Source organism: Nocardioides sp. BP30, assembly GCF_029873215.1.
In the GTDB taxonomy this organism is placed as follows: Bacteria; Actinomycetota; Actinomycetes; order Propionibacteriales; family Nocardioidaceae; genus Nocardioides.
The window spans coordinates 3,633,059-3,748,401 of the sequence record NZ_CP123620.1 but is presented as its reverse complement, the minus strand read 5'-3'; the positions used below and the strand labels follow the sequence as shown (position 1 = coordinate 3,748,401).

91 protein-coding genes and 1 riboswitch (2 of these 92 running past the window's edge) are annotated in these 115,343 nt (G+C 71.1%); of the genes, 55 read left to right on the top strand and 36 right to left on the bottom strand.

Features of this window, described 5'->3' with window-relative positions; all coding sequences use genetic code 11:
- The 3 genes from P5P86_RS17620 to P5P86_RS17610 all read right to left on the bottom strand — a co-directional run.
- Positions 1-1,252, bottom strand: the 5' portion of a protein-coding gene (locus tag P5P86_RS17620) for an SDR family NAD(P)-dependent oxidoreductase (protein ID WP_280608752.1). It extends 215 nt beyond the left edge of the window; 1,252 of the gene's 1,467 nt are visible here — the first part of the coding sequence; it begins with the start codon at positions 1,250-1,252; its stop codon lies off the left edge, out of view.
- Positions 1,253-1,539: 287 nt separating this feature from the next.
- Complete coding sequence (locus tag P5P86_RS17615; RefSeq protein ID WP_280608751.1) at positions 1,540-1,683, bottom strand: GPGG-motif small membrane protein; 144 nt, start codon at positions 1,681-1,683, stop codon at positions 1,540-1,542.
- Positions 1,684-1,734: 51 nt separating this feature from the next.
- Entirely contained in the window at positions 1,735-2,211 is a 477-nt protein-coding gene (locus P5P86_RS17610; protein ID WP_280608750.1) for a DUF5709 domain-containing protein, read from the bottom strand.
- Between the two features lie 168 nt (positions 2,212-2,379).
- On the opposite strand from P5P86_RS17610, the gene P5P86_RS17605 reads away from it, so the two are divergent.
- Positions 2,380-3,984 carry a sulfatase family protein gene (locus tag P5P86_RS17605; protein ID WP_280608749.1) on the top strand — a complete coding sequence of 535 codons (1,605 nt, stop codon included), beginning with the start codon at positions 2,380-2,382 and terminating at the stop codon, positions 3,982-3,984.
- 1 nt (position 3,985) lies between these two features.
- Here P5P86_RS17605 and P5P86_RS17600 read toward each other — a convergent pair whose 3' ends face one another.
- The 4 genes from P5P86_RS17600 to P5P86_RS17585 all read right to left on the bottom strand — a co-directional run bounded on the left by P5P86_RS17600 (position 3,986) and on the right by P5P86_RS17585 (position 12,928).
- Complete coding sequence (locus P5P86_RS17600) at positions 3,986-6,121, bottom strand: MMPL family transporter (RefSeq protein ID WP_280608748.1); 2,136 nt, start codon at positions 6,119-6,121, stop codon at positions 3,986-3,988.
- A 102-nt stretch (positions 6,122-6,223) separates the two neighbouring features.
- Entirely contained in the window at positions 6,224-8,758 is a 2,535-nt protein-coding gene (locus P5P86_RS17595) for a bifunctional FO biosynthesis protein CofGH (RefSeq protein ID WP_280608747.1), read from the bottom strand.
- Positions 8,759-8,928: 170 nt separating this feature from the next.
- Positions 8,929-10,530: an Ig-like domain repeat protein gene (locus P5P86_RS17590; RefSeq protein ID WP_280608746.1), complete on the bottom strand. Its 1,602-nt coding sequence runs from the start codon at positions 10,528-10,530 to the stop codon at positions 8,929-8,931.
- A 160-nt stretch (positions 10,531-10,690) separates the two neighbouring features.
- Positions 10,691-12,928 (bottom strand): Ig-like domain repeat protein, encoded by a 2,238-nt coding sequence (locus tag P5P86_RS17585; RefSeq protein ID WP_280608745.1) that lies wholly within the window; start codon positions 12,926-12,928, stop codon positions 10,691-10,693.
- 155 nt (positions 12,929-13,083) lie between these two features.
- Between P5P86_RS17585 and P5P86_RS17580 the strand changes: the two genes are divergently transcribed.
- Positions 13,084-14,037: a glycosyltransferase family protein gene (locus P5P86_RS17580; protein WP_280608744.1), complete on the top strand. Its 954-nt coding sequence runs from the start codon at positions 13,084-13,086 to the stop codon at positions 14,035-14,037.
- 12 nt (positions 14,038-14,049) lie between these two features.
- Here P5P86_RS17580 and P5P86_RS17575 read toward each other — a convergent pair whose 3' ends face one another.
- Both P5P86_RS17575 and P5P86_RS17570 read right to left on the bottom strand, forming a co-directional pair.
- Positions 14,050-15,087 (bottom strand): LLM class F420-dependent oxidoreductase, encoded by a 1,038-nt coding sequence (locus tag P5P86_RS17575; RefSeq protein WP_280608743.1) that lies wholly within the window; start codon positions 15,085-15,087, stop codon positions 14,050-14,052.
- A gap of 56 nt (positions 15,088-15,143) precedes the next feature.
- Positions 15,144-15,719, bottom strand: a complete 576-nt coding sequence (locus tag P5P86_RS17570) for a DUF6328 family protein (RefSeq protein ID WP_280608742.1) — start codon at positions 15,717-15,719, stop codon at positions 15,144-15,146.
- A 40-nt stretch (positions 15,720-15,759) separates the two neighbouring features.
- Between P5P86_RS17570 and P5P86_RS17565 the strand changes: the two genes are divergently transcribed.
- Positions 15,760-16,497: an acyltransferase gene (locus P5P86_RS17565; RefSeq protein WP_280608741.1), complete on the top strand. Its 738-nt coding sequence runs from the start codon at positions 15,760-15,762 to the stop codon at positions 16,495-16,497.
- Between the two features lie 73 nt (positions 16,498-16,570).
- A complete protein-coding gene (locus tag P5P86_RS17560) occupies positions 16,571-17,413 on the top strand; it encodes a glycerophosphodiester phosphodiesterase family protein (RefSeq protein WP_280608740.1) in 843 nt (280 codons plus the stop codon).
- Positions 17,414-17,490: 77 nt separating this feature from the next.
- Here P5P86_RS17560 and P5P86_RS17555 read toward each other — a convergent pair whose 3' ends face one another.
- Both P5P86_RS17555 and P5P86_RS17550 read right to left on the bottom strand, forming a co-directional pair.
- Positions 17,491-17,820, bottom strand: coding sequence for a hypothetical protein (locus P5P86_RS17555; RefSeq protein ID WP_280608739.1), 330 nt, complete (start codon positions 17,818-17,820; stop codon positions 17,491-17,493).
- Complete coding sequence (locus P5P86_RS17550) at positions 17,813-18,991, bottom strand: PspC domain-containing protein (RefSeq protein WP_280608738.1); 1,179 nt, start codon at positions 18,989-18,991, stop codon at positions 17,813-17,815. The genes P5P86_RS17555 and P5P86_RS17550 overlap by 8 nt, the downstream gene beginning before the upstream one ends.
- 133 nt (positions 18,992-19,124) lie before the next feature.
- Here P5P86_RS17550 and P5P86_RS17545 point away from each other — a divergent pair, with 133 nt between their 5' ends.
- Positions 19,125-20,390 carry an ATP-binding protein gene (locus P5P86_RS17545; protein ID WP_280608737.1) on the top strand — a complete coding sequence of 422 codons (1,266 nt, stop codon included), beginning with the start codon at positions 19,125-19,127 and terminating at the stop codon, positions 20,388-20,390.
- Complete coding sequence (locus P5P86_RS17540; protein ID WP_280608736.1) at positions 20,387-21,031, top strand: LuxR C-terminal-related transcriptional regulator; 645 nt, start codon at positions 20,387-20,389, stop codon at positions 21,029-21,031. Before P5P86_RS17545 ends, P5P86_RS17540 begins: the two co-directional genes overlap by 4 nt.
- Before the next feature lie 71 nt (positions 21,032-21,102).
- On the opposite strand, the gene P5P86_RS17535 is transcribed toward P5P86_RS17540, so the two are convergent.
- Positions 21,103-21,606, bottom strand: coding sequence for a MarR family winged helix-turn-helix transcriptional regulator (locus tag P5P86_RS17535; RefSeq protein WP_280608735.1), 504 nt, complete (start codon positions 21,604-21,606; stop codon positions 21,103-21,105).
- Positions 21,607-21,659: 53 nt separating this feature from the next.
- Between P5P86_RS17535 and P5P86_RS17530 the strand changes: the two genes are divergently transcribed.
- The gene (locus P5P86_RS17530) at positions 21,660-22,877 is read left to right on the top strand and encodes an MFS transporter (protein WP_280608734.1); all 1,218 of its coding nucleotides are present in this window, start codon (positions 21,660-21,662) and stop codon (positions 22,875-22,877) included.
- 40 nt (positions 22,878-22,917) lie between these two features.
- Positions 22,918-25,317, top strand: coding sequence for a DNA helicase PcrA (gene pcrA, locus P5P86_RS17525; protein ID WP_280608733.1), 2,400 nt, complete (start codon positions 22,918-22,920; stop codon positions 25,315-25,317).
- A gap of 86 nt (positions 25,318-25,403) precedes the next feature.
- On the opposite strand, the gene P5P86_RS17520 is transcribed toward pcrA, so the two are convergent.
- The 3 genes from P5P86_RS17520 to P5P86_RS17510 all read right to left on the bottom strand — a co-directional run bounded on the left by P5P86_RS17520 (position 25,404) and on the right by P5P86_RS17510 (position 29,709).
- On the bottom strand, positions 25,404-26,138 hold the full coding sequence (locus P5P86_RS17520) for a dolichyl-phosphate beta-glucosyltransferase (protein WP_280608732.1): 735 nt from the start codon (positions 26,136-26,138) through the stop codon (positions 25,404-25,406).
- A complete protein-coding gene (locus tag P5P86_RS17515) occupies positions 26,135-28,225 on the bottom strand; it encodes a glycosyltransferase family 39 protein (protein ID WP_280608731.1) in 2,091 nt (696 codons plus the stop codon). Before P5P86_RS17515 ends, P5P86_RS17520 begins: the two co-directional genes overlap by 4 nt.
- 167 nt (positions 28,226-28,392) lie before the next feature.
- Complete coding sequence (locus P5P86_RS17510) at positions 28,393-29,709, bottom strand: M23 family metallopeptidase (RefSeq protein WP_280608730.1); 1,317 nt, start codon at positions 29,707-29,709, stop codon at positions 28,393-28,395.
- A 260-nt stretch (positions 29,710-29,969) separates the two neighbouring features.
- Between P5P86_RS17510 and sucC the strand changes: the two genes are divergently transcribed.
- Entirely contained in the window at positions 29,970-31,151 is a 1,182-nt protein-coding gene (sucC, locus tag P5P86_RS17505; RefSeq protein ID WP_280608729.1) for an ADP-forming succinate--CoA ligase subunit beta, read from the top strand.
- Between the two features lie 17 nt (positions 31,152-31,168).
- Positions 31,169-32,065 carry a succinate--CoA ligase subunit alpha gene (gene sucD / locus P5P86_RS17500; protein ID WP_280608728.1) on the top strand — a complete coding sequence of 299 codons (897 nt, stop codon included), beginning with the start codon at positions 31,169-31,171 and terminating at the stop codon, positions 32,063-32,065.
- Positions 32,066-32,205: 140 nt separating this feature from the next.
- Here sucD and P5P86_RS17495 read toward each other — a convergent pair whose 3' ends face one another.
- On the bottom strand, positions 32,206-34,044 hold the full coding sequence (locus P5P86_RS17495; protein ID WP_280608727.1) for a SigE family RNA polymerase sigma factor: 1,839 nt from the start codon (positions 34,042-34,044) through the stop codon (positions 32,206-32,208).
- A gap of 117 nt (positions 34,045-34,161) precedes the next feature.
- On the opposite strand from P5P86_RS17495, the gene P5P86_RS17490 reads away from it, so the two are divergent.
- The 6 genes from P5P86_RS17490 (at position 34,162) to P5P86_RS17465 (ending at position 39,803) form a co-directional block, all read left to right on the top strand.
- A complete protein-coding gene (locus P5P86_RS17490; protein ID WP_280608726.1) occupies positions 34,162-35,469 on the top strand; it encodes a cell division protein PerM in 1,308 nt (435 codons plus the stop codon).
- A 21-nt stretch (positions 35,470-35,490) separates the two neighbouring features.
- Complete coding sequence (gene purN / locus P5P86_RS17485; protein ID WP_280608725.1) at positions 35,491-36,099, top strand: phosphoribosylglycinamide formyltransferase; 609 nt, start codon at positions 35,491-35,493, stop codon at positions 36,097-36,099.
- Positions 36,100-36,111: 12 nt separating this feature from the next.
- Positions 36,112-36,189, top strand: a riboswitch (ZMP/ZTP riboswitch).
- A gap of 24 nt (positions 36,190-36,213) precedes the next feature.
- Positions 36,214-37,812, top strand: a complete 1,599-nt coding sequence (gene purH / locus P5P86_RS17480) for a bifunctional phosphoribosylaminoimidazolecarboxamide formyltransferase/IMP cyclohydrolase (protein WP_280608724.1) — start codon at positions 36,214-36,216, stop codon at positions 37,810-37,812.
- A gap of 13 nt (positions 37,813-37,825) precedes the next feature.
- Positions 37,826-38,677 carry a bifunctional methylenetetrahydrofolate dehydrogenase/methenyltetrahydrofolate cyclohydrolase gene (locus P5P86_RS17475; protein WP_280608723.1) on the top strand — a complete coding sequence of 284 codons (852 nt, stop codon included), beginning with the start codon at positions 37,826-37,828 and terminating at the stop codon, positions 38,675-38,677.
- A 10-nt stretch (positions 38,678-38,687) separates the two neighbouring features.
- Positions 38,688-39,113, top strand: a complete 426-nt coding sequence (locus P5P86_RS17470; protein WP_280608722.1) for a DUF3017 domain-containing protein — start codon at positions 38,688-38,690, stop codon at positions 39,111-39,113.
- A gap of 3 nt (positions 39,114-39,116) precedes the next feature.
- Entirely contained in the window at positions 39,117-39,803 is a 687-nt protein-coding gene (locus P5P86_RS17465; RefSeq protein WP_280608721.1) for a hypothetical protein, read from the top strand.
- Between the two features lie 73 nt (positions 39,804-39,876).
- Here P5P86_RS17465 and P5P86_RS17460 read toward each other — a convergent pair whose 3' ends face one another.
- Positions 39,877-41,043, bottom strand: a complete 1,167-nt coding sequence (locus P5P86_RS17460; RefSeq protein ID WP_280608720.1) for an MIP/aquaporin family protein — start codon at positions 41,041-41,043, stop codon at positions 39,877-39,879.
- Positions 41,044-41,216: 173 nt separating this feature from the next.
- Between P5P86_RS17460 and P5P86_RS17455 the strand changes: the two genes are divergently transcribed.
- Positions 41,217-43,418 carry an NADP-dependent isocitrate dehydrogenase gene (locus P5P86_RS17455; protein ID WP_280608719.1) on the top strand — a complete coding sequence of 734 codons (2,202 nt, stop codon included), beginning with the start codon at positions 41,217-41,219 and terminating at the stop codon, positions 43,416-43,418.
- Positions 43,419-43,484: 66 nt separating this feature from the next.
- Here the strand turns inward: P5P86_RS17455 and P5P86_RS17450 are convergent, their stop codons facing one another.
- Positions 43,485-44,108, bottom strand: a complete 624-nt coding sequence (locus P5P86_RS17450; RefSeq protein ID WP_280608718.1) for a TetR/AcrR family transcriptional regulator — start codon at positions 44,106-44,108, stop codon at positions 43,485-43,487.
- A 118-nt stretch (positions 44,109-44,226) separates the two neighbouring features.
- Between P5P86_RS17450 and P5P86_RS17445 the strand changes: the two genes are divergently transcribed.
- From P5P86_RS17445 to P5P86_RS17405, 9 genes are all read left to right on the top strand, one after another.
- Positions 44,227-45,606, top strand: a complete 1,380-nt coding sequence (locus P5P86_RS17445) for a cytochrome P450 (RefSeq protein WP_280608717.1) — start codon at positions 44,227-44,229, stop codon at positions 45,604-45,606.
- A 9-nt stretch (positions 45,607-45,615) separates the two neighbouring features.
- Positions 45,616-47,202: a succinic semialdehyde dehydrogenase gene (locus P5P86_RS17440; protein ID WP_280608716.1), complete on the top strand. Its 1,587-nt coding sequence runs from the start codon at positions 45,616-45,618 to the stop codon at positions 47,200-47,202.
- Positions 47,203-47,237: 35 nt separating this feature from the next.
- Positions 47,238-48,764 carry a class I adenylate-forming enzyme family protein gene (locus tag P5P86_RS17435; protein ID WP_280608715.1) on the top strand — a complete coding sequence of 509 codons (1,527 nt, stop codon included), beginning with the start codon at positions 47,238-47,240 and terminating at the stop codon, positions 48,762-48,764.
- Positions 48,765-48,888: 124 nt separating this feature from the next.
- Positions 48,889-52,446, top strand: a complete 3,558-nt coding sequence (locus P5P86_RS17430; RefSeq protein ID WP_280608714.1) for an ATP-binding cassette domain-containing protein — start codon at positions 48,889-48,891, stop codon at positions 52,444-52,446.
- A 142-nt stretch (positions 52,447-52,588) separates the two neighbouring features.
- Positions 52,589-53,809 carry an MFS transporter gene (locus P5P86_RS17425; RefSeq protein WP_280608713.1) on the top strand — a complete coding sequence of 407 codons (1,221 nt, stop codon included), beginning with the start codon at positions 52,589-52,591 and terminating at the stop codon, positions 53,807-53,809.
- A 44-nt stretch (positions 53,810-53,853) separates the two neighbouring features.
- Complete coding sequence (gene trpS, locus P5P86_RS17420) at positions 53,854-54,882, top strand: tryptophan--tRNA ligase (protein WP_280608712.1); 1,029 nt, start codon at positions 53,854-53,856, stop codon at positions 54,880-54,882.
- A 9-nt stretch (positions 54,883-54,891) separates the two neighbouring features.
- Positions 54,892-55,416 carry a 2'-5' RNA ligase family protein gene (locus P5P86_RS17415; RefSeq protein ID WP_280608711.1) on the top strand — a complete coding sequence of 175 codons (525 nt, stop codon included), beginning with the start codon at positions 54,892-54,894 and terminating at the stop codon, positions 55,414-55,416.
- Positions 55,416-56,450: a YihY/virulence factor BrkB family protein gene (locus P5P86_RS17410; RefSeq protein ID WP_280608710.1), complete on the top strand. Its 1,035-nt coding sequence runs from the start codon at positions 55,416-55,418 to the stop codon at positions 56,448-56,450. Before P5P86_RS17415 ends, P5P86_RS17410 begins: the two co-directional genes overlap by 1 nt.
- Positions 56,447-56,668: an SCO4848 family membrane protein gene (locus P5P86_RS17405; protein WP_280608709.1), complete on the top strand. Its 222-nt coding sequence runs from the start codon at positions 56,447-56,449 to the stop codon at positions 56,666-56,668. Before P5P86_RS17410 ends, P5P86_RS17405 begins: the two co-directional genes overlap by 4 nt.
- A 344-nt stretch (positions 56,669-57,012) precedes the next feature.
- Here P5P86_RS17405 and P5P86_RS17400 read toward each other — a convergent pair whose 3' ends face one another.
- From P5P86_RS17400 to P5P86_RS17390, 3 genes are read right to left on the bottom strand one after another with little or no spacing between them, the layout of a single operon-like run.
- A complete protein-coding gene (locus tag P5P86_RS17400) occupies positions 57,013-57,756 on the bottom strand; it encodes a succinate dehydrogenase/fumarate reductase iron-sulfur subunit (protein ID WP_280608708.1) in 744 nt (247 codons plus the stop codon).
- Positions 57,753-59,816: a fumarate reductase/succinate dehydrogenase flavoprotein subunit gene (locus tag P5P86_RS17395; RefSeq protein WP_280608707.1), complete on the bottom strand. Its 2,064-nt coding sequence runs from the start codon at positions 59,814-59,816 to the stop codon at positions 57,753-57,755. Before P5P86_RS17395 ends, P5P86_RS17400 begins: the two co-directional genes overlap by 4 nt.
- 8 nt (positions 59,817-59,824) lie before the next feature.
- Positions 59,825-60,532, bottom strand: coding sequence for a succinate dehydrogenase cytochrome b subunit (locus tag P5P86_RS17390; RefSeq protein WP_280608706.1), 708 nt, complete (start codon positions 60,530-60,532; stop codon positions 59,825-59,827).
- Positions 60,533-60,729: 197 nt separating this feature from the next.
- Here P5P86_RS17390 and P5P86_RS17385 point away from each other — a divergent pair, with 197 nt between their 5' ends.
- Complete coding sequence (locus tag P5P86_RS17385; protein WP_280608705.1) at positions 60,730-61,614, top strand: LysR family transcriptional regulator; 885 nt, start codon at positions 60,730-60,732, stop codon at positions 61,612-61,614.
- Between the two features lie 66 nt (positions 61,615-61,680).
- Here P5P86_RS17385 and P5P86_RS17380 read toward each other — a convergent pair whose 3' ends face one another.
- Both P5P86_RS17380 and P5P86_RS17375 read right to left on the bottom strand, forming a co-directional pair.
- Positions 61,681-62,721, bottom strand: coding sequence for a glycosyltransferase (locus P5P86_RS17380; RefSeq protein WP_280608704.1), 1,041 nt, complete (start codon positions 62,719-62,721; stop codon positions 61,681-61,683).
- A gap of 245 nt (positions 62,722-62,966) precedes the next feature.
- The gene (locus P5P86_RS17375; RefSeq protein ID WP_280608703.1) at positions 62,967-63,443 is read right to left on the bottom strand and encodes a hypothetical protein; all 477 of its coding nucleotides are present in this window, start codon (positions 63,441-63,443) and stop codon (positions 62,967-62,969) included.
- 86 nt (positions 63,444-63,529) lie between these two features.
- Here P5P86_RS17375 and P5P86_RS17370 point away from each other — a divergent pair, with 86 nt between their 5' ends.
- The 10 genes from P5P86_RS17370 (at position 63,530) to P5P86_RS17325 (ending at position 81,751) form a co-directional block, all read left to right on the top strand.
- Positions 63,530-65,287: a methylmalonyl-CoA mutase family protein gene (locus P5P86_RS17370; protein ID WP_280608702.1), complete on the top strand. Its 1,758-nt coding sequence runs from the start codon at positions 63,530-63,532 to the stop codon at positions 65,285-65,287.
- 29 nt (positions 65,288-65,316) lie between these two features.
- On the top strand, positions 65,317-67,443 hold the full coding sequence (scpA, locus tag P5P86_RS17365) for a methylmalonyl-CoA mutase (RefSeq protein WP_280611282.1): 2,127 nt from the start codon (positions 65,317-65,319) through the stop codon (positions 67,441-67,443).
- A 230-nt stretch (positions 67,444-67,673) separates the two neighbouring features.
- On the top strand, positions 67,674-73,502 hold the full coding sequence (locus tag P5P86_RS17360) for a glycoside hydrolase domain-containing protein (RefSeq protein ID WP_280608701.1): 5,829 nt from the start codon (positions 67,674-67,676) through the stop codon (positions 73,500-73,502).
- Between the two features lie 115 nt (positions 73,503-73,617).
- Entirely contained in the window at positions 73,618-74,667 is a 1,050-nt protein-coding gene (gene meaB, locus P5P86_RS17355; RefSeq protein ID WP_280608700.1) for a methylmalonyl Co-A mutase-associated GTPase MeaB, read from the top strand.
- A 109-nt stretch (positions 74,668-74,776) separates the two neighbouring features.
- Positions 74,777-75,886 (top strand): BMP family lipoprotein, encoded by a 1,110-nt coding sequence (locus P5P86_RS17350; protein ID WP_280608699.1) that lies wholly within the window; start codon positions 74,777-74,779, stop codon positions 75,884-75,886.
- A 98-nt stretch (positions 75,887-75,984) separates the two neighbouring features.
- Positions 75,985-77,529 carry an ABC transporter ATP-binding protein gene (locus P5P86_RS17345; RefSeq protein ID WP_280608698.1) on the top strand — a complete coding sequence of 515 codons (1,545 nt, stop codon included), beginning with the start codon at positions 75,985-75,987 and terminating at the stop codon, positions 77,527-77,529.
- Positions 77,526-78,767, top strand: a complete 1,242-nt coding sequence (locus P5P86_RS17340) for an ABC transporter permease (RefSeq protein ID WP_280608697.1) — start codon at positions 77,526-77,528, stop codon at positions 78,765-78,767. The genes P5P86_RS17345 and P5P86_RS17340 overlap by 4 nt, the downstream gene beginning before the upstream one ends.
- Positions 78,764-80,044 (top strand): ABC transporter permease, encoded by a 1,281-nt coding sequence (locus tag P5P86_RS17335; RefSeq protein ID WP_280608696.1) that lies wholly within the window; start codon positions 78,764-78,766, stop codon positions 80,042-80,044. Before P5P86_RS17340 ends, P5P86_RS17335 begins: the two co-directional genes overlap by 4 nt.
- Entirely contained in the window at positions 80,031-80,441 is a 411-nt protein-coding gene (locus P5P86_RS17330) for a cytidine deaminase (RefSeq protein WP_280608695.1), read from the top strand. The genes P5P86_RS17335 and P5P86_RS17330 overlap by 14 nt, the downstream gene beginning before the upstream one ends.
- Positions 80,438-81,751 carry a thymidine phosphorylase gene (locus P5P86_RS17325; RefSeq protein ID WP_280608694.1) on the top strand — a complete coding sequence of 438 codons (1,314 nt, stop codon included), beginning with the start codon at positions 80,438-80,440 and terminating at the stop codon, positions 81,749-81,751. Before P5P86_RS17330 ends, P5P86_RS17325 begins: the two co-directional genes overlap by 4 nt.
- A gap of 70 nt (positions 81,752-81,821) precedes the next feature.
- Here the strand turns inward: P5P86_RS17325 and P5P86_RS17320 are convergent, their stop codons facing one another.
- Entirely contained in the window at positions 81,822-82,277 is a 456-nt protein-coding gene (locus P5P86_RS17320; protein ID WP_280608693.1) for a MaoC family dehydratase, read from the bottom strand.
- 25 nt (positions 82,278-82,302) lie between these two features.
- Between P5P86_RS17320 and P5P86_RS17315 the strand changes: the two genes are divergently transcribed.
- The gene (locus P5P86_RS17315; RefSeq protein WP_280608692.1) at positions 82,303-83,382 is read left to right on the top strand and encodes an adenosine deaminase; all 1,080 of its coding nucleotides are present in this window, start codon (positions 82,303-82,305) and stop codon (positions 83,380-83,382) included.
- A gap of 60 nt (positions 83,383-83,442) precedes the next feature.
- Here P5P86_RS17315 and P5P86_RS17310 read toward each other — a convergent pair whose 3' ends face one another.
- Positions 83,443-84,519 carry a hypothetical protein gene (locus P5P86_RS17310; RefSeq protein WP_280608691.1) on the bottom strand — a complete coding sequence of 359 codons (1,077 nt, stop codon included), beginning with the start codon at positions 84,517-84,519 and terminating at the stop codon, positions 83,443-83,445.
- 94 nt (positions 84,520-84,613) lie between these two features.
- Positions 84,614-85,288 (bottom strand): deoxyribose-phosphate aldolase, encoded by a 675-nt coding sequence (gene deoC / locus P5P86_RS17305; protein ID WP_280608690.1) that lies wholly within the window; start codon positions 85,286-85,288, stop codon positions 84,614-84,616.
- Between the two features lie 25 nt (positions 85,289-85,313).
- Between deoC and P5P86_RS17300 the strand changes: the two genes are divergently transcribed.
- Both P5P86_RS17300 and P5P86_RS17295 read left to right on the top strand, forming a co-directional pair.
- A complete protein-coding gene (locus tag P5P86_RS17300; RefSeq protein WP_280608689.1) occupies positions 85,314-85,883 on the top strand; it encodes a hypothetical protein in 570 nt (189 codons plus the stop codon).
- 73 nt (positions 85,884-85,956) lie between these two features.
- On the top strand, positions 85,957-87,732 hold the full coding sequence (locus tag P5P86_RS17295) for a putative bifunctional diguanylate cyclase/phosphodiesterase (RefSeq protein ID WP_280608688.1): 1,776 nt from the start codon (positions 85,957-85,959) through the stop codon (positions 87,730-87,732).
- A gap of 50 nt (positions 87,733-87,782) precedes the next feature.
- Here P5P86_RS17295 and P5P86_RS17290 read toward each other — a convergent pair whose 3' ends face one another.
- A complete protein-coding gene (locus P5P86_RS17290) occupies positions 87,783-89,420 on the bottom strand; it encodes a phospho-sugar mutase (protein ID WP_280608687.1) in 1,638 nt (545 codons plus the stop codon).
- Positions 89,421-89,451: 31 nt separating this feature from the next.
- Here P5P86_RS17290 and P5P86_RS17285 point away from each other — a divergent pair, with 31 nt between their 5' ends.
- Positions 89,452-89,916: an SRPBCC family protein gene (locus tag P5P86_RS17285; RefSeq protein ID WP_280608686.1), complete on the top strand. Its 465-nt coding sequence runs from the start codon at positions 89,452-89,454 to the stop codon at positions 89,914-89,916.
- On the opposite strand, the gene P5P86_RS17280 is transcribed toward P5P86_RS17285, so the two are convergent.
- The gene (locus P5P86_RS17280; RefSeq protein WP_280608685.1) at positions 89,904-90,563 is read right to left on the bottom strand and encodes a biliverdin-producing heme oxygenase; all 660 of its coding nucleotides are present in this window, start codon (positions 90,561-90,563) and stop codon (positions 89,904-89,906) included. The genes P5P86_RS17285 and P5P86_RS17280 overlap by 13 nt on opposite strands.
- 149 nt (positions 90,564-90,712) lie before the next feature.
- On the opposite strand from P5P86_RS17280, the gene P5P86_RS17275 reads away from it, so the two are divergent.
- From P5P86_RS17275 to P5P86_RS17250, 6 genes are all read left to right on the top strand, one after another.
- On the top strand, positions 90,713-91,858 hold the full coding sequence (locus P5P86_RS17275) for a heme/hemin ABC transporter substrate-binding protein (RefSeq protein ID WP_280608684.1): 1,146 nt from the start codon (positions 90,713-90,715) through the stop codon (positions 91,856-91,858).
- On the top strand, positions 91,855-92,934 hold the full coding sequence (locus P5P86_RS17270; protein ID WP_280608683.1) for a FecCD family ABC transporter permease: 1,080 nt from the start codon (positions 91,855-91,857) through the stop codon (positions 92,932-92,934). Before P5P86_RS17275 ends, P5P86_RS17270 begins: the two co-directional genes overlap by 4 nt.
- A gap of 11 nt (positions 92,935-92,945) precedes the next feature.
- On the top strand, positions 92,946-93,773 hold the full coding sequence (locus P5P86_RS17265; RefSeq protein ID WP_280608682.1) for a heme ABC transporter ATP-binding protein: 828 nt from the start codon (positions 92,946-92,948) through the stop codon (positions 93,771-93,773).
- Positions 93,755-94,939 (top strand): hypothetical protein, encoded by a 1,185-nt coding sequence (locus P5P86_RS17260; RefSeq protein WP_280608681.1) that lies wholly within the window; start codon positions 93,755-93,757, stop codon positions 94,937-94,939. The genes P5P86_RS17265 and P5P86_RS17260 overlap by 19 nt, the downstream gene beginning before the upstream one ends.
- A gap of 235 nt (positions 94,940-95,174) precedes the next feature.
- On the top strand, positions 95,175-96,341 hold the full coding sequence (locus P5P86_RS17255) for a hypothetical protein (protein WP_280608680.1): 1,167 nt from the start codon (positions 95,175-95,177) through the stop codon (positions 96,339-96,341).
- 44 nt (positions 96,342-96,385) lie between these two features.
- Complete coding sequence (locus tag P5P86_RS17250) at positions 96,386-97,951, top strand: HtaA domain-containing protein (RefSeq protein ID WP_280608679.1); 1,566 nt, start codon at positions 96,386-96,388, stop codon at positions 97,949-97,951.
- Positions 97,952-98,007: 56 nt separating this feature from the next.
- Here the strand turns inward: P5P86_RS17250 and P5P86_RS17245 are convergent, their stop codons facing one another.
- Positions 98,008-98,577 (bottom strand): TetR/AcrR family transcriptional regulator, encoded by a 570-nt coding sequence (locus P5P86_RS17245; RefSeq protein WP_280608678.1) that lies wholly within the window; start codon positions 98,575-98,577, stop codon positions 98,008-98,010.
- 62 nt (positions 98,578-98,639) lie between these two features.
- Positions 98,640-99,440 carry a purine-nucleoside phosphorylase gene (locus P5P86_RS17240; RefSeq protein ID WP_280608677.1) on the bottom strand — a complete coding sequence of 267 codons (801 nt, stop codon included), beginning with the start codon at positions 99,438-99,440 and terminating at the stop codon, positions 98,640-98,642.
- 185 nt (positions 99,441-99,625) lie between these two features.
- Between P5P86_RS17240 and P5P86_RS17235 the strand changes: the two genes are divergently transcribed.
- A complete protein-coding gene (locus tag P5P86_RS17235) occupies positions 99,626-100,081 on the top strand; it encodes a hypothetical protein (protein WP_280608676.1) in 456 nt (151 codons plus the stop codon).
- Here the strand turns inward: P5P86_RS17235 and P5P86_RS17230 are convergent.
- Both P5P86_RS17230 and P5P86_RS17225 read right to left on the bottom strand, forming a co-directional pair.
- On the bottom strand, positions 100,074-101,084 hold the full coding sequence (locus P5P86_RS17230) for a glycosyl hydrolase family 18 protein (protein WP_280608675.1): 1,011 nt from the start codon (positions 101,082-101,084) through the stop codon (positions 100,074-100,076). The genes P5P86_RS17235 and P5P86_RS17230 overlap by 8 nt on opposite strands.
- 58 nt (positions 101,085-101,142) lie before the next feature.
- Positions 101,143-101,595, bottom strand: a complete 453-nt coding sequence (locus tag P5P86_RS17225; RefSeq protein WP_280608674.1) for a gamma-glutamylcyclotransferase — start codon at positions 101,593-101,595, stop codon at positions 101,143-101,145.
- 70 nt (positions 101,596-101,665) lie between these two features.
- On the opposite strand from P5P86_RS17225, the gene lpdA reads away from it, so the two are divergent.
- Entirely contained in the window at positions 101,666-103,066 is a 1,401-nt protein-coding gene (gene lpdA, locus P5P86_RS17220) for a dihydrolipoyl dehydrogenase (RefSeq protein WP_280608673.1), read from the top strand.
- 145 nt (positions 103,067-103,211) lie between these two features.
- Here lpdA and P5P86_RS17215 read toward each other — a convergent pair whose 3' ends face one another.
- The 3 genes from P5P86_RS17215 to P5P86_RS17205 all read right to left on the bottom strand — a co-directional run bounded on the left by P5P86_RS17215 (position 103,212) and on the right by P5P86_RS17205 (position 107,532).
- A complete protein-coding gene (locus P5P86_RS17215) occupies positions 103,212-104,633 on the bottom strand; it encodes a purine-cytosine permease family protein (RefSeq protein ID WP_280608672.1) in 1,422 nt (473 codons plus the stop codon).
- A gap of 107 nt (positions 104,634-104,740) precedes the next feature.
- A complete protein-coding gene (locus P5P86_RS17210; RefSeq protein WP_280608671.1) occupies positions 104,741-106,378 on the bottom strand; it encodes an amidohydrolase in 1,638 nt (545 codons plus the stop codon).
- Positions 106,375-107,532, bottom strand: a complete 1,158-nt coding sequence (locus P5P86_RS17205) for an FAD-dependent oxidoreductase (protein ID WP_280608670.1) — start codon at positions 107,530-107,532, stop codon at positions 106,375-106,377. The genes P5P86_RS17210 and P5P86_RS17205 overlap by 4 nt, the downstream gene beginning before the upstream one ends.
- Before the next feature lie 146 nt (positions 107,533-107,678).
- Between P5P86_RS17205 and P5P86_RS17200 the strand changes: the two genes are divergently transcribed.
- Positions 107,679-108,248: a helix-turn-helix domain-containing protein gene (locus tag P5P86_RS17200; protein WP_280608669.1), complete on the top strand. Its 570-nt coding sequence runs from the start codon at positions 107,679-107,681 to the stop codon at positions 108,246-108,248.
- Between the two features lie 103 nt (positions 108,249-108,351).
- On the opposite strand, the gene P5P86_RS17195 is transcribed toward P5P86_RS17200, so the two are convergent.
- Positions 108,352-109,596, bottom strand: coding sequence for an ammonium transporter (locus P5P86_RS17195; protein ID WP_280608668.1), 1,245 nt, complete (start codon positions 109,594-109,596; stop codon positions 108,352-108,354).
- Between the two features lie 238 nt (positions 109,597-109,834).
- On the opposite strand from P5P86_RS17195, the gene glnT reads away from it, so the two are divergent.
- The 5 genes in view from glnT to P5P86_RS17170 are tightly spaced (at most 44 nt apart) and all read left to right on the top strand, a layout consistent with a single transcriptional unit that may run on beyond the window.
- Positions 109,835-111,175 carry a type III glutamate--ammonia ligase gene (gene glnT / locus P5P86_RS17190; RefSeq protein ID WP_280608667.1) on the top strand — a complete coding sequence of 447 codons (1,341 nt, stop codon included), beginning with the start codon at positions 109,835-109,837 and terminating at the stop codon, positions 111,173-111,175.
- Positions 111,176-111,219: 44 nt separating this feature from the next.
- Positions 111,220-112,143, top strand: coding sequence for a class II glutamine amidotransferase domain-containing protein (locus P5P86_RS17185; RefSeq protein WP_280608666.1), 924 nt, complete (start codon positions 111,220-111,222; stop codon positions 112,141-112,143).
- Positions 112,140-112,814 (top strand): GltB/FmdC/FwdC-like GXGXG domain-containing protein, encoded by a 675-nt coding sequence (locus tag P5P86_RS17180; protein ID WP_280608665.1) that lies wholly within the window; start codon positions 112,140-112,142, stop codon positions 112,812-112,814. The genes P5P86_RS17185 and P5P86_RS17180 overlap by 4 nt, the downstream gene beginning before the upstream one ends.
- A 10-nt stretch (positions 112,815-112,824) precedes the next feature.
- Positions 112,825-114,201 (top strand): FMN-binding glutamate synthase family protein, encoded by a 1,377-nt coding sequence (locus P5P86_RS17175; protein WP_280608664.1) that lies wholly within the window; start codon positions 112,825-112,827, stop codon positions 114,199-114,201.
- Positions 114,201-115,343, top strand: the 5' portion of a protein-coding gene (locus P5P86_RS17170; protein ID WP_280608663.1) for an NAD(P)/FAD-dependent oxidoreductase. It continues 39 nt past the right edge of the window; the window shows 1,143 of its 1,182 coding nt (coding positions 1-1,143); its start codon is at positions 114,201-114,203; its stop codon lies beyond the right edge, outside the window. The genes P5P86_RS17175 and P5P86_RS17170 overlap by 1 nt, the downstream gene beginning before the upstream one ends.

Sequence of the window (115,343 nt, the reverse complement as noted above, 5' to 3'; positions counted from 1 at the left end):
CGAACAGCTCGGCAGCCGAGGTGCGGGTGAGCATGTTGAGCGCGGCCTTGGCCATGTTGGTGTGCGGGTGGCCGGCGCCCTTGTACCGGCGGCTGAACTGCCCCTCCATGGCGCTGACGTTGACGACATAGGCGCGTCGCGCTCCCGCGGCGACAGCGGCGCGCAGCGCCGGCCTCAGCCTGGCGACGAGCAGGAACGGCGCCACGGTGTTGCAGAACTGCACCTCGAGCAGCTCCAGCGGGTCGACCTGGTCGATGACCTGGGTCCAGGAGTTCACCGTCGCGACGTCGGGCAGCAGGCCGCCGGCGTCGACCGCCGTACCGTCCACGTGGGCGGCCAGGGACGCGTTCCCGGCGGCGAGGGCCAGCTCGGTGAGCGTCGCGGGGTCGTGGTGCGCGATCCGGCGTTCTGCCAGCGCGCCCGCCAACGCGGCCGGGTGGGCCTCGCTGATCCGGTCGAAGGTGAGCATCGCGACGTCGAGGTCGCCGGGCAGCTGAACGCTCTCGCCGGCGACGAGCGGCGCGTAGGCGCCGGGGGAGCGGCGTACGGTCTGGCAGGCATTGTTGATGAGGATGTCGAGCGGGCCGCCGGAGGCGACCTCCTCTGCCAGGGCGATCACCTGGGTCGGGTCGCGCAGGTCGATGCCCACCACCGTCAGCCGCTTCAGCCACTCGGCGCTGTCGGGCATCGCCGAGAATCGGCGTACGGCGTCCTTGGGGAACCGCGTGGTGATGGTCAGGTCGGCGCCGTCGCGCAGCAGCCGAAGGGCGATGTGCATCCCGATCTTGGCACGACCTCCGGTCAGGAGGGCGCGCCGGCCGGTGAGGTCAGTGCGCTGGCACCGCTTGAGGTGGCTCGTCGCGGCACAGTCGGGGCACAGCCAGTGGTAGAAGGCGTCGACGACGGTGTACGGCGTCTTGCAGATGTAGCAGCCACGCGCGGTGCGCAGCTCGCCGGCGATCGCCCCGGGCGCGCTGGAGACCAGCGGCAGACCGGCCGTCTCGTCGTCGATGCGCAGCGACGAGCCGGTGGCCGTCAGCTCGGTGACCGACCGGTCGTGGTCCTGGCGCTCCTGGCGGGACGCCGCGCGTCGGCTGCGGCGCAGCAGCTTCCACATGTAGCCGGTGGCGTGCTTGACCGTGCGCACGTCGGGGTGCTCGGGATCGAGTCGGTGCAGCTCCGCCAGCACCTTGAGCGTGGTCGCGAGCTCGTCGGGGTCGATCCGGTCGAGCGGGGCGTCGGTCGCGGGCACCGGTGGAGTCTAGACGCGGTGGGGCTCCACGCGTGACCTGCCGGCGTCTCGCTCGTAGAACCTGTGCGGGCCCGGCGACGGGCCGCGGGCGTGCCGGCCGCCGGCGGAGCATGTGGGGCTTCGTGTGCGGCCGGCACCGTCCGCGGGGAGGCCGGGGCCGGGCGAGTGCGGCGAGGCGTTCCTCGGCGATCGTGCGCGCGAGAAACGACAGGGCCGCGGCCGTCGACGCGCTCGTGGTGACGAGCGTGTCGCTGCCGCGGCCCTGTCGTGACGGGGCGCTCCCCGGCTTACGTGAAGATGCTGACCCCTCCAGGCCCGACCAGCAATCCGACGATGATCAGCACGATGCCCCACAGCAGCGCGCCTCGAAAGATGCTGACGATGCCGGACACGACGAGGATCACTGCCAGGATCCAGAGCAGAAAGGCCATCGCTTCCTCCCTCAGTAGGTGAGGTTCCGTGGTACCCCCGCGGGCATTTGTTCACTCATCCTCGACGTCATCCTCGTCGAGGTCGTCGTCCAGGTCCTCCTCGAGGACGACATGCACGGCCGCCTCCTCGGCGGAGGCGCCCGCGCCGTCGATGCCGGCATCCCAGCCGACGAGGTCCTTCTCGGTGTCCTCGCCGTAGCCCTGGTCGGGGTCCACGAGGCGGCCGGCGCGCCGGTCGCCCACCTCACGGTTCTCGTCGCCCTCGTCAAGATCGTCGTCGGTCTCGGCGTACGGGTCCGCCTCCGGCTCCTCCTGGCGGATGCGCTGGTCCAGGGACTCGCCCTGCGCCTCCTCCCAGGGCGTGTTGCCATAGCCCTCGGCGGCGCTCCACTTCTCCGGTGGGGAGTAGCCGGGGTCGAGCTCGTCGTCGGGCTCGCGACCCGGATCGGAGGCCTGATCCCCCTCGGCGCCGGGCTGGTCCTCGTCGTCGACGCTGTAGTCGCCGTAGGACTCGCGTTCCTCGGTCATGGGAAGTCGCTCCTCTCGTTGTGGAGGGGACAGGTGCCCCCAGCCCAGTGTGCCGACACGTCGGCGTCCGGTGAACGAACAACGAAACAAAAGTAAGTCACGTGAGTTAGTGTCCTCTTTCGCTCCGGTGACGCACCGGAGCGTCTCGTGATGACGAAGGGATGAGCCGTGACTCCTCGCACGACCCTGGCGGTGCTCGCGGTCGGCGCCCTGGCCGCGCTCAGCGGCATCGCGCACGTTCCCGGCGCTGCGTCCGCAGGGAGCACCACCGTGAGCCCGACCGGGAGCCAGGCCGGTGGCCTGGCCGGTGGGATCGGGCCGGTCACGCAGGCGTCCCACCCCTCCCTGCTGCCCCGCACGGCGACCCCCGTGCCGCCGCTGCGCGGTTTCCCCCGGCGTCCCAACATCTTGATGATCACCGCTGACGACCTCTCCGAGCTCGACCTGCCCTTCATGCCGCACGTCCGCCACCTCATGGCGCAGCAGGGCGTCACGCTGAGCGAGGCGGAGGCGCCGACGCCGATCTGCGTCCCCGCGCGAGCCTCGCTGCTCTCGGGGCAGTACGCGCACAACGACGGCGCCCGGACGATCTCGGGCCCGCACGGCGGCTACCACTCCTTCGACGAGCACGGCACCGTCGCCACCTCCTTGCGCGCGGCCGGCTACGACACGCTCTTCACCGGCAAGTTCCTCAACGGCTACGGAGAGCACGGCACCGCCCACCAGGTGCCGCCGGGCTGGAGTGACTGGCGGGCCACGATCGACCCCACGACGTACGGGTTCTTCAATCCGACGTTCGACCTCAACGGTCGGCTCGAGCACTCCCACGGCTACAGCACCACCGTGATCAGCCGACAGGCGAACGCCATGCTCCGCTCGCCCGCACGGGCGACCAGACCGTGGTTCGCCTGGGTCAACTACGTGGCCCCGCACTTCGGCGGTCCGATCGAGCCGGGCGATCCCCGCAGGATCTTCCGCGGTACGTCGGCGGCCATCCCGACGACCGTGCCGGCGCCACGCGACCGGGGTCGCTTCGCGGCGATGCCGCTGCCGCACCGTCCCGACCTGTTCGAGGCCAAGCGCTACCGCAGGCTGCTGCCGAAGAACTCGCCCGGCCGCAGGAAGGTGACGCCGAAGCTGAGGCGGGCGCTCCGGATGGCCTACGACCAGCGCCTCGAGGCGGTGCAGGGCGTCGACCGGGCCGTCGCCGCCCAGCTCCGGGTGCTGCGGCGCAGCGGGCAGCTCGACGACACCATGGTCATCTTCGCCTCCGACAACGGCTACGCCACCGGTGAGCACAACATCAACGGCAAGCTGTGGCACTACGACGAGATCGTCCGCATCCCGATGCTGATCCGCGGTCCGGGGGTGCCGCGCGACACCACCGTGGCGACGCCCGTCACGAACCCGGACGTCGCCGCCACGATCATCGCAGCGGCGGGTGCGCGACCGCAGCGGACGCTGGACGGGGTCGACATCCGGCCGTGGCTCAGCGCGCCGGCGCAGGAGCGGGTGGTGCCGATCGAGGGCTGGCCGGTGACGAACGGCGACCGCAGGCTCTACTCCGGCGTGCGCTTCGGCAGCTACACCTACGTGCGGCTGCGCCATGGGCGCGAGGAGCTCTACGACCGCTCGAGCGATCCCTACGAGCTGCGCAACCTGGCGAAGGTGCCAGCGGCGCGGCACGTCCTCGAGCAGCTGCGCGCCCTCGACGCGCGCTATCGCGACTGCCGGGGCGGCAGCTGCCCGACGGCGTTCTACCCCGCGACCTAGGTCAGGCGTCAGCCACCGACGTCGGCCGCGGCGCTGCCGGCTCAGCCGTCCGATCGAGCCGGCTCGGCCACCAGATCCTCGCGCCGAGGTCGAGGTTGAGAGCCGTGACGAGGACCGCTCGCACGATCATCGTGTCGAGGATGACCCCCAGCGCGATGGCGGTGCCGATCTCGGCGAGGAACACCAGCGGGATGGTCCCCAGGACGGCGAAGGTTGCGGCGAGCACCAACCCGGCCGAGGTGATGACGCCACCCGTCGACGCCAGCGCGATCAGCGACCCCTGCCGGGTGCCGACCCGCTGGGTCTCCTCGCGGACCCTGGTCATCAGGAAGATGTTGTAGTCGATCCCCAGGGCGACCAGGAAGACGAACACGAACAACGGGAATCCCGAGTCGGCCATGTCGAAGCCGTAGAGGTACTTGAAGATGAGGGCCGAGATCCCCAGCGCGGCCCCGAAGGAGAGGATCACCGTCGCGATGAGCAGCACGGGGGCGAACAGTGCCCGCAACAGCAACATCAGGATCAGCATGACCACGAGCAGCACCACCGGGATGATGAGCCGGTTGTCGCGGTGGGCGGCGTCGGCCGTGTCCAGGTAGATCGCCGCGGAGCCCCCCACCAGCGTGTCGGGGATGTCGCGCACCGCGTGGCGCACCGCCACCACCTGATCGGCGGCCGTCTGACTGGCCGGGTCCACTGTCTGCGTCACCGGCAGGTACTTCACCCCGCCGACGGCCGGCACCGTGTCGCTGACCGGACCGAGGCCGCGCACCGTCTCGATCGCCGCCACCACCGCACCGGCGTGTTCAGGCGTCGTGACCACCTGGATCGGGGTCGAGGTGTCCGCCAGGCCGTGGTCGACCAGCACCCGCTGACCCACCACCGAGTCGTAGGTCTTGGTGTACTGCTTGTCGGTCGGGATGTTGCCGGTCTTCAGGGTGAGCATCCCCAGGCACGCGATCAGCAGCACCGCCGACGTGGTCACCCACACGGTGCGGGGGCGGGGCGCGATCCGGTTGCCGACCTTGGCCCACAGCCCGCGCGTGGTCGGCTCGTCGGAGCCGTACGCCGGCCGGCGCGGCCAGAACACCCAGCGCCCGGTGATGACGAGCAGCGCCGGCAGCAGGGTGAGCATCACGAGCAGCGTGACCAACACGCCGATCGCCATGATCGGGCCGAGGCCGGCGGTGGAGTTGAGCTCGGCCAGCAGCAGGCACAGCATGCCGATCGCTACCGTCGAGGCGCTGGCGATGACCGCCGGCGACGCGCGGTGCAGGGCCACGGCCATCGCCTCGTGCCGGTCCTCGTGACGGCGCAGCTCCTCGCGGTAGCGCGCCACCAGGAGCAGGGCGTAGTCGGTGCCGGCACCGATGACCAGGACGCTCAGGATGGCCTGGCTCTGACCGTTGACGGTCAGATTGGCGTACTTCGCCAGGAAGTAGATGACCGCCTCGGCGGTGAAGAGGGCGAAGACCGAGGACAGGATCGGCAGGACCCACAGGATCGGGCTGCGGTAGGTGAAGAGCAGGATGACGATCACGACCCCGAGGGCGGCGTAGAGCAGCGTCCCGTCGATGCCGGCGAAGGCGTCGGCGGCATCGGCCGTCTGGCCGCCGGGGCCGGCGAGGTGGACGTCCACCCCCGAGATGTGCGTGATCGAGCGGAGGTCGTCGGCGATCGGCGGCATCTTGTTCCAGCCCTCGGAGCCGAGGTTGAAGGTGACCACCGAGGTCGCGACCGTCGCGTCCTTGGACACCAGGCCGAGCCTCTGACCGCTCGCCGCATCCTTCGGGTAGGTGACGGTCGGGGCGCCGTCGGACGGCGTGACGACGCCGTCGAGATCGGCGATCTGTGGCGCCTGTCCGGCGATCGCCGCGAAGTCGGCGGCGGTCAGCCCGCCCGCGCGGTGGTAGACCACGATGGTGGGGATGTTGTCGGGGTCGGAGAACGGCTGCAGCTTGTCGAGGGCCTTGGTCGACTCGGCGCTGGAGGGCAGCCAGGACGACGCCTCGTTGTTCTGGACGTCGCCCAGCTTCTGCGCGAAGGTGCTCGCGGCGGCGATGACGATCAGCCATGCCACCAGGACCACCCACTTGGTCACCCGCCCGGTCAGGGCGCCAGCGATCTGACGGTGCATAGGACCAGTGCACCGCATTTTGCCCGCCCGCGGCACCGGGGTTTCCCCCGATCTGGTCACGAGCGGACCGGGGACGAGGCCCCGACGCGAGCAGGGGTGGGCTCAGACCTCGCCGTACAGCGTGGTGCGCTCGGCGACGGGGCGACCGATGCCCTCGGCGATCTCGGTGATCTCGGCGACGGTCTTGGCCGAGCCGTGCTCCGAGCCCGCCATCCGCGAGATGGTCTCCTCCATCAGGGTGCCACCGAGATCGTTGGCGCCCGCCTCGAGCATCGCCTGGGTGCCTTCGACGCCGAGCTTGACCCAGCTGGTCTGGATGTTGTGGATCCGGCCGTGGAGCATGATCCGCGCCATCGCGTGCACGGCGAGATTGTCGCGGCGGGTGGGGCCGGGGCGGGCGGCGCCTGCCAGGTAGATCGGCGCCGAGGTGTGCACGAACGGCAGCGGCACGAACTCGGTGAAGCCGCCGTACCCGCCCTCGAGCGCCCGGTCCTGGATCCGCTTGAGGACGTTGAGGTGCCCGACCCAGTGCCGCGGGTTGTCCACGTGGCCGTACATCATCGTGCTGGTCGTCGGGATGCCGACCCGGTGGGCGGTGGAGATGATCTCGATCCAGCTCTTCGCCGGCAGCTTGCCCTTGGTGAGCACCCAGCGGACCTCGTCGTCGAGGATCTCCGCGGCGGTGCCCGGGACCGAGCCGAGCCCGGACTCGCGGGCCTTGATCAGGAAGTCCTCGATCGAGAGGCCGGTGCGGGCGGTGCCGTTGACGATCTCCATGGGGGAGAAGGCGTGGACGTGCATGGCGGGCACCCGCTGCTTGACCGCCGCGACGAGGTCGAAGTAGGCCGTCGCGGGGAGCTGCGGGTCGATGCCGCCCTGCATGCAGACCTCGGTGGCGCCGAGCTCCCACGCCTCGGCCGCACGGTCGGCGACATCGTCGTAGGACAGCGAGTAGGCGTCGGCGTCGGTGCGGCGCTGGGCGAAGGCACAGAAGCGGCAGCCGACGTAGCAGACGTTGGTGAAGTTGATGTTCCGGTTGACCACGTAGGTGATCCGGTCGCCGACCACCTCCTTGCGCAGGTCGTCGGCGAGCCGGGCGACCTGGCGCAACAGATCGCCTTCGGCGGTCATCAGGGTCAGGGCGTGCTCGTCGGACAGGTTCCCGGGGTCCTTCTCGGCCGCCGCCATCGCCTCGCGGCCCTCGGCATGCAACACCGCCGGGGCGCCGGTGGAGACGGCGGCCTCGCGGACAGCGTCCCAGTCGCCGTACACGTTCTCGAAGTCGCTGCGGCGGTCCTCGCTGCGCCCCTCGGTGTCCACCGCTGTGTGCAGGTCGGTGCGGCCGACGCTCTGAGCACCGCCGTCCGGCTCCTGCCAGGTGAGGCCGGCCTGCGGCCGGATCTCGGGTACGGCGAGCCCGTCGGGGCCGGCCAGCGCTGCGACATGGGCGCTGACGCGTGGGTCGAGCCAGGCGCCGCCCGTCGGGCCCAGCCCCGCCCGCACGTACTCGGGATGGACGGTCAGTCGCGGGCGCAGCTCGAAGCCGCACTCCGCGCTCATCCGGCGCAGCGCGTCCAGCGAGGGCCACGGTCGCTCGGGGTTCACATGGTCGGGGGTGAGCGGGGAGACGCCGCCCCAGTCGTCCACCCCGGCCTCGAGCAGCGCGCGGCACTCGGCCAGATCGACGAGGTTCGGCGGGGCCTGGACGCGAGCCTTGGGACCGAGCACGATCCGGGTCACAGCGATCGCTGCCCGGTACTCCTCCAGGGCCAGATCGTCGGTGTGCCGCATCGCGGTGTCGGGCTTGGCCCGGAAGTTCTGGACGATGACCTCCTGGAGGCCGCCGTACTCCTTGTGCACCCGGCGCAGCGCGAAGATCGTCTCGGCCCGCTCCGTGAGCGTCTCGCCGATGCCGACCAGGAGACCGGAGGTGAACGGGATGGAGAGCCGGCCCGCGTCCTCGAGCACCCGCAGCCGCACGTCGGGGTCCTTGTCAGGCGAGCCGAAGTGGGCCAGGCCCTTGGTCTCGAAGAGCCGTCGGCTGGTGGTCTCCAGCATCATCCCCATCGAGGGGGAGACGGGCTTGAGCCGGTTGAGCTCCTCCCACGACATCACCCCGGGGTTGAGGTGTGGGAGCAGCCCGGTCTCCTCGAGCACCCGGATCGCCATCGCACGCACGTAGGCGAGGGTGGAGTCGTAGCCGCGACTCTCCAACCACTCGCGGGCCTCGGGCCAGCGGTCCTCGGGCCGGTCGCCCAGCGTGAACAGCGCCTCGAGGCAGCCCAGCTGGGCGCCCTCGGCGGCGATCGCCAGGATCTCGTCAGGCGACAGGAAGGGCTCGCGTCCCTCGCGGGCCGCCTGGCCCGGCGTCTCCACGAACGTGCAGTAGTGGCACCGGTCACGGCACAGCCGGGTGATCGGGATGAACACCTTGGGGGAGTAGGTGACCGTTCCGGGCCGGCCCGCGGCGACCAGGCCCGCGTCGCGGACCTTCGCCGCTGCCGCGCAGAGTCGGTCGAGATCGGCACCGGTGGCGGCGAGCAGCGCCGCCGCTTCGGGTACGTCGAGGGCGGCACCGCGCTCGGCGCGCGCGAGCGCCCGGCGTACCTGCTGGGGAGTGGGGGCTGGCTGCGACATCACTGCCAGGCTAGCGACCACAGCGAACCTGCCGCCGCGCAGGCCGCTCCGCGAGCAGGCTGACCCGGAGAAGCACTGAGGGGTCCGGAGCCCCCACACGGCTCCGGACCCCTCAGGGTCCTTAGTAAACTCGCCCCCGGTGTCCGGTTGCGGCCACCGTCATCGATCGGTCACGAGACCTTCACGGTCGCGGACTTGGTGAACTTCAGCACCGTGGCGGACCCGGCGTACTTCGCCGTGATCGTGTGCTTGCCCTTCTTGAGCTTCTTCTTCAGCTTCACGACGAGCTTCCCGGCCTTGACCTTGCTGCTGCCGAGCAGCTTCTTGCCGTCGTAGACGCTCACCGTGCCGGGCACGGACGTGGCGCCGGTCAGCGTGATGGTCAGCTTCTTGGACTTCGAGGTCAGGGAGCCGACCTTGATCTTGCGCACCTTCGCCGGCTGGGCCGCGAGGGTGCCGCGCGCGACAGCGCTGGTGAGGAGACCGTTCGTGGCGGTGACCGAGATCGTGTAGGCGTCGCCTGCGACGAGCGACACGTCGTCGTACCCGAGCATCACGTCGGTGGGATCGGTCTCCCCGGTCGTGACCAGGTCCGGTACGGCGGGATGCGTGGTGTCGTGCAGCGTGACCGCGTAGGTGAGGAGGTCGTCGGTGTCGTGCGGCCACGCCGAGGAGCCGGTGGTCGACGGGGTGAAGGCCACGTCGGCGGTGGTGGCGTCGCGCTCAGCCGTGATCCGGGAGGGTGCGCCGGGTGTGGCGAGGCGGTCGATCACCGGGGCCGAGTCTTCCTGCGACGTCTCCACGGCGGTCAGGACGCCGCGGTCGAGCGTCAGGACGAGGGCGTCGGTGGGCGGCGTGTAGCTGGGTGCGGTGTCCTCCTCGTCGTCGTAGCTGCCGAGCGAGGCGACAGCGTAGGCGGTGATCGAGCCGTCGCCGGTCGCGTAGACGGTCCGGCCGTCGGCCGAGACGAGCAGGGAGTCGGCGCCGTCGATCGGCTGCGCGGCGCGGCGGGTGCCGCCCTTGACCGCGTAGAGGGTGGGGTCGTCGCCGGTGGTGGCGACGTAGCTCGTGCCGTCGGCCGCCACCGCCAGGGCGGTCGGGGGTGTGTCCACGTCGCCCGGTCCGAGCGCGACGGTCGTCGGCGTCGCCGCTGCGGCGTGCGAGCCGATCGACCAGAGCCGGGAGGTGCCGTCGGTCGAGGTGCCCGAGAACTCGAAGGTGCCACCGGTCGGGTCGAAGGCCGCCGAGCCGACGTTGGCCAGCGCCGTCACCGACGTGGTGGCGGTGGGGACGGTGGCGTCGCCGAGGCCGACGACCGGGTAGACAGCGGCCTCGACGGATCCGACCACGCCCAGCTCGGTGCCGTCCGCTGAGACGGCGAGGGCTACCGGCGCGGTGGCGTCGCTCGGCAGTGCCGTGGTGACGACCGTGCCATCGGCGCCGATCGTCCACAGCGTCGCGATGTCGTCGCCGTCCTCGTCGGGGAGCGTGCCGACGACGTACGCGGTGGTGCCCTGGACGGTGAGATCGGCCGGGCTCGCATCCTCGCCGAGGTCGACCAGGCTCGGGGTGCCCCCCGCGACCCGCACGAGATCCGGGTTGCCGTCGCCGTCCTCGCCGGCGACGAAGAGGGTGCCGCCGCTGGTCGCTGTCACCTTCAGTGGCGTGAAGCCGGCGGGCCACGTCGAGACGGCGTGGGCCGGAGCGATGGAGCAGGCGATGGTGGTGGCCGCGAGCGCGGCGCTGGCGAAGCCGGCCGACAGCTTCCTCATCCGGATCTTCCCTTCCTGGTGCCGGCTCACGCTGAGCCGCCTCAACCGACGAGATCGGCAGCACGCGGGTGTGGCTGAGGAGACGTCCGGGACAGCACGGTGCCGGCACCCTTGATCGGGTGCCGGCACCGTGACGGGACCGCGCGTCAGCGGGATGGGGTCACTTCACCTTGACGGTGACGCTCTTGGTGAACTTCGCGACGCTGCTCGAGCCGGCGTACTTCACGGTGACCTTGTGCTTGCCCTTGGCGAGCTTCTTCTTGAGCTTGACCACGACCTTGCCGTTCTTCACGGTGGCCGTGCCGATCAGCTTCTTGCCGTCGTAGACCTTGACCTTGCCCGGGACGGTGCTCACGCCACTCAGGGTGAGGGTCAGCTTCTTGGCGCCCGCCTTCACCTTCGTGGCCTTGATGCTGCCCACCGTGGCGCGCACGAGGGTCGTGGCCGAGGTGGCCGTGGCGGACTCGTGGCCGGGGAGGGAGGCGGTGACGATGACACCGACGTTGAGCCCGGCCAGGTCCTGGGTGGGCGTGAACGTCGCCTTGGTGGCGCCGTCGATCGCACCGCCGTACTGGCCGCCGTTGTAGATCCACTGGTAGCTCAGGGTCGCCGTCGCGGGCCAGGTGCCCGTCACGTGCGCGGTGAGGACGCTGCCGACGGTCCCGCTGCCCGAGACGCTCACGTGGCCCTGGCCGCTCAGCGCCGGCAGCTTGACGACCGCAGGAGTCACCGGGCCGTAGGTGTCGGACACGGCCTGGGTCGGGGCGAACCCGTCCGCGGTGCCGGTCACCTGGACGGCGAGCTCCTTGTCGAGGAGGCCCGCGCCGATCACCAAGGTGGCGTTGGTCTGGTCCTTGATCGCGGTGTACACGGTGTTGCCGTCGTTGTCGTCGGTCACCGTCTCCCACTGGTAGGACTTCGTCACCTTCGCGTCCCAGCCAGTGACCGAGGCGGTCAGCGTGCTGCCGACGGAGGTGTCACCGGCGACGGACACGGTGGCGTCGGGCAGGGAGGGCAGGGCAGCGACCGCGTCGCTGAGGTAGCCGCCGTTGAACGTGCGCACCGAAACGTCGTAGTGGTGGCCGACGACGATGCCGCTGCTGGAGTCGAGGAAGACACCGCCGGAGTTGCCCGACACGGTGACCGAGTCGTGCGGCGCCGCCTGGTCGGTGGCGGTGACGAGGTAGCTCAGACCGGTCGCGTCGGCCGGGTCGGTCCAGTTCACCAACAGGCCGGGGCTGTCCTGGTCCGCCTGGTTGTAGTCGGTCAGCGTGGCGTCGCTGATGGGCGCGGGAGTGCCCAGCGAGAAGAGCCGGGCCGGCTGCGGCGCGCCGCTCTCGGGGTCGTACGGCGCGTCGACGCCGTAGAGAGCGTCGTCACCGGACACCAGGGCGGCGACCGAGTACCCGGGGTACGCCGAGGGCGCGGGGTTCGTGTCGGAGTAGGAGGTGAGCTCGTCGAGGTCGACCCGGACGATGGAACCGCCGTCGCTGGCCCACACGGTGTCGCCGCTGGTCGACGCGGCGAGTGCGGTCGCTCCCACGGGGATCCGGCCGGTGACGGGTTCGCCGTCGGTGGCGTCGAACACCTGGATCGGGGTGCTCCCGTCCTCGCTCTGGTCGTCTCTCTCGGCGACGACGACCCGGGAGCCGGCCAGCGTCACCGCGTTCGGCGGTCCGGCAAGCTTGCGCACGCTCGCCGCACCGCCGTCGGCGGCCGTCCACAGCTGCGGCGTCCCGGCGTCGTCGCCGTCGGTCGCGTACTCGACGCCTGCGAAGAAGGCGGTGCCGGAGTCGGTCACCGCCACGCCGCTGGGCGTCAGGAAATCGCCCGGCTCGCCGAGGGGGACACTGGAGGCGACGGAGCTCGACGGCGCGAAGGTGTAGAGCTCCGCGCCGGTGCCTTGGTCGTCGATGACCGGGAGCGCTACATGCTCGCCGTTGCGGGAGATGGCGATCAGACCCGCTCCGTTCAGATCGGAGAGCGTCTCGAGCGCTTCGGTGTCGCCGACCTTCGCCGTCCACACGCCATCGCTGTAGCCGCTGGGACCGTTCTGAGCCGCCGAGATGACGATCTGGCCGGTCGGGCTGACCGCGGCGGAGTCGACGGCGGCGATCGTCGCGTCACCCACCGGGGTCAGCGTCAGCGTCTGGGTGGTCGTTGCACCGGTCGCGAGCAGGGTGGTGGCGACGTCGAACCTGGTCCGGTCGGCGCTGTCGAAGCCGATGGTGTACACAGCGGTTCCATCGGTCGAGACCACCGACGACACGCGCGAGTCGGGAGTGAAGCCGAGCGACACCGGCCACGTCGGGGCGACCGCCCCAGCGCTCCCGGCACCGCAGGCGATCCCGGTCGCGACCAGGGCGGCGGCTGCGATACCGCCGTACAACTTCTTCATTAACGTCCTCCAAACCGAGGGCCCCGACCTGGGGCCTATCGGATACCTTCGGGCGCTGCGGCCGGCCCCGCAGCGGAACCGGTGGCCGGAAGCGGTCATGTCCGCGATCGGACGCGCGACGCATGCCCGACGCCTCCGCGTGCAACCATCACGTCATGCCGCCTCGACACATCGCGCTGCTCGCCACGGCGCTCCGGGCCCGGCCGCGCACCGTCGCCGCGCTCAGCGAGGTCGCGATGCGCGACGAGCAGACCGTGCGCGAGCAGGTGCGGGAGCTGGCGGCCGAGGGCTATCTCGCGCTGTATGGGGAGGACATCCACTACCTGGCGCCCGACGAGGCTGTCGCCGAGGTCGTACGCCGGCGCGCCGTCGAGGTCAACGACCAGGTCAGCCGCCGGCTCCAGGAGCTGGTCGAGCTGGTCGCCCAGCTGCCGGGCCTGGCCCGTGACTGGGAGGTCGGCGGGGCCGGCCACGGCATCCTCGACGTCGAGGTCTTCCATGGCTGGTCGGCCGTCACCGACCTGTGGCACCAGGTCATCCAGCGCCAGGACCTGCGGCGCACCGACATCGTGCTGCCGGACGCCTCCCGCCTCTTCGTCGCGGACCCGGACATGCAGGCGCTGTGGCACAGCGTGATCGGGCGCGAAGGTAACCGCGCCCGGATCATCGGCAACCTCACCGACACCGCGCGTCCCGAGGCGGCCGAGCGGATCCGGCAGGAGCTCGACGCCGGGGTGGACATCCGGATCACCGCCGATCCGGTCAGCTGGTTCTGGGTCGCCGACGGCGAGGTGGTGGCCCTTCCGCTGAAGTGGGGTGAGGGCTGGCCCACCTCGACCATCGCCATCCGCAGCCCCGCCGTCGCCGGGCTGGCCCAGTGGGTGTTCGACGAGATGTGGGCCGACGCCGTCCCGGTGCGCGAGGAGCCCGCCACCTGGGACCCGCTGCTGCGGCTGATGTCGCGTGGAGCGACGCTGGAGGCAGCCTCACGGGCGTTCGGGATCTCCGACCGGACCGGCCGGCGACGCGTCGCCGACGCGATGGAGCACTTCCGCGTCTCCAACCTCTTCGCGCTAGGCGCGGCGTGGGGACGCAAGCGGTCCCCATGACAGCCCGGGCGGCTAGGAGATCCACTCCTTGACCTGGCTCACCGAGGCGAGCGCGTCGGTGCCGGCCGCAGGGGTCACCTGCAGGCTGGTGATGCCTGCCTCGGCGAAGGCGGCGATCCGCTCCTTGACGTAGGACGCCGGCCCGACCAGGTTGCCCGCCTCCAGCCACTCCAGCGGCACCAACGCCTCCGCGTCGCGCTTGTGGCCGTCGAGGTAGAGGTCCTGGATCTGCTTCGCCTCCTTCTCGAAGCCGAACTGGCGGGCCATGTCGTTGTAGAAGTTCTTCCCGCGCGCGCCCATACCGCCGATGTAGAGGGCGTAGATCGGGCGCATCTGGTCGAGCAGTGCCTTGACGTCGTCGCCCTCGCCGATGGCGAGCAGGCCGCCGGCGCTGATCTGGAGCGGCCCGAGGTCGGCGCTGCGCTCGGCCTTGCCGGCGGCGAGCGCCTCTCCCCAGACGGTCCCGACCTTCTCGGGGTAGACGAGGAACGGCAGCCAGCCGTCGGCGACCTCGGCGGTCATCTGCACGTTCTTGCCCCCGAGCGCCGCCACCCACAGCGGTACGTCGGAGCGCTCGGGCCGGTTGAGCAGCTTGAGCGGCTTGCCCAGCCCGGTGCCCTGGGCCGCCGGCAGCGGCAGCTGGTAGAGACCGTCGCTGGTCAGCGCCTCGCGGCGCAGGCCGCGGCGGACGATGTCGATGATCTCGCGGGTGCGGGCCAGCGGGCGGTCGTAGGGCACGCCGTGGAAGCCCTCGATCACCTGCGGGCCGCTGGCGCCCAGGCCGATGATCGCCCGGCCGCCCGAGACGTTGTCGAGCCCCGCGGCGGTCTGGAGCAGCGCGGCCGGCGTACGGGAGAAGATGTTGAGGATGCCCGAGCCGAGCTCGACGCGATCGGTCTTGGCGGCGAGGTAGCCGAGCAGCGAGACGGCGTCGAAGCCGTAGGCCTCGGCCACCCACAGCTGGTCCAGGCCCGCCTTCTCCAGGGCGACCACCTGGTCGGCGGCCTCGCGCGGGTTGCCGAAGTAGGCCAGTTGCGTCGAGAGCTTCATGACACCGATTCTGTCAGGGTCGCGCGCACGGGTGGTGCACGGTCCGTTCTCGCCGTCTACTGGAGCCGGCGCATGCGCTGCGGAAGCACCACCAGCAGGCCGACCAGCACCAGCCCGAGGACGATCCCAGCGGTGATGGCCGCAGCGCGATGCCACACCACGTCGAACACCAGCATCGCGATGCCGTCGACCAACAGCGCCAGCGTGGTCAGCACCGCTGTCAGCAGCCGTTGCGCCGCCTCGACCACGCGGTCCTTGACCTGACGGCCGGTCAGCCGCTGGTGCACCGCGACGGCTGTCATCACGAACGCCGTCGTCAGCAGGGCGAGCACCACCAGCACGAGGTAGAGGCCCCGCTGGAAGTCGTCGAGCGTGGTGAACCGGCTCTGGAACGGCAGCGTGAGCAGGAAGCCGGAGGTCAGCTGCGCACCCGTCTGCATGACCCTGAGCTCCTGCAGCAGATCGTCGAAGAGCCGGTCCATCCGCTCCGCGTGCGTCTCGTCCCGGCCGTCGGGCTGGTCGTCGGGTCGGTCGTCGGGCTGGTCGTCGGGCTGGTCGTCGGGTCGGTCGTCGGGTCGGTGCTCGGTCTGGTCATCGGTCCCGGCGGCGGACCGTTCCGTCGAAGAGTCCATCTCCTCCGGGTTGCCCGGCGTCGGGTGGTAGAAACCCGGCATGCCTTCCGTGACCGGGTGGACCCGGGGAGAGACGCTCAGCCCTGCCCACCGGCGGCGGCTGCTCGGTGCCGGTGTCGACCCCGAGGTCCTCGGCGTACTGACCCTCCGGCGGGTGCTCGACCCGCTGCCGGGGTGGTGGCACGACGGCGGGAACGCGCTCTACCTCGGTGAGGGCGCGGTGGTGGACCCGGCGCTGGTCGGGCGGCTGGCCCTCTATCCCTTCGCCGACGCCCTGGTCGTGGTCGCGGCCGACCTGACCAACCTCGTCTCGCTGCTGGTCGGGGGTGACGAGGCGACCGTGTTCCTCGGCCCCGGCACCGAGCTGACCGCCGGTGAGATCTACTGCGGGGCCCGTTCCGCCGTCGTCCTCGACGGTGCTGTCCTCGCCACCCGGTGCGCCGTCATCGACGCCCGCAACGGCGGCTCGATCATCGCCCGGACCGATCAGCTCTGGGCGGCCGACGTCTACGTCGCCACCGACGACATGCACCGGCTCGAGGACGTCGTCACGGGGGAGCGGATCAACCCGTACGGCGCCACCATCCGGCTCGGTCGCCACGTCTGGCTGGGCCGCGACGCGGTGGTGACCGGTCACGTCGACATCGGTGACGGTGCCGTCGTCGGGGCGCGCAGCCTGGTGCGGGGTCAGAAGGTGCCCGCGCGGACCGCCGTCGCCGGTACCCCGGCGCGGATCATCCGCGAGGGGGTCACGTGGCGCGAGGACGACGCCCCCTGATCGTCACCAACGGTTAACACTCCATCGGCCGGGGAGCGTTCCGGGCTTCAACCCGGCTCGGGACCGTGGGGACATGCCTCTCGTCATCGGCCACCGTGGCGCCCCGGGCCATCTCGCCGAGCACTCGCTGGAGTCCTACCGCCTCGCCATCCGGATGGGTGCCGACGCGGTCGAGACCGACATCGTGATGAGCAGCGACGGCGTCCTCGTCGTCCGCCACGAGAACGAGCTGTCCCGCACCACCGACGTGGCGTCGCGACCGGAGTTCGCCGGCCGGCACACGGTCCGGCAGGTCGGCGACAAGCTTTGCCGCGGCTGGTTCACCGAGGACTTCACCTTCGCCGAGCTGCGCTCGCTGCACGCCCCCACGGCGTACGACCCGATCATCAGCCTCGACGAGCTGCTGCTGCTCGTCGCCGAGGAGTCGGCGCGGATGGGCCGCCGGATCGGGCTGCACATCGAGGTCAAGCACCCCGCCTACTTCGCGGCGGCCGGGCTGCCGATGGTGGGTCCGCTCCTGCAGACCCTGCGCGACCACGGTGTCGACCGGCCGGCCACGCGGGTCTGGATCCAGTCCTTCGACCCGGAGTTCGTCCGCCGGATGGACCCGTTGACCTCCTTGCCGCTGGTGCAGCTGGTCGACGAGACCTGGGGACGGATCGACTGCCACGCGATAGCGGCGTACGCCGACGCCATCGGTCCCCGTCGCACCATGGTGCTCAGCGCCGACGGTGCGGTCAGGCCGCTGCTCGCCGAGGCGCACCGCGCCGGCCTCAAGGTGTTCGTCTGGACGCTGCGTGGCCCGGTCGGCGCACACCGCGCGATGCTGGCCACCGGCGTCGACGGGGTCTTCACCGACTACGCGGACAGGGCCGTCGAGGCGCTGGCGCGCACCGTGGTGGGCGAGCCCGCCTAGCAGCCGAGGCGTCACCTTCCGCGGGTCGAGTGGCCGCGGAGGTGGACACTCGACCCGCGAAAGGTGACGTCTCGGCGTCAGCGGCCCACGCCGTGGCGGCGCAGGCCCGAGATCGCCACAGCGATCAGGCCGACCCCGCCGCCGATGACCCACGGCAGCGGCAACAGCCAGCGGATGTCGGTCCCGGTCACGGTGTCGCTCTGCACCAGCGCCCAGCCGCCGACGATCGCGAGGAAGACCAGGCCCATCACGAGGTGGCCGACATTGATCGGATGGGAGCCCGTACGCCGCTGACCCTCGTCGTGGCGAGGCCGCTCGCCCGGCTCGGGATCGACCGCCTCCTCGAGCAGCTCGGTGCGCTCCGGCTGCTCCGGCTCAGCGGGCAGGGATCGGGTCTCGTCACTCATCGCTGGTCTCCACGGTGATCTGGCCGACGTTGAGGTCGGCGTGGATGTAGAGGGGAACGCTGGTCAGGCTGCCGGTGACCGAGCCGCTGTTGCGGGGGTGGATGCCACCGTGGCCCTCACCGAAGATCTCGACCTGCCCCGGCCCCTTGACCACACCCTCGGCCGTGGTCGAGATCTGTGGGGGGACGACGATCTCGATGCTGCCGACGTGGCCGGTCACGGAGACGGAGCGGCCGGAGAGCGCGGTGGGGTCGCTCACCTGGGAGAGGTCGAGCCGGAGCTCGCCGGTGCCGAGGTGGTACTCGGTGCGCAGGGCCGCGGTCGAAGTCGGGGTGTAGTGCACGCTGCGCCCGTGTCCGTCGAGCTGCCACTTGTCCGCGGCCAGGCTGCCGACCAGGACGAGGCTGGTCACGAAGCCGAGCAGGATCAGGCCGCCCGCCCGGCCCCAGAACGCGCCCACGACGAGCATCAGGCCGATGATCCCCACCGCGAGCGCCGGGTACGCCGGACCGGCGACCGAGGCCCCGGCCAGGTCGACGATCCCGAGCACCCCCTCCGCCAGCGCGATCAGCGCGATGGTGAACCAGAAGAGGATCGGACCGCGCTTGCGGGGGTTGGTCGGAGCGACGGGTACGTCGTCGGGCGCCGGCACCTGGGGCGGAGCCTGCTGCGTCTGCTGCGTCTGCTGCGTCGCGGGCGGGGTGGCACCGGCCGGCTCCCGTCGCCCCGGCAGCCGGAGCTCGCCGCGGCGCTCGCTGATGATGAGCAGCGCGATCACCGCGATCACGAAGACGGGCCACGGTGCGTGCAGGTGCCCGGCCGTGTCGCCGAGCAGCGCCACCGTGGCCAGGGCCGCCACGCCGTAGAGCACGAAGGCGCGACTGCGCTCGTCGAGCCGCACGATCGCAGACCGCTTGCCCTCCTGGGGCACGAACAACCAGGCGCCGATGTAGAGGATCAGGCCGGCGCCGCCGAAGAAGATCAGCACGACGAGGGCCACCCGGACGACGATCGGGTCGATCTGGAAGTGCCGCGCCAGCCCTCCGCCCACGCCGGCGATGTGCCGGTCGTCGCGGCTGCGCCGCAGGTTGCCGAGGTGGTGCGACGCGGGCGCCCCGGCAGGTGTGCCGGGACCCGGATCGTGCGGGGCATCGGTCGGAGTCGTGGTCATGTCCCCAGCCTCCCGGGCGCGGCGCCGTACGGCCATCGGGGAGTCCCCTGATCCTCCGGAGCGGCCCCGAGGCCGGGATCAGGGATGTTCCTCATGGAACCGCGCGCGCGTCGCGTGTGACGATGGCTCCACGATGAGCGAGCTCCCGTTGCCTCCCAAGGCCTATCGCGACACCGAGACCGGCATCGTCGGTGGGGTGGCCGCGGGCCTGGCCGAGCACCTGCGGGTGGCGGTGATGTGGGTACGGGTCTTCTTCGTCGCCACCGCCCTGCTCAGCGGGCTCGGCGTGCTGCTCTACGCCGGGCTGTGGCTGTTCCTGCCCGCCGCCCCGGCGCACGAGCCGGGCACTCCCGGTGCCGAGAGCGCGCGGCGCGGCGGCCGCCGGCCGGGCCGGATCCGGCGGCTCACCGACGCCGGCCCCGCCATCGCGCTGGTCGTGCTGGGCTTCGGCGGCGTCCTGCTGGTGGAGTCCGCGCTGGGCATCGGCACGCTCTTCTGGCCGGTGGTCATCGCCGTCGCGGGTGTCGCACTGCTGTGGCGGCAGGCCGACGAGGCACAGCGGGCGCGCTGGCTCGACGCCGGGGAGCGCCTCGACCCGGTCGCGCTGGTGTTCGGCCGCGGGGGCTGGGCGTCCTACGTCCGGGTGGCCGCCGGCATGCTCCTCGTACTGGTCGCCTTCGGGCTCTTCTCGCTGCGCGGAGGCTCGGCGGGGGATGCGGGACAGCTCCTGGGCGCCTTCCTCCTCGGCTTCGCCGGCATCGGCGTCATCGTCGGACCGTGGGCGCTGCGGTTGGTCTCCGACCTCGGTGCCGAGCGCGCCGAGCGGGTGCGCACCCAGGAGCGGGCCGACGTGGCCGCGCATCTGCACGACTCGGTCCTGCAGACGCTCGCGTTGATCCAGAACAACGCCGACGACCCGGTCACCGTCGCACGGCTCGCCCGCTCGCAGGAGCGCGACCTGCGGTCGTGGCTGTACGCCGACAGCGTCTCGCCCGACGCCAGCATCGCCGCCGCGCTGCGGCAGGTGGCGGCCGAGGTGGAGGACGTCCACGGTGTCGCGGTCGACGTGGTGGCTGTCGGTGACCGGCCGCTGACGGCGACGCTGCGGCCGATCGTCGCGGCCACGCGCGAGGCCGTCACCAACGCCGCCAAGCACGCAGCGGTGGCACGGGTGGACGTCTATGCCGAGGTGAACCCCGGTGCGGTCGAGGTGTTCGTCCGCGACCGCGGCGTCGGCTTCGCGCTGGCGGAGGTCTCCGAGGACCGCCACGGCGTACGGGACTCGATCCGGGCGCGGATGGAGCGGCACGGAGGCAGTGCCGAGATCAGGACCGGCCCCGGCGAGGGCACCGAGGTGCGGCTGCGGATGCCGTGCGGGGAGAGTGAGGAGGCGAGATGAGCGTGCGAGTGGTGGTCGTGGACGACCACGCGATGTTCCGCAGCGGGGTGCGGGCCGAGCTCGCGGAGCAGCCGGGGATCGAGGTGGTCGCCGAGGCCGAGGACGTCGACAGCGCCGTCGCGGCGGTGGCGAGCCGGCAGCCCGACGTGGTGCTCCTCGACGTCCACCTGCCCGGCGGCGGTGGTGTCGAGGTGATGCGACGGGCGCCGAGCGTCGACGGGCGGCCGCGCTACCTGGCGCTGTCGGTCAGCGACGCGGCCGAGGACGTGATCGGGACCATCCGCGGCGGGGCGCGTGGCTATGTCACCAAGACGATCACGGGCCCCGAGCTGGCCGCCGCCATCGAGCGCGTCGCGGGCGGCGACGCCGTGTTCTCGCCCCGGCTCGCGGGCTTCGTGCTCGACGCCTTCTCCGGCGTGATCGAGGTGGCGGCGGTCGACGAGGACCTGGACCGGCTGACCGAGCGGGAGCGCGAGGTGATGCGGCTGATCGCGCGCGGCTACTCCTACAAGGAGGTCGCCAGGGAGCTGTTCATCTCGATCAAGACGGTCGAGACCCACATGTCCAGCGTGCTGCGCAAGCTGCAGCTCTCCTCCCGGCACGAGCTGACCCGCTGGGCCTCCGACCGCCGCCTGCTCTGAGTCGAGACGTCACCTTCTGCTGACCGAGTGGCCGATCGTACGGCGGGGCCGCGCCGGTGCGCCGCCGACATCTAGCCCTCCTCGATCCGCAGCGTCAGCTCCTTGAGCAGGGCGGCCAGCGTGTGCCTCTGGGCGGGGGTCAGAACGCCGAAGAGCTCGTCCTCGGCACGTCCGCGCAGCCGCATCGCGCTGCGCCAGACGTCGCGGCCTGCCGCGGTGGCCTCGATGTGCACCCGGCGCCTGTCGGCGGGGTCGGCGCGGCGCTCCACCCACCCGGACCGCTCGAGGCCGTCGAGGCGGCCGGTCATGCCTGCGTTGCTGATGCCGAGGTCCTCGGCCAGCTGCGAGGGGCTGGCACGGCCGGGGGTGTCGCGGATCATCAGCACGTGCAGCGTGTCGTACTCGAAGTCCTGCAGCCCGACCTCGGTCACGGCCTGTTGCTTGGTGCGCTGCAGGTGCGCCCGCACCCGGTTGATCCGGACGGTGATGGCCTCGACGTCGTCGTCGAAGTCGATGTCGATCCAGTGGTCGCGCCAGCGCTCGACGTGCCGGTCGGCCCAGTCCTCGCCCTCCATGCCCCGACCTTATTCGTTGGCGAATAGTTTGTCAGCGAACTATTCTGCGGGACATGAGCATCGTGGCGCTCGAGCGCTCCGGCGTGCTGCGTCATCGCGAGTTCCGGCTCCTGGCCGGGGGCAGCGCCGTCAGCTCCTTCGGCAACGCCATCACGCCGGTGGCGCTGGCCTTCGCCGTACTCGACCTGGGTGGGAGCGCCGCCGAGCTGGGACTGGTCGAGGCGGCGTTCAGCGCCGCCGAGGTGCTCACGACCCTGCTGGGTGGCGTTCTCGGCGACCGGGTCTCGCGTCGGCTGATGATGCAGGGCTCGTCGATGGGCAGTGCGTCGATCCAGGCGGTGCTGGCACTGACCCTGGTGCTGCACCACGCCTCGATCGGAGGCCTCACCGCCCTCGGGATGATCGCCGGTGTGCTCTCAGCGCTGAGCGGACCGGCCTCGAAGGCCGTCACCCGGATGACGGTGCCCGAAGCGGACCTGGCCGGCGCCGTCGCCACCCGAGCGCTCCTGCAGCAGCTCGCCATGACCATCGGGTACGCCGTGGGCGGGATCCTCGTGGCGGCCGTCGACGCCGGCTGGGCGATCATGATCGACGCGGCGACGTTCGGCGTCGCCGCGGTGTGCTTCTCCCGGCTGCGGATCCCGGATCTGGCCGCCGGCCCGCGGGGTACGGTCGTGGCCGAGCTGGGCGAAGGTGCGCGGGAGGTGCTGCGGCACGCCTGGCTCTGGCTGCTGATCGGCCAGGCCCTGCTCTACCACTTCTTCTTCGGCGGTGCCCAGAACGTCCTCGGACCCATCGTGGTCGGCGAGGGCATGGGCCGGGCCGCCTGGGGCGCGGCCCTGGCCTGGCTGATGGTCGGGTTCGTCGTGGGCGGCCTGATCTGCCTGCGCTGGCGCCCGCGCCGCTCCCTGTTCATCGGCACCATGCTGCTCGCCACGACGGCGCTGTTCCCCCTGGCGATGGCGCTCGCGCCGACGCCGCCGCTGGTGTGGGCCGGCGCCTTCCTGCACGGCGTCGGACTCTCCATCTTCTCGGTCTTCTGGGACCTGGCGATCCAGCAGAACGTGGCGGACGACAAGCTGTCGCGGGTCTACGCCTTCGACCTGGTGGGCTCGTTCGTCGCTCGGCCGCTGGGACTCGCGCTGACCGGTCCGGTCGCCGAAGCGGTCGGCTTCGAGCGGTGGTTGGTCGTCGTCGCCGCGGTGATCGGCGGGTCGAGCCTGCTGACGCTGCTCTCGGGCGACGTACGCCGGCTCGAGCTGCGCCGCTGAGTCGGGAACTGTCGGCCCGGCGACCTAGGCTTGCCCCAGCATGAGTACGCCCGAACCCGCCGCCCTGTTCGCCCTGCCCGAGGAGCGCCCTGCTCGCCGCGGCCCGAGCCGCGACGAGCTGCTCGCCGGGCTCAACCCGCCGCAGAGCGCCGCCGTCACCCACGAGGGCGTGCCGCTGCTGGTGGTGGCGGGCGCGGGGTCGGGCAAGACCCGCGTGCTCACCCGGCGGATCGCCTGGCTGATCAGCGAGCGGGGTGCCCATCCGGGCTCGATCCTGGCGATCACCTTCACCAACAAGGCGGCCGCCGAGATGAAGGAGCGCGTCGAGGACCTGGTCGGCAAGCGCGCCCGGATCATGTGGGTCAGCACCTTCCACAGCGCCTGCGTCCGGATCCTGCGCAAGGAGATCGACAAGCTCGGCTACAAGTCCAACTTCACGATCTACGACGCGCAGGACCAGAAGCGGTTGATGGGTCTCGTGGTCGGCGACCTGGATCTCGACCCGCGCCGCTACCAGCCGGCCCAGGTGCTGCACTGGGTCAGCGACCAGAAGAACGAGCTGCGCACCGCCGAGGACGCCACCAAGGACGCGAAGAACCAGCTCGAGGAGAGCTACGCCGCGGCGTACACGCTCTACCAGCGCCGCCTGACCGAGGCGAACGCGCTCGACTTCGACGACCTCATCATGACCACGGTGCACCTGTTCCGGCAGTTCCCGGAGGTGCGCGAGACCTACCGGCGGCGGTTCCGGCACGTGCTGGTCGACGAGTACCAGGACACCAACCACGCGCAGTACGCGCTGATCCACGAGCTGTGTGCCGACGATCCGGAGGACCTCGACCCCACCTCGCCGCGCAGTGAGCCGGCCGAGCTGATGGTGGTCGGCGACGCGGACCAGTCGATCTACGCCTTCCGCGGCGCCAACATCCGCAACATCCTCGACTTCGAGCAGGACTTCCCCAACGCCACCTCGATCCTGCTCGAGCAGAACTACCGCTCCACCCAGACCATCCTGACCGCCGCCAACGCCGTCATCACGCACAACAAGGGTCGCAAGGAGAAGCGGCTGTGGAGCGAGGCCGGCGACGGTGAGCGGATCGTCGGCTACGTCGCCGACGACGAGCGGGACGAGGCCCGCTTCGTCAGCGACGAGATCGACAAGCTGGTCGACGCCGGCCACAAGGCCAGCGACGTGGCGGTCTTCTACCGGACCAACGCGCAGAGCCGCGTCTTCGAAGAGGTGTTCATCCGCACCGGGCAGCCCTACAAGGTCGTCGGCGGGGTGCGGTTCTACGAGCGGCGCGAGGTGCGCGACGCGCTCGCCTATCTGCGCACCCTGGCCAACCCGGCGGACCAGGTCTCCCTGCGCCGGATCCTCAACACCCCCAAGCGGGGGATCGGCGACCGCGCGGTCGAGTGCGTGGACGCGCTCGCCCAACGCGAGGGCCTGACGTTCTGGGAGGCCCTCCAGCGCGCCGACGACGCGCCCGGGCTGGCCACCCGCAGCGCCGCCAACATCCGCACCTTCGTCGGCATGATCACCGAGCTGCAGTCGATGGTGGCGGGCGGCGAGCGTCCCGACGTGGTCCTCGAGTCGACCCTGGCTCGCTCGGGGTACCTCGAGGAGCTCGAGGCCAGCGACGACCCCCAGGACGCGACCCGGGTGGAGAACCTGGCCGAGCTCGTCGCGGTCGCCCGGGAGTTCTCCGACGACCCGGTCGCGGGGCCCTCTGCGGATCCCGCCGACGTGGACGCCGGCATCCTCTCCCCGGGTCTGGACGACTTCCTGGAGCGGGTGGCGCTGGTCGCCGACTCCGACTCGATCCCCGAGGGCGAGGACGGGGTGGTCACCTTGATGACCCTGCACACCGCCAAGGGGCTGGAGTTCCCGGTGGTCTTCCTCACCGGCATGGAGGACGGGGTCTTCCCACACTCTCGTGCCCTCGGCGACACCACCGAGCTGGAGGAGGAGCGACGGTTGGCCTACGTCGGGATCACCCGAGCCCGCGAGCGCCTGTTCCTCTCCCGCGCGGTGGTCCGGTCGGCGTGGGGTGCACCGGCGCACAACCCCGCGAGCCGGTTCCTCGACGAGCTCCCGGTCGACCTGGTCGACTGGCGTCGTACGGAGGCGGCGATGACGAAGTGGTCGCGTCCGGATCTGGGCGGCGAGCGGTTCGGCAACGGGCTGGGCACCATCACCGGCACCGGACGCCGCAACTTCTCCTCCGCAGCGATCCGCGCCGACGCCGCTGCGAAGTCCAAGCCGGCTCGCGAGGTGCCCGCGCTGGTCCCCGGGGACCGGGTCACGCACGACACGTTCGGCCTCGGGAGCGTGGTCTCGATCGAGGGCGTGGCCGACAAGACGGTCGCCTCGATCGACTTCGGGACCCAGGGCGTCAAGCGCCTGCTGCTGCGCTACGCCCCCGTCCAGAAGCTCTGATCGCGGGACGGAGGCCCGATTCGAGCGGGACGGAGGCCCGATTCGAGCGGGACGGAGGCCCGATTCGAGCGGGACGGAGGCCCGAATCAACGCGCGAGCGACTCCGCCCAGCTCGAGGCCGGCGGGTCGGTGCGGCGCAGCCGACGGATGCCTCGCAGGTCCTCCAGCACCGTCGAGACGATGTCGACGCGCGAGTCGGGGTCGTCGGTCCAGATGACCGGTACCTCGTGGATCCGCATCCCCGCCCGCTGCGCCAGCACCAGCAACTCGGTGTCGAAGAACCAGCCGTCGTCCTCGACGCGCGGCAGCAGCCGCTGCGCGGCCTCCCGGCGGATCGCCTTGAAGCCGCACTGGGCGTCGCTGAAGCGGGCGCCGAGCCGCCAGCGCAGCAACCGGTTGTAACCGCGGGAGAGGAGCTCGCGCTTCGGCCCCCGCCGCACCGTGCTCTCGAAGTGCAGGCGCGAACCGATCGCGACGTCGGCCTGGTCGCTGAGCAGCGGCGTGATCAGCGGCAGGAACGCCCGCAGGTCGGTCGAGAGGTCGACGTCCATGTAGCAGAGGACCTCGGCGTACGACGCCGTCCAGGCAGCCTTGATGGCGCGCCCGCGTCCCTTCTCGGCCAGCCGCACCGCCGCCACGTCCTCGAACTCCTCCACCAGCCCCTGGGCGATCGCCCAGGTGTGGTCGGTGCTGGCGTTGTCGACCACCACGATCCGGTAGCTGGACGACAGCTCCCGTAGGAAGGCGTGGACGCGTCGCACGCAGGCAGCGAGCTGGACCTGCTCGTTGTGGACCGGGATCACGACCTCGAGGGTGCTCATGTGTTGTCTCCTGTGGTGGTGGAGGTGGCGGCCGTGCTGGTGCTCGGCTGGGTGAGGTCGTAGACGGTGGAGCTGCCCACGGTCTGCGCGGTGTAGTGCGAGGTGACCCACTGCTCGATCGACGAGCTGGACCCGCTGCTCCCGCCGTTGCTGCCACCGCCGAAGCCTCGGCCGCCGAATCCGCTGCTGCTGGCGATGTAGTAGTGGATCCTGCCCTCGGAGACCCACTGCTCGAACTGGGCCAGGGTCGGGCCGTTGGCGGTGCTGTTGAAGCCTCCGATCGCGATGACCGACGTTCCGGTCGCCAGCTCGTAGCTCGCCGCGTTCTGCGACCCGCTCACCGCGGCACTCCAGGTGTAGGACGAGGCGTCCTTCGTCAGCAGGCTCTTCAGCTGGCTGTTCACCGTCGCGCCGTCGAGCAGACCGCCCCCGCCGCCGGCGCCGCCGCGACCGCCGAAGCCGCCACCGGGGAAGCCGCCGGCCTGACCGGTGGTCCCGCCGGTGGTCCCGCCGCCGGGGAAGCCGCCTCCGGGGAAGCCGCCTCCGCCGAAGCCGCCCTGCGCACCGTTCTGCCCGGAGCCCGGCCGGCCACCGCCCTGGCGGCCCGGTCCGCCGCCGAAGCCGCCGCCGAAGCCCATCGAGGTGACCGGGCCGGCGGTGACGATCGAGCCGGTGTGGGGCGAGCGGATCGTGTCGATGGAGTACGCCGCCGGCCCGACGAACATCCCCAGCACCGCTCCGACCAGCACCGCGGTGGTGAGGCGGCGCCGCCAGGGGAGCAGCAGGGCGGCGGTGCCGGCCAGGCCGAGGAGGAGCACCAGCCAGCGCAGGGCGTCGTACGGCTGCTCGTGCGACTGGTGCAGGAGCACGAACGCCCAGATCGCGCTCGCCGCCAGGGCGGCTGCGAGGGCCGCGCGAGCCGGCCACGCCGCACGGCGCTGCCACAGGATCGCGGCACCGATCGTCGCCGTCATCGCTATCCACGGCGCCAGCGCGACGGTGTAGTAGTCGTGGTAGATGCCGGCCATGGAGGAGAAGACCAGGCCGGTGGTGAGCATCGCCAGGCCCGTCATCAGCAGGGCGGCGCGGGGTAGGTCGGTGCGCGGCGCGCGACCGCGTGCGACGACGCCGGCGACGAGCACGATCAACGCGGCGGGCAGCAGCCAGGCGACCATCCCGCCCGAGACGCCCTGGAACAGACGCAGCACGCCCACGCCGCTGCTGAAGCCGGCATTGCCGTGGCCGCCGGTCTCGTTGCCGTTGAGCCGGCCGAGGCCGTTGTAGCCGAAGGCCAGCTGCAGGATGGAGTTGTCGGTCGAGCCGTCGATGTAGGGCCTGGCCGAGGCGGGCACGATCTCCACGATCGCCACCCACCACCCCATGCTGACGACCATGGCGGCGAGGCCGCCGAGCAGGTGGAGGATCCGCTTGCGCAGACCGGTCGGCGCGGCCAGCAGGTAGACCAGGGCGAAGGCCGGCAGCACCAGGAACGCCTGCAGCATCTTGGTGAGGAAGCCGAAGCCGAGGAGTACGCCGGCCAGCAGCACCAGCCGGCCCGACGCCCGCTCGGTGGCGCGCAGGACGACGTACCCCGCGGCGGTGAGCAGGAAGAGCAGCATCGCGTCGGGGTTGTTGAACCGGAACATCAGCGCCGCGGCGGGGGTGAGCGCTGTGGCCGCACCGGCGATGATGCCGGCGACGTGGCCGTTGACCCGGCGTACGGTCAAGAAGACCAGGTAGACAGTGGCGACGCCCAGCAGCGCTTCGGGGACCAGGATGCTCCACGAACTCATCCCGAAGATCCGCACCGAGAGGCCCATCAGCCACAGCGACGCCGGTGGCTTGTCGACGGTGATCGCGTTGCCTGCGTCCAGGGAGCCGAAGAACCAGGCCTTCCAGCTCTGCGATCCGGCCTGGGCAGCGGCGGAGTAGAAGGAGTTGGCGTAGCCGGACTCCGAGAGCGTCCAGAGGTAGGCGAGCGCGGTACCGGCCAGCAGGGCGAGCAGGGATCCACCACGCCAGCCGAGCAGGCGGCGGCGGGTGGCGGCCGGCGCGACCGGTGCCATCGGCGGAGCGAAGGTCGTCATGCCTCCACGGTGCCAAGCCGGACTGATACGCGGGTGAGGCGTTGCTGAACGCTGCCCTCGAAAACCGTCAAGTCTTCGTCAAGCCTCGAGGCCCGAGTCAACCGGGACGGAGGCCCGACTCAACCGGGACGGAGGCCCGAGTCAACCGGGACGGAGGCCCGAGTCGGCTACTGGTTGGCGTCGGGGTCGATGCCGTGCGCCTTGAGGGCGGTGTCCGGGTCGACCGGGTCGCCGCCGCCGGGGCGGACCTCGAGGTGCACGTGCGGGCCGGTGGTGTTGCCGGTCGAGCCGACGTATCCGATGACCTCGCCCTCGGTGACCTTCTCGCCGACGGTGGCGCCGAAGCGGACCTGGTGGGCGTACCAGAGCTCGGTGCCGTCGGGCAGGGTCTCGACGGTGCGGTTGCCGTAGGCACCCGCCCAGCCGACCTCGGTGATGGTGCCCCCGGCGACCGCGTGGATCTCGGTGCCGGTGGGGCAGGCGAAGTCGAGGCCGGTGTGCACGCTGGCCCACAGCCCGCTCACGTCGTCGAAGCGGCCGGTGAGGTGGTAGCCGCCCGCCGTGATGGGCAACCCCCACTGGTTGGCGGCCTTGAACTGGTCCTGCGTGGTCGCCTTGTCGTTGATCTTGGTCAGCGCCTTGTTGCGCTCCTCGACCGCCTGGTCGGCGGCGGCGCTGGTGCTGCGGTCGCTGCTGCGCGAGACAGTGGCGCTGCGACCGGCGGGCGCGCCGACCCGGCCGACGTCGCTGGCACCGGCGAGGGCGCTGGCCGCCACGAAGCTGTCGTGGGTGGTGTGGGCCGGAGCGTGCGCCGCGGTGACGGCACCACCGACGGCGATCGCCAGCGAGGCGACGCCGAGGGCGAGCGGCGCCGAGGGGAGCCGCTTGAACAGCGGGTTGCCGGTGCGGGCACCGGTGCCGCCGCCGGCGCGGCGCTTGCCGATCGAGACGATCGGAAGGTGGGAGGTGGTCTCGGCACCGAAGTCGGTGGCGTAGGCGGCCGTCTCCTCGAAGGGCGGCAGCGAGCCGGTGTCGATCCGCAGGTCGCGCCACGCCGTGGTCTCGACAGTGCTCTCGGTCGCCGTCTGGAGGACCGAGGTCGCCAGGTGTTCCAGCGGCTTGACGAGCTCGGTCTCGACCGGCTCGATCACCGCGGGAGCGTCCTGCGTGAACGTGCGCCGCGGAGCCGGTACGCCGAGCGGGGCGGCCGCCTCGAGGGCCGGAGCGGGAGCCTGGGCCGGCGCGGCCGCGGCGACCGACAGAGCGGTCAGGACGGCGTGCTGGACCTCCGCGGGCGGCTCCTCGACGGGAACGGCCGCCCGGCGCTTGCCGACATACGGCGCGGCCGGCGGGGTTTGCGCCTCAGCCTGAGCGGGAACCTCCACGATCGTAGCGGCGCGCCGCCGCCCCACGTAGGAGGACGTCTCAGGGGTCTCTTCCGAGGGGTGGCTGTCGACGACGACATCCGCTCGGTGGTTACCCATGTGTTCACTGCTCCGCTGCTCGGGGTTCAGACGGCGAGCCATGACTCTAACGGACCGTTCGGGCCCGTCAAGAATCGCCTACCCCCGGATTCGGCAGCGCTCGTCTCGATCTGACCGTATGGCGTGCATCACGTCAAGGCCCCGGGGGTCGTCGTGGGGTCCGGGCAGGGCTAGTGTGCCGGAGGATCACCGAGCGAACGCGTCGCCTCTGCGCGCCTGCCGCTCGCCCGATACAACCGACATAGAGACATGGTGGATCAGTGGATCTGATGGAGTACCAGGCGAAGGAGCTCTTCGCCAAGCACGGTGTCGCAACCACCCTCGGTGTGGTCGTCGAGACCGCCGAGGACGCCCGGGCCGCCGCGGAGCGGATCGGCGGCGTGACCGTCATCAAGGCGCAGGTCAAGGCCGGCGGCCGCGGCAAGGCGGGCGGCGTCAAGCTCGCCAAGACAGCCGACGAGGCCTTCGAGCACGCGAGCAACATCCTCGGCATGGAGATCAAGGGTCTGCGCGTCAACCGCGTCCTGGTCACCCCGGCGACGCCGCCCCAGGAGGAGTACTACTTCTCGTTCCTGCTGGACCGGTCGAACCGTCAGTACCTGTGCATCGCATCGGTCGAGGGCGGCGTGGAGATCGAGGAGGTCGCCAAGACCAACCCCGACGCCGTCAAGCAGATCGGCATCGACCCGGGCCAGGGCGTCGACGAGGCCAAGGCCCGCGAGATCGCCACCACCGCGGCGTTCCCCGAGGCGGTCTTCGAGCAGGCCGTGGAGCTCATCCAGGCGCTGTACAAGACGTTCGTCGAGGAGGACGCGACCCTCGTCGAGGTCAACCCGCTCGCCCGCCTGGAGGGCGACAAGCTCGAGGCACTCGACGGCAAGATCTCGCTGGACGACAACGCCTCCGAGGTCCGTCACCCCGAGCACGAGGAGTTCGAGATCCGTGAGGAGGCCGACCCGCTCGAGGCGAAGGCCAAGGACCTCGGTCTCAACTACGTGAAGCTCGACGGCCAGGTCGGCATCATCGGCAACGGCGCGGGCCTCGTGATGAGCACCCTCGACGTGGTCGCCTACGCCGGCGAGGCGCACGGGGGCGTCAAGCCCGCCAACTTCCTCGACATCGGTGGCGGGGCCAACGCCCAGGTGATGGCCAACGGCCTCGACGTCATCCTCAACGACGACCAGGTCAAGGCCGTGTTCGTCAACGTCTTCGGCGGCATCACCGCCTGCGACGAGGTGGCCAACGGCATCAAGGGCGCGCTCGAGCTGCTCGGCGACAAGGCCACCAAGCCGCTCGTCGTCCGCCTCGACGGCAACAACGTCGAGCTCGGCCGCCAGATCCTGACCGACCTCAACCACCCGCTCGTCACCGTCGTCGACACCATGGACGGCGGCGCCGACAAGGCGGCCGAGCTGGCCAACTCCGACAAGCAGAGCGCCTGAGGCGGGGGAGAAGAAGAATGAGCATCTACCTCAACAAGGACAGCAAGGTCATCGTCCAGGGCATCACCGGCGGCATGGGTGCCAAGCACACCGCCCTGATGCTCGACTCCGGCGCGCAGATCGTCGGCGGTGTCAACGCCCGTAAGGCCGGGAGCACCGTCACCCACAAGGACGCCAACGGCGCCGACGTCGATCTGCCGGTGTTCGGCACGGTCAAGGAGGCCATCGAGGCCACCGGCGCCAACGTCTCGGTCCTCTTCGTACCGCCGGCCTTCACCAAGGACGCCGCCATCGAGGCCATCGACGCCGAGATGCCGCTGATCGTCGTCATCACCGAGGGCGTGCCCGTCCAGGACAGCGCCGAGGTGTGGAGCTACCTCCAGGGCAAGAAGACCCGGATGATCGGGCCGAACTGTCCCGGCATCATCACCCCGGGCGAGTCGCTGGCCGGCATCACGCCGCACACCATCGCCGGCAAGGGCCCGATCGGGCTGGTCTCCAAGTCCGGCACGCTGACCTACCAGATGATGTACGAGCTGCGTGACTTCGGCTTCTCGACCGCCATCGGCATCGGCGGTGACCCGATCATCGGTACGACGCACATCGACGCCCTGCAGGCCTTCGAGGACGACCCGGAGACCAAGGCGATCGTGATGATCGGCGAGATCGGCGGCGACGCCGAGGAGCGCGCCGCGGCGTACATCAAGGAGCACATCACCAAGCCGGTCGTCGGCTACGTGGCGGGCTTCACCGCGCCGGAGGGCAAGACCATGGGTCACGCCGGTGCGATCGTGTCCGGCTCGGCCGGCACGGCTGCCGCGAAGAAGGAGGCCCTCGAGGCCGTCGGCGTCAAGGTCGGCAAGACGCCGTCTGAGACCGCCGAGCTCATGCGGGAGATCATGAAGAACATCTGAGTCGCGTCCGACTCGAGGGGTGCCCCGGTTGCTTCGGCAGCCGGGGCACTCCTGTCTTCCGGAGCACGTCGAGACGTCACCTTTCGCGAGCCGAGTGGCCGACTCGGTCCCCCAGAACTGACCTCTCGGGCGTTCCCGCCCTACCGGAGGTAGGTCAGCCGCAGGGCGGCCCGCTGGGCGAGTGCGGTGAAGTCGGCGTCGGTCATGGTGACCTTGCTGGAGGGGACGAACCCGACCTGGGTGACGCCGGCGCCGTTGCGCACGATCGCCATCAGGTAGACGACCGAGGCGGTGGGGGAGGTCTCGACCCGGACCCGCCAGGCGGTGATGTCGACGCCGGCGGTGGAGGTGGTCGTGAGCTGGGTGACGTGGCTGCCGAGGTCCTTCTTGGGACAGCTGGCGAGCTTCTTGCGGATGCCGTCGACGAACGTGGAGGCGGCCTTCGCCTTGCCGAAGTCGCCCATGGTCTGGGTGAGGCCGAACTGGGGTGCCAGCCCCTGGGCGGTGGGGATCACGAACGAGCGGGTCAGCGCGTGGGTGATGCCGGCGCCGGTGAAGGTCGCCTCGTCGCAGCGGGTGGCGGCGACGTTGGTGCTGGCCGTGGTCGGAGCGGTGCCCACCCAGGGCTCCTCGACGCCGGTCACGGGCGGGAGGTCGACCTCGTTCATCAGGGCCGGCTCGGCACCTGAGGCCGGTGGCGGCGCGGCGGCCGCGACAGGCTGCGTCGTACAGGCTCCTGCGCCGGGCTGGCGGCACAGCTGTTGCACGGCGGTGCCGAGCAGCGAGGTCACGCCCGAGGTCGCCGGGGCGTCGCTCTTCGCCACCGGGATGGTGCCGGTGACAGCGGTGGTGAGCACCCCCGTGCGGGCCACCCCGACGGCGATCGTGCGCTCCGGGGAGGTCCAGTTGCGCAGCAGCAGGACGGTGGCCTGGTCGCCGAGACCGCTGACCCGTTCGGTGGCCAGGAGCTGCACCCGGCTGTCGCGGCAGCCGCCGTACCAGCCGAGCGTCTTGGTGTACGCCGCCTGGGCGGCCGTCGACGTCGCGGAGGCGAGCGTGGTCTGGGCGGCGGTGATGGTCTTCTTGTCGCCGACGAACGTGCGCGCCAGGGCGGCTCGCGGGTGCGGGTCGGCCAGCGCACCGCGCTGGCAGGGCAGCGCCACCGCACCGTTGTCGTCGTCCGAGGTCAGCGTGGTCATCCAGGCGCCGCCGAGCGCGCTCCCGACCTGCTCGGGCTGGGCCAGGGTGTCGGCGCTCAGCCGGTAGGTGGCCGCCGCCGCGGCGGTGGTGGCGTCGTCGCGGTGGTGCAGCGAGAGGTTGCCCAGGCTCGGCCGGTCGCCGGCGGCGTCGGTCACGGCGATGCCCGATCCGGCGAACGCCGCGACCGCCAGGACCAGCCCCACCGCTGTATGCGTACGTCGCCGCGCGGCGCCGGCGCGGGTGAGGATCGTGGGACGCGGCCACCGCACCGACTCCACGGTCGGGACCAGCGACTCGAAGCTGGGCTGGACGTCGGCGGGCAGCGCGCTGCGGGCCAGCATGAAGTCGCTGGTCGCGGCGCGCAGCGCCTGCTCGGCGCGGATCTGGGTGATGCCGACCTCGCGCGCGACGGCGTCCTCGCTGATGGTGGTCAGGTGCGCGAGGAGCAGCACCTTGCGCTGCTCGAGCGGGAGCCGGCTCAGTGCCTCTAGGGTGGCCTGGGCATCCTCGTCGCCCTCCTTGGGGCGGTGGAAGTGCGGCACCGAGTGCCGGCGCAGCGCGTGCCGCCAGGCGAGCGGGCGGACCCAGTTCTCCCGCTCGACCGGGTCGAGGCGGCCGATCTTGCGCCAGTGGTGCCAGCCGATGACGAGGGCGTCCTGTACCGCCTTGCGGCCGGCGGTCAGGTCACCGGTCAGGGCCCAGGTCTGGAGCAGCAGGCGGCTGCGGACGTCCTTGTAGAACGTCTCGAACTCGAGGGCGTGGCGCTGCTTGCTGCTCATGGGCAGGGGACACGTTAGCCGTGGCGCGGTGAGGGTGCCCCATCGGTGAGGGTGTCCTCGGGTGGACTGCGGCGAGTCTCCCCGGAGCCGTCGAGCGCTCGGGCGAGGATGGTCGCGATGACCTCCTTGCTCCCTCCCTCCACCCGGCGCCGTACCGATGCCGAGCTGCGCGCCGACCTCCGGTGGCGCCGGCCGCTCGCGCTGGTGGCGACCTTGGGTGGGGTCGCGGCTGCGGTCTCCACGCTGCTGGTCTGCCTCGCCGTCGGCGTGGTGGGCTGGTTCCTCACCGACGCCGGCGCGCACGGCACGCCGTCGGGAGCGCTGCGGGTCGGCGCGCTCGGCTGGCTGGCCGGGCACGGCTCGGGCGTGGTGGTGCAGGGCGTGCGGCTGACCGCCGTACCGCTGGGGCTGACCCTGGTCCTGGCCTGGTCGATGTGGCGCTTCGGCCTGCGGGTGGGCGACTCGGTCGCCGAGCACGGGCCCGACCATCACGGCCTGGCCGACGGCGAGCGGGACTGGACGGTGCCCGCTGCGACCGGCCTCTTCACCCTGGGGTACGTCGTGACGGCGCTCGTGGTCGCGGCCTTCGCCGGCTCCGCCGCGACCGCCCCCGCGCAGGGACGGGTGGTGCTGTGGTCGCTGCTGCTGTGCGTGCTCGCCGGCGGCAGCGGGATCGCCGTCGGCTCGGGCCGCGCCGCGGTCCGGATGGCGCTGCTGCCGCCGGTGGTGCGCTCGACGTTCGCGATGGTGCGGGTCCTGCTGCTGGCGTGGCTCGGCGTCTCCGCCCTGGTCTTCGCCGCCGCCTTCGTCATCGACGGCGACACGGCGCTCAACGTGATGTCGCAGCTGCACCTCGGTCCCGGCCCCGGCGTGCTGTACGTGGGCCTGATGCTGCTGGTGGTGCCGAACGCGACCCTGTTCTCCAGCTCCTACTTGCTCGGGCCGGGCTTCACCGTCGGCACGCACACCCTCGTGACGCCGACGGTGGTCAGCCTCGGCCCGCTGCCGATGTTCCCGCTGCTGGCCGCGCTGCCCGACAACGGTCCCACGCCTGCCTGGACGCCGTACCTCCTCGCGCTCGCGCCGATCGTGGCCGTCGTGGCGGTGGTCATCGTGCAGCGCCGGCAGCCGACGCTCCGCTGGGACCACGGCGCCGTCCGAGGCTTGGCGGCCGGTGTGCTCAGCGCCGTCGCGATAGCGATCCTGGCCGGCCTGGCCGGAGGAGCCGTCGGCCCCGGGCGGATGGCCGACGTCGGCCCGCTGGCCTTCGACACCCTCGTCCACGGCGTCACCTCGTTCGGCATCGGCGGCCTGCTCGCCGGTACGGCGATGACCGCGTGGCGGCGTCGCCGCGCCGGCCGGACCGCCGAGGTGACCGACGAGGTGATCGACGAGGTGGCCGCCGAGGACTCCGCGGGGGCCTGAGCCCGGCCCTAGACTCCCGGCGTGACCGCTCGCCTCGTCGTCCTCGTCTCCGGCTCCGGGACCAACCTCCAGGCCCTCCTCGACGCCTGCGCCGACCCGGACTTCGGTGCTCGGGTGGTGGCGGTCGGTGCCGACCGTGACGGCATCCTCGGCCTGGAGCGTGCCGAGACCGCCGGGGTGCCGACCTTCGTGGCACGGCTCAAGGACTTCACCGACCGCGAGCGCTGGGACCAGGCGCTGGCGGACAAGGTGGCGGCTTTCGAGCCGGACCTGGTGATCTCGGCCGGCTTCATGAAGCTGCTCGGGCCGGCGTTCCTGGCCCGTTTCGGCGGTCGGACGATCAACACCCATCCCGCCCTGTCGCCGTCGTTCCCCGGCACCAGCGGCCCCGCCGACGCCCTGGCGTACGGGGTCAAGGTGACCGGCTGCACGCTGTTCGTGGTCGACGAAGGGGTGGACACCGGTGCGATCGTGGCGCAGACAGCCGTCCCCGTGGAGCCGGACGACACCGTCGAGGTGCTTCACGAGCGGATCAAGGTCGCCGAGCGCGCGATGCTCGTCGAGACCGTCGGTCGGATGGCCCGGGAGGGCTTCACCGTCGAGGGTCGACGGGTTCGCTTCGGCGGCTGAGCGCTCGCTAGACTGCCCGGACACGACTGGCGCGGGTGGGTCAACCACCAGGGAGTGTGTGAGCCGGCATCGTCCGCCTGGGTGCCGCCCTTCATCGACCACTAGGAGTCAGTGATGGCCGGACAGCAGGACACGATCCAGATCAGGCGGGCCCTCGTGTCCGTCTTCGACAAGACCGGGCTCGACGAGCTGGTCACCGGCCTGCACGCGGCAGGCGTCGAGCTCGTCTCCACCGGCGGCTCCGCCGCCCTGATCGAGTCGCTCGGCCTGCCGGTGACCAAGGTCGAGGACCTGACCGGCTTCCCCGAGTGCCTCGACGGCCGGGTCAAGACGCTGCACCCGCGTGTCCACGCCGGCATCCTGGCCGACCGCCGGCTGGCGTCGCACGAGGCCCAGCTCGCCGAGCTCGGCGTGGAGCCGTTCGACCTCGTCGTGGTCAACCTCTACCCGTTCGCCGCCACGGTCGCGGCCGGTGGCACCCCCGAGGAGATCATCGAGAAGATCGACATCGGCGGTCCCTCGATGGTCCGCGCCGCGGCCAAGAACCACCCTTCGGTCGCGATCGTGACCGACGGTGCCGACTACGCGAAGGCTGTCGAGGCCGCGCAGGGCGACGGCTTCAGCTACCAGGAGCGCAAGGCGCTGGCCGCGAAGGCCTTCGTGCACACCGCCACCTACGACGTCCACGTCGCCTCCTGGATGGGCTCGGTCCTGACCGACTCCGCCGAGGGCACCGGCTTCCCCGCCTGGATCGGTGCCACCTGGGACAAGCAGTCGGTGCTCCGCTACGGCGAGAACCCGCACCAGAGGGCAGCGCTGTACGCGAACGGCTCCGGCGTGACCGGGCTGGCCCAGGCCGAGCAGCTGCACGGCAAGGAGATGTCGTACAACAACTACGTCGACACCGACGCCGCGCGCCGTGCTGCGAACGACTTCACCGAGCCGGCGGTGGCGATCATCAAGCACGCCAACCCGTGCGGCATTGCTGTCGGTGCCGACATCGCCGAGGCGCATCGCAAGGCGAACGCGTGCGACCCGGTCAGCGCCTTCGGCGGCGTGATCGCCGCCAACCGGACGGTCACCAAGACGATGGCCGAGCAGCTGCGGGAGACGTTCACCGAGGCGATCGTCGCTCCGGCGTACGACGACGACGCGCTCGAGGTGTTGCGGACCCTTCCGCGAGGCGGCAAGAACATCCGGATCCTCGTGGCGCCCGTGACCGTCGGCGCTGCTGTCGAGACCCGGGCGATCTCCGGCGGCCTGCTGGTGCAGGAGGTCGACCACGTCGACGCCGAGGGCGACGACGTCTCCACCTGGACGCTCGCCACCGGCGAGGCTGCCGACGAGCAGACGCTGGCCGACCTGGCCTTCGCGTGGAAGGCCTGTCGTGCGGCGAAGTCGAACGCGATCCTGCTGGCCAAGGACGGCGGCGCGGTCGGCATCGGGATGGGCCAGGTCAACCGGGTCGACTCGTGCCGGCTCGCGGTCGAGCGGGCGAACACGCTGGCCGGGGACGAGGCCCGTGCCGAGGGCGCGGTCGCGGCCTCGGACGCGTTCTTCCCCTTCGAGGACGGCCCGCAGATCCTGATCGACGCCCGGGTGAAGGCGATCGTGCAGCCGGGTGGGTCGGTGCGCGACGAGCTGACCATCGAGGCCTGCAAGAAGGCCGGCGTGACCATGTACTTCACCGGCACCCGCCACTTCTTCCACTGATCGGGGACGCGACATGACCGCACAGAAGCTGGACGGCAGCGCCACCGCGAAGGCGATCAAGGACGAGCTCCGCGAGCGCGTGGCCGCGCTGCATGCGCGCGGGATCCGCCCGGGTCTCGGCACCATCCTGGTCGGCAACGACCCGGGCTCGACGTGGTACGTCAACGGCAAGCACAAGGACTGCGCCGAGGTCGGCATCGAGTCCATCCGCATCGACCTGCCCGAGACCGCCACCCAGGACGAGATCGAGGAGGCTGTCCGCACCCTCAACGACGATCCTGCCTGCACCGGCTACATCGTCCAGCTCCCGCTGCCCCAGGGCATCGACGAGAACCGCGTCCTCGGCCTGATCGACCCCGCGAAGGATGCCGACGGCCTGCATCCGACCAATCTGGGCTGGCTGGTGCTGGGTCGGGAGGCCCCGCTGCCGTGCACGCCGTTCGGCATCGTGGAGCTGCTGCGCCGCCACGGCGTGCAGCTCGACGGGGCCGAGGTCGTCGTCGTCGGCCGCGGCGTCACGGTGGGCCGGCCGCTGGGGCTGCTGCTCACCCGGCGCAGCGAGAACGCCACCGTCACGCTGTGCCACACCGGCACCCGGGACCTGGCCGCGCACACCCGCACGGCCGACATCGTGGTCGCTGCGGCCGGCGTGCCCGGGATCATCACGGCCGAGATGGTCAAGCCGGGTGCGGCCCTGCTCGACGTCGGCGTCTCCCGCGTCGAAGGCAAGATCGCCGGCGACCTCGCCGCCGACGTCTGGGACGTGGCCGGCTGGGTCTCGCCCAACCCGGGCGGCGTCGGTCCCATGACGCGAGCGATGCTGCTCTCGAACGTCGTGATCAACGCCGAGAAGGCGAACGCGTAACTTGGCCTCTGTGACTCCTCTCTCCGACGGCCCGGCGCACGAGCCGCGGCCGGCGGTGCCCGACGCGCCGGCGCCTCGCGGCGCCGCCGACCCGGCCGGCCCGGAGGCGCCGGAGGCCACGCAGGCGCCGGTGCCGCCGCCCATCGCGATCGTGGCGGAGGAGCGGCGCTACCCCTCCACGATCGGTGGGCTGTTCTACCTCGGCATCCTCGCGCTCACCGTGCTGGCGCTGGTCGTCGCGGGGCTCGGCCACTGGCGCGGTGGCGTGCACATCCTCGCGGTGGCGATGGTGGCCGCCTCCGTCCTGCGGGCCGTGCTGCGCAGGCGTGACACCGGGATGCTGGCGGTGCGCAGCCGCTGGTTCGACGTCTCGTTGCTGGGTGCGGTGGGCATCGCGCTGTGGGTGCTGGCCAGCACCATCCCCGCCCAGGGCTAGAGCGTGGCCCGCGTGCGCCCGTCGGCGGGCTCGGTGGCGCGCTCGGTGGGGCGCTCGGTGGCTGGGTGCCTGCTCGCCGTCGCCCTCACCGCCTGCGGCACCGGTGCGCAGCCCTATCCGCCCAGCGGCGTCGACGAGCTGGTCATCCCGACCCCGTCACCGCGGCCCGCGGACTTCGTCGACCGGATCGACAATGTCTGGCTCCCGCTGCGTCCGGGCCGGACGTGGGTGTACGACGTGACGCGCATCGGCTACCCGAACGCGGAGCGAACGGTGAGCGTCCTGCCTGCTCCCGTACGTGTCGACGGCATCAGTGCCACGGCTGTGCGCACCGTGCTCACCCGCCCGGGGGAGACCGCCTCGACGCGCACCGACTACTACGCCCAGGACACCCGCGGGGACGTGTGGTGGCTCGGCCAACAGGGCTGGTGGCAGGCCGGACAGGAAGGCGCGCGGGCGGGGCTGATCCTCACCGCCACGCCCCGACTGGGCGACGGCTATCGTGCCGGCTACCTGAAGGGCGTCGTCGAGGACGTGATCACCGTCGTGCAGGCCAAGCCGGTGGTGGCGCTGGAGCGGACCTCCGCGCTCAGCCCCGGCGCGTCGGTCTGGGACACCTACCGCAAGGGCGTCGGGCTCGTCGACCGGCTGGACAACAGCACCGGCGAGCACGACACCCTGCGGCGGTAGGCACAGGACCGAACGTGCGGAGCGCCGCGCTCACGAGGTGAGCGCGGCGCTCCGCGAGACGACGGGGGACCCGTCAGGCCTGCGGCGGGTCGTGCTTGATGACGGTGGTGCCGTCGGGCTCGTCGGTGGGAGCGGCCGGCGGCTCGATGGGCCGCCACTGCTGCGCGGCGTAGTCCCAGCGCCACCCGTCCTGCTCGATGACCGGCAGATCCGCAGGTGCGACCTGGGCCTGGCCCGTCTGCTGGCCCGTCTGCTGGCCGGTCTGCGTCCAGCCGGCCTGGTTCTGAGCGGCCTGGGTCTGACCGGCCTGGGCCTGGCCCGGGGTGCCCGGGACCCCGACGCCGGGAGCGGCCGCGCCGGCGCCGCCCCAGCCCTGCTGGCCCCAGCCGGCGTACTCCGGGGTGCTACCGGCGCGCGACTTGGCCGGCAGCAGCAGGCCGGAGCCGGGGACCGGGTCGTCGACCCGGCCGAAGATCAGCGGGTAGGTGAGGCCGGCGACGGCCCCGCCGATGAGCGGCGCGAGGATGAACAGCCACAGCTGGCCGATCGCGTGGCCACCGGAGAAGAGCGCCGGGCCGATCGAGCGGGCGGGGTTCACCGAGGTGCCCGTGGCGGGGATGGCGACGAAGTGGATCGCCGCCAGCGTCAGGCCGATGGCCAGCGGAGCGGCCTGGCTGTAGGGGTTGCGCTCGTCGGTGGTGCCGAGGATGACCCAGACGAAGACGGCTGTCAGCACGAGCTCGAGCAGGAACGCCGCCCACCAGCCGTAGCCCCCGGTGCCGCCGAAGTGGTTCTGTCCCAGGCCCAGTCGGTGCGAGCTGTAGCCGTCGTACCCGTGGGCGAAGATCCACAGCGCCAGCGCGCCCACGATCGCGCCCACGATCTGGGCGACCGCGTAGTAGCCGGCGGTGACCCACGAGATCCGGCCACTCATGGCGGCGCCTGCCGAGACCGCCGGGTTGAAGTGGCCGCCGGAGACGCGGCCGAAGGCGTAGACGGCGATCACGATCGCGATGCCGAAGGCGAGGCCGACGGTGGTGATGAAGGCGATGTCGGCGTTGTTCTCCTGCTGGGCGGCCCAGATGGTGGCGAAGACCGCCGCACCGCAGCCGAACAGGACCAGGATGAAGGTGCCGAGGACCTCGGCCGCGAGCTTCTGCGTCAGCGTCGGCTCGGTGGTGCTGGTGGTGTCACGCACGATCTCTGCTGCGGTGGTGTTGGCGCCGCTGTCCGCGGTCATGTCCGAGCCCCCTCGTCGATACAGATGGTCCGATCACTTCTGCTGCCCGACGGGTGGCCGAGCATTTGGCACTCTAGCCCTTCCGGCCCACCGCGATCGGATGCGAAGGTGGGCGGTGCGCAGGCGTCAGGTATCTTGACGTCGAGAAAGAGTTCCGAGCCGAAGCAGGAGCCATGGCTGCCGACAACGCCAAGATCATCTACACCTACACCGACGAGGCGCCGCTGCTGGCGACGTACTCCTTCCTCCCGATCGTCGAGGCGTACGCCGCGAAGGCCGGCGTGGAGGTCGAGACTCGCGACATCTCCGTCGCCGCTCGCATCCTGGCGCAGTTCGGCCTGGCCGACGACGCGCTGACCGAGCTCGGCGAGCTGGCCAAGACCCCCGACGCCAACATCATCAAGCTGCCCAACATCTCGGCGTCGATCCCGCAGCTCAAGGCGGCCATCAAGGAGCTGCAGGGCCAGGGCTTCGCCGTCCCCGACTACCCGGACGCGCCGGCCACCGACGAGGAGCGGGAGATCCGCGCCAAGTTCGACAAGGTCAAGGGCTCGGCCGTCAACCCAGTGCTGCGCGAGGGCAACTCCGACAGGCGTGCGCCGCTGTCGGTGAAGAACTACGCGAAGACCCACCCGCACCGCAACAAGGCGTTCGCCGAGGGTTCCCAGACCAACGTCGCGACGATGGGGGAGCACGACTTCAAGTCGAACGAGAAGTCCGTCACCGTCGCCGCCGACGACACGCTCTCGATCGTGCTCGAGACGGAGTCCGGCGAGACCCGGGTGCTCAAGGGCGGCCTGAAGGTCCTCGCCGGCGAGATCGTCGATGCCACCAAGATGGAGGCCGCCCACCTGCAGGCCTTCCTGGTCAACGCCGTGGCCGAGGCCAAGGCGCAGGACGTGCTCTTCTCGGTCCACCTCAAGGCCACGATGATGAAGGTCTCCGACCCGATCATCTTCGGCCACGTGGTGAAGGCCTTCTTCAAGGACGTCTTCGCCCGGTACGGCGACGACCTGGCAGCGGCGGGCCTGTCCGCGAACGACGGCCTGGGCTCGATCCTGGCCGGGCTGGACAAGCTCGCCAACGGCGCCGAGATCAAGGCCGCCTTCGAGTCGGCTCTGGCGAGCGGCCCGAAGCTGTCCTACGTCAACTCCGACAAGGGCATCACCAACCTGCACGTCCCCTCGGACGTCATCGTGGACGCCTCGATGCCGGCCCTGGTCCGCAACGGCGGCAAGCTGTGGGGGGCCGACGGCGGCGAGGCCGACACGCTGGCTGTCATCCCGGACAGCTCGTACGCCGGCGTCTACCAGACGGTGATCGAGGACGTGAAGGCCCACGGCCCGCTCGACCCGGCCACCATCGGCACCGTGCCGAACGTCGGGCTGATGGCGCAGGCGGCCGAGGAGTACGGCAGCCACGACAAGACCTTCGAGATCCCGGCGGACGGCACCGTGCGGGTGCTCGGCTCCCACGGCGAGGTGCTCATCGAGCACGACGTCCAGGCCGGTGACATCTGGCGGGCCTGCCAGACCAAGGACATCCCGGTCCAGGACTGGGTGAAGCTGGCCGTCGACCGGGCGCGGGCCTCGCAGACCCCGGCGATCTTCTGGCTCGACGAGACCCGGGCGCACGACGCCGAGATCATCAAGAAGGTCCTCACCTACCTGCCCCAGCACGACACCGAGGGTCTCGACATCAAGATCCTGGCCCCGTCGCTGGCCACGGCGTACTCGCTGGAGCGGATGCGCAAGGGCGAGGACACCATCTCGGTGACCGGCAACGTGCTGCGCGACTACAACACCGACCTGTTCCCGATCCTCGAGGTCGGCACGTCGGCCAAGATGCTCTCGATCGTCCCGCTGATCGCCGGCGGCGGCCTCTTCGAGACCGGCGCCGGCGGCTCGGCGCCCAAGCACGTCCAGCAGCTGGTCGAGGAGAACTACCTGCGCTGGGACTCCCTGGGCGAGTTCTTCGCCCTCGTCCCCTCGCTGGAGAAGTACGCCGAGCAGGCCGGCCGGCCGGCGGCGAAGGTGCTCGCCGACGCACTCGACCGCGCCACCGGCACCTTCCTCAACGAGGACCGCTCGCCGGGCCGCAAGCTCGGCACGATCGACAACCGCGGCTCGCACTTCTACCTGGCCCTGTACTGGGCGCAGGAGCTGGCCGCGCAGACCGAGGACCCCGAGCTGGCGGCCGCGTTCAAGCCGCTCGCGGAGAAGCTGACCGCAGCGGAGGGCGCCATCGTCGAGGAGCTCCTGGCCGCTCAGGGCAAGCCGGCCGACATCGGTGGTTACTACCACCCGGACGCCGAGAAGACCGCCGCGGTGATGCGGCCCTCGGCCACGCTCAACGAGGCCATCGCCTCGTTCTGAGCCCGACGTCCTCGGTGCCCCGGTCGTTCTCGGCCGGGGCACCGGTGATCTCCGGCGGCTCGGCGCTCAGCCGTAGACGCCGAGGAAGCAGTGCGCCGCGGCGTCCACGATCTCCTCCGCGCTGGCCTCCAGGCTGCCGTCGAGCCAGGCCGTGATGAGCTCGGCCATCCCGCCGATGAACAGCAGACCGGCGAACTCGTCGGCCCGCGCCCCTCGCCCGGAAGGCAGGCCGAGGTGGGTGCGGGCCTCCTCGGTGGAGCGGTGCGCCAGGTAGCGCAGGAGGTCCGTACGCCGCTGGCGCAGCGCGGGGACGGCGGCGGCCTCGATGATCGCGACCCTGCCCTTGCGGGGGTCGTCGACCAGCAGCTGCACGAACGCCCGGACGGTGGCGTGCACCCGGCCCGCGGGCTCCTCGCCGGCCGCGTCGGCGGCGTCGGCGGCCGCCAGGGTGACCCGTTCGATCTCCGCGGCGACCCCGTCCAGCACCGCCAACAGGGCCTCGTCGAGGCCGCGGAAGCTCTCGTAGAAGTAGCGCTCGGTGAGCCCTGCTTCGGCACACACGGCCGTCATCGTCGTCCGGGTCGCCGGATCCGCCCACACCGCCAGCGTCGCCTCCAGGAGTCGCTGCCGCCTCTCCGCGGCTCGCTGCTCGGCGCTCATCCCGCGGTAGACCCCCGTCTGCCCAGCCATGCCACCCAGCCTCTCAGCAGATTGGTGCCGCGACAAGGTTGACAGGGCATCCTTCCTGAATGAGGCTGAGCATGACGCAGGTCACATCCGGTCCAGCCGCAGCCAACGAGGTACAGCGATGACGATCCAGGCCACCCGACCCGACCGAGGACGCGCGCAGGCCCGTCCGGACTCCGCCGAGGCGCGCCCGCTGCCGCCGCTCATCCCCGCCGACAGGGGGCTGCCGGTACTGGGCCGGATCCTCGACTACGCCAAGGACCCGATGGGTCTGATGCGGCACCAGTGGGAGACCTACGGCCCCGTCTCGCCGTTCAACTCCCTCGGTGAGACAGGCGCCATGGTGCTCGGTCCGGACGCGTGCGCCGAGGTGCTGCAGAACAAGGACAAGGCGTTCGCCAACGGCTGGCGCAAGATCGTCGGCCCGTTCTTCAACGGTGGTCTCATGCTCATCGACTTCGACGAGCACCACGTCCATCGGCGGATCATGCAGGAGGCGTTCACCCGGCCCCGGCTGGAGAGCTACACCGCGCACATGCAGCCGGCGATCGCCGCCGGCATGGCCGACTGGGGCGACGACGGATCGTTCAAGTCCTACTGGCGTCTGAAGCAACTCACCCTCGACATCGCCGCCGACATCTTCATGGGCGGTGCGGCCGATACCAGTCGCGCCGAGATGGATCGGGTCAACAAGGCCTTCATCGCCTGCGTCCAGGCGGCGTCGGGCATCGTCCGCGCCGACGTGCCGATGACGCGCTGGGGGCGGGCCTTCCGGGGGCGCCGGGTGCTCGAGGAGTTCCTGCGGCACTACCTCCCGGCCAAGCGCGCCACCGCCACCGACGACATCTTCTCGGTGCTGTGCCACATCGAGACCGACGAGGGTGAGCGGTTCAGCGACCAGGACGTGGTCAACCACATGATCTTCCTGATGATGGCGGCACACGACACCTCGACCATCACCACCTCCACGATGATCCAGCTGCTCGGCCAGCACCCGGCCTGGCAGGAGCGCTGCCGGGCCGAGTCGCTCGCGCTGGGGGACGCCCCGACGATGTCGGAGCTGGAGGGTCTGGCCGCGCTCGACCTGGTGATGAAGGAGGCGCTGCGGCTGCACGCGCCGGTGCCGGTGCTGATGCGGCACACCGTCAAGGACACCGTCGTACAGGGCGTGCGGATCCCGGCCGGGTCGGACACGCTCGTCGGCGTCCAGTTCTCCCACCTGATGGAGGACTACTGGACCAATCCGATGGTCTTCGACCCCGAGCGCTTCTCCGACGTACGCCGCGAGGACCGCTCGCACCGGTTCGCCTGGGAGCCCTTCGGCGGCGGGGTGCACAAGTGCATCGGGCTCTACTTCGGCGGCCTGGAGGTCAAGTCGATCATGCACCGGCTACTGCGGACCTACCACTGGAGCGTCTCGCCGGGCTACCAGCCGCCGATGGACAACCACTCGCTGCCGTTCCCCAAGGACGGTCGCCCGATCACGCTCGTCCGGAACTGAGGTCCGGCCATGACCGCCACGCTGCCCGATGCGGGCGTGCGACCCGTCTGGATCACCGACGCCAAGGTCGCCTCCTGGCTGCGCTGGGTGCACACGTCGGCCTCGGGTGGGTCCGAGACCGCGACCGCGCTGGCGCCGTACGACGCGCTGCCGACGGTGCCGGTGCCGATGAGCACGGTGGCCGACGTGCAGGCCGCCGCGAGTGCCGCCCGCGCCGCCCGACCGGCCTGGGCGGAGCTGCCGTACCGCGCCCGTGCGGAGGTGATGCTGCGCTTCCACGATCTGTTGCTGGAGCGCCAGGACGAGGTGATGGACCTGATCCAGTGGGAGATGGGCAAGGCCCGCTTCCATGCCTGGCAGGAGGTGCTGCAGGTGGCGAACCTGACCCGGCACTACGCCCGGCACGGCCAGGCCTACCTGGAGACCAGGAGGGTCCGGTCGGTGATTCCGTTGGTCACCAGCGCCAAGGAGGTGCGGGTGCCCAAGGGCGTCGTCGGGTTCATCTCGCCGTGGAACTACCCCTTCTACCTCGGCGTCGGCGACGTCGTGCCGGCGCTGCTGGCCGGCAACACCGCCCTGGGGAAGACCGATCCGCAGACACCGCTGACGCTGCTGTGGGCGCGGGCGCTGCTCGCCGAGGCCGGCCTGCCCGAGCACGTGTGGGAGGTGGTCGCCGGCGACGGCCCCACGCTGGGCCGGGCGCTGATCGACGAGGTCGACTACCTCTGCTTCACCGGGTCGACCGCCACCGGCCGGGTCGTCGCCCAGCAGGCGGCCGGGCGGTTGATCGGTGCCTCGCTGGAGCTCGGCGGCAAGAACCCACTCATCGTCCGGGCTGACGCCCGCCTCGACGTCGCCGCACGCGGCACGGTGGAGGCGGCGTTCGCCAACACCGGGCAGATGTGCATCCACATCGAGCGGGTCATCGTGCACGAGGACGTCTACGACGCATTCGTCGCGGCGCTCCTGACCGCCACGCGCACCCGACGCCTCGGGCAGTCCTTCGACTTCGGCCACGACATCGGTTCGCTGGCCTCGCAGGCGCAGCTGGACAAGGTGAGCGCGCACGTGGACGACGCCGTCGCGAAGGGCGCCACCGTGCTGGCCGGCGGTCGGGCCCGTCCCGACCTCGGGCCCTACGTCTACGAGCCGACGGTGCTGGCCGGCGTCACCGACGAGATGGACCTGTGCCTGGGGGAGACCTTCGGTCCGGTGGTCGCGCTCTACCGCGTGCGCGACGACGAGGAGGCGATCGCCGTCGCGAACCGGGGCCGGCAGGGGCTCTCGGCCAGCATCTTCAGCAAGGACATCGGCGGCGCCGAGAGGCTTGCGGCACGGATCCGGGCCGGGTCGGTGAACATCAACGACGGCGCGTCGCTGGCGGCCGGCTCCATCGAGGCCGGCATGGGTGGGATGGGCGAGAGCGGTCTGGGCCGCCGGCACGGGTCGGAGGGGATCAAGCGGTTCACCGAGTCCCAGACGGTCGTCTCCTCCCGGGTCGGCCCGGTCGGACCACCGCCGAGGGTGTCGGTGGAGAGGTTCGTCGCGATCGGGAACGGCCAGCTCAGGCTGCTGCGCCGGCTGGGGGTCAGGTGAACGACACGACGGACGGACGAGTGGAAGGTGGCATCGTGACAGCAGGCGACGACCGGCCGGGGGAGCACAACCTGGCGCTGTTGGCACAGCGGAGCTTCGAGCGGCTCGGTGACTACGACTCGCTCCACTTCGAGGGAACGTGGCACACCTCGGGTCAGATCCACGACCGCTCCACCCGGGTGGCCGAGGGGCTGCGCGCGCTCGGTATCGAGCCGGGGGACCGGGTCGTGGTGCTGACGATGAACACCCCGGAGGTGTTCGTCTCCTATCGGGCGATCTGGCGGGTCGGGGCGGTGGTCACCCCGGTGATCTTCCTGCAGACGCCACCGGAGCTGCGGCACATCCTGGAGGACTCCGGCGCGAAGGCGGCGATCCTCACTCCCGAGCTGCTGCAGCTGTTCCGGGCGGCGAGCGAGGGGCTCGCCATCACCGCCATCGTGGTCGACGGCGACGGTGCGGACGCCACGACGCCGTACGCCCGCCTGGAGGAGGCCGAGCCCGGGCCGATCGCGCCGCGGGCGGACGACGATCTCGCCGCGCTCCTCTACACCGGCGGTACGACGGGGCGCGCCAAGGGCGTCATGCTCTCCCACCGCAATCTGTGGGAGGCCGGGCGGGGCATGGACGCCGTGGCCCGGTCGACCGGCTCCACCCGGACGCTGCTGGCGCTGCCGCTCTCGCACGCCTTCGGGCTCAACGTGCTCGTGGCGGGACTGCACGCCGACGAGCGGCCCGTCTCGGTGATGCAGCGCTGGTTCGACGCGCGGGGGTGGTTGGAGCTGGTCCAGGAGCACCGCGTGCAGAGCGGTCCGGTGGTGCCCTCGATGATGCAGATGCTGCTCGACCAGCCCTATCAGGACTACGACCTGAGCTCGCTGATCTCCTTCGGCTGCGGCGGGGCGCCGCTGCTGCTCTCGCTGCGGGAGAAGGTGGAGAAGGCCCTCGGCGTGGCGATCCTGGAGGGCTACGGCTGCACCGAGACCAGTGCCATCGTGACCGCCTCGACCCTGGAGGAGAGCCGGGCCGGCAGCGTCGGGAAGCCGGCCGCCCACGCGGAGGTGCGGATCACGGGACCGGACGGGACGGTGCTGCCGGTCGGTGCGGAGGGCGAGATCTGCGTGCGCGGCGGCGGGGTGATGCTCGGCTACTGGCACGCTCCCGAGCTCACCGTGACGGTGATCCGCGACGGCTGGCTGCACACCGGCGACGTCGGCCGGCTCGACGAGGACGGCTACCTTTACGTGGTGGATCGGGTCAAGGACCTCATCATCCGCGGCGGCTTCAACGTCTACCCGCGCGACGTCGAGGACGTCCTGGTCGAGCACCCCGCGGTGGCATCGGCGGCCTGCGTCGGTAGGCCCGACCCGGAGAGCGGCGAGGAGGTCGTCGCCGTGGTCCAGCTGCACCCCGGCGCGTCGGCTCGGCCGGAGGAGCTGATCGCGTTCGCCCGGGAGCGGATGGCCCGGCACAAGTACCCGCGCGAGGTGCGCGTCGTCGACGCCGTACCGCTGACCAGTGTGGGGAAGATCAATCGCAAGGCGGTGCGCGACCTGATCCGCTGAGTCGATTCCGGGCGGGCTCGGCCCGAAGATCCTCTCCGACGTCGGCGCTCGCGGTCCCGGATCGACAGCGCTGACCGATATCGAGAGGAAATCCGTCGGCCGTCGGGCCTAGGGTCGACCTGACATGACCGAGACGCTCACCGCCCCCTCCGCCCGGTCCTCGCAGGTCGTTCCGCCCTCCGAGGATCCTGCCCGTCACGTCGATTGGCGACGGATGCGCAACCCCGTCGCCGGGATCGCCCTGGTCGCGCTCGCCATCGCAGCGCTGAGCCAGGCGCTCGGCACGGTCGTGGCCGGTCGGCTCGTCGACGGCCCGACCGGCCGGCTGGTGGAGCTGCTGGCGCTCCTCGTGGTCGGCGGCGCGCTCCTCGACACCGCCGGCCGGATCGCCTGGGCCGGCGTCGTGGACCGGGCCGAGGGCCGGCTGCGGGGCGACCTGCTCGACGCGGCGCTGCACCAGCCGCTGGCCGAGCTCACCGAGCAGGCGGTGGGCGAGATCCTCGACCGGGTCGACGACGACACGCACGAGGTCGGCACCCTGCTGCGGATGCAGCTGTGGATGGCCATGCGCACGGCGTTCGGGATCGTGCCGATGTGGATCGTGGCCGGCGTGAGCTGGTGGCCCGCGTGGCTGCTCTTCCCGGCCGTTGGTGCGGTGGTCGTGGTCGTGATGCGGCCGTTCCTGATCGAGATCTCCCGCCGCAAGGTGGTCGAGGAGGCCGCCTGGACCGACCACGCGGCAGTGCTCGAGGAGGGCATCGCCGGGCGGGACGACCTGCGCACCAGCCTCGGTCAGGCCTTCGCCGTACGGCGCCTCGCGCAGCTCTCCGCCACGGTGCACGCACGCTTCGGCGAGGTCGTCTCCGTGGAGGCGCGGCTGGCCACCCGCGCCGGCCTGCTGCTCAACGGCCTGCTGATCATCATCGCCGTCAGCGGTGTGGCACTGGTCGGCGGCGGCCACCTCGACGTCGCGCGCCTGGTCACGCTCTTCCTGGTCACCACCAGCTTCGTCGGCCAGATCAACCAGCTCGCCCACCAGCTGCCGGACATCCAGGCCGGCCTCGGCGCTGTCATCCGGCTGCGCCAGATGCTCGCCGTGGAGGCCGAGCCGAGGGGCGGGGAGCCGGTCCCGGCGGGTCGGCTCGACCTGGCGATCCGGCACCTGGACTTCTCCTACGCCGAGGGTGCGTTCGGGCTGCGCGACGTCACCCTCGAGGTCGAGGCCGGGCACACGGTCGCGCTCGTGGGCCGGACCGGATCCGGCAAGTCGACACTCGCCTCGCTGCTCTCCCGCGCTGTCGAGCCCCCGGCCGGCACGGTCTTCCTCGGCGGTGCCGACATCACCACCCTGGACCTGCACGAGCTGCGCGCCCGGGTGGGCGTGGTCACCCAGCGCACCGAGATCCTGGCCGGGACGCTGGCCGAGAACATCACGCTCTTCGCCGCCACCCCGCGCGCTGAGATCGAGGCGGCCGTGGCCGAGCTCGGTCTGGCCGGGTGGGTGGCCGGTCTGCCGAACGGGCTGGACACGCTGCTCGGCCCCGGCGGCACCAGCCTGTCGGCGGGCGAGGAGCAGCTGGTCGCCTTCGCCCGGCTGCTGGTGCGCGACGTCCAGGTGGTCGTCCTGGACGAGGCCACCGCCCGGATGGACCCGCTCACCGAGAGCCGGGTGGTCGCGGCCGCCGACCGGCTGCTGGCGCATCGCACCGGGGTGCTCGTGGCCCACCGGCTCTCCACCATCGAGCGCGCCGAGATGGTCGCCGTGCTCGACCACGGACGGGTCATCCAGCAGGGCCTGCGCGACGAGCTCGCCGCCGTCGACGGGCCGTTCCGCCGGCTGCTGGCGGCCAGCGCCACCGAGGACTTCGACGCGGCCGAGCAGATCGTGGCGATCGAGCAGGGGGTCGGGCGGCCCGCGGCGCCCGAGGCCCTGGACACCGGCGTCGGCGGCCGTCGGCGTACGGGCGAGCCGCCGCAGCGGCCGGCCATCGCGCCCGGCCTCTCGCTGGCCCGCGGCACCTGGCGCGCGATGGTCATCAAGCCCTGGTGGGGGCTCTTCTCGGTGGTCGAGTTCCTCCTCGGCACGATCTTCGCCCCGCTCGGGGCGCTCACCGGCTTCGTCTGGGGCCGGATGGTGCAGGACCTCACCGACGGGCGCACGCCGAGCGGGATGACGGCTCTCCTGGTGCTCATGCTGGTCGTCGCCCCGGTCATCCTCGCCGATGCGTTCCGGCGTTACCCGCGCTGGTGGATCGAGGTGATGCTGCGGGTGCGGATGGCGGTCCTGGTCGGCCAGATCCGGCCGCGCCGCCTGCCGCGCACGCCTCCGGGCGAGGTGGTCGCCCGATCGATGGACGCCGACCGCCTGGCCCGCTACTCCGACCGTTGGATCGACTTCGCCAACGGCGTGCTCATCTCGGTGGTCACCATGGTCGCCGGCGGCACCTGGCTGGCGGGCGCGATCCTGCTGGCCGTGATGGCCAGCAGTGCGATCGCCTCCTCGATCGGCCGTCCCATCGCCGGCCGGTCGGCGGCCAGGTCCTCGACGGCCCGCGCCCGGTTCGGCCGCGCGGTGGTCTCGGCGGTGGAGTCGGCCCGGACCGTCAAGCTCGCCGGCCGGACGCCGCAGGTGCACGCGCACCTGCAGGAGGTCGACTCCGGCCGCGTCGAGGCCGCGGTCTTCGAGCACCGGATCCAGGCGCTCCTCGACGGCATCCCGATCGTGCTGGTCCAGGTCGGCGTCGTAGTGGCGTGGGCGTGCTTCCTCGGCGACGTGTGGGGGCTGGCGACGGCGCTGCTGGTGTCCAACGCCGTCAACGGGTTCGACTGGTTCGGCCGGGTCGCCGGTGCGGTGGTCACCGAGGCGCCCGGCGTCGCCGCCTGGCAGCGGGCGACCAGCCGGTTCGCCGGGGGTGGCGACATGATGAGCCTCGCGCCGGGGGTCGACCTGGTGACGGGTGCTGCCCCGGACCCGGACCGCCCTGGGCGCGAGCCGCTCGACGAGCTGCACCTGCGCGACCTGACCGTGGTGCACGACGACGGCACGGTGGGCGTCAGCGGGGTCGACCTCACCGTCCGCCGCGGCGAGCTGGTGCTGTTGCTCGGTCAGGTGGGCTCGGGCAAGTCCAGCCTGCTCTCCGCGCTGGCGGGTCTGCTCAGCCACACCGGGGAGATCCGGTGGAACGACGCCGCCGTGAGCGATACCGAGACCTTCCTGCGACCGGCACAGGTCGCCCATGTCGCCCAGGTCCCGCGGGTCCTGTCGGGGACGTTCCGCGACAACGTGGTGCTCGGCTTCGAGGGCGACCGCGACCTGGCCCGGCCGGTGGCCGACGCGCGCCTCGACAGCGATCTGCGCGAGGCAGGAGGGCCCGACGCGCTGGTCGGGCACCGCGGCGTCCGCCTCTCCGGGGGGCAGGTGCAGCGCCTGGCCCTCGCGCGGGCGCTCGCCGCCGACACCGAGCTGCTGCTGGCCGACGACGTCTCCAGCGCGCTGGACGCCGCCACCGAGATCGAGCTCTGGCAGGCCCTGCGCACCCGGCACACCACGGTCATCGGCGCCACCTCGAAGCGCGCGGCCCTGGCCCAGGCCGACCGTGTCGTGGTCCTCGTCGACGGCGAGGTGGCGGACGTCGGTCCGTGGCAGGAGCTTGCGGGCGAGTGGGCGCACCTGGCCGGCTGACCCCGAGACGTCACGTTCGGCGGGTCGACCGGTCACCTTTCGCGGGTCGAGTGACCACCGTTACCGGGAACCTCCGGAATAGGCCCCGAGCAGCCCGGGGTTGCAGACTGCTGTTCCCCCACCACCCTCAGAGAGCGAGCTCATGACCGTCAGCGCACCGACCTCCGAGGCGGTCGAGACCAGGACGCGCGGCTACCGCCTGGCCATCCTGGCGCTGGCCATCGGCGGCTTCGCGATCGGCACCACCGAGTTCCAGACGATGGGCATCCTGCCCGAGGTGGCCGACGGCGTCGGCGTCTCGGTGCCGCAGGCCGGCCACGTGATCTCGGCGTACGCCCTGGGCGTGGTGGTGGGCGTCCCCATCCTGGGGATGTTCGGTGCGACCCTGCCCCGCAAGGGCCTGTTGATGGGCCTGATGGCGGCGTACGGCGTCTTCAACCTGCTCAGCGCCGTGGCCTCGTCGTACGGGCTGCTGATGCTGGCCCGCTTCCTCGACGGCCTGCCGCACGGGGCCTACTTCGGTGTGGCCTCGCTGGTCGCCGCCGAGCTGGCCGACCCGCGTCACCGGGGTCGGGCGATCGCACGGGTGATGCTCGGGCTCTCCATCGCCAACGTGGTCGGCGTGCCGGCCAGCACCTGGCTCGGTGAGCACGGGGGCTGGCGGGCGCCGTACGTCGTCTCGGCGCTGCTCGCTGCCCTGACCGCGGCCATGATCTGGCGCTTCGTGCCCAGGGTCGCGCCCGCCGAGGGGTCGAGCGCGCGCGGCGAGGCGAGCTCGTTCTTCACGAACAAGCAGGTCTGGCTCACCATGGTGGCCGGCGCGCTGGGCTTCGGTGGCCTGTTCGCCACCTACTCCTACATCGCCAAGACCGTCACCACGGTCGCGCACCTCTCGAACGACTGGACGCCGGTCTTCGTCCTGGGCTACGGCCTCGGCATGGTGGTCGGCACCTGGCTGGCCGGCGAGCTGGTGCGCTGGTCCGTGCTGCGCACGCTGGTGCTGTTCAGTGCCGCGAGCATCGTGATGATGCTGATCTTCTGGCTGGTCGCTCCGGTCGGATGGTTGCTGTGGCCGGTCGCCTTCGTGGTCGCCCTGGTCGGCTCGGTGGTCGCCACCTCGATGCAGGTGCGCCTGATGGACGTGGCCGGCGACGCCGTGACGCTCGGCGCCGCGATGATGCATGCAGCGCTCAACGTCGCCAACGCGCTGGGCGCCTGGATCGGCGGGGTGGTCATCGACGCCGGCTACAGCTACCGCGCGCCGGCGCTGGCGGGGGCCGGGCTGGCGGTGGTCGGCGTCGCGATCCTGATGGCGAGTGTGTCGGCGCATCGCACTGCTGTCAGGGCGGCCCTGACAGAATGACGCCGGCTGCGAGAACGGCCCCGTCGTACTGACACAATGGGGGCATGTCCGACAGCACCGCCCCCGCCACGCGGCCGCGGGTCCTCTCCGGGATCCAGCCGACCGCGGACAGCTATCACCTCGGCAACTACCTCGGTGCCGTGCGTAACTGGGCGGACCTGCAGGAGGGCTACGAGCCGTTCTTCTTCATCGCCGACCTGCACGCGCTCACCGTCGAGCAGGACCCGAAGGTGCTGCGCCGGCGGACCCGGGTGGCGGCCGCGCAGCTGCTCGCGGCGGGCGTCGACCCCGAGCGCAGCGCGATCTTCGTGCAGTCCCACCTGCCCGAGCACGCCGAGCTCGGCTGGATCATGCAGTGCCTGACCGGCTTCGGCGAGGCGCGGCGGATGACGCAGTTCAAGGACAAGTCGGCCAAGGGTGGCGAGGGTGCCTCCAGCGTGGGCCTGTTCGCCTACCCGATGCTGATGGCGGCCGACATCCTGCTCTACCGGCCTGCCTACGTCCCGGTCGGTGAGGACCAGCGCCAGCACCTGGAGCTGACCCGCGACCTCGCGCAGCGGTTCAACAGCCGCTACAAGAAGACCTTCCGCGTCCCGGACCCGTACATCCTCAAGGAGACGGCGAAGATCTACGACCTGCAGGACCCGACCAGCAAGATGTCGAAGTCGGCGTCGAGCCCCAACGGCCTGATCGACATGCTGGACGATCCTGCGGTCAACGCGAAGAAGATCCGCTCGGCCGTGACGGACTCGGGCTCAGAGGTCCGCTTCGACGAGGCCGAGAAGCCCGGCGTCTCCAACCTCCTGCGGATCTATGCGGCGCTGACCGGCGCCGAGATCGCCACCCTGGAGGAGAAGTACGCCGGGCGCGGCTACGGCGACTTCAAGAAGGACCTGGCCGAGGTCGTGGTCGACTTCGTCACGCCGTTCCGCACCCGCACCCACGAGCTGCTCGCGGACGAGGCGTACCTCAACCAGGTCCTCGCCCAGGGCGCCGAGCGCGCCAGGGCGGTCGCCTCCCGGACGCTGGCAGACGTGTACGACCGCGTGGGCCTCGTGCCGGCCGGTCGCTAGGGTCGACTCGTGCGCACGATCGGCGTGGCCGTCCCGATCCCGGAGCCCTGGGGCAGTCGGCTCCAGCGCTACCGGGAGTCGATCGGCGACCCGATGGCCGAGCACATCCCGCCGCACATCACCCTGGTTCCGCCGGTCGACCTGGCGCCCAGCGTGGCCGCCGAGGTCGAGCGTCACCTCGGCGCGGCCGCCGAGGCTGTGACGCCGTTCACCGTGCATCTGCGCGGTACGGCGACGTTCCGCCCGCTCTCGCCGGTCGTCTTCGTCGCCCTGGCCGAGGGGATCTCGGGCTGCGAGCGCCTCGAGCACGAGGTCCGCAGCGGCCCGCTCGGGGTCGACCTCGCCTACCCGTACCACCCGCACGTGACGATCGCCCACGAGGTCGACGACGCCATCCTCGATCGGGCCTTCGCCGACCTGGCTGACTTCGAGGCGCGCTTCGAGGTGGAGTCGTTCGTGCTCTACGTGCACGACGACGTGGCCGGCTGGGTCCCGAGCAGGACCTTCCCCCTCCGGGCCGTCGTCACGCGCTGATGGCGAGCCTGAAGGATCGGATCACGGCGCGGATCGAGGAGGTCCGTGCCCGACGGCCGTGGGTCGACCACCTGGTGCGCATGCAGGAGCACTACGGCCGGGTCGGAGCCTCCCAGCAGGCCGGCGCGGCGACGTACTTCGCCTTCTTGTCGTTCTTCCCGATCATGGCACTGGCGTTCTTCGTCGTGGGCTGGGTGGCCAAGGTCTACCCGGACGCCCGGCAGGCGCTGCACCACGCCATCAACGACGTGCTGCCGGGCCTGGTCGGGTCCGGCACCGGGCAGATCTCGATGGGCCAGATCCAGGATGCGGCGGGCGCTGTCGGCGTCTTCGGGCTGGTGGGTCTGCTGTACGCCGGCCTCGGCTGGCTGTCCTCCCTCCAGTCGGCCCTCCTGGCCGTCTTCGGGACCCCTGCCCGCGAGCGGCCCAACTTCATCGTCGCCAAGCTCCGCGACCTCGCCACCCTGGTGGTGCTCGGTCTGGTGCTGCTCGTGGCGGTGGCGGTCACAGGCTTCGTCCGCGGCTTCTCCGCCGACGTCCTGGACGCGATCGGGATCTCCACCGGCCTCGACTGGCTGCTGGCCGTCCTGACGGTCGTGGTCGGCCTGGCCGCCAACGCGCTGCTGTTCTTCGCCATGTTCGTGCTGCTGGCCCATCCGGACCTGGAGCGCCGGTCGCTGTGGAAGGGCGCCGCCCTCGGCGCGGTCGGCTTCGAGATCCTCAAGCAGCTCTCCGGGCTGCTGCTGAACTCGGCCCGCGGACAGCCGGCGTTCCAGGCGTTCGGCATCGCGTTGATCCTGCTGGTGTGGATCAACTACTTCTCCCGGCTGACGCTCTACGCCGCCGCCTACGCGCTCACCTCGGAGGCTCCGAAGGTGGCGCCGGCGGCACCGGTGCAGGGGCCCTCGACACCGACGCTCGAGGTCGTCCCGCACGCGGGTACGGCGGCCTCCCCGGTCATCACCTTCGCCGCCGGGGCTGCCACGATGGCAGTGCTGGCCAGTCTGTTCGCGACCCTGAGGAGGAAGAAGTGAAGCTCGAGAAGCGCCACGGTGCGCTGCTGCTCGTCATCGGCATCTGGAACCTGGTGACGTGGTCCAACTTCGCCAAGAACCTGGCCAGGACGGCGCGGGATCCCGAGCAGAGCCGGCCGCGCCCGTACTACGTCGCGCACGCGGTGCTGATCGTGGTCAACGCTGTCATCGGGGGAGTGCTCGGGTCGCTCGGACTCAAGGCGCTACGCAACCGCTGACGCCGAGACGTCACCTTCTGCGGGCCGAGTGTCCGCGTGGACCGCTTGACCCTGCCCTGCGTCAGACGCGAGACGTCGGGCGCGTGCCACCGGCGACCGACGCCTGACCCGGTCGCAGCCGCCGCCGGGGTGCAGGAGGCGGCCGAGCGGGTCGCCGCAGCGGTGATGGCGGCGGGGGAGCCCGACGATTCACGATCGTGGTGGCCGACGTCGCGTGAGCCGATCTCGCCGTACGGGAAAAGGTCGGTGCCCCCACCCGGACGGATGGGGGCACCGACAGAAACCGACCTATCAACCCGCGAAAGGTGACCTCTCGACCCGCGAAAGGTGACCTCTCGGCGGGGTCAGAGTCCGTGCTTGATCGCGGTACGCAGGTCCTTGTTGAGCTGCGAGATGACGTCGAGCGGGATCTCCTTGGGGCAGGCCGCGGCGCACTCACCGATGTTGGTGCAGCCACCGAAGCCCTCGTGGTCGTGCTGGGCGACCATGGTGGAGACGCGGGTGTAGCGCTCCGGCTGACCCTGCGGCAGCTCACCGAGGTGGGTGATCTTGGCGCCGAGGAACAGCGAGGCCGAGCCGTTCGGGCAGGCCGCCACGCAGGCACCGCAACCGATGCAGGTCGCCACGTTGAACGCACGCATGGCCTTGTCGCGCGGCGCCGGCACCGAGTTGGCCTCGGGCGCCGAGCCGGTGTTGGCGGAGATGTAGCCGCCGTTGGCGATGATCCGGTCGAACGCGGAGCGGTCGACGATCAGGTCCTTGACGACCGGGAACGGGTCGGCGCGCCACGGCTCGATGGTGATCGTGTCACCGTCGGAGAACGAGCGCATGTGCAGCTGGCAGGTCGTGGTGACCTCCGGCCCATGTGCCTGGCCGTTGATCATCAGCGAACACATGCCGCAGATGCCCTCGCGACAGTCGGAGTCGAACGCCACCGGCTCCTCGCCGTGGGTGACCAGCTGCTCGTTGAGCAGGTCGAGCATCTCGAGGAAGCTCATGTCCTCCGAGACGCCGTCGAGCGAGTAGGTGTGCATCGCACCGGCGGAGGTCGCGTCGGCCTGCCGCCAGATCTTCAGGGTCAGGTTCACTTGTAGCTCCGCTGCTTCATCTCGATGGCCGTGTAGATCAGGTCTTCCTTGTGCAGGACCGGCTTGCCGCCCTCGAGCGAGTCACCGCCCCACTCCCAGGCCGCGACGTAGGCGAACTCCTCGTCGTGGCGCAGCGCCTCGCCCTCAGGGGTCTGCGACTCGGCGCGGAAGTGGCCGCCGCAGGACTCGCGACGATTCAGCGCGTCGATGCACATGAGCTCGCCCAGCTCGATGAAGTCGGCCACGCGGCCGGCCTTCTCGAGATCCTGGTTGAGGGAGTCGGCCGAGCCGAGGACCTTCACGTTGGTCCAGAACTCCTTCTTGAGGTCGCGGATCTTGGCGATGGCCTCGGTGAGGCCCTCCTTGGTCCGCTCCATGCCGCAGTACTCCCACATGATCTGGCCGAGCTCCTTGTGGATGGACTCGACCGAGCGGGTGCCGTTGATCGACAGGAACTTGTCGATCTGGGCCTGCACGCCGGCACGCGCCTCCAGCACCGCCGGGTGGTTCTCGTCGATCTTCTCGAACGGCCCGTCGGCGAGGTAGTCGCGGATGGTGTTCGGCAGGACGAAGTAACCGTCGGAGAGACCCTGCATCAGCGCCGAGGCGCCGAGGCGGTTGGCGCCGTGGTCGGAGAAGTTGGCCTCGCCGGTGCAGAACAGGCCGTCGATGTTCGTCTGCAGGTCGTAGCCGACCCACAGCCCGCCCATCACGTAGTGCACGGCCGGGTAGATGCGCATCGGGACCTGGTAGGGGTCCTCGCCGGTGATGCGCTCGTACATGTCGAGGAGGTTGTCGTACTTCTCCTCGATCGCCTCCTTGCCGAGCCGCGCGATCGCCGCACCGAGGTCGAGGTAGACCCCGCGACGGACCTTGACGTGGTTGCCGTCCTTGTCCGTCTCGTCCACCTGGGGGCCGACACCGCGGCCCTCGTCGCACATGTACTTCGCTGCCCGCGAGGCGATGTCACGGGGGACCAGGTTGCCGAAGGAGGGGTAGATCCGCTCCAGGAAGTAGTCGCGGTCCTCCTCGGGGATGTCACGCGGGTCCTTGGCGCAGTCCTCGGCCTTCTTCGGCACCCACATCCGGCCGTCGTTGCGCAGGGACTCCGACATCAGGGTCAGCTTCGACTGGTGCGCGCCCGTCACCGGGATGCAGGTCGGGTGGATCTGCGTGTAGCAGGGGTTGGCCATGTAGGCGCCCTTGCGGTGGGCACGCCACGCGGCGGTGACGTTGGAGCCCATCGCGTTGGTCGAGAGGTAGTAGACGTTGCCGTAGCCGCCCGTGGCGAGCACGACCGCATCCGCGAGGTGGGTCTCGATCTCGCCGGTGACCATGTCGCGGGCGATGATGCCGCGGGCCTTGCCGTCGACGATGACCACGTCGAGCATCTCGTGACGGCTGTACGGCGTCACCGTGCCGGCGGCGACCTGACGCTCCAGCGCCTGGTAGGCACCGAGCAGCAGCTGCTGGCCCGTCTGGCCGCGGGCGTAGAACGTGCGGGAGACCTGGACGCCGCCGAAGGAGCGGTTGTCGAGGAGGCCGCCGTACTCGCGGGCGAACGGGACGCCCTGTGCGACGCACTGGTCGATGATGTTGGCCGAGACCTCGGCCAGGCGGTAGACGTTCGACTCGCGCGAGCGGTAGTCGCCGCCCTTGACCGTGTCGTAGAAGAGGCGGTAGACCGAGTCGCCGTCCTCCTTGTAGTTCTTCGCCGCGTTGATGCCGCCCTGGGCGGCGATCGAGTGGGCCCGGCGCGGGGAGTCCTGGTAGAAGAACGACTTCACGTTGTAGCCGGCCTCGCCCAGGGTCGCCGCGGCCGCGCCACCGGCGAGGCCGGTGCCGACGATGATGACCTCGAGCTTGCGCCGGTTGGCCGGGTTGACCAGGCGGTTCTCGAACTTGCGGTTGGTCCAGCGGGTCGCGATCGGACCGGTCGGTGCCTTCGGGTCGACGAGCTTGTCGCCGAGCTCGTAGAAGCCGGCGGCGTCGTCGGAGACCTGGACGGACGGCTCGTTGTGGGCGACGAGACCGGAGAGATCTGCAGTGGAGGATGCCATGGGATGCCTTACTTCGTGATGACGCCGAAGATGGTGAACAGGGGAACCAGCGAGAAGCCGCCGGCGATCACGATCGCGACCACCCAGCCGGCGATGCGGGCGCGCGCCCGGGAGTCGGCGGTGTTGGTCCAGCCGAGGGTCTGGCAGGCGCTGAAGGTGCCGTGGTGCAGGTGGAGGCCCAGGCAGAGCATCGCGATCAGGTAGATGACGCCCATCCACCACGAGCTGCCGCCGAAGCTGTCCACGAGCAGGTTGTACGGGTCGTTGGTCGCGCCACCGGAGACGTTGATCTTGCCGATCGTGAACTCGAGCAGGTGCCAGACGATGAAGAGCAGCAGCGTCAGGCCGCCCCAGCGCATGGTGCGGCTGGAGATCGACGAGGCCACGTTCTTCTTGACCTGGTAGCGGGTGCTGCGGGCCCGGTTGGCGCGTCGCCACAGCGCGACGGCCGAGGCCACGTGCACCACCAGCGAGACGATGAGGACCGCGCGCAGGATCCAGAGGAAGCCGGAGTGGGGCAGCATCGGCGTGCCCAGCGTCCGCAGGTGCTCCGCATAGGTGTTGTAGGCGTCGTGGCCGGCGAAGGCCTTGAGGTTGCCGTACATATGCAGGAGCACGAAGATGATGAAGATGATCCCGCTGGTGGCCATGGCCAGCTTCAGCGCGATCGTCGAGCGCGTCGCACGCACTCCCTTGACGAGTTCGGTCGTTGCCACGGGACGACACCGTACTCTTTGTGACCGTCGTCGCGAACGCGGGGGAGGGTGTGACAAATAACCCGTTACCGGCCGGTACGGGTTCAGGCAGGCTCCAGGTCCGCCGCGCGACTGCCGTCGAAGCAGTGAGTAAGGCTTACCTTGCCCCACGACGGTCCGTTCCGTCCAATGAACGATCAGGTCGATATGATCCGTTCGTGGATCAATGGCTGCGCAAGCTCTCACCCCACCTCGCCGCCCTGGTGGCGCTGGCCGAGAACGACTGCCACATGACGCGGGCAGCGGCGACCCTCGGCGTCCCGCAGTCGTCGATGAGCCGACGGATCCACGCGCTCGAGCACGACCTCGGTCTGCCGCTGCTGATCCACGACGGCCGCGTCGTACGCCTCACGCCGGCCGCCCAACAGCTTGCCCGCCAGGTGCGGGAGCCCCTGCGCGACCTCGAGCGCGTGGTCGGTGCGATCACCGGTGAGGCGGATCCCGACAGTGGAACCGTCCGGTTCGGCTTCCCCCTCACGATGGGCTCGGGCCTCATCCCCGACCTGCTCGTCGAGTTCCGGCGGCGGCATCCCGGGATCCGGGTGGCCCTGAAGCAGGCGCACGGCGCGCAGCTGAGCGCCGACCTGTTGGCCGGTAGCCTCGACCTGGCCCTGACCATCCCCGCCCCGGAGCGGTTGCAGCACGTCCTCGTCGGGACGCAGCAGATCCACGTGCTGCTGCCGGAGGACCACCGCCTCGCCGACGCCGATCGCATCCGGCTCGAGGACCTGCGCGAGGAGACGTTCATCGCCAATCCCGCCAGCTACAACCTGCGCCAGCTCACCGAGCGCTGGTGTCACGACGCCGGCTTCACGCCCGACGTTGCGATCGAGGTGACCGAGTTCGCCACCATCCGCGAGCTGATCAGCCGCGGCCTCGGCATCGCCCTGCTGCCTCATGACGAGCGCACCCCGCCGGGGATCGCGGAGCGCCCGCTGGCCGGCACGGGGCATCACCGTGCCATCGCGCTGGCCTGGAGCGCGAGCGTTCCCGCGCCGGCCACGCGCCGGCTCTCGACGTTCCTCCGCGAGGGATTCGCCTGACGCGGCGCGACCTCACGAGCCCGTCGGCGACGAGGTGGTGCTACGAGGTGCTGTGACGAGGTGGTGTCACACGGTCGCCAGCACGTACGGCGCGACCAACTCGTCCACCGCGTCGCGCCAGCTGCGCGCCAGCGCCAGCTCTCGGGCGCGCTCGCCGAGAAGCCGGCGGCGAGGGTCCGCGGCGACCGCGGCGACCGCATCGGCCAGCCCGCCCTCGTCGACCGGGTCGTAGAGCAGTCCGGTCTCCAGGTGTCGTACGACGCCGACGGCGCCGCCGGACCGCGGTGCGACCACCGGGAGGCCGCTGGCCGCCGCCTCGCGCAGCGCGTGGCTGCAGGTCTCGGCGGCGCCGGGGTGGACCAGGACGTCGAGGGAGGCCAGGGCCGTGGCCAGGTCACCGCAGGCGAGCGGACCGGTGAACCGCGCCTCGGGCAGCCGCTGCTCGAGCCAGCCGCGCTGGGCGCCGTCGCCGATGATCACCGGCCGGATGCCGGGCACGGTGCGCAGTGCCGCCAGCTGGCGCACGCCGTGGCGCTTGGCGAGCGCACCGACGTACCCGACGACGATCCGAGGGCCGTCGGGTCGGCGTGCGCGCGACCACTTCTCCGCCAGCCACGGATCGCGCAGCGTGGGGGAGAACGCCGCCGTGTCGACACCGGGCAGCCACAGCTCGGCCTCGACGTCGAGGTCGGCGAGCCGCTCGACCATCCAGCGGGCGGTGACGACGAGCCGGTCCGCGCGGTCGGCGACCCGCGAGCGCCAGTACTCGGCGGTGGCGTCGGGCACCGGCGACTGCTGGACGGCCACGGTGCGCAGGCCGAGCGTCCGGGCGTGCTTGAGCGCCTTGCGGCCGAGCCGGCCGGGGTTGGTGACGTGCACCAGGTCGGGCTCGAACCGTGCGAGTGCCGCCCGCACCTGGCCGCCCGGCTTCGCGATCGGGTTCACCCGTACGACGCGGCTGCGGTTGTAGCTGGTCAGGCCCGGACCCGGTGCGATGAACTGCACCTCGTGGCCGGTCTCGATGAGCCGGTCGGCGATCGCCTTGAGCGTGGTGGTGGCGCCGTCCGTCGCGGGGTAGAAGGTGTCGGTGACGAGCGCGATCCTCATGTGAACGACGGTGCCTGTTCCAGGTGGCGGGAGGGCGATCGGCGAGTGGATGTCGGCTGAACTCCTCCGCAGGCAGGCTGTTCTCTGCCGCTGCTCGGCGATCAGCGTGGCGGCCACCCCGGCCCGGTAGGCGTCGACCCTCACCTGGGTGCTGTCGGCCAGGCGGAGGAACGTCATCGTGACCGAGCCGATCATGATCCGGCTGGTGCCGTCGCGACGGAGGGAAGGTCGGTCGAGCGGGATGCTCAGGAGGAGGTCGGCCGTTGCGCGCGCCGATCGGCTCGCCCGGTCCGCTCGGCGCTGCCGAGGAGCCGACCCTGCTCCAGTCGGCCGAGTCGGATCCGCTCGACGAGGTCGGCGATCACCCGCCGCGAGCGGTTCCAGTCACCGCCGTCGACCTCGTAGAGGAGGCGCCATCCGCGGCGCACCTCGACCTGCCAGTGCCTGCCGAAGAGCCGGGCTCCGAGAGCGATCGGAAGCACCAGCAGGAGCAGGAGGAACTCGGCCCCGGTGATCAGCGTCAGGATGAGGATCGGTAGGACGATCGCCACGGCGATGGCGCCCAGAGCACCGAGGATCGCTCCGGTGACGCTGTCGGCGAGGTCGATGCCCGCGAGCGGGTCCGGGTCCCAGGGGCGCGCGGAGAACCTCCTGCGCCACCGCCAGGGCAGCCAGCGCCGCCGCACGCGGTAGGTGACGCCGGCGGGATCGGTCGCTCGCACGCGCTCACCCTAGGTCCGCAGCGCGCCGCAGGTCGGGAACGTCACACTCTGTGGCGGACTTCACTCGCCCTGCCTAATGTGCGCGCATGACCTCCATCGAGCTCACCCAGCCCGAGGACGCTCACACCCGCGAGGAGTGGGAGAAGGGCGCCGCCGCCGTGCTGCGCAAGAGCGGCCGCATCGGCGAGGGCGACCCCGACAGCGTGGTGTGGGCCAAGCTGACCCGCACGACGCTGGACGGCATCGGCGTGACGCCGCTGGGGGTCCCCGGCGGCGACAGCGTCACCGTGCGTCCCGCCCGTACCGGGGCGTGGGACATCCGCTCGCTGGTCGCCGACCCCGATGCGAAGCGGGCCAACGAGGCCGCGCTGGTCGATCTGGACGGCGGCGTGACCAGCCTGTGGGTGAGCGCGGACCCGCGGACCGATCTCGCAAGGACCCTCGACGGCGTACTGCTGGACCTGGCGCCGGTCGTGCTCGACGCCCCGACGGGGTCGCTGCAGGTCGCCGAGACGTTCGTGGCGTACGCCGACGGGCGCGGCGTCGATCTGCACCCGCACACGAACCTCGGCGCCGACCCGGTCGGTGCCTCCCTGCGAGGTGCCGAGGCCGACGGCCCCTCGGCCGACAGCTCCTTCGCCGAGCTCGTCGAGGTGGCACGCCTGGCCCAGCGACACGGCATCCTGGCGGCGGTCGCCGACGCCACTGCCGCGCACGACCTCGGCGCCAGCGACGCCCAGGAGCTGGGCTACGGGATCTACGTCGCCACCCAGTACCTGCGGGCGCTGACAGCGGCCGGCCACACCGTCGCGCAGGCCGCCGGGATGATCGAGTTCCGCTTCGCGGCCACCGACGAGCAGTTCCCCACGATCGCCAAGCTGCGCGCCGCGCGCCAGCTGTGGACCCGCGTGCTGGAGCTGTCGGGGGTGGGCGCCGAGCCCCAGTCGAGCGAGCAGTCGGGCGAGCAGCCGGGTGCGATGCGGATCCACGCCTGCACCTCGCGTCCCATGCTCAGCAAGTACGACCCCTACGTGAACATGCTGCGCGGCACGGTCGCCGCCTTCGCGGCCGGCGTGGGCGGAGCGGACGCCGTCACCGTTCTCCCGTTCGACTCGGCCAACGGCCGACCGGAGGGCTTCGGCCGCCGGATCGCCCGCAACGTGAACCACCTGCTCATCGACGAGTCGCACGTGGCAGCGGTCACCGACCCGGCCGGAGGCGCGTACGCCGTCGAGCAGCTCACCTCGGACGCGGCGAACGCCGGCTGGGAGCAGTTCCAGCTGCTCGAGCGCGACGGCCTGGAGCCCCTCCGGACCCGCATCGCCGAGGTCGTGGCGCGACGCGAGGCCGACATCGCCAAGCGCCGGCGCCCGATCACCGGGGTCTCGGAGTTCCCCCACCTCGCCGAGACGCTCCCCGAGCGTGCGGCCGACCCCCTCAACGACCGGGTGCGCCGCTACGCCGCCTCCTTCGAGGAGATGCGCGACCACCCCGCGGCCGGACACGTCTTCCTCGCCACGCTGGGTCCGATCGCCCAGCACACCGCCCGCGCGACCTTCGCCACCAACCTGCTGGCCGCCGGTGGCATCGGCGTCGACGTCGCCGGGGCGACCGCCTCGCCGAGCGACCTGGCCGCTGCCTACCAGGGCCAGCCGGTCGTGTGCCTGGCCGGCGCCGACACCGCCTACGCCGAGTGGGGCCAGGCCGCGGCCGAAGCCCTCCGCGCGGCCGGTGCGACGTACGTGGTCGTCGCCGGGAGGCCCGTCGAGTATGCCGACGACTCCTGCGCCATGGGCGTGGATGCGCTCGCCTTCCTCCACCGAGTCCGGGAGAAGCTGTCGTGACCGTTCCTGAATCCTTCGCCGACCTGCCGCTGCGCGCCGCCTCCGACGCCGGGCCGAGCGGGACGTCCAGCTCCTCGACCGGGTCGGGGGAGGCGTGGCAGAGTCCCGAGGGCATCGAGATCAAGCCGCTCTACACCGCCGCCGACGTCGAGGGCCTCGACGGTCTGGACACCTGGCCCGGCCTCTCGCCGTTCCTGCGTGGCCCGTACCCGACGATGTACACCACCCAGCCGTGGACCATCCGGCAGTACGCCGGGTTCTCCACCGCCGAGGAGTCCAACGCGTTCTACCGCCGCAACCTCGCGGCCGGTCAGAAGGGGCTCTCGGTCGCGTTCGACCTGGCCACCCACCGCGGCTACGACTCCGACCACCCGCGGGTGCGCGGGGATGTCGGCATGGCGGGGGTGGCGATCGACTCGATCTACGACACCCGCACGCTGTTCGACGGGATCCCGCTGGACCAGATGTCGGTCTCGATGACGATGAACGGCGCGGTGCTGCCGGTGATGGCGCTCTACATCGCGGCTGCCGAGGAGCAGGGGGTGAAGCCGGAGCAGCTCTCGGGGACGATCCAGAACGACATCCTCAAGGAGTTCATGGTCCGCAACACCTATATCTACCCGCCGGTGCCCTCGATGCGGATCATCTCCGACATCTTCGCCTTCACCTCGACGAGGATGCCGCGGTTCAACTCCATCTCCATCTCCGGCTACCACATGCAGGAGGCCGGAGCGACGGCCGACCTCGAGCTCGCCTACACGCTGGCCGACGGCGTGGAGTACATCCGCGCCGGTCTGGCGGCCGGCATGGACGTCGATGCCTTCGCGCCGCGGCTGTCGTTCTTCTGGGCGATCGGGATGAACTTCTTCATGGAGGTCGCCAAGATGCGCGCCGCCCGCGCGCTGTGGTCGCGGCTGGTGCGCCAGTTCGATCCGTCGAACCCCAAGTCGCTGAGCCTGCGCACCCACTCCCAGACCTCCGGCTGGTCGCTGACGGCCCAGGACGTCTTCAACAACGTCGGCCGCACCGCGATCGAGGCGATGGCCGCGACCCAGGGACACACCCAGTCGCTGCACACCAACGCCCTCGACGAGGCGATCGCGCTGCCGACCGACTTCTCCGCGCGCATCGCCCGCAACACCCAGCTCCTGCTGCAGCAGGAGAGCGGGACCACCGGCACCATCGACCCGTGGGGCGGCTCCTACTACGTGGAGCGGCTCACCCACGACCTGGCCGAGCGCGCCTGGGCGCACATCCAGGAGGCGGAGGCGGCAGGCGGTATGGCCAAGGCCATCGAGCAGGGCATCCCGAAGATGCGCATCGAGGAGGCCGCCGCCCGCACCCAGGCCCGGATCGACTCCGGTCAGCAGAAGGTGATCGGCGTCAACACGTTCCGGCTGCCGGCCGAGGACCCGCTCGAGGTCCTCAAGGTCGACAACGACGAGGTCTACCGCCAGCAGGTGGCGAAGCTGGAGCGGCTGCGCGCCGAGCGCGACGACGACGACGTACGGCGCACCCTGGAGGCGATCACGCACGCCGCCGGCTCCGGCGAGGGCAACCTCCTCGAGCTCGCCGTCGACGCCGCGCGTGCCAAGGCCACCGTCGGTGAGATCAGCGACGCGATGGAGAAGGTGTGGGGCCGGCACCAGGCGGTGATCCGTACGATCTCCGGCGTGTACCGCGACGAGGCCGGCGAGGCCGGCAACGTCGCCGCCGTGCTGGCGGCGACCGAGGAGTTCGAGGAGGCCGAGGGCCGTCGCCCGCGCATCCTGGTGGCCAAGATGGGCCAGGACGGGCACGACCGCGGCCAGAAGGTCGTCGTCTCCGCGTTCGCCGACCTCGGCTTCGACGTCGACGTAGGCCCGCTGTTCTCCACCCCCGAGGAGGTCGCCCAGCAGGCGGTGGACGCCGACGTCCACATCGTGGGGGTCTCCTCGCTCGCGGCCGGGCACCTCACGCTGCTGCCGGCGCTCAAGCAGGCGCTGGCCGAGCAGGGCCGGCCGGACATCATGATCGTCATCGGCGGTGTGATCCCGCCCGACGACGTACCCACCCTGCGGGAAATGGGTGCTTCGGCGGTCTTCCTGCCCGGCACCGTCATCGCCGACTCCGCGCTCGATCTCCTCGCCCGGCTGCGCGAGCAGCTGGACGTCTGAGCCGGCACAGCGCGGTCGGTGAGCGGTCGCGGCGGCCCTGATGGACGAACCTTTGAAACGGTTCACCCAATAGACGGCTGACAGCCGCCGGTCGGCATCTTTACTTTTCACGGGTGGACGCCGCTCGTTCATTCCCGGTCCCTAGCGTCGGGGCGGCTCCTTGGAGCGCCCCCACACGTGAGATCGAGGAAAGCAGCCGCATGCCCACACCATCCCCCCGAGGCACGCACGTGCCTCGCCTGCTCCGCCCGCTCATCGCCGCGACCACCCTGGTCACGGTCGGCGGACTCGCCCTGACGCCCGTAGCAGCGCACGCCGCGGGCCCCCTGTCCGCGGTCGCGGCGACCGCCACCGACCCCAGCGCGGACGCCACCACCCAGGTCAACCCGTTCATGTCGACCCAGGGCGACCACGGTCAGAACCTGCCGGGCGCCGAGGCTCCCCACGGGCTGGCCAAGCCGAACCCGCTCACCTCGCCGAAGGGGTCGGCGCACTCGGGCTACGACTACGGGGCGTCCAAGATCGCGGGCTTCACGCTGACCAACCTCGACGGCGTCGGCGGCTCGGGCGGCGGCGGCGACCTGCTGGTGGTGCCGACCTACCAGAGCTACACCAGCAGGCCTGACACGAGCACCTACGCGCTGCCCTTCTCGCACACCGACGAGACCGCCACGCCGGGCTACTACCAGGTGGGGCTGCAGGCCTCGCAGGGCACCATCGACGCGCAGCTCACCGCCACGGTGCGCAGCGGCCTGGAGAAGTTCACCTTCCCGGCCGCCGGCCGGACCTCGCTGGTCTTCGACCTGGCGAACAACTTCACCGGCCGCAACGCCTCCGACCTCAGCGTGACCACGCTGGCGGACGGGCGTGCCGAGCTCAGCGGAGACGTCGTCGGGAACTTCAACGGCAACACCTACAAGCTCTACTTCGACTCGGTCACCGACACGCCGGTCGCCGGCGTGAAGACCTGGGGCTCCGCGGGCGGCGCCCTGACCTCGGCCACGGAGCGCTCGGGCACCGACACCGGTGCGGTGATGAGCTTCGACGTCAGCGCCGGGCAGTCGGTCCAGCTGACCACCACGCTCTCCCCGATCAGCGTGGCCCAGGCCAAGCGCGACCGGGCGGCCGAGCTGACGGGCGCGTCGTTCGACGACGTCGAGCAGGCGACGCACGACGCGTGGCAGCAGACCCTCGGGCAGGTCGCGGTCAGCAACGACGTCGCCACCGATCCGACGGGCGACCTGGAGAAGATCTTCTACACCAGCCTCTACCGGATGAATCTGACGCCGGTGAACGCGACCAGCACCGACGGCACCTACCGCGGCGTGGACGGGAAGGTGCACCAGGCCGACGGCTACACCCACTACGACGGGTGGGGCACGTGGGACGACTTCCGCAAGTACTCGATCATGGCGTACCTGTATCCGGGCGTGTACGACGACGAGGTGCAGTCGCTGGTCGACCTCTTCGATGCCGATGCCAACACCGGCAACGCGTCACTGAGCAGCCTCGTGCAGTCCGTCCCGACCGTCCGCTTCGAGCGCGCCTCGATCGTGATCGCGGACGCGATCGCCAAGGGCGTCCACCTCGACGGACTGGCCAAGGCCTACCCGGCGATCGCCGCCAACGAGAACCAGTACAGCGCCTCCGCGACAGCGCTCGGCTACCTCCCCAGCGACCCCGGCAACACCGTCGCGGCGTCGTACGACGACTACGCCATGTCGGTGATCGCCCAGCAGGTCGGCAACACCGCCGACGCCACCATGTACGCCAAGCGCGCCGGCAACTACGCCAACGTGATCAAGCCGGGGGGCGCCACGCTGGCCGACGGCACCCAGGTCGGCCTGCTGGCTTCCAAGGACGCCTCCGGCGCCTTCGGCAACGACGACCCCACCGCCTTCCAGGCGGCGAAGCTCTACCAGGGCACGCTGTGGCAGTTCAACTGGTACCCGTCGCAGGACCTGGCGGGCCTGATCAAGGACATGGGCGGCACCGCCGCCGCGGCGGACGCGCTGAGCAACTACTTCGGCGAGGAGGCGCCCGACGACGGCACCAAGATGCTGAAGTCGAACGCGAACGAGGTCGACCTGCAGACGCCGTACCTGTTCAACTATGTCGGTGAGCCGGCCAAGACCCAGAAGTGGGTCCGCGACCTGTACACCAAGGAGACCTGGCAGAACTACATCGCGACCGGCCAGACCGACAACAACACCCCGCCGTCGTCGAACGGGCAGCTGACGCCGCCGATCAAGCAGAAGGTCTTCCAGAACACCCCCGACGGCTTCCTGCCCACGATGGACGACGACACCGGCGCCATGTCCTCGACGTTCGTCGCGGCAGCGGTCGGGCTCTACCCGGTGACCGCCGGCACCACGCAGTACCAGGTCGGCTCGCCGTTCTTCCCGCGTGTCGACATCACCCACCCCGACGGCACCAGCTTCACCGTGACCGCCGACGGCGTCTCCTCCGACGACTACTACATCCAGTCGGCGACGCTCGACGGCAAGGCCTACGGCAACACCTGGGTCGACTACTCCGCGCTGGTCGGCAACGGCACCTTCGCCGCCACCATGGGCTCCCAGCCCTCGACCTGGGGCACGCAGGGGGCCGCGCCGTTCTCGATGAGTACGGCGGCAGCCACCCAGCCCGCGGGCGCCACCGTGACCTCCGACGTCACCAGCCTCACCGCTGACGCGAGTGGGGGAGTCGACGGCGACCTCCACCTGACCCTTGCGGGAGCGACCTTCGCCGGCACCGACGGCGAGGACTTCACCGCCGACGGCCAGGTCGAGGTCACCGGGCTACCCGACGGAGTCACCGCCAAGGTCATCCGCGCCAGCGCCACCACGCTGACGGTGCACGTCTCCGGAACGCTTCCAAGCCAGCAGAAGGCGAAGTTCGCCGTCCAGCTGCGGGATGCCGCGCTGGCTGGCGGGGTCACCGCCGATCAGGTCACCGGCACCGGCCTCGACAGCCGCGACCCGTTCACCATCCTGGTCACCGGGCGCTGGCGCGCCCAGCTGCAGAGCGACTACGCCGAGGCCCGATTGGTGGTCCAGGGCGGTTACACCAACGCGACGTACGCCGCCTTCGTGACAGCCCGCGACACCGCCAGGACCGTGCTGGCGACCGACTCGGCGACCGACGACCAGCTCCAGGACGCCGACTCGGACCTCTCAGCGGCGATGAACGCCCTCGTGCTGAGCGGAGGTGGCCTGGGCCAGATGCAGGCCGTGGACTACGACCTGCAGTCCACCGGGTTCGACCAGGACATCAACAAGGAGGGAGACCACATCGGTCAGGTGCGTCCCGGCTCGTGGATCGCCTTCCAGGGCGTCTCGTTCCCGGCCGACGACGTGCCCGATCAGATCTCGGTCGCCTACCAGGGCGCCTCGAACGACGGCTATGCCAATGCGGCTGTCGAGGTCCGGGTCGGCTCGCCGACCGGCACCTTGGTCGCGACGGTCGCCACCCCGCCCACCGCGACCGGCTTCAGCCTGACCAAGACCGCGACGGCGACCATCACGGACAAGGCCGCGCTCGCCGGCGCCAACACGATCTACTTCGTCTTCACCGGTTCCAACGCCGACGGGTCCACGGCGTTGCACTGGGTGGCCAACGTCTACTGGCTGCAGTTCGCCAACAGCGCTGACACCGCGCCCGTCGACAACAACGTCGTGCTCACCCCCGACGGCCGCACCGACTGGGGCGGTGACGGGGTGAGCGTCGGCAGCAACACCCTGAAGACCGAGACCGACACGGCCTCCGGGGCCAGCTTCACCGCCATCGCCAACACCCACAACGGCGACTGGGTCCACTGGGCGGGGGTCAACTTCGACCACGCCGCCACCCAGCTCAAGGTGCATTACATCGCCAACTCGACCCGGGTCCCGGCCGACGCCAACATCGACGTCTACCTCGACTCGAGGTCGGGCACCCCGCTGGTCAACGTCCCGCTGCCGGCCACCGGGACGACATGGTCCAGCGACGGCACCGCCACGGTGAACCTGCCCAGCCCTGTCAGCGGCACGCACGACGTCTACATCGTCATGCACGCCACCTACAGCAGTGCACTGCCCTACGTCGGCAACATCGGCGACCTGACGTTCGTCGCGCCGACCGACAACACCGACAGCGTCTCGATCCCGGCCGTCAACTACACCGCGTGGAGCGGGACCCCGCTGAAGACCGAGACCAGCACCCTCACCAGCGGCAGTGTCCAGGACGTCGGCGGCACCTCCGACGGCGCCTGGCTGGAGTACGACGGCATCAGCTTCAACAAGACGGTGACCTCGGTGTCGGTCCGCTACGTGAACAACTCCACCCGTGACGGAGCCAACTCCCGGGTCGACGTCTATCTGGACTCGATGACCGGCACTCCCGTGGCCTCGGTCCCGTTGCCGTACACCGGTACGACGTGGAGCGTCGACGGCAAGGCGACGCTGACGCTTCCCGCCGTCCTGACCGGCCAGCACAACGTCTTCGTCGTCATGCACACCACCCCGGTCAGCGGCCTGCCCAACTACGTCGCGAACCTGATCTCCTTCACCTTCAACTACGGGGTCGACAAGACCGGCCTGCAGTCGCTGTACGACACCGAGAAGCCGCTGCTGACCCAGGGCGCCTCCTACGTCGACATCGACTTCACGTCCTTCACCGCCGCCATGGCGCAGGCGGCGAGCGTCCTCGACGACGACGCTGCGGTGGGCTCCGACATCAGCGCCGCGACCCGGCTCCTGACGCAGGCCGCCGCCCAGCTCGAGACCCGAGCACGACGTGGGCTGATGGCGACGGTCGGCGACGCGTCGGCCATCGTGACCAAGCGCTACACCGACGCGTCCGTGGCCGCCCTCACCAACGAGCTCACCACAGCCCGGGCGATGGTGGCGGACGACACCGCCACCGACGCCGCCTACGCCACCGAGACGACCGCCCTCCAGGCGGCCATCGACGGGCTGGTCGCCAAGGCGACGACGGTGCCCCAGCCGCCGAACGCCGTCTCGGCCGCCGCCAGCGGTCAGACGCTGACGGTCGTGTGGGCGGCTCCGACCGATGACGGCAACTCCGACCTCACCGGCTACACCGTCACCCTCACCGGCGGTCCCGCGGCGGTCGCGCCGCGGGTGGTCGGGCCGGCCACGCTGAGCGCCACCTTCACCAACCTGGCGCGCGGGTACTCCTATCAGGTCGCGGTGGTGGCGACCAACGCCCAGGGCGACTCGCCGGCCGCCACCTACAGTGCGTCGGTGCCGATCGCCGCGCTGGTGCCGGCCGACCCCGACGCTCCGTCGGTCTCGGTCTCCGGCTCGGCCGTGACGGTGACCTGGACCGCTCCGGTGGACAACGGGTCGCCCATCACCGGCTACTCGGTGCGTCTCGGCGGTGGCACGCCCGTCACCGTCCCGGCCGGCACCACCAGCCACACGTTCAAGAACGTGGCCGGCGGTGACTACAAGGCGGCCGTCGCGGCGATCAACGCCATCGGCACGTCGGCGTACACCTCCTCGCAGTCGTTCACGGTGCTGCCGCAGGCATCGGTCACCAAGGTGAGCGCCCAGGCGCTGTCCTGGTCGCAGGTGCGGGTGGGCTGGACGGCCACCACCGCCTCGGTCCCGTCGGTCCTGAAGGTGACGCTGAGCCGGAACGGCCGGACCGTCGCGACCCAGCAGGTCTGGTCCGACGTCGGGCACGCGGTCTTCACCGGACTGGCCGGCGGGACGGCGTACCGAGCGACCGTGGGCGTCCTGGACGGCGGTGCCACCCTGGGTGCCGACGTCCGGACGCCGGCCCAGCCCCACGTGCGGAGCCATGCCGTCAAGATCACGGGCAAGGCCCGGGTCGGCAGCAGGCTGAAGGTCCACCTGTCCCGGGGCTCGTGGTCGGCCGGCACGCACTTCACCTACGAGTGGACGGTGAACGGCAAGAAGGTCGGCACCGGAGCCAAGCTGAAGGTGAAGGCGACGTACGCCGGCAAGCGGATCAAGGTGAAGGTCACCGGCTCGAGCAGCGGCCTGCTGCCGACGGTCGTGACCAGTGCGGCGGTGAAGGTCAGGCGCTGACCGCCACCCGCCTGCCACACCGCGCGCGCCCTGGCTGCTCCGGCAGCCGGGGCGCGCGTCCGTCCTCGGCCCGGCCATCGGCAGGGCACCTGGCCGGCTGGGTAGCCTGTCGCCCATGCCTGCCGACCGCGTGCGCGACCTCCTCGACGGGATCCGGGAGGGCCGCCGGGCGGCCGTCTCGCGGGCGATCACCCTGGTGGAGTCCACCAAGCCCGCCCACCGCGAGCAGGCGCGCGAGCTGTTGACCCGGCTCGCCGAAAGTGACCACTCGACCCGCGGAAGTGGACCTCTCGGCGTGGTGCGGGTCGGGATCTCGGGGGTTCCCGGCGTCGGCAAGTCCACGTTCATCGAGTCGCTCGGGACGCTGCTCACCGGTCAGGGACACCGTGTCGGCGTGCTCGCCGTCGACCCCTCCAGCGTCCGCACCGGCGGCTCCGTCCTGGGCGACAAGACCCGGATGGCCCGGTTGGCCGTGGACCCGAACGCGTTCATCAGGCCCAGCCCGAGCGCCGGCACCCTCGGCGGTGTGGCACGCGCGACGGTCCAGGCGATGACAGTGCTGGAGGCCTCCGGGTACGACGTGGTCCTGGTCGAGACCGTCGGCGTCGGCCAGTCCGAGGTCACCGTCGCGGGGATGGTCGACACCTTCCTCTTCCTCACCATCGCCAACACCGGTGATCAGCTGCAGGGCATCAAGAAGGGCATCCTCGAGATCACCGACGTGGTCGCGGTCAACAAGGCCGATCCGGCCGACGAGGCGCGGGCCCGGCAGGCGCGCGCTGCCGCGCGCGAGCTCTCCGGGGCACTGCGACTGGTCCGGGGTCGTGGCGAGTGGGTGCCGCCGGTGGTGACGGCGTCGGGGCTGACCGGGCACGACGTCGACGGTGTCTGGGACCAGGTGATGGCCCACCGCGACCACCTCGGCGAGGAGGGACTGCGGCACAAGCGCGCCCAGCAGCAGCTCGAGTTCACCTGGGCGCTGGTCCGCGACGAGCTCGACCAGCGGCTGCGGCACTCGGCCGGCGTACGCGCGATCCGTCGAGAGGTGAGCGAGCAGGTGCTCGCGGGGGAGCTGCCGGCGACGGTGGCCGCCGATCGCCTGCTGGCGGCGTACGACGACGTCTCCGGGGCGCCCGTCGAACCCCCGCACGTCGCCGCTGAGTAACAAACATGTATCCGTCCGCGCAACGCGGTGTCCCGCGGCTGAGCGCTGCCTTAATGTGGGCCGCATCCGAGCGGCGCCGGACGGGCTGCCGCCATCCCAAGGAGGACCTTTGCGTCACGTTGCCAAGACCCTTGCCGCGATGGGCGCCGTCGCGCTGATCGCGGCCGGCTGTTCCAGCAAGGCCGACAACAACGCCTCGGACAGCAACGCCTCGGGCAGCTCGAGCGCGGGCGCCTCGACCAGCGCCAGCGGCGCCAAGATCAAGGCCTGCATGGTCCTCGACACCGGCGGTGTCGACGACAAGTCGTTCAACCAGTCCTCCTGGGACGGCCTGCAGGCCGCCGCCAAGGCCAACCCCAACATCACCCCGTCGTACGTCGCCTCGAACACGAGCAACGACTACACGCCCAACCTGACCGCGCAGACCAACGCCAGCTGCAACACGATCATCGCCGTGGGCGGCCTGATGGCCGACAACGTCAAGAAGATCGCGACGGCCAACCCGAACCAGCACTACGCCGAGATCGACAACCCGTCGACCGCCAGCAACGTCTACGGCCTCGAGTTCAACACCGCCCAGGGCGGCTTCCTCGGTGGCTACCTCGCCGCGGCGATGAGCAAGTCCGGCACCGTCGGCACCTGGGGCGGGCTCAACATCCCGCCGGTGACGATCTACATGGACGGCTTCTGGGAGGGCGTCCAGTACTACAACCAGCAGATGAAGAAGAACGTCAAGGTGCTCGGCTGGGACGAGAAGAACCAGAAGGGCGGCACCTTCGCCGGTTCCTTCACCGACCAGAACAAGGGCAAGTCGATCACCCAGGCGATGATCCAGCAGGGCGCCGACATCATCTTCCCGGTCGCCGGCGGCTCGGGTCTGGGCGCGGGTGCCGCGGCGGAGGCCTCGGGCGGCAAGGTCAACCTGATCTGGGTCGACACCGACGGCTACGAGAGCGCCGCGCAGTACGGCAAGTACTTCATCACCTCGGTGACCAAGGGTCTGTCCCAGTCGGTGCAGGACTACATGAAGCAGGTCGGCAGCGGGACCTACCCGACGGGCAACTACGTCGGCACCCTGCAGAACGGCGGCACCGGTCTGGCGCCGTTCCACGACTTCGACTCCAAGGTCCCGCAGGACGTCAAGGACGCGCTGAGCAAGATCACCTCCGACATCGAGTCGGGCGCCATCAAGATCACCTCGCCGAGCCAGCCTCAGTGACGCTGATCTGAACAGTACGACGAACGGTCGCGGGGGAGCCCTGGGCTCCCCCGCGACGCTTTCGTGCCCACTAGTGTGAGATCGACCAAGGAGGTGCGGTGAAGCTCGAACTTCGGGGAATCACCAAGCGCTTCGGCTCTCTGACCGCCAACGACCACATCGATCTGGTCGTCGAGCCGGGGGAGATCCATGCGCTGCTGGGCGAGAACGGCGCCGGCAAGAGCACGCTGATGAACGTCCTCTACGGGCTCTACCAGCCCGACGAGGGCGAGATCCTCATCGACGACCAGCCGGTGACGTTCACCGGGCCGGGCGATGCGATGGCCTCCGGCATCGGCATGGTCCACCAGCACTTCATGCTGATCCCCGTGTTCACCGTGGCGGAGAACATCGAGCTCGGGCACGAGCGGACCAGCGCCGGGCTGCTGCGGTTCCTGGACCGTCGGCGTGCTCGCCGCGAGGTCCAGGAGATCTCCCAGCGCTACGGCCTCGCCGTCCCGGTCGACGCGCTGGTGCAGGACCTGCCGGTGGGCGTGCAGCAGCGCGTGGAGATCCTGAAGGCGCTCGTGCGCGACGCCCAGGTGCTCATCCTCGACGAGCCCACCGCCGTGCTCACCCCGCAGGAGACCGACGACCTGATGAAGATCATGGTCTCGCTCAAGGAGAGCGGCACCGCGATCGTGTTCATCACGCACAAGCTGCGCGAGGTCCGGGCGGTCGCGGACAAGATCACCGTGATCCGGCGCGGGAAGGTCGTCGGCACGGCATCCCCGGACTCCTCGCCGGCCGAGCTCGCCTCGCTGATGGTCGGTCGTCCGGTCAAGCTCAACGTCGACAAGGAGCCGGCGCAGCCGGGGCCCGACGTGGTCGAGGTCTCCGGCGTACGCGTCCTGGACGACGCCGGCGCGGTCACCGTCGACGACGTCAGCTTCACCGTCAGGGGCGGCGAGATCTACGCCCTCGCCGGCGTGCAGGGCAACGGCCAGACCGAGCTCACCGAGGCTATCGTCGGCCTCGACCGGGCCACGGCGGGCAGCATCAGGATCGCCGGTGTGGACGTCACCCGGATGAGCGTCGACGACATCCTCGGCCTCGGGGTGGGCTACGTCCCCGAGGACCGCCTGCACGACGGCCTCGTCTCCAGCTTCTCGGTCGCGGAGAACATGGTGCTCGACCTCTACGACCAGCAGCCCTACTCGGGCCGGCTCAACCTGGACCTCAAGCACATCGCACAGCACGCCGCGAGCAAGGTCGAGGAGTTCGACGTCAGGACCTCCTCGGTCGACCACGCCGCCTCGACCCTGTCGGGTGGCAACCAGCAGAAGGTGGTGCTCGCGCGGGAGATGTCGCGCCCGCTGAAGCTGCTGATCGTGGCCCAGCCGACCCGCGGACTCGACGTGGGGTCGATGGAGTTCGTGCACAAGCGGATCGTCGCCGAGCGCGACAACGGCGCTGCGGTCATCCTGATCTCCAGCGAGCTCGACGAGGTCCTCGGCCTCGCCGACCGGATCGGGGTCATGTACCGCGGCAAGATCATCGGTGAGGTGCCCGCCGGCACCGACGCAGAGGAGATCGGCATGCTGATGGCCGGCCAGGCCGACGCCCCGAGCGCGGGCGAGCAGAACACGGGAGCGACCCGATGAGCGCCACCACCGCACAGACGCCGGCCCCCACCCCGGCGCCCGCACCTGCATCGACGCCCGCGCGGCGCCGCGGCCAGGCGTGGGACACCGCGCTGGTCACCGTGCTCTCGTTCGTGACGGCGCTGGTGATCTCGGCCGTGCTGATCGCCATCTCCGACAAGCAGACCCGCGACTCGCTGCAGTACTTCGCGCACTATCCGGGCGACACGTTCCGGTTCGCCTGGTCGGCCATCTGGCACACCTACCAAGCACTCTTCTACGGCGCGATCTTCAACCCGCACACCGCCTCCAACGGCACGCTCTCGGGCTACCTCGGCCCGATCTCGGAGACGCTGACCAACGCCACGCCGCTGATCGCCGGCGGTCTCGCCGTCGGCGTGGCCTTCCGCGCCGGGCTGTTCAACATCGGCGGCCAGGGCCAGATCATCATCGGTGCCGTGTTCGCCGGGTTCGTGGGCTTCCACTGGCACCTGCCGGCCGGCCTCCACCTGATCGCCGCGATCCTGGCCGGCATCCTCGGCGGCGCGCTGTGGGGCGGCATCGCCGGCTTCCTGAAGGCCCGCACCGGAGCGCACGAGGTCATCACGACCATCATGCTCAACTACGTCGCCATCAACCTCCTGGGCTACCTGCTCTCGGTCAAGGGCTTCCAGGCCCCGCCGTACGGCCAGGCGATCGCCAACCCGGTGGACCACAACGCGACGCTGCCGCTGCTGCTCGGCAGCAGCCTGCGCGTCCACCTCGGACTCATCCTGTCGCTCGCGGCCGCCGCGCTGGTGTGGTGGCTGCTGAAGTACAGCCGGCTCGGCTTCCGGCTGCGGGCGGTGGGGGCCAACCCGTTCGCCGCCCGGACCGCCGGCATGCACGTCGAGAACAGCTACATCGTGGTGATGCTGATCTCCGGTGCGCTGTGCGGACTGGCCGGCGTCTCCCAGGTGCTCGGCACGAACCCGCAGATCACCAGCGACATCGACGGCGGCATCGGCTTCGACGCCATCACCGTGGCGCTGCTGGGTCGGGCCAACCCGGTCGGCACCGTCTTCGCGGGCCTGCTCTTCGGCGCCCTGCGCGCCGGTGGCCCCCTGATGCAGCAGTACGCGCCGATCGAGCTGGTCCAGGTGATCCAGTCGTTGATCGTGCTCTTCATCGCCGCACCCGCGCTGATCCGCGCGATCTACCGGCTCAAGACATCCGGCTCCTCCGTGGGTGCCGAGCTCGCGAAGGGGTGGAACGGATGACCGCGGCCGTGGAGTCGGAGGACCTGACCGTCGACCACGAGGTCGTCGTCGACACAGCGCTCGGCACCCGCACGCGACTGCTGCGCGCGGCCGCCTACGCCGTGCTGGGCCTGATCTCGCTGGTGTGGCTGGGCCTGGCCGTGCACGGCGGCACCGCCCACCTCGTCTTCGACGGGCACACCGTCTCCCTGCCGGCCAAGGCGACGGTCATCGTCATCGGCGTGGTGCTGCTGGGCGTCGCCGCCTGGCAGGCGGTGCGGGGCTTCGGCAGCCGGTCCACGCCATGGGTGGCAGGGATCGTGTTCGTGCTGTTCATGGTCGCGTTCTTCTCCTGGGTCTCCACCCAGGGGAACAACCCCGACATCGACGTGGTCGGCCTCCTGCAGAACTCGATCGGGCTCTCGGTCCCCCTGATCCTGGGCGCTCTCGCCGGGGTGATGTGCGAGCGCTCCGGCGTCATCAACGTCGCCATCGAGGGTCAGATGCTGGCCGGGGCCTGGGCGGCGGCCCTGGTCGGCAGCGTCGCGGTGACGTGGGTCGGCCTGTTCGGCGCCCTCGCCGCCGGCGCCTTCATGGGCGTGCTGCTGGCTGTCTTCGCGATCCGCTACCTGGTCAACCAGGTGGTGCTCGGCGTGGTGCTCAACGTGCTGGCGGCCGGCCTGACCGGCTTCCTGTTCGACGCCTTCATGCAGACCGACAGCGAGAAGTTCAACACCCCGGGCGTGCTGGGCGAGATCGACATCCCGTTGCTGCACTCGATCCCGGTGATCGGGCCGCTGTTCTTCGAGGCGAACATCGTCGTCTATCTGACCTACATCCTGATCTTCGGTGTCGACGTGGCCCTCTTCCGCACCCGGTGGGGCCTGCGCACGCGCGCCATCGGCGAGCACCCGAAGGCCGCCGACACCGTGGGCATCAAGGTCCTCGCGCTGCGCTACCGCAACGTCCTGATCGGGTCGGCGATCGCCGGCCTGGGCGGTGCCTACTTCACGATCGGGTCGGTCGGCGGCTTCGCCAAGAACATCACCTCCGGCAACGGCTTCATCGCGCTGGCGGCGGTCATCTTCGGCCGCTGGTCCCCGCGCGGGGCCACCGCTGCGGCGCTGCTGTTCGGCTTCGCGATCGCGCTGCAGAACAACCTGTCCATCAACACCCACGCCATCCCGTCCTACTTCCTGGCGATGCTGCCCTATGTCGCCACGATCGTCGCCGTGGCCGGCCTGGTCGGGAAGGTCCGTGCGCCCGCCGCCGACGGAGAGCCCTATGTCAAGCAGTGAGGCGACGGCCGCCACGCAGCTCTGGGCCACCTTGCGGGCGGCCGCCGAGTCCGCTGCCGAGCACGCGTACGCGCCGTACTCCGGCTTCTCGGTGGGGGCCGCGGCCCTGGTCGAGGACGGCCGGATCGTCAGCGGGTGCAACGTCGAGAACGCGGCGTACGGCGTGACGCTCTGCGCCGAATGCGGTCTGGTCTCGCAGCTGCACCTGACCGGCGGTGGCCGGCTGACCCACTTCGTGTGCGTCAACGGGGAGCGCGAGCTGATCATGCCGTGCGGCCGCTGCCGCCAGCTGCTGCACGAGAACGGCGGTCCGTCCCTGGTGCTGCTCACCCCTCGCGGCGAGCGGACGATGACCGACGTACTTCCCGACGCCTTCGGACCCGAGGACCTGACATGACCGAGACCCCCGCACCCGTGGCCGACGACGCCCACGACGTGATCGAGGTGATCCACGCCAAGCGTGACGGCGGCGAGCTCAGCGACAGCCAGATCGACTGGGTGATCCGTGCCTACACCGACGGTCGGGTCGCCGACGAGCAGATGGCTGCGCTCAACATGGCCATCCTGCTGCGCGGAATGGGTCGCCGCGAGATCGCCCGCTGGACGGCGGCGATGATCGCCACCGGTGAGCGGATGTCCTTCGGCTCGCTGTCGCGCCCGACCGCCGACAAGCACTCCACCGGCGGCGTCGGGGACAAGATCACCCTCCCGCTCGCTCCGCTGGTGGCCGCCTGCGGGGTGGCAGTGCCACAGCTGTCGGGTCGCGGCCTGGGCCACACCGGCGGCACGCTCGACAAGCTGGAGTCGATCCCGGGCTGGCAGGCGTCGCTGAGCAACGAGGCGATGTTCGCCCAGCTCGAGGACGTCGGTGCGGTCATCTGCGCCGCCGGTGCCGGACTGGCCCCGGCGGACAAGAAGCTCTACGCGTTGCGGGACGTCACCGGCACGGTGGAGTCGATCCCGCTGATCGCCTCCTCGATCATGAGCAAGAAGATCGCGGAGGGCACCGGGGCGCTGGTGCTCGACGTGAAGGTGGGCACCGGCGCCTTCATGAAGTCGCTGGCCGACGCCCAGGAGCTGGCGCGCACCATGGTCGACCTGGGCACCGACGCCGGCGTCCGCACCGTCGCGCTGCTCACCGACATGTCCACCCCGCTCGGGCGCACCGCCGGCAACGCGCTCGAGGTGGCCGAGTCCGTCGAGGTGCTGGCCGGCGGCGGTCCCGCCGACGTGGTCGAGCTGACGGTGGCGCTGGCGCGGGAGATGCTGGCGGGCGCCGGCGTCACCGACGTCGACCCGGCCGAGGTGCTCGCGTCCGGGCGTGCGATGGACGTATGGCGGGCGATGATCGCCGCGCAGGGCGGCGACCCGTCGGCGGCGCTGCCGCTCGCGCGTGAGACCCACGTGGTCACTGCCCCCACGTCCGGGGTGCTGACCCGGCTGGACGCCCTCGCGGTCGGTCTGGCCGCATGGCGGCTGGGCGCCGGGCGGGAACGCAAAGAGGACCCCGTGCAGTACGGCGCGGGCGTCGTCTGGCACGCGCGGCCGGGGGACGTGGTCACCGCCGGGCAGCCGCTGTTCACGTTGCACACCGACACCCCGGAGCGGTTCGAGCGGGCACTGGCGGCGCTCTCAGGCGGCTACGACATCGCCCCGGCGGGGTCGGCGTACGAGCCGACGGCGCTGATCCTCGACCGGATCTCCTGACGTCGACTCGGGCCTCCGTCCGCGTTGACTCGGGCCTCCGTCCGCGTTGACTCGGGCCTCCGGCGCGCCCTCAGCCGTCGAGGAGGAGCACCAGGCTCTCCGCGACGCAGGCGGGCTTGGGCTCGTCCTCGATCTCGACCGTGGAGGAGATGGTGACCTGCAGGCCGGCGGGGAGAGCCGTGACCTCGGAGAAGGTGGCGGAGCAGCGGATGCGCTTGCCGACCCGGAGCGGGTGGGGGAAGCGCACCTTGTTCAGGCCGTAGTTGAGCTTGGCGCCGGGGGTCTCCAGGGAGAAGATCTGGGAGCCCAGCCAGGGCACGAGCGACAGGGTGAGGTAGCCGTGGGCGACGGTGCCGCCGAACGGGCCACTGGCGGCGCGCTCGACGTCGACGTGGATCCACTGGTGGTCGCCGGTGGCGTCGGCGAAGGCGTTCACCCGCTCCTGGGTGATCTCGACCCAGTCGGTGCTGCCGAGGGCCTCGCCCGCGGCGGCGGTGATCTCGTCGTAGGTGCTGAAGACGCGCATCGGTTCCTCCTGCTTGGATGGTTCTGTGCGATCCAACCAGCAGCTGCCGACCCCCGACCAGATCGTCCACGCACCGAAAGTGCTCCTGCACGACCACCTCGACGGTGGCCTGCGCGCGGGCACGGTGCTCGAGCTCGCCGCCGGGGTCGGTCACGCCCTTCCCGCCACCACCGCAGAGACGCTGGCGGACTGGTTCGCCGAGAGCGCTGACTCGGGGAGCCTGGAGCGATACCTGGAGACGTTCAGCCACACCGTCGCGGTGATGCAGGACGCCGACGCGATCACCCGGGTCGCCCGCGAGGCGGTCGAGGACCTGGCCGACGACGGGGTCGTGTACGCCGAGATCCGCTACGCACCCGAGCTGCACCTGGACGGCGGCCTGGAGCTGACGGAGGTCGTGGCGGCGGTGCAGCGCGGTTTCGACGAGGGGATGGCCTCCCGGCCCGGCATCCGCGTGCAGCAGCTCCTGACGGCGATGCGACAGGCCGCACGGGCCTCGGAGATCGCCCGGCTGGCGATCGAGTGGCGCGACCGCGGGGTGGCCGGGTTCGACATCGCCGGGCCGGAGGCAGGCTTCCCGCCCACCCGGTTCCTGGCCGCCTTCGAGCTGCTGGCCGCCGAGAACATGCGCTACACGATCCATGCGGGTGAGGGCTTCGGGCTGCCGTCGATCTGGGAGGCCGTGCACCCGTGCGGTGCCGACCGGCTCGGCCACGGGGTGCGCATCGCCGAGGACATCACGGTCTCTCCCGACGGCACGGCGACCCTGGGACGGCTGGCGGCGTACGTCCGCGACCGGCGGATCCCGCTGGAGATCTGCCCGCGCTCGAACGTGCAGACCGGTGCCGCACCCTCCCTCGCCGAGCATCCGATCGGCCTCCTGGCCGAGCTCGGCTTCCGCGTCACCGTCAACACCGACAACCGGCTGATGTCGCGTACGTCGATGAGTGCGGAGATGACCGGCCTGGTGGAGGCGTTCGGCTACGACCTGGTCCAGCTGGAGAGGCTGACGACGAACGCGATGAAGTCGGCGTTCCTGCCCTACGACGAGCGGGTCGACCTCATCCACCGGATCAAGGAGGGGTACGCCGAGCTCCGCGCCTGATTCCCGCCGAAGCCGGAGCAGCTCGCGCTCGACCGGAGGACTCCGGCAGGCGAGCGCCTCTCAGCGCGGTACGACGATCGACCACACCCGCGGCCAGCCGCCCAGCCCGACCCGGTGCGTCACGAACTGCTCGCGCGTGAGCGTCCGGACGGCGCCGTCGGCCGGGTCGAAGACCTGCAGCGCAGGCCCGTCGGTGCCGACCACCAGCGTCACGTGCCGCGGCAGCGTCCGGGTGCCGACGTAGAGGCCGGAGAAGAGCCCGCGGGACGCGGCGGCGTGCAGCCGGTCGAATGCTCGTCCGGGCGAGAGGTAGCCGATGCCGAGCGTGTAGCGCACGCCCTCGATCTCGTGCAGCTGGTGTGCCACCGACCAGAAGGCGGTCCCGAGCCGGCGCGGCCAGCCGTGGAAGCTGCGGTGGGTCTGTTGCACGACGGCTGCGAATCGCGGCCGGATCTCGGCCGCCCAGGCGGGATCGCGGAGCATCCGGGCCACCACGACGGAGGTGGCGCCGCACGAGTAGTCGTCGGGCTGGCGCAGGCCGGCGGGAAGCACCGCCGTACGCGGACGCAGCCGGGCACGCAGCTCTCGGTAGGCCTGCTCGGGGGTGGCCACGCGGCAGCCCTTCGCCGTCGCGTCCGCGACCACGTCGCGCTGGCCCCGCATCAGCGCGAGACCGCGTCGCACCAGCACCAACGGCGGCTTGCGCCGCTCACGCAGGTCACGCACGAGCCGGCGCCAGAACGTGACCACCGGCCGCTGCGTGATGCAGTACGCCGCCAGCAGGTGCCCGGCCTGCTGGCACGCGGTCACGATCTCCTGCGCGAAGATCCCCTCGGCCACGAACGCGTCGTGCTCGTCCAGTCTGAGCGTCTGCAGCCCGGTCCGGCCGTCGTGCGCGATCTCGTAGATCGGCACCTCGGCGGCCCCGGTGGAGCACAGCTCACCGATGGCGCGCATGGCGTCGTCGTGCAGCCAGGATGCGGGGTCGTCCCAGTCGACCAACCCGGCATTGGGGCCCGTCCGGATGCGCGGCAGGGTGATGTCGCTGCCGTCCTTGTAGAAGTCGTCGAGGCGCAGCACCGGCAGACCGAGGCGGCGCCCCAGCCTGGACTTGCCCGATCCCGAGGGCCCGGCCACGACGATGACCCGGGCAGGACCCCGGGCGGGACCCCTGGCAGGACCCCTGGGGGTCACGGGGATCGCTGACTGCTCGGACAAGCTTGCTGCCTGCTCAGTAGCCGGCGGCGGTGGCCGTCCCGTCGGAGCCCGCGAGCAGCGCGCGCGAGCCCGAGACGCCCAGGCGGGTGGCACCGGCGGCGACCATCGCCTCGGCCTGGGCGAGCGTCCGGACGCCGCCGGAGGCCTTGACCCCCAGGTCGGGGCCGACGGTCTCGCGCATCAGCCGCACGGCGTGCTCGGTCGCACCGCCGGCCGGGTGGAAGCCGGTGGAGGTCTTGACGAAGTCGGCGCCGGCGGCGACCGCCGCCCGGCACACCCCGACGATCTCCTCGTCGTCGAGTGCTGCCGACTCGATGATCACCTTGAGCACGGTGGGCGCCGGCACCGCGGCCCGGACAGCGGCGATGTCGGACTGCACGTCGTCGTACCGGTGCTCGCGAGCGGCGCCGATGTCGATCACCATGTCGATCTCGTCGGCGCCCCGCGCTACCGACTCGGCGGCCTCGGCGGCCTTGACGGCGGAGGTGTGCTTGCCGCTGGGAAAGCCGCACACGACCGCCACCTTGAGCCCGTCGGGCACGTCGATCGGCAGCATCGAGGGCGAGACGCAGACGGAGTAGGTGCCCAGCTCGGCTGCCTCGGCGATCAGGGCCTGCACGTCGGCGCGGGTCGCCTCCGGCTTGAGCAGGGTGTGGTCGATGATCCGGGCGATGTCGGCAGCACTCACCGGCTCAGTCTAGGGTGACGGCACGATGAGCGAGGAGTCGGCGGAGCAGGTGCGGTGGTTCAGGGCTAACGGACGCCTGACGGGCGTCCTGATGCTCGTGCTGTGGGTGGCCATTGCCGTCTTCGGGGTGATCGACGGCGCGCCGCCGGTCCTGTTCGGCGCGCTCGCGGTGCTGGCGGTGCTCACCCACGTCACGCTGCTGCGTCCGGCGATCGGCGCCACCCATGATGACCTGATCTACCGCCAGATGTTCTCCGACCTGCGGATCCCGCTGGCGGCCGTCGACGCGATGCGGATCGTCCGCTTCTTCGAGGTCACCGTCGCGGGGCGGCGCTACGTCTCGCCCGCCCTGTCGCGCAGGCGCCGCCGCCGCCCGCTCCGCCGCCTGCCCGGGATGGCGGAGGAGCGCCCCGAGGCGGAGGCGATCTACGTGGACATGGTCGAGGACACGCTGCGCGTCGCCGTCGCCGATGCCAAGGCCCACGGGGGGAGGAGCGGCGCGCAGCCGCCACCGATCCGGCGTACCTGGGTCTGGCCCGAGATCGCCGCGATGGCGGCCGCCGTCGTCCTTCTTGTGGTTCTCGCCGCAATCTGAGCGGCGATGCCGCGTTCTCCTCGACATCGACCGTCGATACCGGCAGGATCCGGAGCGACAGGAGGAGAGTGCGATGGCGAGGTCGCCTACGGTCGACGCGTGGCCCTTCGACGTCGCGCGCCTGTGGCGCGAGCCGCCGGCCCTGGCGACCAGCGGCACGCTGCGGATCAGCGGCGCCTTCTTCCTGACCTTCGGCGGCCTCCTGCTGATGGCCTGCGCGCTCCTGGTGCCCGGCAGCGATGCCGCCCACGTGTGGCGCCTCGTCGCCGGCGTGGCGACGGTCGTCGTCGCCTGCGGCTGGTACCTGCTCGGCGGCCGGGCGCCGCACTGGGCCTTCGGTGCGCTGCTCCTCGCCGTCGTCCTCGCGATAGCGGCGCTGGTGCGCACGGCGCCCAGCACGCTGAACGCCGGCTCGTTCACCGCCTTCTTCCTGCTGCCGCTCGCCGCCGCCGCGCTGCTGCTCTCCCTGCGGCGGGCGGTGATCGTGCTGCTGCTCACCATCGTGCTCGGCTCGTGGGCGATGCACCACCTCGGCACCACGCCCAGCGACGTGATCGTGCGCGCGGGCAGTGCACTGGGGATGTTCGGGATGATCGTCTGGCTGGCGCGGGTCGCCGACGGCGCTGACGAGGACTCGCTGACCGGCCTGCTCAACCGGCGCGGCTTCGAGCGCCGGCTCGAGGAGCAGTTGCTGCGCCTCGAGCGCGACGGCGGTCGGTGCGCACTGGTCGCCCTCGACCTCGACCACTTCCGCCGGCTCAACGCGGCCAGTGGCCACGGGTACGGCGACAAGGTCATCATCGAGTGGGCCTCGGCCTGGAGCGCGCTGCTGGCCGACGACGCCGTGCTGAGCCGGTACGGCGGGGACCAGTTCGTGGTGATCCTGCCCGACCTCCCGCTCGGCCGCGCGGCGGACATCGCCGACCAGCTGCGCGCGGCCCCGGTGGAGGGGACGACCGTCTCGGCCGGCGTGGCCGCCTGGCAGCACGGCGATTCGGGTTCCATGCTGCTCAACCGCGCCGACGTCGCGCTCTACGACGCGAAGGCGTCGGGCCGCGACCGAACCGTCGTGTACGGCGATCCTGGCCGGGCCGCCAGTGAGCTCGAGGCGGCGATCGCCAACGGCGAGATGCGCGTGCTGCTGCAGCCGATCGTCGAGCTGCCGAGCGGCGAGGTGGTCAGCTACGAGGCGCTGGTCCGCTGGGAACGGCCCGGCCGCGGGCAGATCGCGCCGCTCGACTTCGTCCCGCAGGCCGAGAGCACGGGTGCGATCCACTCGCTCGGGGCGTGGGTGCTGGAGGAGTGCTGCCGGCTCGCCACCACCGTCGCGGGTCGTTCCCGGTCGATCGGGGTCAACGTGTCGGTGCACGAGCTGCGCGGATCCGAGTACGCCCGCAACGTCAGCAGGCTCCTGGAGCGGTGGGATGTCCCCGGCGAGCTTCTCGTCTTCGAGGTGACCGAGAGCGTCTTCGAGGACGAGGACCCGCAGGTCACGCTCAACCTGCAGGCCCTGCGAGCCCTCGGCGCCCAGGTCGCGATCGACGACTTCGGCGCCGGGTACTCCTCGCTGCGCCGTATCGAGCTGCTGCCGATCGACCTGATCAAGATCGACGGTGCGCTGGTCTGCACGATCCGGGAAGGACACGACCCGGCCATCCTGCGCGCCGTGGTGACGATGGCGGAGAGCCTCGGTGTGCGGCTGATCGCCGAGCACGTCGAGAACGCCTACCAGGCCGACGTGCTGCACCGCCTCGGCTACCACCAGGCCCAGGGGTACTACTTCGGCCGACCCGCCGTCCCGGGTGAGGCGGTGCTGGTCGCGCCCCGAGCGGCACCGGCCCAGGACTGAGCCTGCCCAGGGACGAGCCGGCCCAAGGATGAGCGGGCCCGGCGCCTGTCTCAGAGCCCCAGCGCCGCCCGGACGTCGGTCTTGAGCCGCTCCAGCCGCCCGGCGGCCTCCGCCCGCGCCGCCCCCAGGTCGGCGGCTGCGTCCACGACCACCTCCAGGTAGCACTTCAGCTTCGGCTCGGTGCCGCTCGGACGCACGATGACGCGCGCCCCGTCGTCCAGCCGATAGCGCAGGCCGTCGGTCGGGGGCAGCGTCGCCGTACCCTCGCGCAGGTCGTCGGCCGAGGTGACCCGTGCGCCGCCGAGTGCGGTGGGGGGAGTGGTGCGCAACCGCTCCATCGCGCGCGCGATGTCGGCCAGGTCGGTGACCCGGACGGAGAGCTGGTCGGTGGCGTGCAGGCCGTGCCGTACGGCGATCTCGTCGAGCCGGTCGAGCAGCGAACGGCCCTCCGCCTTGAGCAGGGCCGCGAGCTCGACGATCCGGATCCCGGCTGAGATGCCGTCCTTGTCCCGTACGACGCCCGGGTCGACGCAGTAGCCCAGCGCCTCCTCGTAGCCGAACGCGAGCCCGTCCACGCGCCCGATCCACTTGAATCCGGTCAGCGTCTCGACGAACGGTTGCTCGTATGCCGCGGCCAACGTGGCGAGCAGCGAGGAGGAGACGATCGAACAGGCGTAGGCGCCGTGCACGCCGGTGCGCAGCAGGTGGTCGGCGAGCAGCGCGCCGACCTCGTCGCCGCGCAGCATCCGCCAGCCGTCCGGAGCGGGTACGGCGACCGCGCACCTGTCGGCGTCCGGGTCGCTGGCCACGACCAGGTCCGCACCCACCTCCGCAGCCCTGGCCAGGGCGAGGTCCATCGCGCCGGGCTCCTCGGGGTTGGGGAAGGCGACCGTCGGGAACGCCGGGTCGGGCTCGGCCTGCTCGGCGACACTGGTCGCCTCCGGGAAGCCGGCCAGCCGCAGCGCGCGGAGCATGATGTCCGAGCCGACGCCGTGCAGCGCGGTGTGCACCACGCTCACCTCGCGGGGGCCGCCGGCGCCGACCAGGGCGGCGACGCGGGTGAGGTAGCGATCGACCAGGTCGTCGCCCAGCACCCGGCCGCCCGCACCGCGGGGGACGTCGGCGAGCGCACCCACGGCGTCGATGCGAGCGGCGATCTCCGCGTCGGCCGGCGGCACGATCTGGGATCCGTCGCCGAGGTAGACCTTGTAGCCGTTGTCCCGCGGCGGGTTGTGGCTGGCGGTCACCATCACACCGGCGGACGCGCCCTGGTCGCGGATCGCGAAGGCCAACACAGGCGTGGGCAGCGGACCCGGCAGGAGCAACGCCTCGAGGCCTGCCCCGGTCATCACCTCGGCGGTGTCGCGGGCGAAGACGTCGGAGTTCGTACGGGCGTCGTACCCGATCACGACCGGGCCCCGGGCCCCGGTCTCCTTCAGATAGGCGGCCAGGCCGGCGGCGGCCCGGATCACCACCACGCGGTTCATCCGGTTCGGGCCGGCGCCGAGGGCTCCGCGCAGCCCGGCGGTGCCGAACTGGAGCATGCCGCTGAACCGGTCGGCCAGGTCGGCCGCGGCGTCGCCGTCGGTCGCCGCGGCGTCGATCAGCTCGCTGAGCTCGGCGCGGGTCTCGGCATCGGGATCCTCGGCCAGCCAGGCGCGGGCGGCCTCCAGCAGCGACGTGGTCATGGTCGAACGCTATCGGCGGCAGGATGGTGACATGACGAGGCCCTACGACTTCGCTGAGCGCTGGACCGTTCCGGCGTCCCCCGACCGGGTCCGCGAGGTCCTGATCGACCTGGAGCACTACCCGCAGTGGTGGCCGCAGGTGGTGGCGGTGGCGAAGCTGGGCGAGGACGACGCGGTGGTGCTCTGCCGCTCCGTGCTGCCCTACACGTTGGAGCTGCGACTGCACGCGATCAGCAGGGAGCTCCCCACCATCGAGGTGGGGATCGGCGGCCATCTCGAGGGCTACGTGCGGTGGACGCTCACCTCGTACGGCGAGAACACGGAGCTGACCTGGGAGCAGAGCGTGACGGTGCACGGCTGGCTGGCGCCGGCCGCCACGTTGGGCCGCCCGTTCCTGCGCTGGAACCACGCCCGGATGATGGCGGGTGGCCGCGCGGGTCTCGACCGCCGGCTGGCTGCGCCGCCATCGCCGGACACGGGGGCTCAGCGCCGGTAGGCCCCGAGCCCCTCGCCGAGCTCGGCGAAGAGCTCCTGGTTGAGGGCGAAGGCGACCTTCACCTCGGCGACGACGCGGTCGACCTCCTCCGCGGCGAGAGCCAGCGCGTCCAGGCGCGCGCGGTAGGCGTCCTTGTACGGCTTGGGCTTGGGGATGGCGGGGAAGTCGTAGAACGCGATGCCCCGCCCGTCGAGGTCGAAGGAGCGGTCGAGGATGCGGCCGATGGCCTGTCCCCCGGAGAGATCACCGAGGTAGCGCGTGTAGTGGTGCGCGACCAGCAGCCCGCCCCAGGAGCCGGAGGCCTGCACCCGTGCGCGATAGGCCTGCGCCGCGGGGGAGTCGGTCTCCCGCGGCTCGCCCGGTGCCCAGTGGTCCAGGTCGGCGTCGAGGGCCGCCAGTCGATCCAGCGCCGGGTCGTGGACCGCCGCGACGATCGGGTCCTCGCGCTGGTCGCGGGCCAGCGACTCCATCGCCGCGTAGACCGGTCGCAGGCGACGCAGGTACTCCGCGTAGCCGGTGGCGTTGACGCGACCGGCCAGGAGCTCCGCCATGAAGCTCGAGCCCTCGGCCGCCTCGTGCTCGGCGCGGGATCCGTCGCGCATGGCGGCGGAGAGCACGGCGGAGGGGTCGATCTGTGCGACGGACATGGAACTCCCTGCGTTGGTCTTCGAGCTTTCTCGACGAACTGTCGAGAAGATGTTGACACAGTGTCAGCACGCGTGACAAGCTCCGACTTAGGTAAGGCTAATCTCTTTTAGGTTTACCTAACAAGACTCCCTGGAACGAAGGACGATTCGTGCCCGCCGCGCACTTCTCCCGCCCCGCTATCGCCCGAGCGGTGATCGCCGTGCTGCTGCTCCTCCTCGCGTTCACCGCCTGCGGCAGCGTTCCGCCTGTCGGAGGCCATGGCGAGGCAGCCGCCGGTGAAGGCGGCCGCGACGCCGTCACCGTGCCCCTCTCGCAGGTGAAGCCACTGGCCGATCCCAAGTCTTACGACGGCGCGGTCCACGCAGGCCTTCCCGACCAGGCGATCGACCCCATCGAGCTGAGCCCCGTCCAGGACCTGCCGGTCACCGTGACAGACGCGCAGGGGACGAGAGTGACGATTGAGGACACCGGTCGGATCCTGGCCCTGGACATCTACGGCACCCTCGCGCAGACGGTCTTCGACCTCGGCCTCGGCGAGGACGTGGTGGGCCGGGACGTCTCCACCCAGTTCGCCGAGGCGGCCAGGCTGCCGCTGGTGACCGGGCAGGGTCACGAGTTGATCGCGGAGAAGATCCTGGCGCTCGACCCGACGGTCATCCTGACCGACACCTCGCTCGGGCCGTGGAACGTGATCCTGCAGATGCGTGAGGCGGGCATCCCGGTCGTGGTGCTCCCTGCGAAGCGCAGCATCGCCAGCATCGGCTCGCTGACCGAGCGGGTCGCCGCCGCTCTCGGCGTAGCCGCAGCGGGGAAGCGACTCGCCGCGCGCACCGACGCCGAGGTCAGGGCGACGCAGGCTTCGATCGCGAAGGTCGCCCCCCGTACGGTCCAGGACAAGCTGCGCACGATCTTCCTCTACGTTCGCGGCCAGTCCGGGATCTACTACCTCTTCGGCGACGGCTCCGGTGCCGGCAGCCTGATCGATGCCGTGGGCGGCTACGACGTCGCCCACGAGATCGGCTGGTCGGGGATGAAGCCCGTTACCGACGAGGCGATCATCTCCGCCCAGCCCGAGCTGATCCTGATGATGACCGACGGGCTGGCGTCGGTCGGCGGCGTCGACGGGCTGCTGAAGCGGCTGCCGGCGCTCGCGCAGACCCCCGCAGGCAGGCACCACCGAGTCGTGGACATGACCGACTCGGCGATCCTCGGCTACGGCCCCCGGACCCCGCAGGTGCTGAACTCGCTGGCAGTGGCGATCTACGCGCCGCAGCCGAGCGGGGTGACGAAGTGACGGCCGCGGGAATGCCGGTCGAGCGGACGCTGGCCCGAGCGCGGGTGGGACGTACGGCGCTGCTCCTCACCACGATGAGTCTCGCGCTGGCGGCCATGATCGTGGTCTCCGCGGGGCGTGGCCAGATGCACATCCCGGCCGACGAGGTCCTCGGCTCGGTGCTCCACCGGGTCGGCCTCCACGTCGGGCCGATGCCGCACCAGGCGCAGGGGGAGGCCACCTTGTGGACGGTCCGCTTCCCGCGGATCGTGCTCGGTGTCGTCGTCGGCGCCGCGCTGGCCGCCGCGGGAGCGTTGATGCAGGGCGTGTTCGGCAACCCGCTGGCTGAGCCCGGCGTGGTGGGCGTCTCTACCGGTGCCGCGGCGGCAGCAGCGGTGGTGATCGTCTTCCAGTTCAGCCTGGTCGGTGCGTGGACCGTGCCGGTGTTCGCCTTCGTCGGCGGTCTGGTGACGACGGTGTCGGTCTACCTGCTCTCCCGCTCCGCGGGACGCACCGAGGTCGTCACGCTGGTCCTGACCGGGATCGCCGTCAACGCCGTGTGCAGCGCCGGGCTCGCCCTCATGCTCTTCCTGGCCGACACCCAGGCGCGGGAGGAGATCGTCTTCTGGCAGCTCGGCAGCCTCAACGGCACCCGCTGGGTGTACGTCGCGGCGGTCGTCCCGTTCGTCACCGTGGGGCTTGCCGGAGCGCTGCTGGTCGCCCGTCGCCTCGACGTGCTCGCGCTCGGCGACCGAGCCGCCCGGCACGTCGGGGTCGACGTCGAGAGGCTGCGGATGGTCTCGATCGTGCTGGTGGCGCTGCTGACGGCGGCTGCGGTCTCCTTCGCGGGGATCATCGGGTTCGTCGGCCTCGTCGTACCGCACCTGGTTCGGATGGGCCTCGGACCAGCGCATCGCGTGCTGGTGCCGGCGAGCGCCCTCGGCGGCGCATTGCTCCTGGTGTGCGCCGACCTCGTCGCCCGGACGGCGGTCGCGACCGCCGAGCTGCCGATCGGGATGCTGACGGCGCTGGTCGGTGGGCCGTTCTTCTTCTGGCTGCTACGCCGCACCCGCGGATCCGCGGGCGGGTGGGCCTGATGCTGCACGTCATGGGGGCCACCGTCCGAGTCGGTGCACGCGCGATCATCGACCGGATCAGCCTCCGCGTCGGCGCCGGGGAGATGGTCGCGTTGGTCGGGCCCAACGGCGCCGGCAAGTCGACGCTGCTCGGCGTCATGGCCGGCGACCTCGCCCCGACCGAGGGCAGCGTCACCCTGGACGGCGTCGACCTGGCCGCCTGGCGACCTCTCGAGCTCGCCCGCCGCCGCGCCGTGCTGCCACAGGAGCACCGGCTGGCGTTCGGCTTCCGGGCCGAGGAGGTCGTGCGGATGGGCCGGGCGCCGTGGGAGCGGGGGGCCCGCGAGGACCACGACGACGCGGCCGTCGCCGCGGCGATGGCCCGCACCGACGTCACGCACCTCGCCGAACGGGTGTTCCCGTCGCTGTCCGGCGGTGAGAAGGCGCGCACCTCGTTCGCGCGCATCCTCGCGCAGGACACCGAGCTGCTGCTGCTGGACGAGCCCACCGCCGCGCTCGACCTGCGCCACCAGGACCAGGTCCTCGCCGAGTCGCGGCGTCTCGCCACCGGCGGTCGGGCAGTGGCCGCCATCGTGCACGACCTGAGCGTGGCGGCCGCCTACGCGGACCGGATCTGCGTGCTGTCCGGCGGTGCGCTCGTCGCGGACGGCACCCCCGAGGAGGTGCTCACACCGGCGCTGCTCAGCGAGGTCTACGAGCACCCGGTCGAGGTACTGCGGCACCGCGGCCGCCTCGTCGTCGTACCGCGTCGCCTGCACACGGTGCCGGCGGGCGACCGGACCGAGGACCCGGGCCACACGGGGGAGTCAGGAGGGTCGCCATGGCGCGCCGTCCGCTGATCCGCGTCGCCGCCTCGACGGCGGCCCTGCTCGGCAGCCTGCTACTGCCGCTCGCGATCGCCCCGCCGGCCGACGCGGCCGCCCGGGTCAGCGTCGCCAACGCCGACGGCGACGCGGTCGCCGACCCGACGTACGCGACACGGCTGACGGTGACGGGGCGCGGCTTCCAGTCCATCAAGGGTGGGTACGGCGGTGTCTACGTGCTGTTCGGGACGGTCGAGGGCAGCTGGCGGCCGAGTCGGGGTGGTCAGGCCGGACAGGACTACTTCTACGTCCCGGACTCCGAGACCAAGGACAACGCCGGCTTCCAGAGGTTCGTGGCGTTTCCCAGCAGCGCGACCGCGACCGCCGCGAACGGCGGTGTTCTGAAGGCCGACGGCACCTGGTCAACGACGCTCGAGGTACCCGGGGCGACCTTGCACACGCTCGATCATGACGGCAGAGCCACCACGATCGACTGCCGCAAGGTGACCTGCGGGGTCATCACGATCGGGGCGCACGGTGTCGCCAACAGCGCGAACGAGACCTTCACGCCGGTGCGGTTCTCGAGCCTGACCCGGTCGGCTGCCGGGCCGGCGGCGCAGCCGTCGCCGAGCACATCGGCGACCGCCGCCGCGTCTGCCGGGACGAGCAGTGGCGGCCTGCCGCCGGCCGAAACGTCGTCCGGGGCCTCCGCCGGCTCGGCTGCGGGTGCGACTGCGGCGACCGGCAGGGCCGCCGGCGCGACCGTCACCGTCGATCGCGCCACCGCCGTGGCCGGCCGAGCGATGACCTTCGTGGGCGCGGGCTTCCGGCCCGGCGAGCAGGTGGTGGTCAGTCTGGACGATGGCGTGGCAGCGGTCGGGCCCCTCTCCGCCGGCGCCAGCGGTGAGATCGCGGGCGTTGTGCGGTTGCCGCTGCGGCTGCAGGCGGGCACCCACGAGCTCGCCATCACCGGCGCCGCGTCCGGGCTGAAGCCGACCGCCGACTTCGCGGTGGTGGTGCCGGTCTCCAGCAGGACGACGGCAGCCGGCCACCGGGCGCCGTACCTCTTCCTTGCAGTCGGCCTCCTCGCGCTGGTGATCACGGTGGTCGTGGCCTCGCTGCGCGGCCGGCTCCGGCGATGGCAACGGCTGGTGTCGGCGACCCCCTCGGCCGGTCGCGAGGAGTCCTCCGATGTCCGCTGAGCTGCGGCGGCGACGGAGCGCCGTCGCGCTGACGACCCTTCTCCTCGCCGCTGGCACGCTCCTCGGCACGGTCGCGTCCGGCGGTCGGGCTGCGGCGGTGACCGATCCTGTGGACAGCACGTCGTCGCCGTCCGGGTCGCCGACCGCATCGCCGTCCGGGTCGCCGACCGCATCGCCGTCCGGGTCGCCGACCGCATCGCCGACCGCATCGCCGTCCGCTAATGGCGCGACCGAGGTGTCGGATGCTCAGCTGCGCTGGGGCCTCAACGACGAGTCCAACGGCACCGCGCCGGTCGGGACCAACTTCTTCTCCGCGGGGAGGCTCGCGAACAAGGGGGCCAACCATACGGTGGCCGCCTCCGAGTGGCGCCAGCGCGATGGCCACGTCGCCATCGAGAAGCTGTCCGCCTCCGGGTCGTACGTCGCTGCCAGCTGGGCGGGGCTCTTCCAGGACACCTCCGGCCGGCCCCTGACCACCGGCGCCGTCAGCGGACACCAGATCGTGTGGGACGGCGGCATCGGCAGCGTCGACCGAGAGGCCGGCAACGCCGTGATCCGGTGGTCGGGCTCGGCCACGGTCGTCTACTACTCGGGCCTGGAATTCTTCTCCCTCTCCGATCCGGTGCTCACCGTGACCGCCGGGACGGGGAAGCTCGACGCCACCCTGAGCGGGTACGGCTCGTCCCAGACCGACGCCGGCACCTGGGTGGCGCTCCCGGCGACCCCGGTGAGACTGGCTGACCTCGGGCCGGTCGACCTCGGTGGGGAAGGCGGGTTCTCGGTGGCCCCGGCGTACCGCGGTGTCGGTGTCACGCTGCCCGCGGGCTCGACCCCGCAGAACCGCACCGGCCCCGACTGGGGCGCTTTCCCGCAGTCCTACGTCGACTTCCAGGTCCGCTCCGGACTCAGCTCCTACTGGTACTCCAGCGGCAGCTCGGCCGATGCCCGCAAGGTCCCTCAGCCCCTGACTGTCAGCTACTCGGCCGACGCCCCGGTGCGGGCGCCCGTGCCCACGCCGACCGCGCGGCCCGTCGACGTCGTCTCCAACGCGGCGATCGCAGCGCCGTCACCGGCGGCGACCACCAGCGTCACGCTTACCGCGGTGAGTTCGGCCCGCCCGGTCGCCGTACCGGCCGCCCCCAGCCGGGCCGAACCGTCGACGACCGTCGCGTCGTTCCCCCCGGCAGCTCCGGCCCCGACCGTCCTCGCGCTCGCCTCGGCGCCGGCGTCACCCGCCCCCGCTCCGGTGTGGCCGTGGGTGCTCGGCGCACTCGCGCTCGCCGCGTCCGGTCTGGTCGCGGGTCGCTGCGTCCGACCCACGGCCACGCACCTCACCCCCACAGCGCTCTCGGGCGGCGCACCAGGGCGCATCGGCGCCACAGACAGGAAGGAACAACCATGATCCACCTCAGCAGGCGGAGGCCCGTTGGCCGATCCGTCGCCACCTTGGTCGCGGCAGCCGTCGCGGCGGCGGGCGCGGCCCTCATCGCGCCGACGCCGTCCGCCCAAGCCGCGGAGTCTCCGGGCGCCACCTTCACGTGGGGCGTGTCCGGCTACGTCACCGCCGCCACCGGCACGTTCTCCTTCAGCATGGCCGACTTCGTCGGCTCGGAGGGGGCCACCGTGGACACCGCCGCGAAGACGGCGACGTTCAGCGGCGGCACCGGTCGCACCGACCTGGCAACGCACCAGACCGAGGTCGACTACCGCGGCAGCCTGCAGTTCGGCTACACCGGTCGCTACCTGTTCCACTTCACCGACCCCAGCATCGTGATCGACGCCGCCGGGAACGGCGAGATTCGCGCCGACGTCGACTGGTCCATCGCCGGCGCTACTCCGGTGACCGGCTCGAAGGACGACGTCACACTCACGACGTTCACCTCCTCCGGCGACGCCTGGGACGGCTACGGCCTGGAGGCCACACCCGCGTGGACGAACGCCGTACCGGCCGGGACCAGCTACGCCACCAGCAGCGGCACGGCGACGCCCGTCGACAATGCCAGCTGGTCGCCGGAGCTGGTCGATGCGCTGCCGACATCGGTGAGCCCGTTCTTCTACAAGTCCTCCTCGACGGCCAGTCAGGACCTGAAGGCGCCGGCCGCCTTCACCGCCACCGTCCCCGGTCCGAGCGTCACCGTCGGAACCGGCACGGTCGCCGACGACGCCGTGACCCTGCCGGTGACCGGCGCCGGGTTCAGCCCGGCCGTGAACGCGGGCGATCAGGGCGTGTACGTGGGCCTGGCGCCCTCCGGCGGACTCCCAGACGTCTCCTCCCCGGACGCGATCGCAGGCTTCGCCGGCGCCAACTGGGTGATGCCGTCGAGCATCGTGGCCGGCACCTTCACCTCCAGCGTGACGGTGCCACGCTCCAAGCTCGACCCGGCGAAGAGCTACTCGCTCTACACCTGGCAGGCACACTCCCACTCCACCACGCTCCAGGACACCGAGACGCCTGTCGCCATCGACTGGTCGCGGCTCGCCGCCGTCCGGGCCGCGACGCCGACGATCAGCGGCACGGCGACGGTCGGTCACACGCTCGGTGCGACCGCCGGCACCTGGGGGCCCGACGGCGTGGCACTCGCCTACCAGTGGCTCGCCGACGATCACGCCATCAGCGGCGCGACCTCGACCGCTCTGGACCTGACGCCCGCTCTCGTCGGCAGGCGCATCACCGTCGCGGTGACCGGCACGCTGGCGGGTGCACCGGCCCCGGTCGTGAAGACGTCGGCGGCGGTCAAGGTCGCAGCCGCGACGCTGGCGGTCGCGAAGCCGAGCCTGAAGGGCAAGGCCAAGGTCGGCAAGAGGCTCACGGCCACCGTCGTCGCGCCGGCCGATGCGCGCGCGACGTACCAGTGGTTCAAGGGCGCGAAGGCGATCAAGGGCGCGACCACCCGGACGCTGAAGGTCACCAAGGCCTTCCGCGGCAAGCGACTCAGTGTCCGCACGACGATCAGCCGGCCGGGCTACACGACCGTCACCGTGGCGAGCGCGAAGACAGCGAAGGTCAGATGATCGCCGACTGAGCGCCGTGAGCGGCGCCGGGCTCCCGTCCGGCGTCGCTCGGCGCATCAGGTGGTCGAGGCACCGACGGCGCGCAGCACGAACTCCTCCACGGCGACCGGCGGCAGGTCCCGCGGCGTCAGGCAGGTGTGGATCAGGGAGGTGGTGGCCGGTAGGTCGTCGATGGCGAACGCTCCTCGGTCGGCCCCGGCGACCAGGATGCCCCGCAGGACGTCCTCCACAGCCAGGACGTGATCGCGGATCTCCGCACGCGAGGAGGCACCGAGGACGCCGTACAGCTGCGGTCCGAGGCCCATGTGGAACCGCTCGCCGGAGTCGAGATGGTTGCGGACGTAGAGCCGCAGCTGTGCGGTCGGGTCGTCCGTGGTGGCGAGCAGGTCTCGCAGGCCGTCGATGTACCGGTCGGTCTCGTGGGTCGCGTACGCGACGACCACCGCCTCCTTGTCGTGGAAGTGGTGGTAGATCGCCGTCCTGCCCAGACCGGCGCGCTCGGCCAGGTGGGCCATGGTGATCGCGTCGTAGCTCCGCTCCGCCATCAGCTCGGCGAAGGCACGGAAGACCCGCTCGTGCACCTGCTTGCGGTGCGCGGGCAGGTTCTCGGCTTCGATCCGCGGCACGGCGACGACTCTAGGACACCCGCGACCGGGAAGCGCCCCGGTGAGCCCCGGGCCGCCCCGACTCAGATCTCGGGGACGATGCGGGCGAGGAGGTCGCCCATCCGGCTGGCGGCCGCGCGACCGGCCTCGAGCACCTCGGCGTGGTTCAGCGGCTGGTCGCTGATGCCGGCGGCCAGGTTGGTGACCAGGCTGATGCCCAGGACCTCCATCCTCGCCTCCCGTGCGGCGATCGCCTCGAGCGTGGTGGACATGCCGACCAGGCTGCCGCCGATGATGCCGGCCATCCTGACCTCGGCCGGCGTCTCGTAGTGCGGGCCGGGGAACTGGACGTAGACGCCCTCCTCCAGGCTCGGGTCCAGCTCGCGGGCGCGGGCGCGCAGCCGCGAGCTGTAGAGGTCGGTGAGGTCGACGAAGTTGGCGCCGACGAGGGGGCTGGTGCCGGTCAGGTTGATGTGGTCGCTGATGAGCACCGGGGTGCCGGGCGACCAGGTCGGATCGAGACCGCCGCAGCCGTTGGTCAGCACGATCGCGCGACACCCGGCGGCGGCAGCGGTGCGGACCGGGTGCACGACCGAGGCCACGCCCTTGCCCTCGTAGTAGTGGGTACGGCTGAGGAAGACGAGCAGGTTCTTCTCGCCGGCCCGGACGCTGCGGATCTTGCCGCTGTGCCCGGCGACGGCGGCGGCGCTGAAGCCCGGCAGGTCGGTGGTGTCGATCTCGGCGACCGGGGTGCCGAGGGCGTCGACGGCGGGCAGCCAACCGCTGCCCAGGACCAGCGCGACGTCATGGCGCTCGACTCCGGTGATCCGGGCGAGCGCGGTGGCCGCCTCCTGAGCGAGCTCGTACGGGGTTGCCTCGGTCATGAAGGCGACCCTACGGCCTGAGACGACGACGCGCGGAAGCGGCGGTGGCCTCGTGGACGGGCGTCGGCGGATCGCGCTGTGGAGAACAGGTTCCGGCGCGCTCCCTGTGGACGGGCATCGCCGGCGTAGGTACCTGCTGTGGAGACCCGGTTGCTCCGGTCGGGCGGCGATCGGAGCGTGGAGCCATGACCGTATTCGACAAGGAGCCCTTCGCTCCGACCCTGCTGTCCCAGACCGACGTCGAGCAGATGTGGCGCGCGCTGATGCAGCCGCTCGGCTGGCGTGCCCGTGCCCTCTGGTTCGTGCTGGTCGCTGCCGACGACCGCCCGCTGCCACGGATCTGCGAGATCGCCGAGCTGCCCGATGAGATCGACCCCGACGGCCACGCGGCCGCGGCCGAGCTGTGGCGCGAGCTCCTCGACGACCTCCTCCCCGAAGGTCGCGTCGCGCTGCTGCTCGTGCGTCCGGGCGGCGGTGGCCCCAACGGCATCGACCGGGAGATCGCCGACGGGCTCTACACCGCATGCCGTGGCGCCGGCGTCCCGCTGGAGCCGATCCACCTGGCCACGGACGACGACATCTGGGCGCTCCCGGCCGACGAGGTTCTCGGGCGGGCGATGCGGCCGGGTGCGCTCAGCTGAGCCGGTCGACCGAGCCGAGTCGCCAGACGGCGACGCCGCGGACGCCCAGGCTCGTGGCCAGCTGCAGCCGGAGCCGGTAGGAGCGCCCGTCGGCCCACCAGAGGACCGTCCCGTCGGAGAGCCGCGCCGTCCATTCGCCGGCGGCGGTGTTCCACGTGGGCGTCGCGTGGTCGGCGGCGACCAGGGCTCGCGCTTCCGCGTCGGTCACCGTGCCACCACCGCCCTTCGGGGCCCAGGTGTAGCCGTAGCCGCCGAATCCCAGCTGTGCCTTGCGCGCCGGCACCTGGTCGAGCAGCGCCGTCATCGCCGCGCGTTGCCACGCCAACGGTCCGATCGGACCTGGGCCGCTCCAGCCGGGTCCGTGATCGTCGTAGGTCATCAGGTCGATCACGTTCGCGACTCGACCCAGCTGCCGCAGCCGATAGCCGTGATCGAGATAGGCGGCTCGCGAGGTCTGCGCACTCACGTCGATCGACACGGTGCGGGCGCGCGGCATCCGGGACTGGAGCGTTCGGACGAAGGCCACCAGGCCGCCCGCGTCACGCCGCCCGACCAGCTCGAGGTCGACGTTGACCCCGTCGTACCCGCCCTGGCGGACGGCGCGGGCGAGCTGCCCGGCGATGCGCCCGCGGTGTCGGGGCGAGGAGAGCAGCCGATGCAGCGCCGTACGGTCGAAGTCGCCGATCCGGTTGCTGTAGTTGCTCAGCACGAGCTCCACGTGCAGACCGGCCGCATGCCCGGTCCGGGTCAGCTGGAGGGCGTTGGCCCGGTCGGGGTTCGCCAGCGCCCGGCCGCTGTGCCTCAGCGTGATCCCGTCGACCGAGACCGTCGTCAGTCCGGAGGCGTTGCTCTGCACGACGGCAGGGGAGTCGCCGGAGAGCACCCAGCCGGTGACATCGAGTCCGGCGGGACGGGCCTGGGCGGAGGCAGGTACGCCGAAGGGCGCGGCCGCTGCCGCCAGGGCGAGCACGGCGACGACTGCGCGTCGCAGGGTGGGGGCCATGGGCCCACCCTGCCATGGCGGCGCCGTCCTCGTGCAGGACCGACCTGCGGAGCCGTTCCTACTGCTCGATGGAGCGGCACGGCCGCGTGCGCAGCCAGCGCACGTAGTCGGCCGGGGCGTCGGCGGCCTCGGCCGCGGCGGCGATGGTGCCCAGGTAGTGCGCCGAGGGCAGACCACCCTCGTAGGCGTCCAGCACGTAGGTCCAGGCCACCAGGTCACCGGTCATGGTGTTGACCCGCACCTTGGTGCGCCGGTAGAGCCCGGTGTCCGTCGACTGCCACTCGTCCAGCGTTCGCTCGTCCTCGCGGGTCACGTCGTAGACGGCGACGAAGACCTGTTCGAAGGGGTCCGGCACGATGGTGGCGAGCGCACCGTCCCAACCGTGCTCCTCGCCACCGAAGGTCAGGCGCCAATCGCCGAGCCAGCCGGTGGTGTGCATCGGGGAGTGCGGGCAGCGCTGCGCCATGAGGGCGGGGTCGAGGTTGGCCCCGTAGGCGGCGTACAGGCTCACGGGGCGAACGTTACCGGCGGGTGTCGAAGGCGACACCGGGTGGCAGGCCCCAGCCGTCTACGCTTGAGCCGTGACCCACTTCGATGTCCTCGTCCTCGGCGCTGGCCCCGGTGGCTACGTCGCCGCCATTCGCGCCGCCCAGCTCGGCAAGTCCGTCGCTGTCGTGGAAGACAAGTACTGGGGCGGTGTGTGCCTCAACGTCGGCTGCATCCCCTCCAAGGCCCTGCTGAAGAACGCCGAGCTCGCGCACGTGCTGACCCACGAGAAGGCGAAGTACGGCATCGAGGGCGACGCGACCATGTCGTTCGGCCCGACGCACGCGCGGTCGCGCCAGGTCGCCGGGGGGATGGCCAAGGGTGTCCACTTCCTGATGAAGAAGAACAAGATCACCGAGATCGACGGCTGGGGCACGCTCACCGGTCCCAAGGGGATCGACGTCAAGGGCAAGGACGGCGCCACCACGTCGTACAGCTTCGACAACCTCATCATCGCCGCCGGCGCCACCGTGCGCAGCGTCCCGGGCGTGGTGCCGAATGGTCAGAACATCGTGACCTACGAGGAGCAGATCCTCACCGATCAGCTGCCGAGCTCGATCATCATCGGCGGCTCCGGCGCGATCGGCGTCGAGTTCGCCTATGTGCTGAAGAACTTCGGCGTCGACGTCACCATCATCGAGTTCCTCGACCGGATGGTCCCGACCGAGGACGAGGAGATCTCCAAGGAGCTCCTGCGGCACTACAAGAAGCTGGGCGTCAACGTGCTGCTCTCGACCGCCGTCAAGGGCGTGGAGGACACCGGCTCGGGCGTCCGGGTGACCGTCGCCCCGGCCGCGGGCGGGGACGAGCAGGTGCTCGAGGCCGGCAAGTTCCTGGCCGCGTTCGGCTTCGCGCCGCGGGTCGAGGGCTACGGGCTGGACAACACCGGCGTCGAGCTGACCGAGCGCAAGGCGGTCGCCGTCGACGCGCGCGGGCGCACCAACGTCGAGGGCGTCTACGCCATCGGTGACTGCACCGGCAAGTTCATGCTCGCCCACGTCGCGGAGTCGATGGGCATCGTGGCCGCGGAGACCATCGCCGGCGCGGAGACCATGGAGATCAACTTCGACATGATCCCGCGGGCCACCTACTGCCAGCCGCAGATCGGCTCCTTCGGCTACTCCGAGCAGCAGGCCCGCGACAAGGGGTACGACGTCAAGGTCGCGAAGTTCCCCTTCTCCGCGAACGGCAAGGCCCAGGGCCTCGGGGACGCGGTCGGCTTCGTCAAGGTCGTCGCCGATGCCGAGCACAACGAGATCCTCGGCGCCCACATGATCGGCCCGGACGTCACCGAGCAGCTGCCGGTCCTCACGCTGGCGCAGCAGTGGGACCTGACCGCAGACGAGGTGGGTCGCAACGTGTTCGCCCACCCCACGCTCTCCGAGGCCGTCAAGGAAGCCATCCACGGCATCGCCGGCCACATGATCAACCTGTGACGCTCGCAGGTCGGTGACCTGCGCGAACAGTGCACGGAACAGCCCCCGACACCGCGACATTGCGGCATCGGGGGCTGTCCCCTTCTCGCTCGCCGGTGGGGGAACCGGGAGTCGGCCCGGCGAGCGATGGAGTTCGCGCGGTGCGTCAGCCGGTGACCACGGGGGAGGTGGCCGACTCCGTGCCCGCGCGCTCGTGAAGGGTTCGGGAGAGCAGCCAGTAGGCGCCGGCGGAGACGAGCAGCCCGACGACGAAGGAGAAGTCCGCACCGCCGAGGGCCTTGGTGATCGGGCCGACGTAGAAGCTGAGGGAGAAGAACGGGATCATCGCGACGAAGCCCGCGAAGTAGGCGGTCAGGCCGCGCATCGACCAGCGGCCGTACCTGCCGTTCGGATCGACGATGTCGGCGATGCTGTAGTGCTGGCGACGGACGACGTAGAAGTCGATCAGGTTGACCGCTGTCCACGGAACCAGCAGGTAGACCATGATCGCGAGGAACGTGTTGAAGCTGTCCAGGTAGTCCTCCGGCATGAAGAGCGCGATCGCAGCACCGATGATGCTGACCACGAGCAGGCCCGTGACGCGGGTCCGCACGGTCGGCTTGATCTGGCGGACCCCGTCGACGATGGTCGCGCCGGTGAGCATGGCGCCGTACGCATTGACCCCCGAGGTCCCGATGAGCGCGGGCAGCGTCCCGAGCGCGGCGATGACGCCGAAACCCGGGAACAGGTAGTTGCCGACCTGGTGGATGGCGCCGATCGCGTCCGGGTTCGGGACGTAGCTGCCCAGCAGGACGCCCAGGCAGCCCATCCACCCCGCTCCCACCATCGCACCGCCGAACGTCCAGCCGATGAGCCTGCCGGCGGGGGCGTCCTCGGGCAGGTAGCGGCTGTAGTCGGAGACGTAGATCGCGTAGCTGATCTGGTAGCCGCCTGCCGCGGCGAACTGGACCAGGAAGGCCTTGAACGACCATCCCGACACCTGGGGTGACACACCGGAGCCGGGGAAGTGCACGATCGTCACGATGGTCAGCAGACCGAAGATGACGAGCATCAGATAGCTGGACCACCGCTGGAAGGTGTGGAGGAGGTCGTGCCCGACGGTGGCCAGCACGAAGGCGACCACGGCGAAGACGACGTACCAGACCTTCTGGCCGGGCAGCGCCACGTGCATCGCCTCGCCGGCGAAGATGAGCTGGAAGACGTTGTAGCCGATGTAGATGAAGACGGCGACGGCGATGGGGAACATCGCGCCGCGGCTGCCGAACTGCGCCCGCGACTGGATCATCTGGGGCAGTCCGAGGCGGGGACCCTGGTTGGCGTGCAGCGCCATGAACAGGGTGCCGAACGCCATCCCGGCGGTCACCCCGAGCAACGACCAGCCGACGCCCAGGCCCAGGCCGGGTCCGATGAAGCCGACGAGCAGCGAGCTGAGCACCATGCCACCGGTCATCCAGAACGGTCCTTGGTGCCAGACCACGCCGTGGCGCTCCTCCGGCGGGATGTAGTCGATGGAGCGTTGCTCCACTCCTTGGATCTGCGCCCCGGAGCGCTGTGCGGGTGCCGTCATCGAAAGTGCCTTTCTCGTCGGGTCGTGCGGTAGGGGTGCGACAGCGTTGTCGTGCGGGGAAGACAGGGTGCTGGGAGCGGCTCCGGACCGGCTTGAGCTCCGGTCCGCTACCTGGTCGGGAGTGGGGCGCCGTCAAGGTAGACGGCGTCCACGGACGTGCGCAGCAGGTCGTCGGCATGGGCGCGGGGATCGCGGTCGAACACCACGAAGTCGGCGCGCTTGCCCGGCTCGAGCGAGCCGATCTCGTCGGCGAGACCGAGCGCTCGGGCACCTTCGAGGGTGAAGAGCCGGAGGGCCTCGCTGAAGGTGATGGCCTCGGACGGCTCGATGTGGCGCTGCCAGTAGCTGCGCCGGGCCAGCAGGCACCAGATCCCGAACAACGGGTTCGACTGCTGGTCCTCGGCCCCGAGCGCGACATCGGAGCTCCCGGCCGGGATGACGCCGCCGTCGAGGATCGACCGCAGCGGCAGGCGTCCTCGGGTGCCCGCGTCTCCGAGCAGCATCGGGACGAAGTCGCCGACGAAGTTGTGCAGGAAGGCGGGTTGCAGGACCGGTCGTACGCCGGCGCGACGCCAGGTGGCGATGTCGGCGGGATCGGCGAGCACGTTGCCCAGGTGCTCGATCCGGACGGCGGGATGGCCCATCGGGTCACCGGCGCCGAGGACGGCGGTGAGGACCTCCTCCTGCGCCGCCGTCCCGTTGGTGTGGACGGCGAGCTGGAGGTCCGCCGCCCGGGTGGCCTCCAGCGCGGTCCGCAGCGACGGATAGGTCAGGTTCAGGACGCCGTGGTAGCCCGGGTGCGGTGCGTGGTCGACGGCGTACGGCGTCTTGCTGGCCGCGTTGCGCGAGGAGTACCCGCCGTCCGCGAACATCTTCAGGCCGGCGACCGAGACCCTGTCCGAGATCGTGCGGTGTCCGCTGGCCCACTCCACCGCGTCGTGGAGCGGCAGCGCGGCCGGCACCATGAGGTACAGCACGGCGCGAGCAGGCATCCGCCCTGAGCCGATCAGCCCGGAGAGCAGGTCGGCGGTGTCGAGGCGCTCGACCATCTCACCGATGGTGGTGACGCCGTAGCGGGTGAACAGCTCGGCGTAGGTCTGTGCGACGTACTGCTCGGTCTCGGCGGTGTCGGGTTCGGGGATGGGGAGCATCGGGTCGATCTCGGCGACCAGACCGGTGGGCTCGCCGTGCTCGTCCACGTCGACGATCGGGGCACCCCAGCCGCCTGCGGCACCGGACAGGAACCGTTCGACTCCGGCGAGGCGCAGGGCCGGGGTGTTGAGCACCGAGGAGTGGCCGCCCATGTGCAGCACGATCGGCACCCTGTCGCTCACCTGGTCGAGCTCGGCGCGTGTCGGGACCCGTCGATCGGCGATCTTCTGGTCGAAGAACAGGTTGCCGTAGCCGATCAGCCAATCGCCCGCCGACACGTTCGCCAGCCCGTCGCGCAAGGCGTCGAGCACGTCGGCGATGCTCACGCAGTGCGGGAACCGGCAGTCGACGCCGCGGCCGCGGCCGGTGGCGAGGTGGCGCAGGTGGATGTGCGGATCGACGAAGCCCGGCACGATGAGGCGCTCGCCGAAGGAGTGCACCTCGATGCCTGCGTCGGCGGCCTGGTCGGCGATCCGGCTGTCGCCGACCTCGGCGACCCGTCCCTCGCGGACGAGCATCGCCCGCGCGTCCGCCGCGCCCGCCACCGTCGCGATGCGACCCGTGACGACGAAGGGCCTGGACGAGGCGCTCATCGGCTGCTCGCCGGTGCCAGGCCGGCGTCCAGGCTCGGGAAGTAGAGGGCAGCGGACTGGACCCGCCGCTGCGCGGCCTTCGAGGCACCCAGGCCCCAGACGAGTGCGGAGCGGACGTCGAGGAGTCCCTGCGGCCAACGCGTGCCGATGGTGCCGTAGTAGCGGGAGTAGCGCTGCACCCGGTCGATGACGGGTCGCTCGCTGCGTTCCCAGACCTCCAGCGCGGTGTCGATGTCGTGCGCGTCGAGCGCCTGGGCGAGGGCGACGCTGTTCATCATCGCCACGCAGGCCGCCTGGCCGAGGTTGGGTGACATGGCGTGGGCGGCGTCGCCGATCAGTGCCGCGCGTCCACGCGACCACTTCGACACCACCACGTCGGTGAAGGAGGCCCAGCGTCCTTCGGGATCGTCGGGGATGCGCTCGAGCTGGGAGCGGAACTCGGGGAAGGAGTCGATCCAGGTCTGCCGCTCGAAGGGCTGCTGCCGGACGCCCGCGGCGTCGTCGGCGGGGCAGCACAAGAAGATGTAGGTCTGGTCCGGCGAGCACGGCACGATCCCGATGCGACGTCCGGCGTTCCACTCCTCGATCACCCCGTCGACCGGGTCGTCCTCGGTCCGCTTGATCATGTGGCGTCCGCCGCCGTCGCCGAGGTTGGTGATCTGCTTGGTCAGACCCAGGGTCTCGCGGACCCGGGAGAAGACGCCGTCGGCGCCGATCACCAGATCCGCCTCGTACTCGGTGCCGTCGAGCAGCCGCAGCCGTCCCTCCGGCGTGGCGCCGTCCACGGGTGATCCGGTGACGACCTCGACGCCCGCCTTCTCCGCCGCGGTGGCCAGGGCCGCATGGAGCTCCCGGCGCGCCACCGTGCAGAGCCTGCCCTCCCGCAGCCACTCCCGCTGCAGCACGCGGTTGCGGTGATCCCGCAGCTCCGGGTTGCGTACGTGCTCGGCGTTGCGGGTGGCATCGTCGTAGGCGCCGATGTCCTCCAGCGCGCGCAGCGCGTTCTCCCAGAGGTAGATGCCGGCACCGATCTCCCGCAGCGCGCTGCCGCGCTCGTGCACGCGGACCGACCAGCCACGCTGGGCCAGGGCGGTGGCGGCAGTCAGGCCGGCGAGGCCTGCTCCGGCGATCTCGACATGTCCTCGGCTAGTCACAACCAACTCCCAGAATCTGTAGTACTACTTCAGTTGCGAGGGACATTAGGTCAGGAGTGGTGCGGCTCACAAGGCTTTCTGAAGTTACGTTTAAGTTTCTTCAGCGGTCGTGGCGCTAGAGTGAGGCCTCGAGAGAGGGGAGCCTGATGGCCACGCGCAACAGCGCTGAGGACGGATCGCTCGGCAGGCGCCTCCGGGAGATCCGGCGTCGCGCGAACATCACCCTGCGTCAGGTCGCCGATGCGGCCGACGTCTCGGAGAGCTTCGTGTCACAGGTCGAGCGAGGCGTCGCGCATCCGTCGATGGCGTCCCTGACTCGGATCGCCGGCGCGATCGGCGTCAACGTCGGCTCGCTCTTCGTCGGAGGCGACAGCCCGACGCGGGTGATCCGCGCCGGGCAGGGGCGACGTCTGGTGCACACGGAGGGCACGCACGAGGAGCTGATGCTCACGCCGCCCTCGGCGAAGACGCTCCAGGTGATCCATGCCGCGATCGGTCCGGGGGAAGGGTCCGGTGAGGAGCCGTACACCCATGCGGCCGACGAGGAGTGCGTGATCATCCTGGCCGGCGAGCTGGAGGTCTGGGTGGACGGGGAGAGCTACACGCTCGGTACCGGCGACTCGTTGATGCTCGACCCGAAGCTTCCGCACCGCTACCAGAACCTCGGCCAGGCGCCGGTCACCTCGATCTGGGTGATGAGCCCGCCGATCTTCTGACGACACGTTCGGGCGCGCCAGCGTCGTGGTGCGGGATGCCGCGACCACGTCCGGTGGGCGCCCGAACGGCCGGATGGTGCTTCCTCGGTCAGGGCCGGTGCGATCAGACGAGCTCGTACGCCGGATCGCGGTGCAGGATGGCGTCGATGCCGTCCTCCTCCTCCTCGGGCGAGATCCGGATGCCGATGGTCCGCTTGATCGCCCAGGCGATGACGAGCGCGACCACGAAGGAGTAGGCCAGCACGGAGCCGGCGGCCGCGGCCTGCTTGAGCAGCAGGCTGATGCTGCCGCCGTAGAACAGGCCGTCCACGCCGTTGGGCATGCCGGAGCTGGCGAAGAACCCGATCAGCAGGGTGCCGATGATGCCGCCGACGAGGTGGACGCCCACGACGTCGGTCGAATCGTCGTACCCGAACCGCTCCTTGAGCCCGATCGCGAACGGGCAGATCATCGCGGGGATCAGGCCGACGAAGAGGGCGCCGATGGGGGTGACGGCGCCGCACGCCGGCGTGATCGCGACCAGGCCGGTGATGGCGCCCGAGGCCGCACCGATGCCTGTCACGTGACCGTCCTTGAACTTCTCCACCGCCAGCCAGCCGAGGGTGGCGGAGCAGGTCGCGGTGAACGAGGTCACCATCACGATCGCCGCCGAGTTCCCCGCCGTCAGCGCGGAGCCACCGTTGAACGCGTACCAGCCTGCCCACAGGAGGCCGGCGCCGAGCAGGGTCAGCGGGACGTTGTGCGGCTTGCGCGAGCTCCACGTCGCCGACTTGCCGAGCACGATCGCCACGGCGAGCGCCGCGGCGCCCGCGTTGATGTGGACGGCGGTGCCGCCGGCGAAGTCGACCGCGTGGAGCTTGTTGGCGATCCAGCCGCCGGTCGCGTTCTTGGTCACGACGCCGTCGAAGGCGAAGACCCAGTGCGCGACCGGGAAGTAGACGAGCACCGCCCACAGGGTGGCGAAGGTCATCCATGCGGAGAACTTCATCCGGTCGGCGGCGGCGCCCGACACGATGGCGACGGTGAGCGCGGCGAACAGCGCCTGGAACAGCGCGAAGAGGCTCACCGGCAGGCCGTCGATCGTCGTCATCGGATCGAGCAGATGCTTCATCCCGGCGAACTCGGTGACACTGCCGACGAAGCCGCCGTGGGAGTCGCCGAAGGTCATCGAGAAGCCGAAGAGCACCCAGAGGACGCCCACGATCGCGACGGCGCCGTAGGTCATCATCATCATGTTGATCGAGCTCTTGACGCTCACCATGCCGCCGTAGAACAGCGCCAGGCCCGGAATCATGATCGTGAGCCCGATGATGCAGCACAGCATGAAGGCTGTGGTTCCTGTGTCCATGTCATCTCCTTGCGACGTGGGTCCAGGCTCCGGACCCGTTGATCACCAGTAGACGATGTTTCCTTTGCGTAGATGGTCCGATGCCGTAACGGCTCGATGAACGAGCCGCGGCGGATCGCCCCGCCGAATCCCTCGGCGAGACGCGGATTTATCTGCTCGGTGACACTTTGGAAACAATCGGTCCGTCTACTGGTCGTGAACAGTGATTCACTACAGTGGACACCAGGAGGCATGACCGATGACGCAGCGCAGTGAGCTCGCCGCTTTGGCGGAGCAGACCGGGACGAGGTTCATCCTCGCCCTGTTCGTCGATCTCCATGGCAAACCGTGCGCGAAGCTGGTGCCGGTGGAGGCGGTGGACGAGCTGGCCGCCGACGGAGTCGGCTTCGCCGGCTACGCCGTCGGCGCGATGGGGCAGGAGCCCAAGGACCCGGACCTGATGGTGATCCCCGATCCCGCCTCCTTCGCCCCGATTCCGTTCGTGAAGGAGGGGCTCGCGATCGTGCACTGCGATCCGTACGTCGAGGGCAGGCCGTGGCCCTACGCTCCGCGCAACATCCTCAAGGCGATGGTGCAGCGCTCGGCGGACGCAGGTTTCGAGCCGTGGGTGGGCGCAGAGGTCGAGTACTTCCTGCTCAAGCGGAACGCGTCGGGTGAGCTCGTGCCCGCCGACGACCAGGACGTCGCCGCCCAACCCTGTTACGACGCCCGCGGGGTGACGCGCATGTACGACCACCTCACGGCGATCAGCAGCGCGATGAACCAGCTCGGCTGGGGCAACTACGCCAACGACCACGAGGACGGCTCGGGACAGTTCGAGCAGAACTTCAAGTACGCCGAGGCCCTCACCACCTGTGACCGGGTCATCACCCTGCGCTACCTGCTCAACGTGATGGCGGCCGAACGCGGCATGATCGCGACGTTCATGCCCAAGCCGTTCGCCCACAAGACCGGCTCGGGCCTGCACCTGCACGTCTCGCTGACCAGCGGCGGAGCCCCGGTCTTCCCCGCCGACGAGGCGGAGGACGCCAAGGGGTTGGGCCTATCGGGCACGGCGTACTCCTTCCTGGCGGGCATCCTGGAGCATGCCTGCGCGCTGCAGGCGGTGATCGCACCGACCGTCAACAGCTACAAGCGGACCGGTGCCGTCGCCACCGCCTCCGGCGCGAGCTGGGCACCCCGTACGCCGACATGGGGTGGCAACGACCGCACCCACTACATCCGCGTCCCCGACGACCAGCGACTCGAGCTCCGCGGCGGTGACGGCTCGGCGAACCCCTACCTCGCCGTCGCCGCGGCACTCGCGGCCGGTCTCGACGGGGTCAAGCGCAGCCTCGATCCCGGTGCCGTCGGCAGCGGTCCGGGCGCGTCGCTGCCGCTCACACTGGTCCACGCGGTCGACGCGTTCGACGCCGATCCGGTGATCACCGGAGCGCTCGACGCCGCCCTGGGGTCCTGGGACGCCACGGACATCGGCAGCGTCGCCGCCTACTTCGGCCGGCTCAAGCGCGAGGAGTTCTTCACCTGGCACTCCGACGTCGGGTCCTGGGAGCACGACCGCTACCTCACCGCCTTCTGACCTGGCTCCCGAGCCTCTCAACGACCTTCGAAAGGACACCCCACATGTGTGGCATCGTCGGGTTGCACCTGCGCAACCCTGAGCTCTATCCGCGCCTCGGTGAGCTCCTCACCGGCATGCTCTGCGAGATGGAGGACCGGGGGTCGGACTCCGCCGGCATCGCTGTGTACGGCGATCCCGGCTGGTCGCCCGCCGGACAGAGCTCGATCTCGCTCATCGACCTTGACGTTCCTGCCGAGGAGGCGGCCCGTGCGCTGAGCGGCGCGCTCGGCACCGAGGTCACCGCCACAGCGGTCGACAACTCGGTGCTCGCGCACGGCCACGTCGACGCCCAGGCACTGCTCGCGGCCGCCAAGGCGCTCTACCCGCACGTGCTGGTCGGCGGCTTCGGCGAGGATCTCGCGGTCCTCAAGGGCGTCGGGAGCCCGCGCGTCCTCGCCGAGGCCTGGGGGCTGGAGCGCGCCCAGGGCTGGCAGGGTGTGGGGCACACCCGGATGGCGACGGAGTCGGCGGTGACTCCCGGCGGTGCTCATCCCTACGCCGTGGGTCCCGACCAGTGCCTGGTGCACAACGGCTCGTTCTCCAACCACGCCACCATCCGTCGCGACCTCAGGGCGGCGGGGGTGGAGTTCGACTCCGAGAACGACACCGAGGTGGGCGCCCGCTTCGTGGCCCACGAGCTCGCCGAGGGGGCCGATGTCGAGACGGCACTCACCGACCTGACCACGACGTTCGACGGGTTCTACACGCTGCTCGTCTCCAACCGGGACTCCTTCGCGGTCGTCCGCGATGCCATCGCCTGCAAGCCGGCCGTCATCGCCGAGACCGATGACTGGGTCGCGATGGCCAGCGAGTTCCGCGCTCTCGCGCACCTGCCCGGCATCGACCAGGCCCGGATCTGGGAGCCGGAGCCCGAGGTCATCTATGCCTGGACCCGCTCCGCCGACCGCGAGGAGGTCCTCGTATGACCGCCGCCTTCGACCTGGCCCTCACCCCGCTGCGCGAGGTCAACGCCGCCCTGCACGCCGACGGCCTCGAGGGCGAGATCCTGGTGCAGAACCCGCGCGGAGCACACAACGTCGCCGTCGGGCTGAACGCCCCGGTGAAGGTGACGATCCAGGGGCACTGCGGCTACTACGCCGCCGCCATGAGCCAGCAGGCCGAGGTCACCATCGAGGGCAATGCCGGGCAGGGCGTGGCGGAGAACATGATGAGCGGCGTCGTCCACGTGACCGGCAACGCGTCCCAGTCCGCCGGCGCCACCGGCCGCGGGGGCCTGCTCGTCATCGACGGTGACGCCGCCGCCCGTTGCGGGATCTCGCTGAAGGGGCTCGACATCGTGGTCGGAGGCTCCGTCGGCCACATGAGTGCGTTCATGGCGCAGCGCGGGCGGCTCGTCGTACGCGGTGATGCCGGCGACGCGCTCGGCGACTCCATCTACGAGGCGCGCCTCTACGTCCGCGGCTCGGTGAGCTCGCTCGGTGCCGACTGCGTCGAGAAGGAGATGGGTCCCGAGCACCTCGAGGAGCTGACCGGCCTGCTCAAGGCCGCCGGCTACGAGGACGATGACCCGGCCTCCTACAAGCGCTACGGCTCGGCCCGGACGCTGTACCACTTCCACGCCGACAACACGTACTGATCGGGGAGTCATGGTTTCGACAAGCTCAACCAACGAGGGCGGACGCTCGTCCGCCGAGGGCCGTGACTGGGGCCTGCGTGAGTCGGCCACGTTCGACCGGCCCACCATCGCCGCCATCCAGCGCGCCGCGCAGACCGGCATCTACGACATCCGCGGGTGGGGCGCCAAGCGCGCGCTGCCGCACTTCGACGACCTGCTGTTCCTGGGGGCGTCGATGTCGCGCTACCCGCTGGAGGGATACCGCGAGAGGTGCGGGACCGACGTCGTCCTCGGCGGACGCAACGCGCGCTTCCCGCTGCACCTCGACATTCCGGTGACGATCGCCGGCATGTCCTTCGGCGCCCTGGGCGCCCACGCGAAGGAGGCGCTCGGCCGGGGGGCCTCCGAGGTCGGTACGTCGACCACGACCGGCGACGGCGGCATGACGCCGGAGGAGCGCGGCCACTCCAAGCACCTCGTCTACCAGTACCTCCCGAACCGGTACGGCATGAACCCCGACGACCTGCGCCGGGCCGATGCGATCGAGATCGTCCTCGGACAGGGCGCGAAGCCGGGCGGGGGCGGCATGCTGCTCGGCCAGAAGGTCTCCGAGCGCGTCGCAGGCATGCGCGACCTGCCCCAGGGCATCGACCAGCGCAGCGCCTCGCGCCACCCGGACTGGACCGGACCGGACGACCTCACCATCAAGATCAACGAGCTGCGCGAGATCACCGACTGGGAGAAGCCGATCTACGTCAAGGTCGGTGCCTCGCGCACCTACTACGACGTCAAGCTGGCCGTGCATGCCGGCGCCGACGTCGTGGTGGTCGACGGCATGCAGGGCGGCACCGCCGCGACCCAGGAGGTGTTCATCGAGCACGTCGGCATCCCGACGCTCGCCGCCGTACCGCAGGCCGTGCAGGCGCTGCAGGAGCTCGGCGTGCACAAGCGTCCCGACGGCGTGCAGCTGATCGTCTCGGGCGGCATCCGCAACGGCGCCGACGTCGCCAAGGCGCTCGCCCTCGGCGCGGATGCGGTCGCGATCGGCACCGCCGCGCTCATCGCCCTGGGCGACAACGACCCGAAGCACAGCGCCGCGTACGAGCGGCTCGGGTCGGCGGCAGGCTTCTACGACCAGTTCCAGGCCGGCCTGGACCCGGCCGGCATCACCACCCAGGACCCCGAGCTGCAGAAGGCCCTCGACCCGGTCGAGGGCGGCCGCCGGATCGCGAACTTCCTGCGCGTGCTGACCATGGAGGCGCAGACCATCGCGCGAGCCTGCGGCAAGGCGCACGTCAACCATCTCGAGCCCGAGGACATGGTCGCCATCTCTATCGAGGCGGCCGCGATGGCACGCGTTCCGCTCGCCGGCACGACGTGGATCCCCGGCCTGAACGGTGGGCTGTGATGGCGAGCCGCAGGGCCGTCGTGATCGGCGGCGGACTCATCGGGCTGTCCATCGCGCGGGCGCTGGCCACCCGCGGCATCAGCGACGTCCTCGTGCTCGAGCGGCACCAGCTCGCCAGCGGCGGTACCGGCAAGTCGTCGGGCATCGTCCGGATGCACTACGGCGTACCGTCGATCGCGGCGATGTCGTGGCGAAGCCTGCCGGTCTTCGAGCAGCTCGGGGCGGAGGTCGGCTTCCGCCAGGTCGGCTACACGGTCATCGTGGGACGGGAGAACGTCGAGCCGCTCACGGCCAACACGGCGATGCACCAGAGCCTGGGGATCGAGGTCGACCTCATCGATCCCGAGCGGCTCCAGGAGCTGTGGCCGATGATGAACGTCGACGACGTCGCGCTGGCCTCCTACGAACCGCGCGGCGGGTTCGCGGACGCCACCCAGCTGGCGCTGCACTTCGGCCGGGTCGCTCGCGATCACGGCGCCCGGATCCGGCAGAACGCCCCGGTCGCGCGCATCCTGACCGAGGGCGACAAGGTCACCGGTGTCGAGCTGGCGGACGGCGAGACGGTCGAGGCCGACTTGGTCGTCGTCGCGAGTGGGTGGTGGTCCAAGCGGCTGCTCGCCGACCTCGACATCGACTTCCCCGTCGAGGCCTACCGCTCGGAGCTGCTGATCGTCGACGCGGGTGAGCCGCTTCCGGACCTTCCCGTGGTGTCCGACCTGATCAGCCTGCAGTACTGCCGGCTGGAGGGCGCGGGCCAGTTCCTGGTCGGAAACAGCGACCACGCCGACTTCCAGAAGAAGTTCGCCGACCCGGACGCCTACTCCAACATGGCTGCCGACGCCAGCATCGAGCGGTACGCCGAGAAGCTGCTCCATCGCTTCCCCGGCTTCCCGGATCCCTCGGTCACGCACACCTACGCCGGGGTCTACGACGTACCACCCGACTGGAACCCCGTCATCGCTCCGGTCGGTGGTCTCGACGGGCTGATCCTCGCCGCCGGATTCGCCGGCCACGGCTTCAAGATCAGCCCCGCCGTCGGAGACCTGGTGGCGGATCTCGTCCTGGAGGGCGACAGCACCGACCCCGACATCCCGGCGGCCGACTTCCGCCTCGAGCGGTTCGCCGAGGGCAAGCCGCTGAGC

What these genes read in the sequence shown, in the direction of transcription:
- P5P86_RS17615 (WP_280608751.1), bottom strand. Translation starts at nt 1,683, where the DNA reads ATGGCCTTTCTGCTCTGGATCCTGGCAGTGATCCTCGTCGTGTCCGGC.
- P5P86_RS17610 (WP_280608750.1), bottom strand. Translation starts at nt 2,211, where the DNA reads ATGACCGAGGAACGCGAGTCCTACGGCGACTACAGCGTCGACGACGAG.
- P5P86_RS17600 (WP_280608748.1), bottom strand. Translation starts at nt 6,121, where the DNA reads ATGCACCGTCAGATCGCTGGCGCCCTGACCGGGCGGGTGACCAAGTGG.
- P5P86_RS17595 (WP_280608747.1), bottom strand. Translation starts at nt 8,758, where the DNA reads ATGTCGCAGCCAGCCCCCACTCCCCAGCAGGTACGCCGGGCGCTCGCG.
- P5P86_RS17590 (WP_280608746.1), bottom strand. Translation starts at nt 10,530, where the DNA reads ATGAGGAAGCTGTCGGCCGGCTTCGCCAGCGCCGCGCTCGCGGCCACC.
- P5P86_RS17585 (WP_280608745.1), bottom strand. Translation starts at nt 12,928, where the DNA reads ATGAAGAAGTTGTACGGCGGTATCGCAGCCGCCGCCCTGGTCGCGACC.
- P5P86_RS17580 (WP_280608744.1), top strand. Translation starts at nt 13,084, where the DNA reads ATGCCGCCTCGACACATCGCGCTGCTCGCCACGGCGCTCCGGGCCCGG.
- P5P86_RS17575 (WP_280608743.1), bottom strand. Translation starts at nt 15,087, where the DNA reads ATGAAGCTCTCGACGCAACTGGCCTACTTCGGCAACCCGCGCGAGGCC.
- P5P86_RS17570 (WP_280608742.1), bottom strand. Translation starts at nt 15,719, where the DNA reads ATGGACTCTTCGACGGAACGGTCCGCCGCCGGGACCGATGACCAGACC.
- P5P86_RS17565 (WP_280608741.1), top strand. Translation starts at nt 15,760, where the DNA reads ATGCCTTCCGTGACCGGGTGGACCCGGGGAGAGACGCTCAGCCCTGCC.
- P5P86_RS17560 (WP_280608740.1), top strand. Translation starts at nt 16,571, where the DNA reads ATGCCTCTCGTCATCGGCCACCGTGGCGCCCCGGGCCATCTCGCCGAG.
- P5P86_RS17555 (WP_280608739.1), bottom strand. Translation starts at nt 17,820, where the DNA reads ATGAGTGACGAGACCCGATCCCTGCCCGCTGAGCCGGAGCAGCCGGAG.
- P5P86_RS17550 (WP_280608738.1), bottom strand. Translation starts at nt 18,991, where the DNA reads ATGACCACGACTCCGACCGATGCCCCGCACGATCCGGGTCCCGGCACA.
- P5P86_RS17545 (WP_280608737.1), top strand. Translation starts at nt 19,125, where the DNA reads ATGAGCGAGCTCCCGTTGCCTCCCAAGGCCTATCGCGACACCGAGACC.
- P5P86_RS17540 (WP_280608736.1), top strand. Translation starts at nt 20,387, where the DNA reads ATGAGCGTGCGAGTGGTGGTCGTGGACGACCACGCGATGTTCCGCAGC.
- P5P86_RS17535 (WP_280608735.1), bottom strand. Translation starts at nt 21,606, where the DNA reads ATGGAGGGCGAGGACTGGGCCGACCGGCACGTCGAGCGCTGGCGCGAC.
- P5P86_RS17530 (WP_280608734.1), top strand. Translation starts at nt 21,660, where the DNA reads ATGAGCATCGTGGCGCTCGAGCGCTCCGGCGTGCTGCGTCATCGCGAG.
- pcrA (WP_280608733.1), top strand. Translation starts at nt 22,918, where the DNA reads ATGAGTACGCCCGAACCCGCCGCCCTGTTCGCCCTGCCCGAGGAGCGC.
- P5P86_RS17520 (WP_280608732.1), bottom strand. Translation starts at nt 26,138, where the DNA reads ATGAGCACCCTCGAGGTCGTGATCCCGGTCCACAACGAGCAGGTCCAG.
- P5P86_RS17515 (WP_280608731.1), bottom strand. Translation starts at nt 28,225, where the DNA reads ATGACGACCTTCGCTCCGCCGATGGCACCGGTCGCGCCGGCCGCCACC.
- P5P86_RS17510 (WP_280608730.1), bottom strand. Translation starts at nt 29,709, where the DNA reads ATGGGTAACCACCGAGCGGATGTCGTCGTCGACAGCCACCCCTCGGAA.
- sucD (WP_280608728.1), top strand. Translation starts at nt 31,169, where the DNA reads ATGAGCATCTACCTCAACAAGGACAGCAAGGTCATCGTCCAGGGCATC.
- P5P86_RS17495 (WP_280608727.1), bottom strand. Translation starts at nt 34,044, where the DNA reads ATGAGCAGCAAGCAGCGCCACGCCCTCGAGTTCGAGACGTTCTACAAG.
- P5P86_RS17490 (WP_280608726.1), top strand. Translation starts at nt 34,162, where the DNA reads ATGACCTCCTTGCTCCCTCCCTCCACCCGGCGCCGTACCGATGCCGAG.
- purH (WP_280608724.1), top strand. Translation starts at nt 36,214, where the DNA reads ATGGCCGGACAGCAGGACACGATCCAGATCAGGCGGGCCCTCGTGTCC.
- P5P86_RS17475 (WP_280608723.1), top strand. Translation starts at nt 37,826, where the DNA reads ATGACCGCACAGAAGCTGGACGGCAGCGCCACCGCGAAGGCGATCAAG.
- P5P86_RS17460 (WP_280608720.1), bottom strand. Translation starts at nt 41,043, where the DNA reads ATGACCGCGGACAGCGGCGCCAACACCACCGCAGCAGAGATCGTGCGT.
- P5P86_RS17455 (WP_280608719.1), top strand. Translation starts at nt 41,217, where the DNA reads ATGGCTGCCGACAACGCCAAGATCATCTACACCTACACCGACGAGGCG.
- P5P86_RS17450 (WP_280608718.1), bottom strand. Translation starts at nt 44,108, where the DNA reads ATGGCTGGGCAGACGGGGGTCTACCGCGGGATGAGCGCCGAGCAGCGA.
- P5P86_RS17445 (WP_280608717.1), top strand. Translation starts at nt 44,227, where the DNA reads ATGACGATCCAGGCCACCCGACCCGACCGAGGACGCGCGCAGGCCCGT.
- P5P86_RS17440 (WP_280608716.1), top strand. Translation starts at nt 45,616, where the DNA reads ATGACCGCCACGCTGCCCGATGCGGGCGTGCGACCCGTCTGGATCACC.
- P5P86_RS17430 (WP_280608714.1), top strand. Translation starts at nt 48,889, where the DNA reads ATGACCGAGACGCTCACCGCCCCCTCCGCCCGGTCCTCGCAGGTCGTT.
- P5P86_RS17425 (WP_280608713.1), top strand. Translation starts at nt 52,589, where the DNA reads ATGACCGTCAGCGCACCGACCTCCGAGGCGGTCGAGACCAGGACGCGC.
- trpS (WP_280608712.1), top strand. Translation starts at nt 53,854, where the DNA reads ATGTCCGACAGCACCGCCCCCGCCACGCGGCCGCGGGTCCTCTCCGGG.
- P5P86_RS17410 (WP_280608710.1), top strand. Translation starts at nt 55,416, where the DNA reads ATGGCGAGCCTGAAGGATCGGATCACGGCGCGGATCGAGGAGGTCCGT.
- P5P86_RS17395 (WP_280608707.1), bottom strand. Translation starts at nt 59,816, where the DNA reads ATGGCATCCTCCACTGCAGATCTCTCCGGTCTCGTCGCCCACAACGAG.
- P5P86_RS17380 (WP_280608704.1), bottom strand. Translation starts at nt 62,721, where the DNA reads ATGAGGATCGCGCTCGTCACCGACACCTTCTACCCCGCGACGGACGGC.
- P5P86_RS17370 (WP_280608702.1), top strand. Translation starts at nt 63,530, where the DNA reads ATGACCTCCATCGAGCTCACCCAGCCCGAGGACGCTCACACCCGCGAG.
- meaB (WP_280608700.1), top strand. Translation starts at nt 73,618, where the DNA reads ATGCCTGCCGACCGCGTGCGCGACCTCCTCGACGGGATCCGGGAGGGC.
- P5P86_RS17340 (WP_280608697.1), top strand. Translation starts at nt 77,526, where the DNA reads ATGAGCGCCACCACCGCACAGACGCCGGCCCCCACCCCGGCGCCCGCA.
- P5P86_RS17335 (WP_280608696.1), top strand. Translation starts at nt 78,764, where the DNA reads ATGACCGCGGCCGTGGAGTCGGAGGACCTGACCGTCGACCACGAGGTC.
- P5P86_RS17330 (WP_280608695.1), top strand. Translation starts at nt 80,031, where the DNA reads ATGTCAAGCAGTGAGGCGACGGCCGCCACGCAGCTCTGGGCCACCTTG.
- P5P86_RS17325 (WP_280608694.1), top strand. Translation starts at nt 80,438, where the DNA reads ATGACCGAGACCCCCGCACCCGTGGCCGACGACGCCCACGACGTGATC.
- P5P86_RS17320 (WP_280608693.1), bottom strand. Translation starts at nt 82,277, where the DNA reads ATGCGCGTCTTCAGCACCTACGACGAGATCACCGCCGCCGCGGGCGAG.
- P5P86_RS17300 (WP_280608689.1), top strand. Translation starts at nt 85,314, where the DNA reads ATGAGCGAGGAGTCGGCGGAGCAGGTGCGGTGGTTCAGGGCTAACGGA.
- P5P86_RS17295 (WP_280608688.1), top strand. Translation starts at nt 85,957, where the DNA reads ATGGCGAGGTCGCCTACGGTCGACGCGTGGCCCTTCGACGTCGCGCGC.
- P5P86_RS17290 (WP_280608687.1), bottom strand. Translation starts at nt 89,420, where the DNA reads ATGACCACGTCGCTGCTGGAGGCCGCCCGCGCCTGGCTGGCCGAGGAT.
- P5P86_RS17285 (WP_280608686.1), top strand. Translation starts at nt 89,452, where the DNA reads ATGACGAGGCCCTACGACTTCGCTGAGCGCTGGACCGTTCCGGCGTCC.
- P5P86_RS17280 (WP_280608685.1), bottom strand. Translation starts at nt 90,563, where the DNA reads ATGTCCGTCGCACAGATCGACCCCTCCGCCGTGCTCTCCGCCGCCATG.
- P5P86_RS17265 (WP_280608682.1), top strand. Translation starts at nt 92,946, where the DNA reads ATGGGGGCCACCGTCCGAGTCGGTGCACGCGCGATCATCGACCGGATC.
- P5P86_RS17260 (WP_280608681.1), top strand. Translation starts at nt 93,755, where the DNA reads ATGGCGCGCCGTCCGCTGATCCGCGTCGCCGCCTCGACGGCGGCCCTG.
- P5P86_RS17240 (WP_280608677.1), bottom strand. Translation starts at nt 99,440, where the DNA reads ATGACCGAGGCAACCCCGTACGAGCTCGCTCAGGAGGCGGCCACCGCG.
- P5P86_RS17235 (WP_280608676.1), top strand. Translation starts at nt 99,626, where the DNA reads ATGACCGTATTCGACAAGGAGCCCTTCGCTCCGACCCTGCTGTCCCAG.
- P5P86_RS17230 (WP_280608675.1), bottom strand. Translation starts at nt 101,084, where the DNA reads ATGGCCCCCACCCTGCGACGCGCAGTCGTCGCCGTGCTCGCCCTGGCG.
- P5P86_RS17215 (WP_280608672.1), bottom strand. Translation starts at nt 104,633, where the DNA reads ATGACGGCACCCGCACAGCGCTCCGGGGCGCAGATCCAAGGAGTGGAG.
- P5P86_RS17210 (WP_280608671.1), bottom strand. Translation starts at nt 106,378, where the DNA reads ATGAGCGCCTCGTCCAGGCCCTTCGTCGTCACGGGTCGCATCGCGACG.
- P5P86_RS17200 (WP_280608669.1), top strand. Translation starts at nt 107,679, where the DNA reads ATGGCCACGCGCAACAGCGCTGAGGACGGATCGCTCGGCAGGCGCCTC.
- P5P86_RS17195 (WP_280608668.1), bottom strand. Translation starts at nt 109,596, where the DNA reads ATGGACACAGGAACCACAGCCTTCATGCTGTGCTGCATCATCGGGCTC.
- glnT (WP_280608667.1), top strand. Translation starts at nt 109,835, where the DNA reads ATGACGCAGCGCAGTGAGCTCGCCGCTTTGGCGGAGCAGACCGGGACG.
- P5P86_RS17185 (WP_280608666.1), top strand. Translation starts at nt 111,220, where the DNA reads ATGTGTGGCATCGTCGGGTTGCACCTGCGCAACCCTGAGCTCTATCCG.
- P5P86_RS17180 (WP_280608665.1), top strand. Translation starts at nt 112,140, where the DNA reads ATGACCGCCGCCTTCGACCTGGCCCTCACCCCGCTGCGCGAGGTCAAC.
- P5P86_RS17175 (WP_280608664.1), top strand. Translation starts at nt 112,825, where the DNA reads ATGGTTTCGACAAGCTCAACCAACGAGGGCGGACGCTCGTCCGCCGAG.